Source organism: Sorangium sp. So ce834 (genome assembly GCF_051521425.1).
Classification (GTDB): domain Bacteria; phylum Myxococcota_A; class Polyangia; order Polyangiales; family Polyangiaceae; genus Sorangium; species Sorangium cellulosum_D.
This window is the reverse complement of sequence record NZ_CP150351.1, coordinates 9,209,394-9,324,736: the sequence shown is the minus strand read 5'-3', so window position 1 is coordinate 9,324,736 and position 115,343 is coordinate 9,209,394. Positions and strand designations below refer to the sequence as shown.

89 protein-coding genes (2 of these 89 cut by a window edge) are annotated in these 115,343 nt (G+C 73.0%); 50 read left to right on the top strand and 39 right to left on the bottom strand.

Annotation, left to right across the window (positions count from 1 at the left end):
* On the bottom strand, positions 1–293 hold the beginning of the coding sequence (locus WMF20_RS33995; RefSeq protein WP_437605999.1) for a hypothetical protein. It extends 397 nt beyond the left edge of the window; the window shows 293 of its 690 coding nt (coding positions 1–293); the start codon lies at positions 291–293; its stop codon lies beyond the left edge, outside the window.
* A gap of 257 nt (positions 294–550) precedes the next feature.
* The gene (locus WMF20_RS33990) at positions 551–1,243 is read right to left on the bottom strand and encodes a hypothetical protein (protein ID WP_437605998.1); all 693 of its coding nucleotides are present in this window, start codon (positions 1,241–1,243) and stop codon (positions 551–553) included.
* On the opposite strand from WMF20_RS33990, the gene WMF20_RS33985 reads away from it, so the two are divergent.
* A complete protein-coding gene (locus tag WMF20_RS33985) occupies positions 1,242–1,559 on the top strand; it encodes a hypothetical protein (protein ID WP_437605997.1) in 318 nt (105 codons plus the stop codon). The genes WMF20_RS33990 and WMF20_RS33985 overlap by 2 nt on opposite strands.
* A 524-nt stretch (positions 1,560–2,083) precedes the next feature.
* Here the strand turns inward: WMF20_RS33985 and WMF20_RS33980 are convergent.
* Positions 2,084–2,635, bottom strand: coding sequence for an erythromycin esterase family protein (locus tag WMF20_RS33980; protein WP_437605996.1), 552 nt, complete (start codon positions 2,633–2,635; stop codon positions 2,084–2,086).
* Between the two features lie 54 nt (positions 2,636–2,689).
* Here WMF20_RS33980 and WMF20_RS33975 point away from each other — a divergent pair, with 54 nt between their 5' ends.
* Positions 2,690–3,253, top strand: coding sequence for a hypothetical protein (locus WMF20_RS33975; RefSeq protein ID WP_437605995.1), 564 nt, complete (start codon positions 2,690–2,692; stop codon positions 3,251–3,253).
* Positions 3,254–3,753: 500 nt separating this feature from the next.
* Positions 3,754–4,869: a glucuronyl esterase domain-containing protein gene (locus WMF20_RS33970; RefSeq protein WP_437605994.1), complete on the top strand. Its 1,116-nt coding sequence runs from the start codon at positions 3,754–3,756 to the stop codon at positions 4,867–4,869.
* A 313-nt stretch (positions 4,870–5,182) separates the two neighbouring features.
* Here WMF20_RS33970 and WMF20_RS33965 read toward each other — a convergent pair whose 3' ends face one another.
* Positions 5,183–6,103, bottom strand: a complete 921-nt coding sequence (locus WMF20_RS33965; RefSeq protein WP_437605992.1) for a class I SAM-dependent methyltransferase — start codon at positions 6,101–6,103, stop codon at positions 5,183–5,185.
* 62 nt (positions 6,104–6,165) lie between these two features.
* Between WMF20_RS33965 and WMF20_RS33960 the strand changes: the two genes are divergently transcribed.
* Positions 6,166–6,399 (top strand): hypothetical protein, encoded by a 234-nt coding sequence (locus WMF20_RS33960; RefSeq protein ID WP_437605990.1) that lies wholly within the window; start codon positions 6,166–6,168, stop codon positions 6,397–6,399.
* Here the strand turns inward: WMF20_RS33960 and WMF20_RS33955 are convergent.
* Together WMF20_RS33955 and WMF20_RS33950 are read right to left on the bottom strand one after the other, a co-directional pair.
* Positions 6,330–7,979, bottom strand: coding sequence for a trypsin-like peptidase domain-containing protein (locus WMF20_RS33955; RefSeq protein WP_437605989.1), 1,650 nt, complete (start codon positions 7,977–7,979; stop codon positions 6,330–6,332). The two genes, WMF20_RS33960 and WMF20_RS33955, sit on opposite strands and share 70 nt — an antisense overlap.
* Before the next feature lie 283 nt (positions 7,980–8,262).
* Positions 8,263–9,975 carry a pectate lyase gene (locus WMF20_RS33950; RefSeq protein WP_437605988.1) on the bottom strand — a complete coding sequence of 571 codons (1,713 nt, stop codon included), beginning with the start codon at positions 9,973–9,975 and terminating at the stop codon, positions 8,263–8,265.
* A gap of 498 nt (positions 9,976–10,473) precedes the next feature.
* Between WMF20_RS33950 and WMF20_RS33945 the strand changes: the two genes are divergently transcribed.
* Entirely contained in the window at positions 10,474–12,885 is a 2,412-nt protein-coding gene (locus WMF20_RS33945; RefSeq protein WP_437605987.1) for a hypothetical protein, read from the top strand.
* 602 nt (positions 12,886–13,487) lie between these two features.
* Complete coding sequence (locus tag WMF20_RS33940; RefSeq protein WP_437605986.1) at positions 13,488–15,266, top strand: right-handed parallel beta-helix repeat-containing protein; 1,779 nt, start codon at positions 13,488–13,490, stop codon at positions 15,264–15,266.
* 96 nt (positions 15,267–15,362) lie between these two features.
* On the opposite strand, the gene WMF20_RS33935 is transcribed toward WMF20_RS33940, so the two are convergent.
* The 5 genes from WMF20_RS33935 to WMF20_RS33915 form a co-directional block, all read right to left on the bottom strand.
* On the bottom strand, positions 15,363–19,004 hold the full coding sequence (locus WMF20_RS33935; RefSeq protein ID WP_437605985.1) for an FG-GAP-like repeat-containing protein: 3,642 nt from the start codon (positions 19,002–19,004) through the stop codon (positions 15,363–15,365).
* 134 nt (positions 19,005–19,138) lie between these two features.
* On the bottom strand, positions 19,139–20,659 hold the full coding sequence (locus WMF20_RS33930) for a hypothetical protein (protein ID WP_437605984.1): 1,521 nt from the start codon (positions 20,657–20,659) through the stop codon (positions 19,139–19,141).
* An 8-nt stretch (positions 20,660–20,667) separates the two neighbouring features.
* Positions 20,668–23,316, bottom strand: coding sequence for a TonB-dependent receptor domain-containing protein (locus tag WMF20_RS33925; protein WP_437605982.1), 2,649 nt, complete (start codon positions 23,314–23,316; stop codon positions 20,668–20,670).
* A 333-nt stretch (positions 23,317–23,649) separates the two neighbouring features.
* Positions 23,650–25,536, bottom strand: coding sequence for a protein kinase domain-containing protein (locus WMF20_RS33920; RefSeq protein ID WP_437605981.1), 1,887 nt, complete (start codon positions 25,534–25,536; stop codon positions 23,650–23,652).
* 236 nt (positions 25,537–25,772) lie between these two features.
* Positions 25,773–26,960, bottom strand: coding sequence for a hypothetical protein (locus tag WMF20_RS33915; RefSeq protein WP_437605980.1), 1,188 nt, complete (start codon positions 26,958–26,960; stop codon positions 25,773–25,775).
* Between the two features lie 397 nt (positions 26,961–27,357).
* Between WMF20_RS33915 and WMF20_RS33910 the strand changes: the two genes are divergently transcribed.
* From WMF20_RS33910 to WMF20_RS33900, 3 genes are read left to right on the top strand one after another with little or no spacing between them, the layout of a single operon-like run.
* Positions 27,358–29,043, top strand: coding sequence for an FHA domain-containing serine/threonine-protein kinase (locus WMF20_RS33910; RefSeq protein ID WP_272826330.1), 1,686 nt, complete (start codon positions 27,358–27,360; stop codon positions 29,041–29,043).
* Between the two features lie 15 nt (positions 29,044–29,058).
* Positions 29,059–29,697, top strand: a complete 639-nt coding sequence (locus tag WMF20_RS33905) for a hypothetical protein (RefSeq protein ID WP_129578223.1) — start codon at positions 29,059–29,061, stop codon at positions 29,695–29,697.
* A gap of 12 nt (positions 29,698–29,709) precedes the next feature.
* A complete protein-coding gene (locus tag WMF20_RS33900; RefSeq protein WP_437605979.1) occupies positions 29,710–31,527 on the top strand; it encodes a hypothetical protein in 1,818 nt (605 codons plus the stop codon).
* A 27-nt stretch (positions 31,528–31,554) separates the two neighbouring features.
* Here the strand turns inward: WMF20_RS33900 and WMF20_RS33895 are convergent, their stop codons facing one another.
* Positions 31,555–32,436 carry an FG-GAP repeat domain-containing protein gene (locus WMF20_RS33895; RefSeq protein WP_437605978.1) on the bottom strand — a complete coding sequence of 294 codons (882 nt, stop codon included), beginning with the start codon at positions 32,434–32,436 and terminating at the stop codon, positions 31,555–31,557.
* Positions 32,437–32,548: 112 nt separating this feature from the next.
* Here WMF20_RS33895 and WMF20_RS33890 point away from each other — a divergent pair, with 112 nt between their 5' ends.
* The 7 genes from WMF20_RS33890 (at position 32,549) to rbfA (ending at position 41,440) form a co-directional block, all read left to right on the top strand.
* Positions 32,549–33,757 carry a phosphoglycerate dehydrogenase gene (locus WMF20_RS33890; protein WP_129578221.1) on the top strand — a complete coding sequence of 403 codons (1,209 nt, stop codon included), beginning with the start codon at positions 32,549–32,551 and terminating at the stop codon, positions 33,755–33,757.
* A gap of 296 nt (positions 33,758–34,053) precedes the next feature.
* A complete protein-coding gene (gene rimP, locus WMF20_RS33885; RefSeq protein ID WP_437605977.1) occupies positions 34,054–34,686 on the top strand; it encodes a ribosome maturation factor RimP in 633 nt (210 codons plus the stop codon).
* Between the two features lie 48 nt (positions 34,687–34,734).
* Positions 34,735–36,360, top strand: coding sequence for a transcription termination factor NusA (nusA, locus tag WMF20_RS33880; protein WP_275938176.1), 1,626 nt, complete (start codon positions 34,735–34,737; stop codon positions 36,358–36,360).
* A 39-nt stretch (positions 36,361–36,399) separates the two neighbouring features.
* Positions 36,400–37,551: a DUF448 domain-containing protein gene (locus WMF20_RS33875; protein ID WP_437605976.1), complete on the top strand. Its 1,152-nt coding sequence runs from the start codon at positions 36,400–36,402 to the stop codon at positions 37,549–37,551.
* A 15-nt stretch (positions 37,552–37,566) separates the two neighbouring features.
* A complete protein-coding gene (gene infB, locus WMF20_RS33870; protein WP_437605975.1) occupies positions 37,567–40,665 on the top strand; it encodes a translation initiation factor IF-2 in 3,099 nt (1,032 codons plus the stop codon).
* Positions 40,666–40,673: 8 nt separating this feature from the next.
* On the top strand, positions 40,674–41,069 hold the full coding sequence (locus tag WMF20_RS33865) for a DUF503 domain-containing protein (protein WP_437605974.1): 396 nt from the start codon (positions 40,674–40,676) through the stop codon (positions 41,067–41,069).
* Complete coding sequence (gene rbfA / locus WMF20_RS33860) at positions 41,066–41,440, top strand: 30S ribosome-binding factor RbfA (RefSeq protein ID WP_129578215.1); 375 nt, start codon at positions 41,066–41,068, stop codon at positions 41,438–41,440. The genes WMF20_RS33865 and rbfA overlap by 4 nt, the downstream gene beginning before the upstream one ends.
* Before the next feature lie 72 nt (positions 41,441–41,512).
* Here the strand turns inward: rbfA and aat are convergent, their stop codons facing one another.
* The 5 genes from aat to WMF20_RS33835 form a co-directional block, all read right to left on the bottom strand.
* Positions 41,513–42,235, bottom strand: a complete 723-nt coding sequence (aat, locus tag WMF20_RS33855; RefSeq protein ID WP_437605973.1) for a leucyl/phenylalanyl-tRNA--protein transferase — start codon at positions 42,233–42,235, stop codon at positions 41,513–41,515.
* Positions 42,236–42,307: 72 nt separating this feature from the next.
* The gene (locus WMF20_RS33850) at positions 42,308–43,309 is read right to left on the bottom strand and encodes a glycosyltransferase (RefSeq protein WP_437605972.1); all 1,002 of its coding nucleotides are present in this window, start codon (positions 43,307–43,309) and stop codon (positions 42,308–42,310) included.
* A gap of 100 nt (positions 43,310–43,409) precedes the next feature.
* Positions 43,410–44,732, bottom strand: a complete 1,323-nt coding sequence (gene egtB / locus WMF20_RS33845) for an ergothioneine biosynthesis protein EgtB (RefSeq protein ID WP_437605971.1) — start codon at positions 44,730–44,732, stop codon at positions 43,410–43,412.
* A gap of 61 nt (positions 44,733–44,793) precedes the next feature.
* Complete coding sequence (locus tag WMF20_RS33840) at positions 44,794–45,549, bottom strand: hypothetical protein (protein ID WP_437605970.1); 756 nt, start codon at positions 45,547–45,549, stop codon at positions 44,794–44,796.
* Between the two features lie 86 nt (positions 45,550–45,635).
* On the bottom strand, positions 45,636–48,470 hold the full coding sequence (locus tag WMF20_RS33835; protein ID WP_437605969.1) for a carboxypeptidase regulatory-like domain-containing protein: 2,835 nt from the start codon (positions 48,468–48,470) through the stop codon (positions 45,636–45,638).
* 353 nt (positions 48,471–48,823) lie between these two features.
* Here WMF20_RS33835 and WMF20_RS33830 point away from each other — a divergent pair, with 353 nt between their 5' ends.
* Both WMF20_RS33830 and WMF20_RS33825 read left to right on the top strand, forming a co-directional pair.
* Complete coding sequence (locus WMF20_RS33830) at positions 48,824–50,251, top strand: sigma-54-dependent transcriptional regulator (protein WP_129578209.1); 1,428 nt, start codon at positions 48,824–48,826, stop codon at positions 50,249–50,251.
* Complete coding sequence (locus WMF20_RS33825) at positions 50,248–51,252, top strand: ABC transporter ATP-binding protein (protein ID WP_437605967.1); 1,005 nt, start codon at positions 50,248–50,250, stop codon at positions 51,250–51,252. The genes WMF20_RS33830 and WMF20_RS33825 overlap by 4 nt, the downstream gene beginning before the upstream one ends.
* A gap of 226 nt (positions 51,253–51,478) precedes the next feature.
* On the opposite strand, the gene glmM is transcribed toward WMF20_RS33825, so the two are convergent.
* The 6 genes from glmM to WMF20_RS33795 all read right to left on the bottom strand — a co-directional run bounded on the left by glmM (position 51,479) and on the right by WMF20_RS33795 (position 57,887).
* Positions 51,479–52,921, bottom strand: a complete 1,443-nt coding sequence (glmM, locus tag WMF20_RS33820) for a phosphoglucosamine mutase (protein WP_129578207.1) — start codon at positions 52,919–52,921, stop codon at positions 51,479–51,481.
* A gap of 165 nt (positions 52,922–53,086) precedes the next feature.
* The gene (locus tag WMF20_RS33815; protein ID WP_437605966.1) at positions 53,087–54,112 is read right to left on the bottom strand and encodes an SDR family NAD(P)-dependent oxidoreductase; all 1,026 of its coding nucleotides are present in this window, start codon (positions 54,110–54,112) and stop codon (positions 53,087–53,089) included.
* Positions 54,113–54,223: 111 nt separating this feature from the next.
* Positions 54,224–55,573: a bifunctional folylpolyglutamate synthase/dihydrofolate synthase gene (locus WMF20_RS33810; RefSeq protein ID WP_437605965.1), complete on the bottom strand. Its 1,350-nt coding sequence runs from the start codon at positions 55,571–55,573 to the stop codon at positions 54,224–54,226.
* A complete protein-coding gene (gene accD / locus WMF20_RS33805) occupies positions 55,570–56,427 on the bottom strand; it encodes an acetyl-CoA carboxylase, carboxyltransferase subunit beta (protein ID WP_437605964.1) in 858 nt (285 codons plus the stop codon). Before accD ends, WMF20_RS33810 begins: the two co-directional genes overlap by 4 nt.
* A gap of 10 nt (positions 56,428–56,437) precedes the next feature.
* A complete protein-coding gene (locus WMF20_RS33800) occupies positions 56,438–57,103 on the bottom strand; it encodes a CoA transferase subunit B (protein WP_437605963.1) in 666 nt (221 codons plus the stop codon).
* A 25-nt stretch (positions 57,104–57,128) separates the two neighbouring features.
* Positions 57,129–57,887: a CoA transferase subunit A gene (locus WMF20_RS33795; protein ID WP_272826324.1), complete on the bottom strand. Its 759-nt coding sequence runs from the start codon at positions 57,885–57,887 to the stop codon at positions 57,129–57,131.
* 151 nt (positions 57,888–58,038) lie between these two features.
* On the opposite strand from WMF20_RS33795, the gene WMF20_RS33790 reads away from it, so the two are divergent.
* Entirely contained in the window at positions 58,039–59,460 is a 1,422-nt protein-coding gene (locus tag WMF20_RS33790; protein ID WP_437605962.1) for a penicillin-insensitive murein endopeptidase, read from the top strand.
* A gap of 147 nt (positions 59,461–59,607) precedes the next feature.
* Positions 59,608–60,234, top strand: coding sequence for a hypothetical protein (locus WMF20_RS33785; RefSeq protein WP_437605961.1), 627 nt, complete (start codon positions 59,608–59,610; stop codon positions 60,232–60,234).
* Positions 60,235–60,297: 63 nt separating this feature from the next.
* Here the strand turns inward: WMF20_RS33785 and WMF20_RS33780 are convergent, their stop codons facing one another.
* Entirely contained in the window at positions 60,298–61,476 is a 1,179-nt protein-coding gene (locus WMF20_RS33780) for a hypothetical protein (protein ID WP_437605960.1), read from the bottom strand.
* Positions 61,477–61,568: 92 nt separating this feature from the next.
* Here WMF20_RS33780 and WMF20_RS33775 point away from each other — a divergent pair, with 92 nt between their 5' ends.
* Together WMF20_RS33775 and WMF20_RS33770 are read left to right on the top strand one after the other, a co-directional pair.
* Positions 61,569–64,400: an ATP-binding protein gene (locus WMF20_RS33775; RefSeq protein WP_437605959.1), complete on the top strand. Its 2,832-nt coding sequence runs from the start codon at positions 61,569–61,571 to the stop codon at positions 64,398–64,400.
* Positions 64,401–64,532: 132 nt separating this feature from the next.
* On the top strand, positions 64,533–65,021 hold the full coding sequence (locus tag WMF20_RS33770; protein ID WP_437605957.1) for an acyl-CoA thioesterase: 489 nt from the start codon (positions 64,533–64,535) through the stop codon (positions 65,019–65,021).
* 36 nt (positions 65,022–65,057) lie between these two features.
* Here WMF20_RS33770 and WMF20_RS33765 read toward each other — a convergent pair whose 3' ends face one another.
* Both WMF20_RS33765 and WMF20_RS33760 read right to left on the bottom strand, forming a co-directional pair.
* Complete coding sequence (locus tag WMF20_RS33765) at positions 65,058–65,801, bottom strand: M15 family metallopeptidase (RefSeq protein WP_437605955.1); 744 nt, start codon at positions 65,799–65,801, stop codon at positions 65,058–65,060.
* Between the two features lie 192 nt (positions 65,802–65,993).
* A complete protein-coding gene (locus tag WMF20_RS33760) occupies positions 65,994–66,389 on the bottom strand; it encodes a VOC family protein (RefSeq protein WP_129578198.1) in 396 nt (131 codons plus the stop codon).
* Positions 66,390–67,076: 687 nt separating this feature from the next.
* Between WMF20_RS33760 and WMF20_RS33755 the strand changes: the two genes are divergently transcribed.
* Positions 67,077–67,748 carry a DUF2378 family protein gene (locus WMF20_RS33755; RefSeq protein ID WP_237244330.1) on the top strand — a complete coding sequence of 224 codons (672 nt, stop codon included), beginning with the start codon at positions 67,077–67,079 and terminating at the stop codon, positions 67,746–67,748.
* Between the two features lie 395 nt (positions 67,749–68,143).
* Here the strand turns inward: WMF20_RS33755 and WMF20_RS33750 are convergent, their stop codons facing one another.
* The 3 genes from WMF20_RS33750 to WMF20_RS33740 form a co-directional block, all read right to left on the bottom strand.
* Positions 68,144–69,484 (bottom strand): PAS domain-containing protein, encoded by a 1,341-nt coding sequence (locus WMF20_RS33750; protein ID WP_437605954.1) that lies wholly within the window; start codon positions 69,482–69,484, stop codon positions 68,144–68,146.
* A 201-nt stretch (positions 69,485–69,685) separates the two neighbouring features.
* On the bottom strand, positions 69,686–69,895 hold the full coding sequence (locus tag WMF20_RS33745) for a hypothetical protein (protein ID WP_237244329.1): 210 nt from the start codon (positions 69,893–69,895) through the stop codon (positions 69,686–69,688).
* A gap of 50 nt (positions 69,896–69,945) precedes the next feature.
* A complete protein-coding gene (locus WMF20_RS33740; protein ID WP_437605953.1) occupies positions 69,946–70,356 on the bottom strand; it encodes an energy transducer TonB in 411 nt (136 codons plus the stop codon).
* Between the two features lie 378 nt (positions 70,357–70,734).
* Here WMF20_RS33740 and WMF20_RS33735 point away from each other — a divergent pair, with 378 nt between their 5' ends.
* Both WMF20_RS33735 and WMF20_RS33730 read left to right on the top strand, forming a co-directional pair.
* On the top strand, positions 70,735–71,178 hold the full coding sequence (locus WMF20_RS33735; protein ID WP_020738752.1) for a gamma-glutamylcyclotransferase family protein: 444 nt from the start codon (positions 70,735–70,737) through the stop codon (positions 71,176–71,178).
* Positions 71,179–71,355: 177 nt separating this feature from the next.
* Positions 71,356–73,131 carry an ATP-binding protein gene (locus WMF20_RS33730; protein WP_437605952.1) on the top strand — a complete coding sequence of 592 codons (1,776 nt, stop codon included), beginning with the start codon at positions 71,356–71,358 and terminating at the stop codon, positions 73,129–73,131.
* 56 nt (positions 73,132–73,187) lie between these two features.
* Here WMF20_RS33730 and WMF20_RS33725 read toward each other — a convergent pair whose 3' ends face one another.
* Positions 73,188–74,219, bottom strand: a complete 1,032-nt coding sequence (locus WMF20_RS33725; protein ID WP_437605951.1) for an isocitrate/isopropylmalate dehydrogenase family protein — start codon at positions 74,217–74,219, stop codon at positions 73,188–73,190.
* A 317-nt stretch (positions 74,220–74,536) separates the two neighbouring features.
* Here WMF20_RS33725 and WMF20_RS33720 point away from each other — a divergent pair, with 317 nt between their 5' ends.
* Positions 74,537–75,592 carry a serine/threonine-protein kinase gene (locus WMF20_RS33720; protein WP_129578192.1) on the top strand — a complete coding sequence of 352 codons (1,056 nt, stop codon included), beginning with the start codon at positions 74,537–74,539 and terminating at the stop codon, positions 75,590–75,592.
* Between the two features lie 48 nt (positions 75,593–75,640).
* Here the strand turns inward: WMF20_RS33720 and WMF20_RS33715 are convergent, their stop codons facing one another.
* Entirely contained in the window at positions 75,641–76,507 is an 867-nt protein-coding gene (locus WMF20_RS33715; protein WP_207217577.1) for an oxygenase MpaB family protein, read from the bottom strand.
* Positions 76,508–76,846: 339 nt separating this feature from the next.
* Here WMF20_RS33715 and WMF20_RS33710 point away from each other — a divergent pair, with 339 nt between their 5' ends.
* The 10 genes from WMF20_RS33710 to WMF20_RS33665 all read left to right on the top strand — a co-directional run bounded on the left by WMF20_RS33710 (position 76,847) and on the right by WMF20_RS33665 (position 89,414).
* Entirely contained in the window at positions 76,847–77,191 is a 345-nt protein-coding gene (locus tag WMF20_RS33710; RefSeq protein WP_165374335.1) for a sigma-70 domain-containing protein, read from the top strand.
* 227 nt (positions 77,192–77,418) lie between these two features.
* Complete coding sequence (gene hpf / locus WMF20_RS33705; protein WP_129578190.1) at positions 77,419–77,787, top strand: ribosome hibernation-promoting factor, HPF/YfiA family; 369 nt, start codon at positions 77,419–77,421, stop codon at positions 77,785–77,787.
* Between the two features lie 572 nt (positions 77,788–78,359).
* Positions 78,360–78,839, top strand: a complete 480-nt coding sequence (locus tag WMF20_RS33700; protein ID WP_129578189.1) for a PTS sugar transporter subunit IIA — start codon at positions 78,360–78,362, stop codon at positions 78,837–78,839.
* Positions 78,836–80,128, top strand: a complete 1,293-nt coding sequence (hprK, locus tag WMF20_RS33695) for an HPr(Ser) kinase/phosphatase (protein ID WP_437605950.1) — start codon at positions 78,836–78,838, stop codon at positions 80,126–80,128. The genes WMF20_RS33700 and hprK overlap by 4 nt, the downstream gene beginning before the upstream one ends.
* Positions 80,125–81,186, top strand: a complete 1,062-nt coding sequence (rapZ, locus tag WMF20_RS33690) for an RNase adapter RapZ (protein ID WP_129578187.1) — start codon at positions 80,125–80,127, stop codon at positions 81,184–81,186. The genes hprK and rapZ overlap by 4 nt, the downstream gene beginning before the upstream one ends.
* Positions 81,183–81,467 carry an HPr family phosphocarrier protein gene (locus tag WMF20_RS33685; RefSeq protein WP_437605949.1) on the top strand — a complete coding sequence of 95 codons (285 nt, stop codon included), beginning with the start codon at positions 81,183–81,185 and terminating at the stop codon, positions 81,465–81,467. The genes rapZ and WMF20_RS33685 overlap by 4 nt, the downstream gene beginning before the upstream one ends.
* Positions 81,464–83,596, top strand: coding sequence for a phosphoenolpyruvate--protein phosphotransferase (ptsP, locus tag WMF20_RS33680; protein WP_437605948.1), 2,133 nt, complete (start codon positions 81,464–81,466; stop codon positions 83,594–83,596). The genes WMF20_RS33685 and ptsP overlap by 4 nt, the downstream gene beginning before the upstream one ends.
* A gap of 121 nt (positions 83,597–83,717) precedes the next feature.
* Positions 83,718–85,991, top strand: coding sequence for a bifunctional metallophosphatase/5'-nucleotidase (locus WMF20_RS33675; protein WP_437605946.1), 2,274 nt, complete (start codon positions 83,718–83,720; stop codon positions 85,989–85,991).
* A complete protein-coding gene (locus WMF20_RS33670; protein WP_437605945.1) occupies positions 85,988–87,433 on the top strand; it encodes a hypothetical protein in 1,446 nt (481 codons plus the stop codon). Before WMF20_RS33675 ends, WMF20_RS33670 begins: the two co-directional genes overlap by 4 nt.
* 70 nt (positions 87,434–87,503) lie before the next feature.
* Positions 87,504–89,414 (top strand): hypothetical protein, encoded by a 1,911-nt coding sequence (locus tag WMF20_RS33665; protein WP_437605944.1) that lies wholly within the window; start codon positions 87,504–87,506, stop codon positions 89,412–89,414.
* A gap of 38 nt (positions 89,415–89,452) precedes the next feature.
* Here the strand turns inward: WMF20_RS33665 and WMF20_RS33660 are convergent, their stop codons facing one another.
* Positions 89,453–90,259, bottom strand: a complete 807-nt coding sequence (locus tag WMF20_RS33660) for a helix-turn-helix domain-containing protein (protein WP_129578181.1) — start codon at positions 90,257–90,259, stop codon at positions 89,453–89,455.
* A 491-nt stretch (positions 90,260–90,750) separates the two neighbouring features.
* A complete protein-coding gene (locus WMF20_RS33655) occupies positions 90,751–92,442 on the bottom strand; it encodes an acyl-CoA dehydrogenase family protein (protein ID WP_437605943.1) in 1,692 nt (563 codons plus the stop codon).
* A gap of 311 nt (positions 92,443–92,753) precedes the next feature.
* Between WMF20_RS33655 and WMF20_RS33650 the strand changes: the two genes are divergently transcribed.
* The 9 genes from WMF20_RS33650 to WMF20_RS33610 all read left to right on the top strand — a co-directional run bounded on the left by WMF20_RS33650 (position 92,754) and on the right by WMF20_RS33610 (position 100,589).
* Positions 92,754–93,209, top strand: a complete 456-nt coding sequence (locus WMF20_RS33650) for an RrF2 family transcriptional regulator (protein ID WP_129578179.1) — start codon at positions 92,754–92,756, stop codon at positions 93,207–93,209.
* An 11-nt stretch (positions 93,210–93,220) separates the two neighbouring features.
* Positions 93,221–94,276, top strand: coding sequence for a cysteine synthase A (gene cysK, locus WMF20_RS33645; protein WP_129578178.1), 1,056 nt, complete (start codon positions 93,221–93,223; stop codon positions 94,274–94,276).
* Entirely contained in the window at positions 94,273–95,142 is an 870-nt protein-coding gene (locus tag WMF20_RS33640; protein ID WP_437605942.1) for a HesA/MoeB/ThiF family protein, read from the top strand. The genes cysK and WMF20_RS33640 overlap by 4 nt, the downstream gene beginning before the upstream one ends.
* Positions 95,135–95,413 (top strand): MoaD/ThiS family protein, encoded by a 279-nt coding sequence (locus tag WMF20_RS33635; RefSeq protein ID WP_012238383.1) that lies wholly within the window; start codon positions 95,135–95,137, stop codon positions 95,411–95,413. The genes WMF20_RS33640 and WMF20_RS33635 overlap by 8 nt, the downstream gene beginning before the upstream one ends.
* A gap of 1 nt (position 95,414) precedes the next feature.
* Entirely contained in the window at positions 95,415–95,762 is a 348-nt protein-coding gene (locus tag WMF20_RS33630) for a hypothetical protein (RefSeq protein WP_129578176.1), read from the top strand.
* Positions 95,759–96,709, top strand: a complete 951-nt coding sequence (locus tag WMF20_RS33625) for a PLP-dependent cysteine synthase family protein (RefSeq protein WP_129578175.1) — start codon at positions 95,759–95,761, stop codon at positions 96,707–96,709. The genes WMF20_RS33630 and WMF20_RS33625 overlap by 4 nt, the downstream gene beginning before the upstream one ends.
* A complete protein-coding gene (locus WMF20_RS33620; protein WP_437605941.1) occupies positions 96,703–97,263 on the top strand; it encodes a Mov34/MPN/PAD-1 family protein in 561 nt (186 codons plus the stop codon). The genes WMF20_RS33625 and WMF20_RS33620 overlap by 7 nt, the downstream gene beginning before the upstream one ends.
* Before the next feature lie 124 nt (positions 97,264–97,387).
* On the top strand, positions 97,388–99,133 hold the full coding sequence (gene sat / locus WMF20_RS33615) for a sulfate adenylyltransferase (RefSeq protein ID WP_129578173.1): 1,746 nt from the start codon (positions 97,388–97,390) through the stop codon (positions 99,131–99,133).
* Between the two features lie 13 nt (positions 99,134–99,146).
* A complete protein-coding gene (locus WMF20_RS33610) occupies positions 99,147–100,589 on the top strand; it encodes a hypothetical protein (protein WP_437605940.1) in 1,443 nt (480 codons plus the stop codon).
* Positions 100,590–100,597: 8 nt separating this feature from the next.
* Here WMF20_RS33610 and WMF20_RS33605 read toward each other — a convergent pair whose 3' ends face one another.
* From WMF20_RS33605 to WMF20_RS33585, 5 genes are all read right to left on the bottom strand, one after another.
* Entirely contained in the window at positions 100,598–102,568 is a 1,971-nt protein-coding gene (locus tag WMF20_RS33605) for a serine/threonine protein kinase (RefSeq protein ID WP_437605939.1), read from the bottom strand.
* Between the two features lie 394 nt (positions 102,569–102,962).
* Positions 102,963–103,286 (bottom strand): thioredoxin, encoded by a 324-nt coding sequence (gene trxA / locus WMF20_RS33600; protein WP_129578170.1) that lies wholly within the window; start codon positions 103,284–103,286, stop codon positions 102,963–102,965.
* A gap of 163 nt (positions 103,287–103,449) precedes the next feature.
* Complete coding sequence (locus tag WMF20_RS33595; RefSeq protein ID WP_437605938.1) at positions 103,450–103,896, bottom strand: Rrf2 family transcriptional regulator; 447 nt, start codon at positions 103,894–103,896, stop codon at positions 103,450–103,452.
* 124 nt (positions 103,897–104,020) lie between these two features.
* The gene (locus WMF20_RS33590; protein WP_437605937.1) at positions 104,021–105,835 is read right to left on the bottom strand and encodes a hypothetical protein; all 1,815 of its coding nucleotides are present in this window, start codon (positions 105,833–105,835) and stop codon (positions 104,021–104,023) included.
* A 145-nt stretch (positions 105,836–105,980) separates the two neighbouring features.
* Positions 105,981–107,435 carry a PLP-dependent aminotransferase family protein gene (locus WMF20_RS33585; RefSeq protein ID WP_129578167.1) on the bottom strand — a complete coding sequence of 485 codons (1,455 nt, stop codon included), beginning with the start codon at positions 107,433–107,435 and terminating at the stop codon, positions 105,981–105,983.
* A gap of 155 nt (positions 107,436–107,590) precedes the next feature.
* Here WMF20_RS33585 and yedA point away from each other — a divergent pair, with 155 nt between their 5' ends.
* Positions 107,591–108,799: a drug/metabolite exporter YedA gene (yedA, locus tag WMF20_RS33580; protein ID WP_437605936.1), complete on the top strand. Its 1,209-nt coding sequence runs from the start codon at positions 107,591–107,593 to the stop codon at positions 108,797–108,799.
* 295 nt (positions 108,800–109,094) lie between these two features.
* Entirely contained in the window at positions 109,095–110,168 is a 1,074-nt protein-coding gene (locus tag WMF20_RS33575; RefSeq protein ID WP_437605935.1) for an SMP-30/gluconolactonase/LRE family protein, read from the top strand.
* A 37-nt stretch (positions 110,169–110,205) separates the two neighbouring features.
* On the opposite strand, the gene WMF20_RS33570 is transcribed toward WMF20_RS33575, so the two are convergent.
* A complete protein-coding gene (locus WMF20_RS33570) occupies positions 110,206–110,493 on the bottom strand; it encodes a hypothetical protein (protein ID WP_437605934.1) in 288 nt (95 codons plus the stop codon).
* Positions 110,494–110,838: 345 nt separating this feature from the next.
* Here WMF20_RS33570 and WMF20_RS33565 point away from each other — a divergent pair, with 345 nt between their 5' ends.
* The 3 genes from WMF20_RS33565 to WMF20_RS33555 all read left to right on the top strand — a co-directional run.
* Positions 110,839–113,124 carry a hypothetical protein gene (locus WMF20_RS33565; RefSeq protein WP_437605933.1) on the top strand — a complete coding sequence of 762 codons (2,286 nt, stop codon included), beginning with the start codon at positions 110,839–110,841 and terminating at the stop codon, positions 113,122–113,124.
* A gap of 127 nt (positions 113,125–113,251) precedes the next feature.
* Positions 113,252–113,956 (top strand): helix-turn-helix transcriptional regulator, encoded by a 705-nt coding sequence (locus WMF20_RS33560; RefSeq protein WP_437605932.1) that lies wholly within the window; start codon positions 113,252–113,254, stop codon positions 113,954–113,956.
* Between the two features lie 83 nt (positions 113,957–114,039).
* Positions 114,040–115,343: the 5' portion of a M20/M25/M40 family metallo-hydrolase gene (locus tag WMF20_RS33555; RefSeq protein WP_437605931.1), read on the top strand. The gene runs 982 nt beyond the window's last position; only the first 1,304 of its 2,286 coding nucleotides appear in the window; it begins with the start codon at positions 114,040–114,042; its stop codon lies beyond the right edge, outside the window.

The window sequence follows — 115,343 nt, the reverse complement described above, 5'->3', positions numbered from 1 at the left end:
CGGAAGCGCTCGACGCACTCGTTGCCCGGGTGATAGATGGACGTCGCTCGGTGGTTGGTCACCCTGATCGTCACCGGCGTTCCCGGCTCGTCGTCCTCGAACGCCGAGCAATCGACCTCGCCGCCGCCGCTGCCACCGTTGCCGCCCGGCCCTCCGCCGGAGCCGCCGTCCCCGCCCTGGCCGCCGCCGCTGGCGGAGCTGCTCGAGGAGCCGGACGGGCTCCCCCCCGTCGTGTCGTCGCCGCATGCGGACGCAAGCAGACAAGCGCACACCATCGTCAAGAATCTCGACATCAGCGTTACCTCTCGAGCCCGCGGAGAGCAAACGGTAGGCCAGGCTGGGCGAGCCCGAAGAACGCGTGGTTTTGTAGCGTCGCAGGAGGGAGCGTGTGCCTCGGTGAGCCTTTCTGTGTCGGATAGGCGAGGACGTCGAATGTGCCTTCTACCGCCCAGTGGCCGGTTGTCGGGGCGCCTCGGGTCGGTCGGCGCTGCGCGACCGAGCGCGTTTGCCGCGAACCTGGGGCGCGGGCAGCGCCGCGGGCGCGCCGACGTCAGGGCGTCAGGGCAAAGCAGTAGATCCCGCCGTAACCGCCGCCGGCGCCGACGCTGGTCGAGCCCTGCTGCGGTCCCCCCGCGTCCACGAGGTTGACGCCCGGGGTGCACCCGGCCGCGTCGTGGGCCGACATCCAGTGGGCCATGTTGATGCCGCCCGGGCCGCCGGCCCCGCCGCCGCCGAAGCTCCTCGGCCACGAGTGCCCGAGACGCGGTTTCGAGCTCCTGTCCGCTGCGGCGCTCGTCCAATCGCTGCACGTGGCCGTCGCGCCATAGAGCCGCCCCTCCGCGTTGCTCCCGGTCAACGTGTCGTGGTTGTCCACCTCGGGCAGGCTCGGATCGGGCTGGTGGTTGGGGACGCCGTCCTCGTTCGGCAGATCGTCGGCGACCGCCTCGTCGGCCCCGGAGGGGCGCTCGTTCAAGAGCTCTCGTTTGTTGTTGGCGACCAGCCGGCCGATGCGGTCGTACCAGGGCCCCTCGCCGATCCGATCGATCGCGTCGACCCGCTTGCCGTCCTCGCCTGCCGCGGCGCTCAGGAACGCGCGCCACGTCTTGCTCCCAGCGCCCGGCAGGCTCTTCTCGGCGATCGTCGCGCAGATCTTGTCCGCTCCGCGGAGGCCGGCGCCCGGGCCGGTCTCCCCGAAGCGGAGATCGCCCCCGAAGCCGTCCTGGGAGCCCGACAGCTCCCGCATGGCGGCGAGGCTGGTTACGAAGAAGCTGAACTTCTCGGTCGTCCCCCCGCCGGTGGACGCGGTGGTGCTGCCGCCGCCGGTGGACGCGGTGGTGCTGCCGCCGCCGGTGGACGCGGTGGTGCTGCCGCCGCCGGTGGACGCGGTGGTGCTGCCGCCGCCGGTGGACGCGGTGGTGCTGCCCCCGCCAGCGGTCGCGGAGCCGCCGGAGCTCGACGACGCGCCGGTCGCTCCGTCGCTCGAGGATTCGGTGTCCGAGCCGGAGCAGCCGAGCGCGGGAGAGAGCAGCGCCAGGGTGAGGGGGAGCAAGGAGAGGTGATAAGCGCGTTTCATGGTCTCGTTTCCTTGTCTTGGTAAGCTGGACTGTCGGTCGCGCCGCGATCGGCGAAGCTCACTGGCCCCGCCCCCGCACGGCTGGTTCCAGAACGGCACACGCGGCGTGAGGAGCCGGCAGCCCCTTCCCCGGCCTCCAGCTCCCAGCAAGGCGCCGACGAGGCACGTGGGGGCGCCGGTCGCTCGCTCCGTCCGGCGCCCGGAGCCGTCGGGCCCCCGGCGTCCGGCGTGCCGCTCACGCCCTCCGTCGAGGTCGAGCAGCCGAGCGACACGGCGGAGAAGCCCGCCGAGGGCGCTGGCGCGGCCTCCGCACCGATGGGGGAATTTTACAATTCCAAGGAGTTCTTGCGACATCTCGATGACCAGGTTGAGGTGTCGCAGGAACGGGGGTCAATCATTATTTGCGGGCGCCGCGCCCGCGCGAACGCCGGCGCTCACCTGCCACTCCGGAGGCGTGTACAGTATAGCGGTAACCGCTGAGCCTAACGGGACACGCTTACCCGCTAAATACTAGGGTGTTCTGGATGGCACGAACACATCGTGGTTGTGCGATGATGTCAACCGAACGTTGGGGCGAGTGGGCGCTTGCCTTCGCAAAGGCGTTTGGACCCCCACACCCACGTCGGCGACCTCCTCGTTGGCCCACATCCAGGTCGGCCAGCGATCGAAGGCGCGCAGCACCGCGCGGGCGCTGCTCCCCGCGTCCGCGCAGCCCTTCACATCGCGGTTGACGCGGTAGCGATCGGGCCAGTCGCCCTCGACGGCGATGAAGGAGGCGCCGGCCTCGACGATCTGCCGCCTGGAGAGCGCTGCGCGCCACGTGTAGAGCTCGCGCGTCCCGTGCGTCGCCTCGCCCAGGAGCGCGCAGCGCGCGTCGCCGATGCGCTCGGTCAAGGGGTCGAGATCGGCCGTGGAGCGCAGCGGCCGAGCTAGCGCGCGGAGCCCGGACACGAGGTCGGGTAAAAGTGTCGCTTCCTCGGATGTCCCGCAGGCGCGAGCTTTCGCGAGGTGTTCCCGGAGACGATCCGGATCGATCCCATCGACTACAAACTGGTTGAACATTTGCACCCCAACCAAGCGCTGCCCGCTCCGGCCGTACGATTCCCAGCGATAAGCGTGATCGAACCGCCCTCCGCTGGGAATGGTCGTCTGATGGTGTCGTCTCGGCCAGCCTTCTCCAGACCTCTCCCCCCAACGGCCCTCCTCCCCCTGTTCGTCGCGTGCGGCCCCAGCGATGGCGGCATCACAGTTGATGAGGATGACACCACCAGCACCGGCAGCCCGACCAACGGCTCTTCGTCGGCTGGCACCACGTGGTCCGTGGCCGGCACCGGCGGCGGTAACATCCGTGGCGTGACCTCGGGAACGGGCGGTTCCTCGACGAGCGGTGCGGGCGTCCGCGGCTCGGACCCGACGGGCGCCGGCGGCTCGAACCGGACGGGCGGCGGGGACACGACGCTGGTCGGGGTCGAGACCCCCGGCGCGGACTGTCCCGTGCCCAACATGCCCGCCTTCAGCGAGCTGAAGGCGTATGACGAGCTGCACGATCCCTTCACCATGATGGATGGTACGAAGGTGACGACCCGGGCGCAGTGGGTGTGTCGGCAGCGGGTCCTCGGCTTGACGGCGAACGCATCGCACTGCGCCCTGAAACTTCTCGTTCACCTGTCATTGGCATAGTCACAGCGCAAATTCGCACACGTGACAAAACAGCGTTACCAACGCGAAAACACATAGACTTCTCTACCGTCTGCTATAAGTACGGCGATTGCGTGTCACGTACTACGTGCCATGCACGGCGTGTCGCATTCCGCCACTGCACTCGAAACATGGAGGCTTTCATGCCTGTCCGTTCTCGTGCCTCGCGCAAATCAATCGCTCTCGCGGTGCCCGTCCTCGCCCTCTTGAGCTTCCCTGGCTGCGCTTCAGATATAGGATCCGGCGGTACCGGGGGAGACGGCTCGGGCACAGGCGGCGGGACATCGGGCGGGAGCGGGGGAGTCACCACGAGTGGAGGCTCCGCGACCAGCGGTGCTTCCACGACCAGCGGAGTCGCCGGCACGGGCGGCGGTGCTCCGACGGGCGGAACCGGCACGGGCGGCTCCCCGACCGGCGGGACCGGCGGGAGCGGCGGGAGCGGCGGGACTGGCGGCGGCGAATTCACGTGTACCCTGCCCACTTTGCCTGAACCGAGTGGTCTGACCGAGGTAAACCCGAAGCTCCCGGATCCGTTCACCTTCTTCAACGGAACGAAGGTCACCACCAAAGAACAGTGGGAGTGCCGCCGCAAGGAAATCCTGGCGATGGCGGCAAAGTACCTTTACGGTCCAGTCCCCTCCGAGCCGGATGAAGTGACCGGAACCGTATCCGGGGGCAACGTTTCAATCACCGCCAAGGTAGGCGAAAAGACAGAGACCTTCTCGGCGAGCATCAGCGGGTCCGGCAGCGTCATCGCTCTCAAGCTGTCGGGCGGGATTTTCCCGTCAGGCAGCAAGACGCTGTCGTTCGGTAGCGGCTTCGAAGGCAAGATCAGAAACCTCTTCGGCCTGTCCGAGCTCAACACCAACATCGCCAACGGATGGATGATCGACCGGGTGATGGACGTGTTGGAACAGAACCCGGGCAGCGGACATGATCCCACCAAGGTGATGGTATCGGGGTGCTCCGGATGCGGAAAAGGCGCTTACCTGGCGGGCGTCTTCAGTCGCGCCCCGGTGGTCGTCATCGTGGAATCTGGCGGTGGTGGTGTAGCCAACCTGCGTCAGGCAGAGTGGTTCAGGCACGGTGAAGGTGGTTCTGTTTGGCAGTGCTCGGACGCCAAGCCTCAGAGCATCGACAACCTCGAAGACAGCGGCATCTGCGGACCCTGGGTGACCAGCGCGGCCCGTTGGCTCCGGAACGACCCCTCGAAGGTATACAACCTCCCCTTCGATACGCATATGATCCTGGCGACCATCGCTCCACGGCATCTGGTGCACTTCACGAATGCCAATGGCAGGAACTCATGGTGTCACCTGGGTGGGACCTGCGAAGCGCTCTCCGCATGGGCAGCAAAACCGGTGTGGAAAGCGCTCGGCGTTCCAGAGCGCATGGGCTTTCAGATGTACAGCGCGAACCACTGCGGCGCATCGGGCTCTCAAACCGCCCTTGCAGGCGAGATGTTCAAGCGAGCGTTCGAAGGGAATGCCAGCGCAAACACGGACGTGATGAGCATCCTGGACAATGGCGTTCAGCAGCCGGTCAGCGAATGGAAAGGCATGTGGGTTGACTGGGATATGGATACAGTGCTGAAGTAGTGATGCCCTCGGGGGCATGAAAGCCATTCTGGCCTTGCCCTCCATTCGGCGTAATCCCCGGGCGTCGGTCATTCGCCCCACGAGCCTCCGCCGCCCGCCACACGGGCAGGCCAACACGCCCTCGAGGTACACCCGACGGAGCAGGCCGACGCTCGGCGCGCGTGCTCGACGAGGCGAAGCCCTCGCGACGTGTACCGCGACGAACGGCGCAGCGCTCGGGGCGTGCTCGACGCGACCAGGTGCTAACGGCGATCACCAACCGTGAGCGCTCCACGGGCGCCCTGGCGGGCTCCACGGAGAAGGAGCCGTCCCACTAGCTCCGGTCCAACCGGACGTAGGTGTTCATCCAACGGGCCGCCTCGCGCTGGGCTTCCGGCAGGGGCGGCCCGATCGGCCGGTTCAGGCGCTCGCCTTCCTCCCGCGCGGAGAGCTGGTGGCGCAGGGCCCAGCCCATCGGCTCGAACCAGGCCGGCCCCCCTTCCGGTGCGAAGCGGGGTCGGCTCTCGGCGTCCGCCCCCAGCCCCTGCCAGCGCTGCAGCACGATCGGCAACAGGGCAGGGTGCAGCAAGTCCGTGAGCCAGGTGCGGATCGCCGGGACGGCGGCCAGGTCGCGGGCCAGCTCCGCGACGACGTCGGCCTCCAGGTACAGCAGCAGGGCCTCCGTCAGCACCAGGACGCCCTTCGAGGCCTCGCCGACGTGGGCCAGCAGGGCCCGGCGCGCGTCGGGCTGGGAGAGATCGACGGGGTGGCGCTCGACGTGGCACCTCGGCCGTTCGCTCGCGAGGACCTCCTCCTTGTAGGCGACCAGCCCCGGCAGGTCGGCCTCGATCCAGCGCAGGGCCGCGGGCAGGTCCAAGCGGTAGGGGCGGGTGTCGAGGCCCGCGGCGAGGTTCAGGACCGTGTCGATGCCGCCTTCCGCGAGGCGCTCGAGCAGCAGCCGGTCGAAGGAGACCGTGCGGGTCACCAGCGAGGCCACGGTGGAGCCGCCCATCGTGGCTTCGATGGCGGCGCCGCGCTCGCCGGCCAGGGCCCGCGCCAGGGGGTCGTGGAAGAGCGCGTCGGCGCGATCGCCCTCCGTGCCGCGGCACCAGGCGGCCCAGCGGGCGGTGTCGGAGACGTCGCGGATCAGGGGTTCTGACATGTGGACCTTCTCCGTCCTAGGGAAGCGGGCTGGCGCCGGCTCCGCCACGATGGTGACGTCGGTATTTTGGCCCGCCACGACCTTGAAATCCACCCGAGGATACGGCGGCAAGTCACCCAGGAATCCCACCTGGAGCGCAGCCCTCGTGAGCCAGCATGTTCCTCTGCGAGGCCTACGGCGACCTGCTTCTGTTCGGTTTCGGCTTCGTCGCGCCGCTCGAACAGGAGGAGTCCCTGCGGATGCTCTTCACGACGATGGTGAGCGGCGCCATCGTGGAGCGGGGCTATTCGCTCCACCGGGAGGCGCGCGTGCGTCGTGATCAGATCCCGGCCGGGCTCGAGGTCAGCGCGCCGCCGAGCGTGATCCAGCTCGACCAGCCGCCGTCGTAGTACTTGTGCCAGATGGCGTTGTCGGTGCCGCGCGCGAACACGACCAGGCGCCCTTCGGGCGTGACCGCGGACCCGGGCTGATCCACCATGGCGCCGCCGAGCGAGCTCCAGCCGGACCAGCCGCCGTCATAGTACTTGTGCCAGATGGCGTTGTCGGCGCCGCGCGCGAACACCGTCAGCCGCCCCTCGGCCGTGACGACCGCCGACGGGCCCGAGGCGATGGTGCCGCCGAGCGAGATCCAGCTGGACCAGCCGCCGTCGTAGTACCGGTGGACGAGCTCGCCGGTCGAGCTCCTCGCGAAGACGACCAGGCGCCCCTCGGCCGTGACGACCGCCGCCGGATCTTGCGTGGTCGCGCCGCCGAGCGAGATCCAGCTGGACCAGCCGCCGTCATAGTACTTGTGCCAGATGGCGTTGTCGGTGCCGCGCGCGAACACCGTCAGCCGCCCTTCGCGCGTCACGGTCGCGGCGGGGGCCGACGCGAGCGGGCCGCCGAGCGAGGTCCAGCCCGACCAGCCGCCCTCGTAGTACTTGTGCCAGATGGCGTTGTCCGAGCCCTTCGCGAACACCGTCAGGCGGCCCTCCCGCGTGAGCGTGGCGGAGGGCGCCGAGGTGAGGCTCCCGCCGAGCGAGGTCCAGCTGGACCAGCCGCCGTCGTAGAACTTGTGCCAGATGGCGTTGTCCGAGCCCTTCGCGAACACGACGAGCCGCTGCGTCACGTCGCGCAGGATCGGGGACTCCTCGAGGATCGACGTGATCCTGACGCCGGCGTTGGCGCCGCCGCTCGAGGTGCACCCGCCGTTCGTGTGGACGCCGACGATCTTGCCGGACGCGGCGTGCAGCACGCCTGAGCCGGAGTTGCCGCCGAGCGTGTCGAGAGAGTTATACTGGAGATAATCGCCGTTGAAGCTGCTGGCCGGGCCCGCGTCGACCTGCTTGGGCTCGCCGCTCGGGTGGCCGATGACGGCGAGCATGTCGTTGACGGCGGCGTCCGTCGTGGAGACGACCGTGAAGCCGTAGCTCGCCGCGGCGCTCCGCGCGAGCTGCACGACGGCGTAATCGAGGCCGCCTTGCCGGTACTCGCGCAAGGACACGATGTCGAACGACTCCGCCGTCCTGAGGTTGCCGCTCGGGTCCTCCTGGTAACCGAAGTTGACGCGCATCTCGGCGGCCCCCTGGCTCGCCGAGATCGGCGTCTTCGAGGCGGTCCGTGGCCAGGTCCAGCCGTTGCCGTCGGGGTCGAAGCAATGGCCGGCGGTCAAGAACAGGTTGTGCGCGATCAGCGTCCCGGAGCAGGTGCGGGTGCCGCTCACGTTGCCCGGGTTCGCGTAGCGGGACGCGAGATCGCTCTTCCACTGGATCTGCCCGACCGGGGCCTCGTGCGCTCCGACGAACCCCGCCGTCACGCCGAGGGTGCCGTCGTACTGCTCGACGTGCTGGAAGTCGACGGTGCTGCCGCAGATGGTGGGCTGTGAGACCTCACCCACGAGCTGCTCGTCGAGATCGGGCGCCGCCACGCAGCCCATCATCATCGCCGATGCCGCCGTCAACGCGCTCGAGACCACCGCGGAAATTCGCATGTCGATTCACCCTCGGTTCGTGTTCCGCAGGTCGACGGGGAGCCCTCCCGGCCATCGCCGGATCCGGCGGCGCCAGGGAGGCGTGCCTGCGTGTCCGGAGCAATGGCAACCTCGATGCCATCGGCGCGCGCGGCCGATCGAGGCGATTCGGGCGCGAAATCGACGGTCGCGCCGGCTCGAGGGCGCCCGGCTAGAGGCTGCAGCCTTCAGGGGTGGCGGCTCGCGCCATCACCCGGAGAGCGCCGCGCTCGCCGCGCAAGCGATGCTGAGAATACTGATGGCTCTAGCGAACGCAGGCTTCGTGGGGCAATGCGAGGATGGCGTCGCGCCCCTCGGAGAGAGGCGAGTTGAACGGCACGGCGCCGTCCTTGCCCGCTGTCGCATTGACGTAATCCACCAAGTCTTGGCCGGCGCGGAGCTCGTGCATGCCGATCAGCGCGCGCGACGCTTCCGAGTAATCCTGGGAGAGATCCCGCGCCGCGCCGCCGCCGCCCGAGACCGCGGCTTCGTAGGTCGGGTCGATGACGCACTCGTCATCGGAGAACCAGGCGAACGAGCCGGTGGCGGTGAAATTGCCGTCGTCCACGACGTTGCTCGAGAGCCGCTTCGTCGTCCATTCGTTGAAGGCGGCGCCCCGATCGCTCTTCTCGCGCTGGACGGGGGGTCCGCCCAGGAAGACGTTGTCTTCGAACAGCAGGGTGCCGCCGACCCGCACGCTGGCGAAGTCCTTGTAATAGTTCATGAACACGTTGTTGAACATGTGCGAGGAGCCGCGGCGCAACAAGGGCACCCTTCGGGCCGTGCCGCGGCCTTCGTCATAGAACGACTCGCTGGTGATGAACGCGTTGTGGTGCATGGTGGTGGTGATCTGAGCGTCTATGGTGTGGTCGTCGCTGGAGCCGTGCAGGGTGGCCCGCTTCACGTCGAGGACGCGGTTGAACGACATGGTGATGTCGTGCGCGCCGACCTTCACGTCGAAGGCGGAGTCCCCGGTGAAGCTGAAGCTGTTCTTGTGGATCCAGATGTCGTGGGACGCGCCGGTGGAGCGGATCATGTCCGGATCCAGGCCATGGTCTTCCACATGGCCGGCGCCCTTGAAGCTCAGGTGGGTGAGGATCACGCTCTCGGCGGTCTGGGTCGGCATGCCGGTGCTGTCGCGGCCTATGGCGAAGCCGCTGAAGCGAAAGACCGCGCGGCTCATGCGACCATCGATGGTGGTGTTGGAGCCGATCACGACGTTGCGAATGGGCAGGCTCGCGTCGTTCAGGGCGACGTTGAAGAACTGATGTTCGCAGTCCGCCGCCGGCACGCCTTTGACGCTGCACCACTCCTGGTAATCGATGCACTGCCGCTCGGTGGCGCCCAGCTTGGCCAGGACCGCGGGCTCGCCGCATTTCAGGCGGTACATGGCGATGTCGTAATCGCTCTTGAAATCGTCCTTGTCGAACACCACCCAGTTGTGCTCGTCGCCGGTGACGGCGTCGTAGATCTGCTGCTCCACCGAGACGTCGGAGCGGGTGGTGATCACCGTCAGGCGGCTGTTGCCGCCGGGGTCGAAGCCGCCCCGGGCTTTTTCCCCGTAGCCCACCGGCCGCCCCAGCGTCTCCGCCAGGCACCGGACGATCTCCTGATCGCTCTTCAAGGACGACTCGCGCCAGTTGATGGCCGGGTTGGTCACCAGGTCGATACAGGCCCCGGAAGCTCCGGGATCGCCGGGGCCGCCGGAGGATGAGCTCTCGCCGCCGGCCGACGCGCTGGAGCTGCTGGACGAGGGACCGGCGCCGCCGGCCGACGCGCTGGAGCTGCTGGACGAGGGACCGGCGCCGCCGGCCGACGCGCTGGAGCCGCCGGCCGACGCGCTGGAGCCGCTGGACGAGGAGCCACCGGAGCTGGCGCCGCTGACGCTATCGCCGCAGGCGGAGAGAGCGGCCATCAGGGCCACAAGAGAAAGCGCGCGCAGAGGTGTGGTGCGCGCGAACAGGACTTGGCGTTGCATGGGGCCTCGTATGGTAGCAACGATCGAGCCACGGAGCGCCGCCGACGCGAAGGTCCGAATAGCGCACCTCTATTGTATTGTTTCACCATGAGCCGCCTTTCGTCCTCTTCGCCGAAAGGCGTGAACGCCACGGTCAAATGGTGGTGTACACGGTGTCAACCAGAAGTTGACAGTCGGACCCGTTGGCTCCGGGCCATCCTCCAGCATCGGGTCGGTCCATCGCACGGAGCGATGGAAGCATTGCCGGCGTGAACATGACCGTTTCGAACGTGTAGGATTCCTGCCGACCTGGCTGCACACATTCGTCGCGGGCGACGCCGCGCGCGATGCGCACGATTGCGACGGTCGATGGGATTCCCTCCGTCGAGATCCTGTGATGTGCTCGCACGAATCGCGTCCTGCGCTCATCGTCGCATCGCGAGCGCAAGGAGCCCATGCGCCAGGTTCCTGCCCCGTGGGCTGGTGAAGCTCCGGGGCGTCCGCGTGGAAGGAGAGAGCATGAGAATCGAGGTTTGCGGCGGCGGGTGCCTGCGGAGGGTGGCGAGCTTGCTGGCCGTCGGCGCAGGGCTGCTCGCGGGAGGCTGCGCCGAGGAGGTGGCGACCGGCGAGCCGGCGGTCCTTGGGAGCGCGCGCCTCGCGTCGTCCGCGCTCGGCGTCGATCGGACGGAGGAGCGCCGCCATCACGGCGGCGGCGGCGCGCGCGGCAGGTGGCAATCGCGCGGCGTGGGCGGCGGAGGAGCCCTCTTCTCGCCGTCGATCAACCCCCACGACGGCCGCGAGATCTTCATGGCCAGCGACATGCGGGGCGTCTACCGCACGACGGATTTCGGCAGGCGATGGACGAACCTCGACTTCCGCAACATCCAGGGCGGCGTCCTCTCGCAATTCCGGTTCACCGCCGACCCGGACGTCCTCTACGCCGTGACCTATAAGGGCCCCGAGAACGTCATTTTTGACACGGCAACGCTGGCCAAGAGCACCGACGGGGGAGCAACGTGGGACGCGCCCGTCTCCACCCCGGGGGCCCCCGGAGACGCCCACTACCTGTTCGTGGACCCCTGCGACACCGAGCGGCTGCTCTTCTCGGACACGCGCCAGCTCTATGCTTCGCTCGACGGCGGCAGCAGCTTCCACCTGGTCCACGCGACGGACTGGCCGGGCGGCCTCCTGGTCGGCGGCGTGCACTGGGACGGCGACGACATCTACGCCGGCACGAGCGACGGGCTGCTCGTCTCGCACAACGGCGGCGGGAGCTTCGCGCTCGACACCTCGATCCGCGGCCTCCCGCAGGGCGAGAAGATCGTCTCGTTCGCGGGGGCCGGGCACGGCAGGCGGGCCCGCTTCTTCGCGGTCACCTTCTCCGCCGCCGACAGCGACGGCAACCCCCTCGTCACCGCGGACACGACCGGCGGGGAGCTCGACGCCTACGCCGGCCTCTACCGGCTAAAGGTCGGCGAGAGGCGATGGATCTCCGCGACGAACGGGCTCGGACCGAGCGACAAGCTCGCGTTCGTCGCCACGTCCGCGGACGACCCTGGCGTCGCGTACGTCGCCGGCGGCGATCGCGAGACGCTCGCGCCCATCGTCCTGAAGACGGTCGACGGCGGGGTCAGCTGGCGGCACGTGTTCAGGACCGATCACAACGCCAACATCGCCACCGGCTGGAGCGGGTCCGGAGGCGACATGGGCTGGGACTTCGGCGAGTACGCGCTCGGCCTCTCGGTGTCGCCCGAGGATCCCCGCCGGGTGGCGATCACCGATCTCGGGTTCGTCCACGTCAGCGACGACGGGGGGAGGAGCTTCGCGCAGGCGTACGTGAATCCGGCGGACGAGCACCGGAGGGGCGCGGATACCCCGAAGTCCCGCTTCTACCGCACGAGCGGCGTCGAGCAGACGTCGGGCTGGTGGCTGACCTTCCCCGACAAGCACACGATCTTCGCGTCGCTCACCGACATCCGGAGCGCCTACAGCGAGGATGGCGGCAGGTCCTGGGCTCGCGACGGCGCGAACGGCCTGACCCTGAACACCACCTACCACGCCGTCCAGCACCCGATCACCGGAGCGCTCTACGCGGCCACCGGCAGCGTCCACGATATCTACCAGAGCCCCTGGATGCGCGACGCCCGCATCGACGGCACGCCGAGCCGCCCGGCCAGAGGGGGAATCATGGTCTCCGAGGACAAGGGCGCCACGTGGTCGCTCGTCGCCGATCTGGGCCGCCCCGTCATCTGGCTGGCGCTCGATCCGAACGATCCGGACCAGCTCTATGCGAGCACGGTCAACAGCGTGTCGGGCGGCATCGTCCACCTCGATCTGAGCGCGCCCGGCGCGGCGCCCGAGCCGCTCCCCGCCCCGTCGCGGACGCAGGGGCACGCGTTCAACGTCCACGTGCTGAAGGACGGGAGCATCGTCGCGACCTACTCCGGCCATCAGCCCGGCAACACCCGGACGTTCACCGATCGATCGGGCGTGTTCCTCCTGCCGCCCGGCGCGTCGGCGTGGGAGGATCGCTCCTCGCCGGAGATGCACTACTGGACGAAGGACGTCGTCGTCGATCCGAACGACCGCACCGAGAGCACGTGGTACGTGACGGTGTTCAGCCATGATGACCGCTTCTTCGGCGGGCTGTACCGCACCCGGGATCGCGGCATGACGTGGCAGCGCATCAGCGACAAGGTCCGCGTCGAGTCGTGCGCGATCGACCCGCGCGACCCGGACCGCATGTACATGACGACCGAGCGGGACGGGCTCTGGATCACCGAGAACCTCAACGACGACGCGCCGACGTTCTTCCGCGACGGCGGGTACTCGTTCCAGCAGCCGGTGCGCGTGTTCTGGAACCCGCACGACCTCGACGAGGTGTGGACGGTCAGCTTCGGCGGCGGCATGCGCGCCAAGCGCGAGCGCTGACGGCGCCTCCGTCGCGCAGCGCCGGGCTCGGCGCGAGCCCGGCGCGCGCGGGGAGCTCGCGACCCACGCGGCGCACCGTCCTGTCGGGGGCCGCGCGCCCGTCCTTCACGAAATTCGCTCGGCCGTCGTGGGCTCGTCACCCGATCGCCCTCGGCGGGCCGCCGCGAGGCGCTCGGACGCGTCGCTTGCGCAGAGGCGTCGCGCGTGACAAGCCACGTGGCATTCGCGGGCGCGGGGCCGGCACGAGGGACGGAGCCTCCGGCGCGTTCGCCGCAACGGGCATATCGATCTCGAGAGCGACTGTCGCGGACAGCCTCGCGCCCCGCTGGCAGCGAGCCAGCGCGCCCCGGCTCGCAGCATCCCTGTCGTTGACGTGCCCTCTCCGCGCTCGCTGGGACGGGCCGCCGCGCCGCGCGCGGCGCGCCCGCTCAGGAGAATCGCTCATGCCATACGCGTGGAGCGGGACGGTCGTGCGATCGCGCCGCGGCGACCCCGGAGCGGGTGGCCCGCTCCTTCGCACAGCGATGCTCCGCTCGACGCCCCCGCTCGCTCCTTGCACCTGAAAGTCCCGGATCACCCCCTCGTCCGAGAAGGAGGTATGTGTGTCGTTGGACCAGCGGTTTGTGAAGATCTGGATCGGAGTCTTGCTCGCGCTCGTCTCCGCTCCAGCCGGAGCCACCCAGCCCCCGGACAGCGCCGGCCGTGACGAGGCTGGATGGGGGTATCGCCGTGCTGCGATGGAGAGCGCCGCGTCCCGGGACTTCTGCGGCCTCGACGCGCCCTACACCGAGCCGCCCTTCGTGGCAGACGAGACGACCGGCGTCGCCTGCCCTGACTCCGCCGCGCTGTCTCCGATCTGCACGGGGCCCTTCTGCCCCGCCAGCGGCGTTTGCCTCGGGACCAGGACGCTGCACGAGGACCTGAATGCTTGCCAGGGGTCGCGCTGCTGCCTGCCGGGCTCCGTCGACCCGGACGGCGTGGTCAACGTCCTTCCCTACCTGGCGAGGCCGGCGGAATGGCCGTTCTCCGCCGACGCGTCCGTCGACCACAGCACGAACGTCGACGACAGCCCGGGCATCGCGACGGCCATCGAGTGCGCAGCGTCGCTGCGCGCCCGCAGGCGCATCGTGGCCTTCCCTGCGGGGCGATACGTGCTGCGCAGCCCGCTGCGGCCTCACTACGACGCGCTGACCCTGGAGGGGCCGGAGCTGTCTCCCCGCGCCGGCCCGGGCGATCCCGGGACCGCGACCCTCGTGGCGATCCCCTGCAATCCGGAGCAGTACCCCGGGGCCATCCAGGTCACCGGGGTCGTCAAGCTGGACGGGACCGTCGTCAGCGCGGTCCGGGGCCTCTGGATCCGCAATCTGCAGATCGCGCTCACGGATGGGCCACGCAGGACGGCCAACAGCGGCATCCACCTGAACACGTGCGCCGACTGCAAGGTGGAGAACGTCATCGTGCGATACTCGCCCCTCGTGCCCCAGCCACCTTCCTGCAAGCCGGCCAATCTGGAGGGCATCGGCTTCTCCTGGGGCTCCGGGGGCGTCATCCGGAACGTGATCGTGGACGGCGTCTCGAAGGGCGGAATCTACCTGTCCTCCGTCGCCGGGTACCACGACACGCCGCCCATCCTCGTGGAGAACTGCGAGATCAAGAACATCAACGGCCCGGTCGGCGCCAGCGCGATCAAGATCGTCACCGCCAACGTGACCGTGCGAAACTGCGACGTTCACCACAACCTGATCCACCCCGGCAACGGCTCCACGACGGGCAGCGGCGGACATGGCCTGTGGATCTCCGCCCAGGTCCCCCCTGGGCCCGGGATCCCCAGCGCGGTGCCCGCGAACATCGTGGTCCAGGACAGCTACTTTCATCACAACGGCGGCGCCGGCGTCATGCTGGCGAGCGCCATCGAGGAGGACCGTCCGACGGGGATCCTGATCGAGAGGGTCTTATCCGCATACAACGCGAGCTATGGCGTGCACGTCCAGGCGGGCACCGGGGTGATGCTCCGGGACGTCGGGTCCTGGGGAAACGGGCTCTACGGCGTGCTCCTGAGCTCGCGAACGACGCTGCCCGCGACCTCGGTCCGGGTGGGAGACGTGACGCTGCAGCGTTTGCTCGTCTTCGACAATGCCCTGCGCTTCGCGTCGGGCTCCTATCCCGGCATCAGGATAGAGGCCAGCGACGTCACGGTCCTCGGCGGTACGGTGGGCCGCTGCGACCCCTCGCGCGGGAGGCAGTCGCGATCGATCCAGCAGCAATGCTGGCTGTCGGGGCCGGCTGGCGCCCAGGCGCTCTTTCATCCGGAGGAGAACGTCATCTCGGGCGTGCGCACCGACGGCGTGAGCGCGCCGGAAGTGCTGGCCTGCCCCTACTGAGGAGCGCCGGGAGCGGCGCAGGCAGGGGTCGGCTGGCGGCGGCAGCGGCGCGCCGCGCGACGGCTCGCTCGGCTGCCGCAGCGCCGCGCGCCCCGCCTATGCCCTCCGCCGCCGCCCCCAGAGCGCCATCGCCCCGAGCAGCGCCGCCCCGATCGCCGCGCGCTCGCCGCCAGCCCCGCCCTGCGGATCCCCCGCGGCCGCGCAGGCGCAGCCGCCGCCCAGCCGCAGGATGACCTGAGCCTGCTGCGCGCCCTCGCACAGATCCACGGTGAGCGGTCGCGCCGCGTTCCGCCCGCCCCCCTGAGCGAGCGGCGTCTCGAGGTTGCCCGTGTTCTGGTTGTCGTGGTGGAAGCTCTCCCACGCGACGAGCGCGCCCGTCGTCGCCTCGGTGTGCCACGCGAAGAGCCAGCCGTCGCGGGTGCCCACCACGACCTCGAGCGTCCCGTCGCCGTCGAGGTCGCCCACCGCCGGCGTCGTCGCGATCGATTGGCCGGTGAACTTCGGGAACCCGCGCGGCTCCCGGCCGCACCCGTCGAAGGCGTGCAGGAAATAGCCGCTCGAGCCCGTCAGCACCTCCGGGTAGCCGTCGCCGTTCAGATCGACCACCGCCTGGCTGCCCCCGACCGTGTGATCCTCGAGGACGAACGGCGCGCGCGGCAGCATCGCGCCCGACCGGCCGCTCCAGACCGCGAGCAGGTGAGGCCCCGGCCGCTCCGCGCCGCGCTCGCCCGCGAGCGCCAGCGCGGCCGCCTCCGAGGCGCCGGCGGCGATCACGTCGGGGGTGCCGTCCTGATCGACGTCGCCCAGCGCCGGATGCGAGAGCAGCGGGAGCATCGTCCGGGCGCCCGCAGCGGGCGAGAGCGGGCCGAACGTCGGATCGAGCCCGGCCGGCGAGCCGCCCCGCGAAGGCGGCAGCGCGCCCGCCGGGGTCGACAGGAGCCCGTCCTGCGCGCCCGGCGAGGCCGGGAGCACGAGCGGCGGCGCGCCGTTGCCCTGGACCACCCCCGCCAGCGTGCCGCCGAACCGGCCGACGACGCCCGAGGCCGCGATCCCCTCCGCGACGAGCGGCGCGAGCGAGAGCGACGGCATCGTGACCGGCCAGCCCGCGAGCACCGGCCCGGAGGGCGCGGCCGTGCCGCGCGCGTCGAGCACGTAGACCGCCCCGGCGTCGCCGTCGTCGCCGAGCCGCTCGCTTGACCCGACCAGCAGGTCCGGGAGCCCGTCGCCGTTGAAATCGGCGACGGCCGGCGTCGCGAGCAGGCGGCTCTGCGCCGGCTCCCGGGCCAGCGGTCCCTCGTAGTGCACCTCCACCGGCCAGCCGCGCAGCGCGCCGCCGTCCGCGTCGAAGGCGTAGACCTTGCCGTCGAACGCCGCCTGGATCACGTCGAGCCGGCCGTCGCCGTCGAGGTCGGCGAGCACCGGCGCGGCGAACGCCCCGCGCGCGAGCCGCGCGCCCGCGGACATGCACAGCGCGCTCGCCGGCGCCCCGGGATCGAGGGGGCAGGAGGGGATCTCGGGCAGGCGCACCGGCCACCCGTCGCGGAGCACGCCGGTGTCGCCGACGACGTAGACCGTGCCCGGCCAGGTCGAGACCGCGATCTCCAGCGAGCCGTCGCCGTCGAGATCCGCGATCGCGGGCGCGCCCAGGATCGGCTCGCGGCCGAGCTTCTCCCAGGCCACCTCGCCGTACGCGCGGGCGCCGGCATAAAAGGGCATGTCCTCCGACGTCTCGGGATCGAGCAGGCCGTCGGCGTGGCGCGTCCGGAACGGGAACCCCGGCAGCGGCTTGGGGCCCTTCGGCGTCATCTTCAGCACGTGCAGCTCGCCGCCGGCCGTGGGGTAGATGATCTCGCGCCCCCCGTCGCCGTCGAGGTCGGCGAGCTTCGGGCTGCCCTCGCCGCTGTCGCCGACGAGGACGGGAAAGCCGTCGACCAGCGTCGGATCGCTGGCGACGTAGTAGGTGCGCCGCGCCTCGCTGCGCACGTCGCCGGCGGCCCCGCCGTAGCGGGCGGTCGCCCAGGCGCGCACCGTGATCGCGCGGTCGTTCTCGCCGTGGGGGCTGTCGGCGTCGCGGGCGTGGGAGGGGTCGATGGTGCGCACGTCGAGCGAGGCGAGCGGGCCGCTGGCGCCGATGATGACCGTCGGCGCGACGTTCACCTCCCGCTGGAGCACCCTGAACTCCGACTCGAGCGGCTGCACGCCGGGCGCCCACTCGATCGCGTAGTCGTACGCCGTCGCCCGCTTCGCCGAGATGGTGCCCTCGATCGGCACGGGCACCTGCGCCTGATCCTTGTAGAGGACCTCGAACCACCGCGGCGACGTGAGGTCGATCGCGGGCGGCACGCGCCCGTCGCGCAGCGCCTCGACGGCGCGGTTCGCGTTGACGCGGCCGTGGCCGAATCGCTGATCGAACCCCGGCTGCGAGGAGAAGTACGGCGACCCGGGCTCGCGCGACTCGGGCACGTCGATGTCGTCGGCGCTCGCGATGAGCAGGCCCTGCATCTCCGCGGTCGACAGGGTGACGCCGCGCTCCAGGGCGGCGGAGTACAGGAGGCCCGCGACGCCGGCGAGCTCGGCGGTCGCGTCGCTGGCGCAGCCGGCGCTCGACACGGCGAGCAGGTTGTTGCCGCCGAAGCTCGAGCACGGGGAGACGTCGAGGAAGGTGGTCGACGTCCGGACGCTCTGGCCGTCGTAGCGGACGGCGCTCACGGGCAGCGCGTGGTTGCTCATCGCGGGCGCGCTGTGGTGGCGCGAGCCCTCGTCGCCCACCGGCGCGACGACGAGCGTCCCCTCGCCGTGGGCATAATCGAGCGCCGCCTGGAGGAAGGCGGTGCTGTCGACGGCGGTCACCGGGCACTGCACGACGTCGGCCCGGAGGTCGGCCGCGTAGAGGATCGCCTTCGCGAGGTCCTGCGCGTCGGCGACGCGGCTGTCGCCGACGCGCAGCGGGACGACCCTGCACAGCGGGCAGGCGCCCGCGCCGCCCAGCCGGTTGTTCGTCTGCGCCGCCGCGATCTTCGCGCCCTCGGTGCCCTGGCCGTTGTGGGTGTCGTCGAACGGATCGTTGTCGTTCTTGAAGAAGTCCCAGCCCGCGATGTCGTCGACGTAGCCGTTCTGATCGTCGTCGATGCCGTTCGAGAAGTGGAGGATGAGGTCGCCGGCGTCGAGCCGTCCGTTGCCGTTCCGGTCGCCCTGCGGCCGCCCCTCCGACGCCGCGGGCGTGAGCCCCGGCGTGTCCTTGTAGTCCGAGGCCGAGAGGACCCCGTCGCCGTTGCAGTCGAAGCCGGCGAGCTCGCCGTCGCCCGCGCACGGCGCGCCGTCCGCGTGCAGCGGCTTGAAGGGCGCGAGCTCGCCCCGGTTGAGCCACACCTTCTCGAGGAGATCGCCATCGTCCCAGAGGATCCCGGAGCCGGTGACGGCGATCCGGACGCGCGGGTCGCCCTGGGTGCGCCGCCAGGCGAGATCGATCGCCATGCCGGCGGCGGACTCCTCCGGGCGGGGGCGCACGCTCCCGCTCGGGGCCGGGAGGAAGGAGTAGAAGCTCCACTGCCCGCTCTGCGTGGCCGAGGGGCCGTAGTCGGGATCGCTGGGCCAGTTCTCGGGATCGGCCATGTCCGCTGCGCTGGCCGAGGCGTCCGGCGGCCAGCCGCCCGACGCGTCGGACGGGACGAGCGCGCCCGCCGCAGCGCCGCCGAGCGCCCCCAGACAAGCAAGCGAGGGAAAGCGAAACCAGCGCATGGGCCTGGACCCTACCATCGGTGAAGGCGCGCGAGGGAACCGGCGCGCGCGGCGCAACCGGCGCTCTCCGCAGGAAATCGGCGCTTCTTTCGGGGCGGGCGCGACGGCGCTCGGGGCAGGGAGGCGCGAGGCGCTCAGGGCAGGCAGAGCGCGGGGGTGGGGTGCTCGGCGCAGTACGCCGGGTCGTCCGGCGGACCGATGCGGAGCACCATGTCCTGCGACGCGAGGCGCGGCCGCGCGCCGCAGACGTCGGGGGACGGCGCGGCCTCCGACGGCGCGCACACGCCGGCCTCGTTCGGCACGGTCCAGGCCTGGCCGGTGCCGTAGATGAGGTTGATCGCGTAGCGCCCCTCGGGCAGGCAGCCGTAGACGATCTCGATCGGGCGCCCGAACTGCCGGGCGAGCGCCTCCTCGACCTCGGGCGCGTCCTGCTCGGCGATGATGTCGTTGCCTTCCTTGTCCTTCGCGTGGCTGATCACGAGGACGCCGCCTCGCTCCGGCTCGGTCGGGTGCATGCAGAGCGCGGCGGGCCGGACGCCGATGAGCGCGCTGCCCCGCGGCTCGTTCAGCGGCTCCGCGCCGAGCGTGGCCGTGGTCAGGAGGTCGTCGTAGATCGTGAGCCCCTGGAGGAGCACCGCGGGCGCGGCCTGGCTGACCAGCGGGTCGTCGCCGCCCTGCTTCGCGAACACCGCGATCGGGAAGAGCGCCGGGAGGAGGGCCGAGTCGGGCACGTGATCGTAGCCGTCGAGCGCTCCGTCGCCGTTCACGTCCTGGCGCGCGTACGTGAGGGTCGGCGCGGGCTCGCCGCCCACCGGCAGCGAGATCGGGGGCTTCGCCGCGCTGGCGATCTCCTCGTCGGGCACGCCCGCGGCGAGCCGCAGGCGCAGGAGCGACGCCTCGGTGCCGCCGGGATTGCCCAGGCTGAACGTCTCCAGCTGGAAGTCGGAGGCCATGACCACCTCGCCCGGGCCCTCCTGGACGCCGGTGGGCGGCGCGAGCACCTCGGCGACGTGGAAGATCGGCCGCTCCAGCGGGAGCGGGAGGCCGAGGGTGACCGCGATGCCGCTGACGCGCGCGCCGGTCGCGGGGATCGGGGCGGCGAGCGCGATCTCGCGGTACCGCGGGGCGGCGCCGCCGAGCACCTCGGTCGCGTTCTCGATCGCGCCGCCGGCCACGTCGCCCCGGGTCGGCAGGTCGGCGATGCTGAAGATCGGATCGAAGTCGCCGTCGTGGTCGTAGAAGCCGCGGACCTGGTAGGTGCCGGCGGGCAGCGGCGACAGCCGCCACGTGGCGCTCACGGTCACGGGCGGATCGTCCGGCGCGGGGCAGCGGAGCGCGCCGTCGTTCGTGAGATCGAGCGCGGCGCCCAGGCCGCCGAACAGCTCGTCGCCGGGGATCACGTCGAGGCTCGCGGCCGAGGTGCCGAGCCCCTCCGGCGGCGGCAGCAGGCGCGTGTCGAAGCCGAGCACGATCGCGGCGCCGACGACGCGGCCGTCCTTCGTGCAGGGACGGGGGCCGGTGTAGGTCACCGTGCCGTCGAGCACCCCGGCGGGGCCGCTCTGGTCCGGCAGCGGGATGAAGACGTCCGCCTCCTCGCATCCCGCGAGGAGCGCGCCGAGCAGGAGGAGACCGGTGCGGGGGCTGGATCCGAGCATGGAGGTGCCTAGAGCGAGTACCGGAAGAATCCCATGAAGCGCCGGCCGATGCGGTTGCCGAACGGGTGCATCTGCAGCGGCGCCTCGCCGAGGCCGTCGAGCGCGTTGAAGACGGTCGCGGAGATCTCGGCGCGGTTGTCGAGGAAGCGGTAGCCGAGGCGCGCGTTGAGCAGCGTGTACGCGGGCAGCGGGTAGACGGTGGTGGCGATGACCGTCCCCGCCGGGACCTGCTCGGCCCACGCCTGCGCGGACTGGTAGTGGAACGTGACCTCGCCGTCGACGCCGATCGGGGTGCGGACCTGGACGCCGGCGTTCACCTTGTGCTGGCTGGTGCGCTCGTCCTCGGGGGCGTTGCACCCGGCGGGGCGCTGCTGCTCCGACAGGTTGAGCGCGTAGTTGGCGAAGATGTCGAGCCCCTCGACGGGGTAGACGCGGCCGCCGAGCTCGCCGCCGACCACGTGGTAGACGTCGCACTGGTTCTCGAAGCCGCCGAAGCCGGACGTGTAGCGCCCCGTCTCCGGGTTCAGCCCCCCGACCCCCTGGGCGCGCTGCGAGAGCGTCATGCGCTGCGGCTCGGCGAGCACGATGAGATCGCTCACGCGGTTGTAGTACGCGGTGACCTCGAACTCGAAGTAATCGCTCTGCTGGTTCAGGTAGCTCGCCTCGGCGGTGATGATCTGCTCGGGGTCGATGATGAAATCGGACCGGACCGGCGGCCGCGTGGTCGAGAGGAGCTCGAGGCCGGGCAGCGCGAGCTGGATCGGCAGGTCGACGTAGGCCTCGAGCGACGTGGGCGAGCGGAACGCGGTCGAGCCGGAGAGGCGGATCGCCTGGCGGGCGGTCGGCTTGACGATGACGGAGCCGCGCGGCGACGGGATGAGCCGCTCCAGGTAAGGCACGTAGTCGAGCCTGCCGGAGGCGACCACCGTGACGCGCTCGCCGAGCTTCATCGAGTCCTGGAGGAACACCGAGCCGTGGTGCTCGATCGGCATGTCCCCGTCGAGGTAGCTCCAGTCGGTCGCCTTGAGCCGGTAGCCGAGGCCGATGTGGAAGTCGTGCACGACGGGCGCGGGCGCGCGGAGCGTCTTCGCGAACTCGAGCTCGGCGTTGACGATGTGCTGGCGCGGCCGCCCCGCGTACAGGGTGTGCCCGAGGTACGCGGCGTTGAGCAGCGAGTAGCCGTCGATGTACGAGTAGTACGTCCGCGCGTTGACGTTCTCGCCGCGGTACGCGACCGAGGCGTCGGTGTTGGCGGCCTCCAGGTTGTAGTCGTTGAACGGGCCGATGCCGTAGATGTCGAGCTCGCTCCGGGAGTAGCCGGCGCCCACCGCGAGCTCGCGGCGCGGCCCGAGCCGCTGCGAGGCCCGGAGATCGATGCGCACGTTCTGCGCGCCGAGATCCTGGCTCTGGCCGCTCGTCTCGAGGTCGATGCGGTCGCCCGAGACCTCGCGCGTCCACCGCGGATAGCGCGTGTAGCCCGCGGACAGGCGGTACGCGAAGTCGCCCTCGCGCGCCGAGGCCCACACCGAGCCGTAGCCCTGCTGGTGGTCGCCGTAGCCCGCGCGGAAGCCGCTCTTCCCGGCGCCGGGCTCGATCGTGATGATGTTGACGATGCCGGCGAACGCGTCGGCGCCGTAGAGCGCCGAGCCCGGGCCGCGCACCACCTCGATGCGCTCGATCTGATCCACGTCGATCGAGAGCGCCTCCCAGAAGGTCGAGCCGAGCACGTCGTTCTTGACCGTGCGCCCGTTCACGAGGACGAGGAGCTTGTTCGCGAGGCGGCTGTTGAAGCCGCGCATCGAGACGTTCTCGTCGCCGCCCGTGATCTGCATGACGTCCATGCCGGCGACGCGCCGGAGCAGCTCCGGGATGCGGGTCATGCCGGAGAGCCGGATGTCCTGGCGGGTGACGATGGTCGTCGAGTTCGGGGAGTCGAGCGGGCTCTGGGCGCCGCGCGACGCGGTGATCACGGTCTCCTGGTAGACGTCCTCGGTGCGGGCGGCGCCGACGATCCCCGCGGCGTCGACGTGCGCCGCCCTCGAGGCCGGCGCGGGCGTCGGCGCCGCGGCGGCGCCGGTCGGTGCCGCGGCTCCCGCGGGGGGCTGGGCGGTGGGGGGCTGGGCGGGCGCGTCGTCGGGGGCGGGCTGGGCGGGCGCCTGCGGCTCGGGCGCGGGCGCCCGCCTCGGCTCCGGGGCCGCCGCGGCGCGCTGCGCGGCGAGGCGCTGCTCCAGCTGCTCCACGATCCGCGTCACCTGGTCCCGGTCCGCGGGATCGCTCGCGAGGTACTCGCGGTACGCGGCGATCGCCTGCTCGATGTGGCCGGCCTCGGCGTGCGCGCGCGCGATGTTGAAGACGACGTTCGGGTGCGGGAGGATCTCGTTGGCCTTCTGGAGCTGCCGGATGCCCTCGTCGAACTGCTTCTGGGCGATGAGGTCCATGCCTGCCCGGAAGTGGAGGCGCGCCTCGGTGCGGGCGTCGGCGAGCGCGCCGCGCGCGGCGGTCGTCGCGCCGAGGGCGACGGCGCAGGCGAGGAGCCGCCGCGCGAGCGCCGCGCCGCTGCGCGGCCGCGCGGGGCGCGGCGGGCGGGCGTCGTGGGTCGGGGCGGGCGCCGGGGCGGCGCCGTTCCGGCCGTGCGAGCAGGAATCGGGAGACGACATGAGTTCGCCCTGTCCTCATCGGGGCCGGGGGCGCGACCGCGATCCTCCGGCGACAAAGGCCGGGCCGCGACGGCGATCCCGGCGAGAGCTCGGGAGCGCGGACGGCGCGGCTCCCCACATCACACCGAACACTTCATCGACGAGGGGAGCGCCCGGCGCGCCCCTCCCGCGAGCGCGAAGCCACTCTGGTCATGGCGAGCGGCTCTGGCCGCGAAGGCGCGGCGATTCTACCAGAGCGGCCGGCGCGCGTGCGCGCAGAGCGGCCGGCGCGCGTGCGCGCAGAGCGGCCGGCGCGCGTTCGCGCAGGGCGGCCGGCGCGCGTGCGCGCGCTCGTCAGTACGGGTTGCTCTTGTATGGATCCGCCTTCTGGACGTTCGCCCTGGGCTTGCTTGGGGCGCCCGGCGCCGCGATCGGGGCCGGATCGAGCCGCGCGCGCACCCTCTCCTCGGCGCCGGAGACGCGCACGAGCGCGGGGCGATAGCCCGTCTTCTCGAACACGAGCTCGTGCTCCGACGCGAGCGCGGCCGCCGTCCCGCGCCAGATGATCTCGCACGGCGTCTCGGCGCAGAGCTCCTTGTTGCCTTCCCGGACCGCCGCCCCGGGCGGCGTGCTCTCGACCTGCAGCGGGCGCGCCGCGGGCGCGGTCGCCGCCGGCGGCGCCTCGACCGGCGGCGTGCTCCCCGCGCCCTGCTCGCGCGCCGCGGCGCTCGTCTCTGCCGCCGGCGAGCGCGTCGTCATGACGGCGGCGACGCCGATCACGGCGGCGAGGGCCGCGGCGATCGCCCAGGGCACGAGCCGCCTGCCCGGGCTCGCGCCGGGCTGGGTCGACGAGAGCCCGTCGGGGTGCGGCGCCGGGCGCGCCCCCACCGGGTCGGCGCCCATCGAGTCGGTGCCCATCGAGTCGGTGCCCATCGAATCGGTGCCCATCGAATCGGTGCCCATCGAATCGGTGATCGACGGCGCGACGAACAGGGGCGCCGCCGGCGGCCGCAGCGCGCTGTCGGTGGCGACGGGGGCGGTCAAGGTGGCGGGCGAGCTCGTGGGAGGCGACGAGTTCGGCGTGGAGAGGCCGGAGATATCGCTCGTCGTCGAGTACGACGGCATCGGCGGATACGACGGCGCCGATGGGGACGACGGCGCCGATGGATACGACGGGGGCCGCGGATACGCCGGGAGCGACGGATACGACGGCGCCGACGGGCGGTGGCTCGCCGCGCCGGGCAGCATGGGCGCGGTCTCCCCGGTGTCCCGCGTGGAGATGCCCCCCGCGGCGAACTTGAGCGCGGCCAGGAGCTCGTTCATCGAGGAGAACCGCTGCGCCGGGTCCTTCTCCAGGCAGCGGTAGACGATCCCCTCCATCGTCTGAGAGATGGAAAGGCTCGGGTTGTGCGCCTGCATGGGCGGGACCGGGTCGTTGACGTGCGACATGAGCGTCCCGACGCTCGCGCCCTTGTCGAAGGGCACCTGGCCCGCCAGCATCTCGTACATCATCACGCCGAGCGCGTAGATATCGGTGCGCGCGGACACCCCGCTGCCGGCGATCTGCTCGGGCGCCATGTACTTGGGCGAGCCCATGAACAGGCCCTGTTGCGTCAGGTCCTCGCCGCTCTGGGTGTCCTTGACCAGCCCGAAATCGAGCACCTTCACGTGATCGTGCTCGTCCTCGTGGTCGACGAGCAGCACGTTGCCGGGCTTGAGATCGCGGTGCACGACGCCGAGCCCGTGCGCCTCGCGGAGCGACCGGCAGATCTGGCGGGCGATGTGCGCGGCGCGCGCCTCGGGGAACGGCCCTTCCTCGCGGAGCACGCGGTGGAGGGTCTTCCCCTCGATGTACTCCATCGCGATGTAGTAGATATCGTCGTCGCTCTGGCCGTAGTCGAACACGGTGACCGTGTTCGGGTGCGAGAGCTTCGCCGCGGTCGACGCCTCGAGGAAGAAGCGCCGGTGGAACTCGGGATCGTGATCGCCGTCGTACTTGGGGCTCAGCACCTTGAGGGCGCAGATGCGGCCGAGCGGCGCCTGCTCGGCCCTGTACACCTTGCCCATGCCGCCGCGCGCGATGACGCTGACGATCTTGAAGCGACCGTTGATGACACGCCCTAGCAGCGGGTCGGGCGCGGCAGACCTCGATCCCCTCGAGCTGCCGGTTACCTCTGGCTGTCGGCCATCAGGCATGTCGTGCCTCTCCTCGGGCAGCGTGAGGAGGTAAAGATTGGACACACAGCAGCCGCCTCGAAGTCAGTGTGACTGAGGCGACTCTGAGGTGTCAATCTGCAGTGTCACGATACGCGCAAGAAATGCGCGGAGATTGGTGCGCTGCCGTCCGGACGGCCGGTGAGCCGCGGCGCCGCGATGACGAGGCCGCGGCGCCGCGATGACGAGGCCGCGGCGCCGCGATGACGAGGCCGCGGCGCGGCGCGTGAGCGGCGCGGCGTGGCCCGCCCGAGGCGGGTGGCTCAGCGGCGGACGGCGACCGCGAACAGGAACCCGCCGTCCGGCAGGGGGCCGCCGATCCAGAGGCGGTTCGCGTCGTCGGTGAAGAGGGAGAGTTGCGTGCCCGCCGTGGCAAGCTCGACGAGCGGGGCCGGGGAGCCCTCGGCGCGCACGCGGCCGCCGTCGTCGCTGGTCGCGACGGCGACCGGCGCGAGCGCCTCGTAGGTCGCGGGGTCGCTCGGTTGAAAGACGACGACGCCCGGCGCGCCCTGCTCGGGCGCGAGGGCAGCGAGGCTCGTGCCGCTGCCCGGCAGCGAGAAGAGGACGTCGCCTTCCGTAGGCCCGGCGCCTCGCGCGATCGCCTCGGTCGCGAAGCCGCGCGCCTCTTGCGTTCCGTCTGCAGACGGGAGCACGGCGACCACGTTGCCGCGGAGGTCCGCGGCGACGGGGCCGGAGCTGTCGCCCCACGCCGCGACGGCGGCGGGCGCCGCGCAGCTCGCGTCGCCCTCGGGCACGAGCCGCGCGTCCTGCCCCGCCGCGCCGCAGCGGTCGGCCGCATAGAGGCCGTTCGCGCCCGCGGCGGGATCGCCGAGCGGCGACAGCCCGGTGTAGAGCAGGCGCCCCTCGACGGCGGCGGCCGCGAAGAAGCCGTTCACCTCGTAGCGCTCCGCCACCGCGCGCACCGCGCGATCCTCGATCAGGATCACCTCGCCGAGCGTGTCGGGGAACGCGCTGGTCCACGAGAGCGCCGTCCAGCCGAAGAAGGGCAGGTCCACGGCCTGTGCGCCGAGGAAGGCGCCGTCGGGGACGCCGGCGTCGATCGTCGTCGATGCCGCGGCGAGCTCCCCGTCCGCTCCCTCGGGCGGCGTGAGCCGCACGATCTCCGCCGCGCCGCCGGCGTCGCTCCGCGCGAACATCGGCCCGCCGTGCCGTCCCCACGTCACCGAGGCGAAGCCGATCTCCTCGTCGGTCGTGTAGACGGCGACGGCGCACCACGCGGGGTCGACCAGCGAGAAGGGCGCGCCGTGGGATCGCGCGTCCAGGCACCCGACGCTGTCCGCGCCGCCGCCCGACGCCGCGCCGGCGCTCCCGCCCGCGTCGTCGCCGCAGCCCACCGCGAACGCCGCCGCCGCCGCGCAGAGCGCCGCCGCGGCGAGGCGCGCTCTCCTCTGTTCCTGCTGCTCCTGCTCCATCCAGCCGTCCCAGCGCATCGGTCCTCCGAGGATCCGCGGCGCTGCGGTCCGGTGATCGCGTCCGTCCCGGGCTCCGGGCCGGCGGGGGCGCTGCGCCGGATCTCGGCTCCGCCGGCTCGCTGGCCCGGCGCGCCTCGCGGCGCCAGCGCCGGCGCGCGCGGCGGTCCCGCCGGGCTGGCCGAGCCGCGTAAACAAATCGGCGGCCATCGTCAAGAGATCCCGAAGAGATCCCGGCGCCCGGGGCGTCCGGAGGGGCGATCTCGGCACAAACCAGCGGGCTGGCGGCTGCCGCCGCGCTGCGTCCTGTCTGTTCCCTAGAACGACCGTTGCGCTCGACGTTCAGATGGACGACGCTGTGCGCCGCAGCCGGTGTCGGGCACGCTCCGGTTCGCGCTCCTTTCATCCACCGCGGGCCGTGACCAAGACACCCCCTCCTCCCATCACTGCCGGAACGGTCATCAACGATCGTTACGACATCCGTCAGAGCCTCGGTAAGGGCGGCATGGGCGAGGTCTTCCTAGCCTTCGATCGCTCGACGCAGCAGACCGTGGCGCTCAAGGTGGTCCGCGAAGAGTCGCGCATGCCGGGCGACGACGAGGCGCTCCGCCAGGAGCTGCTCCTCGCGCGCTCGGTCGGCCACCCGAACGTCTGCCGCGTGCACGACCTCGCGCCGAGCCCGTGGGGCCCCATCCTCGTGATGGAGCAGATCCCCGGGCAGACGCTCCACACGCACATCCGCAAGCGCAAGGCCCAGGGCGGCTACACGGCGGACGAGTTCCGCAAGATCGCGAGCGAGGTGTGCAACGGGCTCGCGGCCATCCACGCGCAGGGCCTCGTGCACGGCGACCTGAAGCCCGGCAACGTGATGGTCTCCGAGGGCCGCGCGGTGATCCTCGACTTCGGCTTCGCGCAGGAGCGCGCGCGCGCCTCGGCGCGCCGCCCCGGCGCGCCGCCCGACGGCGGCACGCCGAACTACATGTCTCCCGAGCGGCTGCGCAACGGCGGCGCGAGCCCCGAGGACGACGTGTACGCGATGGCCCTGACGCTCTGGGAGATGTGGACCTGCCGCGTCCCCGAGCCCGGCTACAAGCCGCGGCTCAAGACGATGAAGCAGCAGATCATGTTCGACGTCCCCGCGGGCCTGTCGATCGACGAGGTGCGGCAGATCTTCCGCGGCCTCAACGAGGACCCGTCGATGCGGCCGCAGGCGCGGCACATGCGCTTCTTCAACCCGTCGCAGCTCACGACGAGCCCGATCCAGCTGCCGCGCGAGCGCCTCGACCCGGGCCCGCCGCCGGGCGGCGCCTTGAAGCTGAACTTCACCCCCGGCGCGCAGTCGCTGCTCGTGACGTACGCGACGAACGCGCCGGAGATCGTCGGCACGCTGCTCCCGCTGCACGACACGAAGCTCGCGCTCGGCCGGCGCAGCGATCAGAGCCTGTGCGTGCCCGAGGCGACCGTCTCGGGGGCGCACGCGATCTTGAAGTGGCAGACGGGCTCGTGGCTCATCGAGGATCAGGGCAGCACGAACGGCACCTACGCGGACTTCAACTACGAGCGCAAGTCGCAGGTCTCGCTGCTGCACGGCGGCGAGGTGCAGGTCGGCGAGTGCCGGATGAAGCTCGTGACGTTCGGCCCGGACTCGCCGCAGCACCGGCGCGCCAAGCAGTACCTCGCGAAGCGCGACGGCCTCACCGGCCTGCTCGTGCGCGAGCACCTGATGAAGGCGATCGACGAGGATGGCCTGTTCGCCGACTGGGCCGAGGTGCCGATGCAGGTCGCGCGCTACGAGCTGCGCGGGCCGAACCGCCAGGTCAGCGAGCGCCCGACCATCCTGGAGATGCTCGCCCTCCGCAAGGCGGCGCAGCGGGTGATCGATCTGACCGAGATGCTCCTGCTCAGCCTCACGCCCGCCGTGGCGGGGCGGACGGGGCCGCTCAAGTTCGTGGTCTCGATCGTGGGTCCGAGCATCGACGAGGCGCGCCACGTGGTCGAGCAGGTGGTCGCGCAGGTTCAGGGGATGCTCCCCGAGACGCTCGAGCTCGGCGCGACGCTGGTGAAGGGCGAGCCCGGGCGCCCTGCGCGGACGCTCATCGATTGAACCTGAACGCGTCCGATGAACAGCCGGCCTCCGTTCCCGTCCAGCCCGCCGTCTCAGCCCTCGCCGTACCGATACCTCGGCCGCGGCGGCGGCGAGCGCCCCGTGCGGCTCCAGATCATCATCGCGCTCGTCGCGGGGCTCATCGTCGTCGCGGTGCCGCTCTACCTCTGGCGCCGCCCGAAGCCTGAGTCGATCCCGTCCGCGGACGCCGCGACGGCCGACGCCGGCGCTTACGCCTGGGACGCGGGCGCGCTCGCCGACGCCGGCGCCCACGTGGACGAAGGCGTCACGCTCTCGCCGTTCACCACGATCAAGTGCGAGAACCCCGGCCCGGGCACCACGCCGCCCGAGCGCTGCGATCACGTCACCTTCTTCGAGGATGCGCTCGCGCGCGCGATCCGCGACAACGTGCAGTGCGCCCCGTCCGGCAAGACGAGCATCACGGTGAGCTACGTCCTCGAGATGGACTTCCGCCGCAAGCGCACGAACCTCTACGCGGGCAAGTCGACGACGGTGAACCGCGCGAAGACGAAGGAGCTGCTCCGCTGCGTGAAGCGCGCGATGCCGACGCCCGACTGGGGGACGATCCCGCACCAGTACGTGAAGTACAAGATCAACGTCATGGCGACGTACCCTGCCAACGAGTCCTACTGAGGCGAGCGGCGCGTGCGGTGCGCATCGATCGTGCTGATGCGCTGCGCGCCTTCGCTCCTCGGCGCGCTCCTCGCGACCGCGGCGCACGCGCAGCAGAGCGCGCCGGCCGCTGACGCCGCGCCTCGGCAGATCGAGGGCTACTCGAGCTACGAGCGCGCCACGATCGAGCGCACCCTGGCGCGGCTCGGCGCGACGCTCGATCCCGCGCCCGATGGCAAGATCGTCGAGGGGATCGACGTGGTCCCGTTCGAGGTGATCGAGGACCGCGATCCCGCTCCGTCCTTCCTGAACTGGTTCCACGTGCTCTCGCGGCCGTACGTCATCCGGCGCGAGGTGCTGCTCGCGGTCGGGCGCCCCTACGAGCAGGCGCTCGCCGACGAGTCCGCGCGCAACCTGCGCGGCCTGAGCCAGGTGTCGCTCGTCCTCATCTTCGCCGTGCGGGGCAGCGCGCCGGGTCGGGTGCGGGTCGCGGTCGCCACCAAGGACGTCTGGAGCCTGCGCCTCAACTCGAACTACCGCTTCGCCGGGGGGAAGCTCGAGTACCTCTTCCTGCAGCCCGCCGAGACGAACCTGTTCGGCATCCACCACGCCGTCGCGGCGCAGCTCACGCTCGATCCCGGCGCGCTCTCGCTCGGCGTCGCCTACGCGATGCCGCGCATCGGGGGCAGCCACGTGCGGCTGCGGACCGAGCTGAACGCGATCGTCGCGCGGGAGACCGGCGCGCTCGAGGGCTCGAGCGGCACGTTCGTGTACGGGCAGCCGCTCTACGCGACCGAGGCCGAGTGGGCCTGGGACGCCGAGATCTCGTGGCGCGACGAGGTGACGCGCCGCTTCATCGGCACGAAGCTCGCCACCTTCGACGCGAAGGCCACGCCGGACGACGATGGCGTCCCGTACCGCTACCGCAGCGATATCCTGGTGGGCAGCTACGCCGTCACGCGCAGCTTCGGCAGCCGCGGCGGCGCCGGCTCCACCGTGAAGCACGACTTCTCGGTGGGCATCGAGGCGAGCCGCAGGGTCTACCGCCTCGACGCGCCCGCGGGCATCGCGCCGGCCGCGATCGCCGAGTTCGAGGCGAGCCAGATGCCGGTGAGCGACACCCGCGTCGCGCCCACGTTCAAGTACTCCACGTACTCGACCCGCTTCTCGCGCGTGCTCGACTTCAACACGCTCGCGCTGCAGGAGGATTACCGCCTCGGGCACGAGCTCTCGATCCTGATCTACCCGGTCACGACCGCGCTCAACTCCACCCGGAGCTTCCTCGGGGTCTCCGCCGCGGCGGCGTACACCGTCGCGCTCGGCGACGGCCTCGCGCGCGCGGTGGTCAAGACGATCACCGAGTTCGACCGCTCCCAGATCTTCGACGCCTCGATCGAGGCGCGCGCGCGCGTGCACACGCCGAGCTTCGGCCTCGGGCGGCTCGTGTTCGACGTGCGGCTGCTCGACCGCTACCGGAACTACCTCAACCGGAGGTCGCAGCTCGGCGGCGACACCCGCCTGCGCGGGTACCCGACGGCGGCGTTCATCGGCGAGGACGTGCTCTCCGCGAACCTGGAGCTCCGCTCGCGCCCGGTCGAGATCTGGTCGTGCCAGATCGCGGGCGCCGCCTTCTTCGACGCCGGCGACGCGTTCGACGGCTACGGCGAGCTGCGCCTCAAGCAGTCGGCGGGCTTCGGGCTCCGGGCCCTCTTCCCGCAGCTCAACCGCGTCGTCATGCGCGCCGACTGGGGCTTCCCGCTCACGCGCGGCTACCGGGAGCCCGATTCGCTCCCGGGCGACATCCTCGTCACCTTCGGTCAGGCGTTTCCGATGCTCCCTGCGGACGAGTAGGCGCGCCGCGGCCGCGCCGCCCGGCCCCTACCGCGCCGGCGCGCTCCCCGGGGCCGCCGGCGCCGCGCCCGTCACCCGCGCGCGGTGGGCCGCGAACGCCTCCCGGAGCGCGGGCGGCACCGGCTCCCGGTCGAGCGCCGCGAGCGCGTCGGCCGCCGGCCTGCCCGCGAGCAGCGCGTGCCAGGCCCGCTCGAGCGCGCCCCTGAGCCGCGCGGCGTCGTCCTTCTCCGGCTCCTTCGGCCTGCCCTGGCCGCCCGCGTCCGCGCCCGAGCCTCCCGCGCGCGCCGCGTGGAACGACCGCGCCGCGCCGCCGCGGTGCGTGTAGCGACCGCCCTCGAAGCCCGCGACGTCGAGGAGATCCGGCGCGATGGGATCCCCCTCGGTCACCGGGACCCTACCGGCGAGCTCCAGCGTGCCGTCGTGGTCGACGTCGAGCGCGAACCGCGGCGGCGCCGCGAGCTCGACGGCGTACCTGGCCGCGCCGAACGGCTGCACGGCCCAGATCTCCAGCGCGCCCGCCTCGTTCCTGAGCACCACGTCCGGCGCGCCGTCGCGGTTGAGATCGGTCCCGGAGCGGAACGCCCCGAGCTGCTCGGTCGCGTCCGGCTCCGAGCCCGGGGGGAGCGACGGTACCAGCTGGGTCGCCTGGCTGCGGTCCGCGCGCGCGCTGTCGAGGGGCCCTGCGGCCATGACCACGCCGCGCGGGGTCGCCACGCGGACCGCCGAGGTGCGGCGCCCGATCGCGTCGGTCCCGCCGTAGCCGCGCAGCACCACCTCGCCCCCCCGGCGCGGGAGCGCGCCGCGGAGCTCGACCTCGAGCGTCAGCCCGAGCTCGGCGGCCTCCGCGTCGATGGCGCGCAGGTGGGCGTCGAGGTCCGGGGGCGCGACGTACGCGGCGAGGGGCGGCATGCGCGCGGCGCCCCAGGGAGAAACCTGATGATCGCTCGCGCAGGCGGCAACGCAGGCGGCGATCAGAACGCACGCCGTCAGCGAGAGCTTTTCTGTTACCGTTCCCTTCCGCATGCGCCTGCTAGTCGCCGACAAGATGGACCTCTCGGCTCTGGAAGAGCTCAAGGTGCTCGGGATCCAGATCGAGTCCCGGCCGGAGCTCACCAGGGACACCCTGCCGGCGGCCCTGGACGGGGTCGGCATTCTGGTCGTTCGCTCGACGGAGGTCACGGCGAAGGCGATCGAGGCTGGACGGCAGCTCAACCTGATCGTGCGGGCCGGGGTCGGCGTGGGGACGATCGACGTGGCGGCGGCGAGCGCGCGCGGCATCTACGTGGCGAACTGTCCCGGCAAGAACGCGACCGCCGTCGCGGAGCTGACGATGGCGTTCATCCTCGCGCTCGATCGCCGCCTCGTCGACGCGACGTCCGAGCTCCGGGCCGGCCGCTGGGAGAAGACGAAGTACTCGGCGGCCCGCGGCCTGTTCGGCCGGCGGATCGGGATCGCGGGGCTCGGCGCGATCGGCCGCGAGGTGCTGCTGCGCGCCCGCGCCTTCGGCCTCGAGCCGCACGCCTGGTCGCGCTCGCTGACGCCGGGCCGCGCCGCCAAGCTCGACGTCAGCTACGCCCGGACCCTTGAGGAGCTGGCCGCCCGCTCGGACATCTTCACGATCCACCTGACGGCCACCCCGCAGACGCGCGGCATCGTCGGCCGGAGCGTGCTCGAGGCGCTCCCCGACGGCGCCATCGTCGTGAACGCCGCGCGCCCCGAGGTCCTCGACTACGCCGCGCTGGAGGAGCTCATCCCGCGCAAGGGGCTGCGGGTCGGCCTCGACGTCTTCGCCAGCGAGCCCGACAAGGGCTCGGCGCCGTTCGAGTCGCACCTCCTCGGGCGGGGGCTCGTCTACGCGACCCCGCACATCGGCGCGCAGACCGAGCAGGCCCAGCGCGCGGTCGCCCTCGAGACGGCCCGGATCATCCGCGCCTTCTTGACGGAGGCGGACCTGCCCAACGTGGTCAACATCTGCGCGACCTCGCCCGCTCGCTACGCGGTCGTCGTCCGGATGCTGGACAAGGTCGGCGTGCTCGCGAACACGCTCAGCGTCATGAAACGCCACGGGATCAACATCGAGGAGATCTCGAATACGGTCTTCGAGGGGGCCACTGCCACGTGCACGAAGATGCGGGTCACCGGCCGGCCGAGCGAAGCCTGCCTGAAGGAGATCGCGGCGTTCGAGGAGGTCCTGCACGTGGATATCGTCGCGCTGCCGAATCTGGCGTAAGGCGGCCCGCCTCCCGGCGGTGACGCGGCGCGGCCCGGACGCGGGCGACGCGGGGAAAAACCGGCGGGGAGATCCCCGGCCATGCAGGAGCGGTTTGCCCGTATCCCCCCTTGCATGAAGGCCCGCATTCGACTAGGTTGTCCGCCGACAACTAGGCGGATCCGCGAGCCGGATTCCCAGTTCGGGAATCGGCTCTTTTTTTTTGGCGCAGGGGCGCCGGGCACCGTCGCTCGGGGTTCATGGCGCCGGAAGGTCCCGGATCCGCCGAGGGTGACGTCTCTCACATGCCGCAACCGATGGAGCCTACGACCAGAGCCGCGTTCGATCTCGGCCGCGTTCGCGACGCGGTCGCGCCGGTGCTCGCCTCGCACGGGGTCACGCTCGTCGACCTGGAGTGGACGACCGAGCGGGCGGGCTGGACGCTGCGAGTCACGATCGAGCGCGAGGGGGCGGCCGACGTGGGCGGCGGCGTCACGCTGGACGACTGCGCGGACGTGTCGCGCGACGTCTCGTCGGTCCTCGACGTCGAGGATCTCATCCCCAACCATTACAACCTCGAGGTCAGCTCTCCTGGCCTCGACCGGCGGCTGCGGACCCCTGCCGAGTTCGCCCGTTTCCTCGGCAAGGCGGCCAAGGTGAAGCTGTCGCGGCCCGCGCCGGACGGCCAGCGGCTGCTCCGGGGCGAGCTCCTTCAGGCTCCTGAGGGGCAGGTCGCGGTCCTGGTCGACGGCAAGCGGATCGAGGTGCCGGTTTCGGATGTCGTGGAGGCGCGCCTCGTCTTCGAGCTCACGACGCAGCCCAAGCCCAAGAAGGGGCAGCGGCACGGCAAGGAGACCGCTAAGGAGTCGGGGCAGGCCAAGCGGTCCGCGGGGGCGGCTCCGGGACCGTCCTCCGGGCGGAGCGAGCGCGGCTCCGAGAAGCGCAAGTAGAGAGAAGAAAGATCAGGAGACAGGGACGTCATGGCAACGATGGCAGCGATGCCGACCTCGGAGACGAGCCTCGGCAGCATCCTCGATCAGGTCGCGAAGGAGAAGGGGATCGACAAGAAGATCCTTGTCGAGACGATCGAGGCCGCGATCTTGAAGGCCGCGCAGAGCGTCTTCGGCCCGACCCGCGAGCTCGAGGCGCGCTTCAACGAGGACACCGGGCAGATCGATCTCTTCCAGTACATGACCGTGGTCGAGGCCGTGACGGAGCCGGAGCGCGAGATCTCCATCACCGACGTGAACAAGCTCAAGCTGGACGCGACCCTGGGCGAGGAGCTCGGCTTCCAGGTCTTCTGGCGCCCTGAGGACGCGGAGAAGGCGCGCGATCAGGACAAGGAGTACGGCGACATCCTGAAGCTCAAGCACGGCCGCACGACCTTCGGGCGCATCGCCGCGCAGACGGCGAAGCAGGTCCTGCTCCAGCGCGTGCGCGACGCCGAGCGCGATCTCATCTTCAACGAGTACAAGGATCGCAAGGGAGAGCTCATCCGCGGCATCGTGCGGCGGTTCGAGAAGGGCAACAACATCATCGTCGACATCGGCCGCACCGAGGGGGTGCTCACGTTCCGCGAGCAGACGCCGCGCGAGACGTACCGGCCGGGGGACCGCATCGTCGCGTACGTGAAGGACATCGATCGCGAGGCGCGCGGGCCGCAGGTCATCCTCTCCCGCTCCGACCCCCGGCTCGTCGAGAAGCTCTTCGAGGCCGAGGTCCCCGAGATCTACGAGGGCATCGTGCGGATCGTGTCGGTCGCCCGCGAGCCGGGCGCCCGCTCCAAGATCGCGGTGACGAGCCGCGACGCGGACGTCGACCCGGTGGGCGCGTGCGTGGGCATGAAGGGCTCGCGCGTGCAGGCCGTGGTCCAGGAGCTCCGCGGCGAGAAGATCGACATCGTGCCGTTCGACCGGGATCCGGCGCGCTACGTCATCGCCGCGATCCAGCCGGCCGAGGTGCACAAGGTCATCGTCGACGAGGCCGACGGGCGCATGGAGCTCGTGGTCCCGGACGAGAAGCTGTCGCTCGCGATCGGGCGCAAGGGCCAGAACGTGCGGCTCGCCGCGCAGCTGACCAACTGGAAGCTCGACATCATCAGCGAGACGAAGTTCAAGCAGATGGAGGAGGAGGCGATCTCCGCCCTCCAGCAGATCGACGGCGTGACCGAGCAGATCGCCAAGTCCATGTACCGCCTCGGCTTCCGGGCGCTGGAGGAGGTGAGCGAGGCGTCGGTCGAGGAGCTCGCCGCGATCCCGGGCCTCGGCGGCGCCGAGGCCGCCGAGCGCATCAAGTCGCAGGCGGACACGACGATGGAGCGGCTGCGGCAGGAGCGCATCCGCTCCGCGAGCTCGCGCACCGAGCCGCTCACCGACCGCGAGCGGCTGATGTTCATCCGCGGCGTCGGCGAGCGGACGGTGGTGCTGCTGGAGGAGGCCGGGTACCGCAGCGTGGAGGACGTGCTGCGGGAGGACGAGGATCGGCTGGCGATCCGCACCGGCCTCGGCATCAAGAAGGCCCGCGCCATCAAGCAGGGCGCGCGGGACTTCGTCGAGAGCGAGCAGAAGGTGCTCGATGCAGCGCGGGCGGACATCCGTCGCGCGGCGGAGGCGAGGCACGCGTAAGGAGTGGGGCAGCGCAGAGGGCCAAGGATGGAATCGACGGTGAGCAGACAGAGCGACGCGGGTGAGCGCGAGCCCTTCGAGAAGGGGCGGGTGCGCACGTGCGTCGGCTGCGGGGAGCGCGTCGGCGTCGAGGACGCCCGTGGCGCCCGTCCGCTCGTCCGGCTCATCCTCGGCCCCGGCGGCGTGATCGCGGTCGATCCGGGCGACGGCGGGTTCGGGCGGGGCGCGCACGTGCATCCGCAGCGGGACTGCCTGGCGGCCGCGGTCGCCCGGGGCCTCGCCCGTGCGGCGAAGGGGCGGGTCCACGCGATCGTCGGGGCCGCCGGCCCGGGCGGCACGGGCGAGGAGCGCGCCGGCGAGCCGGCCGCCCCCGGGCCGGAGCCGCTCACGACCATCTCGCTGGCGCGGGCGATCCGGGAGGCGACGGAGCGACGGCTCCAGGGGCTCATCCGCGCGGCCGTCCGCTCCCAGGGCGTGGCGGTCGGCGCCGACGCGGTCGTCGGGTCGTGCCAGCGGGGCGAGGCCGCGCTCGTGCTGGTCGCGTGCGACGCGGCGGCGGGCGCGGATCTGCCGGAGGTGCGGCGGGCGATCGCCGAGGGGCGCGCCGTCGCATGGGGCAGCAAGCAGGTGCTCGGCTCCCTGGCGGGCGGCCCGCGCGAGCGCGGCGTGGCGGTGATGGCGATCTCCTCGCCCTCGATCGCCGCCGCCGTCGCGCACGCAGCGCACGTCGTGGACACCTGCGCCCGCATCGAGCGCGGCGAGGGGGCCGCGGAGGGCGGGCGCGGCGGCTCCGGTCGGAAGGGGCGGCCCTCGCGCAACGCGGCTGCCCGATCCGAGGAGGGCGGGAGCCCCGAGCCGCAGAAGGCTGCGCCCGGCCCTGCCGGCCCGCCGCCCCGCCGTGGGCCGGGGAGGGCGGGGGTGGACGTCGAGCACCCCAGGCCTTCCGCTCGGCCGGCGTCCGAGGGGGGCGGGGGACAACCTGGCAGCCCGACGGGCGAGCTTGCTGGCCGCGAGGCGCGGTTGGCGTCAGAGAGTGGGTCCGGTCGGCTTCTTGCTACTGCGCCGGGGACCGGGGAAGGCGGCGCGGTCGGGGGCAGGGCGGCGATGTCCGGTTCTACCGGACGCGCCTCGACGGTGGACAGAGTGGCCGCAAATCGTCGCCCGCGCGGATGGGTGAGGCGGATTGGTTAACGTGGAGCGAGGTGCATGAGCAAAGTCCGGGTCTACGAGGTCGCCAAGCAGTTGAACATGGACCAGAAGACGCTGGTCGCGCTCTTCCAGTCCATGGGTATAGGCGACGTGCGCAACCACATGAGCGCCGTCGAGTCCGACGTCGTCGAGCGGGTTAAGCGGCACCTCGAGCGGCAGAAGTCGCCTGAGGTGGTGGAGGAGCGGATCCGTCCGACCGTCGTGAAGCGCCGCGCCCGGCCCGGGGCTGAGCCCGAGCCGGCCGAGGCGCCCGTGCGCGCCGCTCCGGAGCCGGCGCCCTCTCGGCCTGTGGCGGCGTCCGCTCCGGCTTCGCCGCCGCCCGAGCGCGCTGCCCAGGAAGAAGCGCCGGTCCATCGCCCCGCTCCGCCGCCCGCCGCTCCCGTCGCAGCGCCCCCGGCGCCGGCTCCCGAGCCGGTGGTCGCCGCGGCCCCGCGCGAGCCTGCGCCCGCGCCCAGCGCGCCTGCTCCGGAAGCGCCGCCCGTTGCGGCTGCGCCCCCCGCGCCGGCAGCGCCGCCGCCCCCGGCGGCTCCCGCTCCCGCAGCACCCGCGCCTGCCGCGGCGTCCGCGCCCGCGCCCGCGGAGGAGACGAAGGTGACCTCGCCCGAGCCGAAGCCCGCTCCGCCCGCCGCCGCAGCGGCGCCCGCCGCAACGGCGCCCGCCGCCGCCCCGCCCGCGCCCACCGCGGCGCCCGCGCCCGCCGCGGCTGCTCCCGCGGCGCCTGCGCCGGCTCCGGCGCAAGCGGTCGCTCCCGCGGCGCCCGCCGCGCCGGCCCCGGCGCAGGCGGCTGCGCCCGCGCCGGCCCCGGCGAAGCCCGCGGCTGCCGCAGCGCCCGCTCCGGCCCGGCCGCAGGCTGCGCCCTCGACGCCGGCGCCCGCTCCGGCGCAGGGGGCCTCTCGGCCGACGCAGCCGCCCCCCGCGGGGCAGCGGCCGGGGGCTCCGGCGCAACCGGCGGCGTCCGCGGCCCGCCCCGGCGCGCGGCCGACGCAGCCGCCGGCGCCCGCGACCGCGGCCAAGCCGGAGGAGGCGGCGCCCGCGAACCAGGCGCCGCGCCGCCCGTCGTCGCCGCCGAAGACCGGCATCGAGGTGTGGCAGGGGCGCCCCGGCGTCACGATGCCCGCCGCCCGCACCGGCACGCCGCCGGCGCGGCGCACGACCTACGATCCGCGCGCCAACGCCCAGCAGGCGCGCCCCGGCGGCCCCAGCTTCGGTCCGGGCGGCCGGTCCATGCCCGGCGGCCGGAACGCTCGCCCGGGGACCTTCGGGCGGCAGCGCCCGGGCGGCGCCCTGCCGCGCAAGCCGGTCCAGGTCTCCACGCAGGAGATGGCCTCGCACAAGAAGGTCATCAAGATCGAGGAGCAGGTCACCCTCCAGCAGCTCGCCGCGAAGATGAGCCTGAAGGCCACCGACGTGCTCATGCGGCTCCTGTCGATGGGCATGACGGGCGTGAACATCAACAGCACGCTCGACGCCGACACGGCGAAGATCCTCGCGAGCGAGTTCGGCTGGAGCGTCGAGGACGTGGCCGTCAGCGAGCAGGACACGCTGACCGCGGCGATGCAGGCCGGGGTCGACGCCGACGAGGACGTCGAGATCCGTCCGCCCATCGTCACCGTCATGGGCCACGTCGACCACGGCAAGACGTCGCTGCTCGACCGGATCCGGAAGGCCACCGTCGCCGAGGGCGAGGCGGGCGGGATCACCCAGCACATCGGCGCTTACCGCGTCGAGACGCAGCGGGGCACGATCGCCTTCCTCGACACGCCGGGCCACGAGGCGTTCACGGCGATGCGCGCCCGCGGCGCGTCGCTGACCGACATCGTGATCCTGGTGGTCGCCGCCGACGACGGCGTGATGCCCCAGACCAAGGAGGCGATCTCGCACGCCCAGGCCGCGAAGGTGCCGATCATCGTCGCGGTCAACAAGATCGACAAGCCGGGCGCCGACGCGGACAAGATCAAGCGCGACCTCGCGGCGCTCGGGCTGCAGCCCGAGGAGTGGGGCGGCGAGACGATGTTCTGCAGCGTGTCGGCGAAGATGGGGCAGGGCATCGACCAGCTCCTCGAGTCGGTCCTGCTCCTCGCCGAGGTCCAGGACCTCCGCGCCAACCCGAAGAAGCGCGCCAGCGGCACCGTCATCGAGGCGCTGCTCGATCGCGGCCGCGGCCCGGTCGCGCGCGTCATGGTCCAGGACGGCACGCTCCGCACGGGCGACATCCTCCTGGCCGGCGCCGCGTGGGGCAAGGTCCGGGCGATGACCGACGAGCTCGGGCGCTCCGTCGCCGAGGCCGGCCCCGCGACGCCCGTCGAGGTCCTCGGCCTCAACGAGGTGCCGAGCGCGGGCGATCCCGTCCACGCCGTCAAGGACGGGAAGACCGCGGAGGAGATCGCCGAGACCCGCCGCAAGAAGGCGTCGAAGACGCTGATCCCGCAGGACTCGCGCGTCTCGCTCGAGTCGATCACGAAGAACCTGCAGGAGGCCGATCAGCTCGAGCTCAAGCTGATCATCAAGGGCGACGTGCAGGGCTCGGTCGAGGCGATCACCCACGCGCTGGCGAAGCTCTCGACCGAGAAGGTGAAGGTCACCATCGTGAACGGCGCCGTCGGCGGCATCACGGAGGGCGACGTCAACCTGGCGGTCGCGTCGAAGGCGATCATCGTCGGCTTCAACGTCCGGCCTGCCGGCAAGGCGGGCGCGCTGGCCGAGAACGAGGGCGTCGAGATCCGGCTCTACAACATCATCTACAACGCCGTCGACGACATCCGGAGCGCGATGGAGGGTCTCCTCCCCGCGACGAAGGTGGAGAAGGTCCTCGGCCGCGCCGAGGTCCGCCAGGTCTTCAAGATCACGAAGGCGGGCACGGTCGCCGGCTCGATGGTGATCAGCGGCTCGGTGAAGCGCAGCGGCGAGGCGCGCCTGATCCGGGACAACGTCGTCATCTGGACGGGGCGCCTCTCGGGGCTGCGCCGCTTCAAGGACGACGTGAAAGAGGTGGTCGAGGGGTTCGAGTGCGGTATCTCGCTCGACGGCTACTCGGACATCAAGGAGAAGGACATCGTCGAGAGCTTCGAGATCGAAGAGGTCAAGACGAAGCTCTGAGCCCGTAGATGTTCGTCGGCGTCCTCCGTCTCCGCCTCGATATCGTCGGGGCCCGCTCCCTCAAGGACAAGCGCAGCGTGGTGCGCTCCTTGAAGGAGCGGGCGCAGAGCCGGATGCGCGTGTCGATCGCGGAGGTCGGCGTGCTCGACGATCCGCGGCGGGCGACGCTCGGCGTCGCGGTCGTCTCGAACTCGGCGGCCATGTGCGACCGGGTCCTCGCGGACGTGGCCGCGATGGCCGGGTCGCTGCCCCACGCCGTCCTCACCGACCGGGCGACCGAGATCGTGCCGTTCGGCGAGGGGGGAGCGGGGGTGCAGGGCGGCATCGAGCAGGCGCTCGGCCGCGAGGATGAGGATCTGGGAGCGGCCTCGGACAGGTTCGAGGACGCAGAGGACGACGAATGAGCGGCACGGTGAAGCGGGCGACGCGGGTCGCCGAACGGCTCCGCGAGGACCTGTCCAACCTGCTCCGGGAGCTGCGCGATCCGCGGATCGTCGGGGTGCTCGTGTCGCGCGTGGAGATCACCGACGACCTGCAGAGCGCGAAGGTCCACGTGCGCCACGAGTTCGGGGCGGAGGACGCGGCGTCGCGCCGCGCCCTGCTCAAGGGGCTGGACGCGGCGTCCGGCCGGCTGCGCAGGGACGTCGCCCGCACCATGGGCCTGCGCGTGGTGCCGACGCTGCGGTTCTTCTACGACGAGGGCCCCGACGCCGAGCGGCGGATCGAGGAGCTGCTCCGGGAGATCAAGGACGACGCGGGCGACGGCCGCTCGTAGCGCCGGGGCGCGGCGCGCGCCCGGGCAGCGCTGCGCGCGGCTCGGACGGCCCTGCGCGCGGCTCGAGCGCGATCACCGCGAGATGAGCCGCTCGATCGCCTGCGCGGGCTCGAGGTCGAAGCGCCACGGCCCCATCTTCGTCGGGGCGTCGAGCGCCGTCTTCAGCGCGCGGAGGAACTCGCGCCGCGGCCACTCGACGGCGCCGAAGCGATCGAGGTGCTCCGTGTACACCTGGCAGTCCACCAGGGCGAAGTCCCAGGCGACGAGGTTCCCGAGCAGCGTGGCGAACGCGACCTTGGAGGCGTCGGGCGCGCGCGCGAACATCGACTCGCCGAAGAACATCCGCCCCAGCGACACGCCGTAGAGCCCGCCGACGAGCTCGCCGTTCGACCAGGCCTCGATGCTGTGCGCCACCCCGGCGGCGTGCAGCGCCGTGTAGCCGTCGACGAGCTCCTCGGTGATCCACGTGCCGCTCTGTCCTGGCCGCGGCGTCGCGCTGCAGGCCCGCATGACGTCCGCGAACGCGGTGTCGGTCCGCACCTCGATCCCGCCCCGGCGCACCCGCTTGCGCAGCGAGTGCGGGATGTGCGCCTCGCGCGGCGGCAGGACGAAGCGCGGATCCGGGGAGAACCAGAGCAGCGGCAGCCCGTCGTGGGGCCACGGGAAGATGCCCCGGCGATAGCCGGCCAGGAGCCGCTCCGGCGAGGCCTCGCCGCCCACGGCCACGATCCCCTCCGGGGTCGCGCGCTCGGGCGGAGGGAAGTCGAGCTTGCTCGTGAGCACCGGGACGCGCATCGCTGTCGGATCGAATCCTCCCACCGGAGCACGCGGTTGCAAAGAGGCGCCCTGCGTCCGCGCGCCGCGCGCTCAGGACGCGCACACATAGTCGGAGCCCTCGACGAAGCCGCGCGCGGCGAGGTGCTCGCGGATGAGCGCGCGCGCCCCCCGCGCCCCCACGGCGACGATGAGGGTCTGCGCGCCCCGCGAGAGCCCCGACGGATCGACGATCGGCGCCCCCTGCGCGATCCGGCCGATCTTGCGCGGATCGATGTCGACGAACCGCTCCGGCCTCACGCCGTTCCGGGCGAGCGCCCTCGCCAGCCGCCTGCCCGTCTTGCCCGCGCCCCACACCGCCACGGGGCGCGCCGAGCCCAGCTTCCTCGCGAGGTAGTGCGCCTTGGCCTCGAGGAACCGCGCGATCGCGTACCGCGGATCCGCGAACGTCGCGCGGCCCTCGCGGTGCCGCCAGCGCAGGCCGAGCTCCGGGAGCTTCGCCATCCGCGCGCCGGCGGCGTCGAGGCGCAGCCACAGGTCGTAGTCCTCCGCCCAGGGGGCCTCCCGGAACCCGCCGACCTGCTCCAGCGCGCTCCGCCGCAGCATCACCGACGGGTGGCACAGCGGGGACTCCACGAACATCTCCCGCGCGTGATCCTCGGGGGTGAGGATCGAGTTCAGCCAGTCGACGTAGCGGAGCATGCCCTCGCCGATCGGCCCGGCCGCGAACGCCTCCACGCGGGCCCCGACGACGGCGAGCCGCGGATCTCGCCGGAGCGCCTCGGCCTGGCGCGCGAGGCGCCCGCCGACCGAGATGTCGTCGCCGTCCATGCGCGCGAGCAGCTCGCCGCGCGCCGCCTCGGCCGCGTGCGCTAGCGCCCGCGCGATGCCCACGCCGCCGGTCGCGACCGGGACGACGCGGCGGTCGCGCCGCGCGATGCGCGCGACCGTGGCCGGGCCGGCGTCGGTCGAGCCGTCGTCCACGGCGATCACCTCGAGGTCGACCTCGCGCTCGGCGAGCACGCTCTCCAGCGCCTCCTCGATGGTCGCCTCCGCCTGCCGGTACGGGAGCAAGACGGAGACGAGCGGCGCCACGCCGAGACCATGGCGGCGCGCCGGCGCAGCGTCCACAGGAAGGGCGCGCCCCGCCGGCGCGACGTCCACAGGAAGGGCGCGCGCCGCCGGCGCGGCCCGGTCAGAGGTCGCGGGCCAGCCGGATGCCGCTCATCTGCCACCGCGCGTCCGGCGGGAAGAAGTTCCGGTACGTCGCGCGGAGGTGCGTCGCCGGGGTCGCGCACGAGCCGCCGCGGAGCACGAGCTGGCTGCTCATGAACTTGCCGTTGTACTCGCCGAGCGCCCCCGGCCACGGGCGAAACCCGGGGTAGGGCGCGTACGCGCTCGACGTCCATTCCCACACGTCGCCGAAGAGCTGCCGCGGGGCCCCCGGCCGCGCCGGCGCGCCCGCGGGCTCCGGGTGATAGCGCCCGCTCTCGGCGAAATTCCCCTGGAGCGCCGCCTCGCCCGGCGCGGCGCCGCCGGCGACCTCCCCCGCGGCGGCGAGCGCGCCCTGCGCGGCGGTCTCCCACTCAGCCTCGGTCGGGAGCCGCGCGCCGGCCCAGCGGGCGTAGGCGTCGGCCTCGTAGTGGCTCACGTGGCAGACGGGCTCGTCGGCGTCGATCTCGCGGAGCCCGTGCAGCGTGAACAGCTGGAGCCCCCCGTCGCGCTGCTCCCAGTAGAGCGGCGCCTCCCACCGGTTCGCCACGACCGCATCCCAGCCGCCCGACAGCCAGAGCTCCGGCCGCGCGTACCCGCCGTCCCGCATGAACTCGAGGTACTCGCCGCACGTCACCGGCCGGTCCGCGAGCGCGAACGCGCCGACGAACACGCGGTGCCGCGGCGCCTCGTTGTCGAACGCGAACCCGCCCTCGCCGTGGCCGATCCAGCGCACGCCCTCGGCGTGCTCGACGAAGCGGAGCTCCCCGGCGGCGCCGCCGCGCCGCCCCGGCGGCGCGCCGCCGAAGATCGCGGGGCGCAGCGGGTTCTGCGCCATCGCGTGCTTCAGATCGGTCAGGATGAGCTCCTGGTGCTGCTGCTCGTGGTGCAGCCCCACCTCGATCGTGAAGGCGAGATCGAGGTGCCGGCCCGCGGCGATCTCGTCGAGCAGCGCGCGCATGCGCTCGTCCACGTGGCGCCGGTAGCGGTAGGTCTCCTCGACGGTCGGGCGCGACAGGACCCCGCGCCGCGGCCGGCCGTGCCGCTCGCCCACGCTCACGTAGTACGAGTTGAAGAGGTACCCGAATTGCGGGTGGAAGGGCGCGTACCCGGCGCGCTGGCCGAGCACGAACGCCTCGAAGAACCACGCCGTGTGCGCGAGGTGCCACTTCACCGGGCTCGCGTCCGGCATCGACTGGACGACGTAGTCCTCGGCGCAGAGCGGCGCGCAGAGCGACTCCGTGAACGCCCGGACCGCGTCGTACCGCGCCCTCAGCCCGCCCGCGACGCGCTCTGCCTGTTCCATCGCGTTCACTTCGGATCCCTTCGTCATCGGCGAGCGATGTCGCTGCGGCGGGAGCGGGCGCCTAGCGCTTCTTGAAGTCGCCGAGGTGCGTGATGTACCAGCGGCCCTGCCACGAGATGATCGTGTGGACGTCGACGCTCGCCGGCTTGCCGTCGAGCTCGACCTTCAGCTTGCCGTGGAAGGAGCGGTAATACCCGATCTTGTTGACCTCGTCGCCGGGCGGCACCCACTTCGGCCTGGAGCCGACCTCGAAGCCGACGAACCGCGCGCCCTCCCAGCTCTTGCGCTTCCGGTGCATCGCCTTCACGTCGTTCGCGTAGGCGGCGTGCAGGTTGTCCCAGTACTTGCCGGGGTCCTTCACGTCCTTGAGCGGGATGAACGGCTCCTTGGGGAACCAGAACGGGTCGGCCAGCGCCGGCTCGTTCTTCACGATGGCGTCGAACAGCGCCCTGGCCCGCGCCGTGAGCTCCTCGCTCTCGAGCGGCGGCAGGATCTTGTTCGTCGCGATCGCGGTCGCATCGGCGCTGGCGGCCGGCGGCGCTCCCGGCGGGGGCGCCCCGTCCGTCGCCGCCGCCTCGTCGGCCGCGCGCGCGCCCCCGTCCAGCGGCGGCGCCGGCGCGCTCGCGTCCTCCGGCTGCGGCGCCGGCGCCGCGCCGGAGGACGCAAGCGCGCTGGCGGCCGCCGTCGCCGACGCCGGCGGGGCGGCGGCGGCCGACGAGGGCCGCGCGCTCTCGGCGGGCCGGGCGTCCGGCGCCGGGGTGGGCGCCGCGCACCCCGCGATCACGGCGAGCGCGCCCGCGATGACCTGCTTCATCATGCGCGTGCCCTATCGCAGCGCCCCGGCGCCGACAAGCGACGCCGAGGCGCGGCCGCGCGTCGGATCCGCCCGGCGGCGGGCCCGGCTCACTTCTCGACGATGATGAACTGCACGCGCCGGTTCTTCGCCTTGTTCGCGGGCGTGACGTTCGGCGCGACCGGGCGGTCCTGCCCGTAGCCCTTCGCGAGGAGGCGCGAGCCGTCCACGCCGGCCCGGATCAGCCAGGCGCGCACCGAGTTCGCGCGGGCCTCGCTGAGGGTCTGGTTGTGCTCGCGCCCGCCCGTGTTGTCGGTGTGCCCCTGGATCTCGACCTTGCGGATGTTCGGGTTCCGCTGGAGCACGTCCGCGATCTCCTCCATCAGCGCGTTCGAGTCGCCCAGGATCTTCGCCGAGTCGGTCTCGAAGTGGATCTGCCGCGAGATCTTGATCTCGTTGCCCTGCACCTTCACGAGCGAGACCTTCGGCCGCTTGTTCACCGTGAGCGCGGCGCGCGTGTCCTCGCTCGTGCGGACGTCGGCCTGGTTGACGTGGTTCATGTAGCCCTGCGCCTCGACCTTGAGCGTCACCGCGCCGGCCGGCAGATCCGGGAAGCGGAAGGCGCCGCTCGCGTCGCTCGTCGCCGTCTGCTCGCGGCCCGCCGCGTCGGTCAGCCGGATCGTCGCGCCGGCGACCGCGTCCCCGCTCTCCGCGTCCTTCACCGTCCCGACGATGTTGCCCGTCTTGGGCAGCGCCTCGAGCGAGCAGTCGACGTCCACGAACGTCGGCCCCTGCAGCGGCGCCGCGCCCGGTCCGGCGCCGGGCAACCCCGGCTGCGGACCGAAGGGATCGGGCTGCCCGGGCTGCGGGCCGAACGGCCCCGGCTGCGGGCCGAACGGCCCCGGCTGCGGGCCGAAGGCACCCGGCTGTCCGGGTTGCGGACCGAACGCGCCGGGCTGCCCGGGCTGCGGGCCGAAGGGCTGCCCGGGTTGCGGACCGAAGGCGCCCGGCTGCCCCGGCTGCGGGCCGAACGATCCGGGCTGCCCCGGCTGCGGGCCGAACGGCCCGGGCTGCGGACCGAAGGGCCCCGGCTGCGGGCCGAACGGCCCGGGCTGCCCAGGCGCCGCCCCGCCGGCGAGGATCGTCGCCTGGCACGTGCCCGGCTTGTAGCCGTTCGCCCGGACGTTGAACGTGTACGTCCCCGGCTCGAGGTGCCGCGTGAGGAAGCGGCCGTCCGGCCCGGTCGCGTACGGCGGCTGGGGCACGCCCTCGATCGTCACGATCGCGTCCGCCACCGCCGCGTCGGGCCTGTTCTGCTCGTGCACGAAGCCGCGCGCGAAGGTCTGCGGCGCGGGCACGAGCTGCGGCGGCTCCTTGACGATCTGCGGCGCAGGGGCCGGCGGCGGCTCCTTCTGCTTCGTGTCGTAGGCGTAGCCGATCCCGAGGTACAGCGTCCACGGCGCCTGCGGCGCGACCTCCTCGATGAACACGGAGGTCGCCGACAGGCCGAGGTCGAACGCCGCGTGCCCGGAGAGCCCGCGGAACGCCTTCTGGAACGGCGTCACCCGCACGCCGAGCGACAGCCGCGACGGCGCCGCGGCGTAGCCCGGTCCGCCCTGGCTCTGCGGGTCCGGGGACGCGAAATCGTCGAGCCCGAGGCAGACGTCGCCGCGCGACACGCGGCTCGTGTGGCACTCGTAGCCCTGTCGGTTCACCGGGATGTCGAGCGAGTACTCGAGGTACGGCTGCACCTTCGGCAGCGGCACCTCGACGCCGAGGTGGGTCTGGAAGAAGTCGACCCGGTTGATGCCGAGCCCGAACCGCTCGATGCGCGAGATCGGCTGCCGATCGCGCCCGTCGGTGAACGCCTTGGCCCGCTCCTTCTCGACCTCCTCCACGAGCTTGCCGGAGTTGTCGAGCTTGTAGCCGAGGTTCAGGTTGACCCGCAGCGGGAACCCCTTGCCCTGCGGCTTGCGCAGATCGAGCGTCGCGAGCCCGCGGAACACCGCGCTCGTGCCGCCGCCGGCGAGGCCCACGTCGCCCGTGCCGTTGAGCAGGAGCAGCTGCGCCTCGCCGCCGAAGGTGAGCGGCTTGCCGATCTTCGTGGGCGTGAACGCCTTCACGCCGAACGTCGTGTCGCCGAGCACCTGCAACAGCCGCGGGCGGCCCTGATCGTTCGCGTTCGCGAACGTGCGGATCGACGCGTAGCCCTCGAGGAAGGGCAGGGGGGTCGCGTTCAGCGCGAAGAACGCCCCCACGTGGCTCGCCGAGTCCTCCCGCGCGTCGGGGCCGCAGGTGATCGGGTGGCCGGCGAGCGTCGACTCGGCCGGATCGCAGAGGAAGCCGCTCGTCGAGAACCAGTCGAGCAGGAACGACACCCGGAAGGTGCCCGGCGCACCCGAGCCCGCGTACGACGTCCTGAGGAGGCCGGTCGACCCCCACAGGTTCGGCTGCGCGGTGAGCGAGAGCGCGCGCTCCTCCTCGTCCCACGCGGTGGAGCGCGGCGCCGTCGCGCTCGCCTGGGCGCCCTGCTCGCCGACGGACGCCTGCGCGCCGAAGGAGAAGCTCGCGTCCGGCGGCGGCTGCCCCGGCTGCCCGAACTGCGGCGGCGCGTCGCCCGGGAAGCCCGGCTGCGGGCCGAAGCCCGGCTGCGGCTGAGGGCCGAACTGGGTCGGCGGCGCGTCGCCCGGGAAGCCCGGCTGCGGGCCGAAGCCCGGCTGCGGCTGGGGGCCGAACTGGGTCGGCGGCGCGTCGCCCGGAAAGCCCGGCTGCGGGCCGAAGGGGCCGGGCTGCGCGGGAGGAGGCGGAAGCGGCTGCGGTCCGAAGGGCGGCTGCGGCTGCTGCGCCTCGGCAGCGCCCGCGAGCGTGAGCGAGCCGACGAGCGGCAGCGCCGTGAGCGCAGCGCGCCGGGGCCTATCGCCGAACACCTTCCGAAGCGTATGCATCGAGCCTCATCCGCGAGATCGAACAAGGAAACGCCCGCCAATCGGGACGGTGGGGACCTCGCGCGCGGCCCGTTGTACCATCCCGGGCGGCCCACGAAACAGCGGTTTTCGTCGATGGCAGATCCCCGACGAGCCGCGTCGCGCGGCTCGATAAGTGCGGCCTCACCGCGGCGAGGCGCGATCGTCGGGCCTCCGTCGCGCCTCGTCGCGCCTCGTCCTGATGGCGCGCGCCGGCGCCCGGCGACCCGGTCGCAAACGTGCTCGGCCGCGGCGCCCCGCGGCCCCGGCGCTGCTCGGTCGGGGCCGCGCAGCCGCCCAATCCCGCGGGCGCGCATGCTAGGAAAGCGATCAACATGGCATCCCGGGGGCGCATCCTGATCGTCGACGACGAGGCCAACGCGCGCGCGGCGCTCTCCGAAATCCTCCGCGAGGAGGGGTACACCACCGAGACCGCGGCCGACGGCTTCAAGGCGCTGGGCAAGCTCGAGGAGTTCGCGCCGGACGTGGTCCTGACCGACCTGAAGATGCCGGGGCTCGACGGCATCCGGATGATGGAGAAGGCGCAGCTCGCGCTGCCGGACGCGACGTTCGTCGTCATGACGGCGTTCGGCACCATCTCGAGCGCGGTCGAGGCGGTGAAGAAGGGCGCGTACAACTACCTGACGAAGCCGCTCGATTTCTCGGTGCTCGCGGTGGTGGTCGAGCGCGCGGTGGAGCGGGCGCGGCTGCTCCAGGAGAACTCGCGGCTGCGCGAGCGGCTGCGCGAGCGCAACGCGTTCGGCCACGTGATCGCGAGCCACCCGAGCATGGTGAAGCTCCTCCGGCTCGTCGAGCAGGTGGCGCCGAGCCGCGCGAGCGTGCTGATCGTGGGCGAGACGGGCACGGGCAAGGAGCTCATCGCCGAGATGATCCACCGCGCGAGCCCGCGGGCGAAGGCGCCGCTCGTCCGGCTGAACTGCGCCGCGCTGAGCGAGTCGCTCCTGGAGAGCGAGCTGTTCGGCCACGAGCGCGGCGCCTTCACCGGCGCCGTCGGCCGCCGCGAGGGCCGCTTCGAGCAGGCGAACGGCGGCACGCTGTTCCTCGACGAGGTGAGCGAGATCCCCCTCGCCACGCAGGTGAAGCTCCTGCGCTTCTTGCAGGAGCGCACGTTCGAGCGGGTGGGCGGCAACGAGACCCTGAAGGTGGACGTGCGGATCCTCGCCGCGTCGAACCGCGACCTGCGCCAGCGCATCGCGGAGGGGCTGTTCCGCGAGGATCTCTACTACCGGCTCAACGTCGTCACCCTCGAGATCCCGCCGCTCCGGGAGCGCCGGAGCGACATCCCCGAGCTCGCGACGTTCTTCCTGGGCCGCTACGCGCAGGAGAACGGCAAGCGGATCGAGGGCTTCACGGACGAGGCGCTGTCGGCGCTGACGAGCTACTCGTTCCCTGGCAACGTGCGCGAGCTGGAGAACGCGATCGAGCGGGCGGCGGTGCTCTGCGACGGCGCGCGCATCGAGCTCCGGCACTTGCCGGCGCAGATGTCGTCCGAGCCGGCCGAGGCGTCCGACGCGATGCCGCGCGTCCCGGGGAGCACGATCTACGATCTGGAGCGCTACGCGATCCTGCGCACGCTCGAGGCGTGCAAGGGCTCGACCTCGAAGGCGGCGACGATCCTCGGGATCAGCCCGCGCAAGATCCAGTACAAGCTGCACGAGTACAGCGCGGCGACGGCGCGCGGCCGCGCGCGGCCGGGGGACGGCGCGTCGGGCGAGGGCCCCGACGGCGAGGAGGGCGCGTGAGCGACGGTGTCGAGGCGATGGTCGAGGAGCGCGGCGAGCGCGCCGCGCCGTCCCGTTCCGGCGGGGAGGCGCCGGGCGGCGAGCTGCTGATCGACGTCCGCGGCCTGCTGAAGACGTTCCGGGTGGGCTTCTTGCGCCGGAGGGAGGTCCAGGCGGTCAAGGGGGTGAGCTTCGGCGTGCGCCGCGGCGAGATCTTCGGCTTCCTCGGGCCGAACGGGGCCGGCAAGACGACGACGATCAAGATGCTGACGGGCCTCATCGCCCCGACCGGCGGCGAGGCGTACCTGTTCGGCGCGCGCGTCCCGTCGCCCGAGGCGCGCCGGAAGATCGGTTTTTTGCCCGAGAACCCGTACGTCTACCCGTACCTCACCCCGCGCGAGTTCGTGGAGCTCTGCGGCCGCCTGTCCGGGATGCGCGGCGCCTCGCTGCGCCGGCGGGCGATGGAGGTGCTCGAACAGGTGAAGATCGCGTACGCCGCGGATCGGCAGGTGCGCCGGCTGTCGAAGGGGATGCTGCAGCGCACGGGGCTGGCCGCCGCGCTGGTCGCCGATCCCGAGATGCTGATCCTGGACGAGCCCATGAGCGGCCTCGATCCGGTGGGCCGCAAGGAGGTGCGCGATCTCATCTTTGCGGAGCGCGATCAGGGCCGGACGATCTTCTTCTCGACGCACATCCTGAGCGACGTCGAGGCGATGTGCGATCGCGTGGCGATCCTGCGCGAGGGCCAGGTGGTGGTGAGCGGCGCGATCCGCCAGCTCCTCCGGGGCGACGTGCTGCGCACCGAGGTCACGCTGGCGGGCGCGAGCGAAGACCTCCTGGGGGATCTCGCCCGGATGGGCTTCGCGACCACGGGCCGGGGCGACGTCGTGGTGGTCGACGTCGAGGGCGAGGCGCGCGTGCGCGACGTGCTTCAGGCGTCGCTCGCGGCGGGCGCGCAGGTCGTCGAGGTGGCGCCGCGCCGCGAGACGCTGGAGGACCTCTTCATGCGCCGCGCGCTGTAGCCAATGCCCGGCATCCCTCGGACAACCGCAGGCCCGAGGAAGCGCGTCCTTCGGACAACGGTAGGCCCCCGGAGAGGGTGTCCGCTGGGCGGGGTGGGGGATGGGCCGATGTTCGAGGCGGAGACATGGCTCATCCGGCTTGCCGGATGCTCCATGTCTCCGCCGAGTTCGGCGGGGCCCCCACCCCGCCCAGCGGACACCCTCTCCGGGGGCCGGGCAGGCCTGGCTACGCCGTGGCCCCCGCGACGTCCTGCTTGGCCGCCTCGATGATCTCGAGCGCGTACGCCCCGATGGTCGACGCGTCCTCGCCCTCGACCATGACGCGCAGCTTCGGCTCCGTCCCGCTCCACCGCACGAGGATGCGCCCCTTGTCCCCGAGCGTCTTCTCGATGCGATCCACCGCGACCCGCGTCCGCTGCATGCTGTCGAGCGGCAGCCGCGTCGAGAACGTCGCGTTCTCCAGCACCTGAGGCACCCGCTGCATCGCCTTCGACGCGAGCTCGCTCAGCGGCTTGTCCTCCTCCATCATGATCGCGAGCACCTGCAGCGCCGCCACGATCCCGTCGCCCGTCGTCGCGTGGTCCAGGAAGATGAGGTGCCCCGACTGCTCCCCGCCGAACGAGTAGCCGCCGTTCCGCATCGCCTCCACCACGTAGCGGTCCCCGACCGCCGTCCGCACCACGTGCCCGTTCTGCGCCTTGAGCGCGCGCTCGAGGCCGAGGTTCGACATCACCGTCGTCACGATCGTGTTCCGCGGCAGCTTCCCGGTGCGCAGCATCCTGAGCGCGCAGAGCGCCATGATCGCGTCGCCGTCCACGACCTCGCCGCGCTCGTCGACCATGATCACCCGGTCCGCGTCGCCGTCGAGCGCGATGCCGATCGCCGCACCCCGCTTGAGCACCTCGGCCTTCACGTGCTCCGGGTGCAGCGCGCCCGTCTCGCGGTTGATGTTGCGCCCGTTCGGCTTCACGCCGAGCGCGGTCACGTGCGCGCCGAGCTCGGTGAACACCGAGGGCGCCACGCGGTAGGCCGCCCCGTGCGCCGCGTCGACCACGATCTTCACGCCGTCGAGCGTCAGCGCCGTGGGGAACGTGCTCTTGCAGAACACGACGTACCGCCCCCGCGCGTCGTCGAGCTTCACCGCGCTGCCGATCGCCGAGCCCACCACCCGGGCCTCGTCGAGCTCGTGGCTCTCCATGAGCCGCTCGATCTCCTCCTCCGCGGCGTCGGGCAGCTTGTAGCCGTCGGGCCCGAAGATCTTGATGCCGTTGTCCTGGTACGGGTTATGGCTCGCGCTGATCACCACCCCGGCGTCGGCCCGCATGCTCTGCGTGAGCTGCGCGACCGCCGGCGTCGGGATCGGCCCGCTCAGCATCACGCGCCCGCCCATGGCGCACACGCCGGACGCGATCGCCGTCTCCAGCATGTAGCCGGACAGCCGCGTGTCCTTCCCGATCACCACCCGCACCTGCCGCGACTTCCCGTGGCTCGCGACGAAGGCGATCGCGCGCCCGAGCCGCAGCGCCATCTCCGGCGTCATCGGCGGCTGGTTCGCCACGCCGCGCACCCCGTCGGTGCCGAAGAGCTTGCGCCCAGCCGAGTCCTTCTGCGGTGCGCCCGTCGCCGACGGAGCGCCCTCCCTCTGATCCTTCTTGGTCTGCTTCGGCACGGTCCCTCTCTGTGGTTTGGGCTGAGGAGACCACCCTTAGCAACCTTTGCCAAGACAGCCTACGGCCAACTGCCGGCGCGGCGACCGCGGCGCGCGCTCACCGTCGCATCGATCGCTCCGGCCATCGCACCGCTTTTGTGATGCGGCCGATCCCCGCGTCGTGCGTCACCGCGCCGCCTCGGGCGGCGCTTCGTTGTTGCGCCGTGCCGCCTCGTTGCTCAGGCGCAGCAGGGCCGACCCCTGCGCCGGCGCGCGCAGGTCCCGCCCCCGCGTCGTCCCCGCGGCGCCGCGGGGCGCCGGCAGGAGCGCGTTGACCAGGCCCATCAGCCGCACCGTCATCTGCGGCGCGATCCCGTGCGCCCAGCTGAGCAGGTGCGAAGGCAGCCCGAGCTTCACCTCGGCGCGCCCCTCGCGCGCCGCCGCCACCACCCGCCGCGCCGCGCGCCGCGCGTCGATCGTCGCGAGCGGGATCGACGAGGCCAGGCCGAACCAGCCGAACTCGCGCCGCGGGTCGCCGCCGAACTCGGCGTTGTAGATCGACCCCGTGCGCATCGGCCCGGGGATCACCGTGGTGACCCGCGGGCCTCGCGCGCCGCCGTAGGAGAGCTCGGCCTGGAGGCTCTCCGAGAAGCCCACCATCGCGAACTTCGACGCGTTGTACCCGAGCAGGTGCGGCACCGCGACGCGCCCGCCGATCGACGCCACGTTCACGATCCGCGCCGCGCGCCCCTGCTTCTCCAGGTGCGGCAGCGCGCGCCGCGTCGTGTAGACCGCGCTCCAGTAGTTCGAGCGCATCGCCTCCTCGAGCTCCTCCACGCGGAGGTCCTGCATCGGCGCCACCTGGATCACGCCGGCGTTGTTGACGAGCACGTCGATCCGGCCGAACGCGCGCGCCACGCCGTCGATGAACGCCTCGGCCGAGGCGCGATCGCCGAGGTCGCACGCGACCGCGTGCACCTCGACGCCGAGCGCCCGCAGCCGCTGCTCGGCCCGGTCGAGCGCCCCCGGGTCGCGGCCGGCGATCGCCACCCGGGCGCCGTGCCGGCCGAACTCCTCGGCGAGGAGCAGCCCGAGGCCGCGAGAGCCGCCCGTGATGACCACGACCCGGCCGCGCAGATCGAGCCGCCGCAGGGCGCGGAACGCCGTCCGCGCGAGCGCGGCCGCCCCGAGGGCCGCCGCAGGGAAGAGCACCGGAGAACGCCGCTTCCTGAACGCCATGCCGGCGGACTGGCATCGCCCGTGCCAGACCGGCGCGCCGCCGCGCAGCGACGCGCCTGCACATCGCGCGGCGGCGCGCCCGCGTCAGAGCGTCACGACCGGGTCCGGCGCGATGCCGAGCAGCGCGGATCGCACCTCGCCGACCAGGTAGATCGAGCCCGTCAGGACGACGAGCCCGCCCGGCCCGGCGACCTCGATCGCCCGCGCCACCGCCGCGCACGGATCGCCGATCGGCTCGCCCGGCGCGATCGCCCGCAGCGCCTCGAGCGGCGCGGCCGCGCGGCCCTGCGGCGTCGCGTAGAGCCGCCGCTGCGCGCGCGGGGCGAGCGTCTGTAGCATTTCGCCCCACCCCTTGTCGGCCATCGCCCCGAACACGAGCGCGGTGCGCGCCGCGCCCGGACCCTCCTCGTCGAGCCACGCGGCGAGCGCCTGCGCGCCGTGCGGGTTGTGCGCACAGTCGAGCAGGACCTCGGCGGCGCCCGCGTCGATCCGCTCCAGCCGGCCGGGCCAGCGGGCCGCGGCGAGCCCCGCCGGGAGCGCCCGCTCGACCTCGGGCCACCGGCCCGCGAGCTGCCACGCGATCCCGCACGCGACGCCCGCGTTCTCCGCCTGGTGCGCCCCGCGGAGGCCGAGCTCCACCTCGAGCGCGGGGCGCCCCGGCCCGGCGACGCGGGTCGCGCGCGCGAGAGGCCCCGCGCGCCCCACCGCGATCTCGCCCGCGCGCCCCACCACCGCGATCTCGCCCGCGCTCCCGCCGCGCTCCGCCCGCGCGACGCGGAGGCGCGGCCCGGCGGAGATCGCCCGCGCGGCGGCCTCGATCGCGGCGTCGGCCTCGGGGTCGAGCGGGCCGAGGACCACGGGCGCGCCCGGCTTGAGGATGCCCGCCTTCTCCCGGGCGATGTCGGCCAGCGTCGGGCCGAGCAGCGCCACGTGATCGAACGCGATCGACGTGATCGCCGTGCAGAGCGGCGCGGCGAGCACGTTTGTCGCGTCGAGCCGCCCGCCGAGGCCGACCTCGAGGATCGCGAGGTCGACGCCCGCGTCGCGGAAGGCCACGAACGCGGCCACCGTCAGCGCCTCGAAGAACGTGAGCGGCGAGGGGACCCGCTCGAGCGCGGCCGACAGCGCGCGCTCGAGCGCCGCGTCGCCGATCGGCTCGCCGTCGATGCGGATGCGCTCGGCGAAGCGGGACAGGTGCGGCGACGTGTAGAGGCCGGTGCGGAGCCCGGCCGCGCGCGCGACCGACTCGACCATCGCGCACACGCTCCCCTTGCCGTTGGTGCCGGCGACGTGCACCGCGGCGACGTCGGCGTGGGGGTCGCCGAGCGCCGCGAGCGCCTCGCGCACCCGGCCGAGCCCGAGCACCATGCCCCGCGGCGCCCGCTGCCCCAGCGCCTCGAGCAGCGCCGGCAGCCGCGGCGCCGCCGAGCTCATCGCCGCGCCCGGCGATCGCCCGCGAGGTGCTGGAGCAGCGTGGCGAGGTACGCCTTCATCTCGGGGCGCGCCACGATCGCGTCGACCATCCCGTGATCGAGCAGGAACTCCGCCCGCTGGAAGCCCTCGGGCAAGGTCTGCCGGATCGTGTTCTCGATGACCCGGGGGCCGGCGAACCCGATGAGCGCCTTCGGCTCGGCGATGTTCACGTCGCCGAGGAAGGCGAAGCTCGCCGCGACGCCGCCCGTGGTCGGGTGGAGCAGCACCGAGATGAACGGGAGGCGCGTCTTGCGGTAGCGCTCGAGCGCGGCCACGCTCTTCGCCATCTGCATCAGCGAGAGGATGCCCTCCTGCATCCGCGCGCCGCCCGACGACTGGAGGAGCACCACCGGGAGCTCCTCGCGCGCCGCGCGCTCGAACAGCCGCGTGATCTTCTCGCCGACGACGGAGCCCATGCTCCCGCCCATGAAGGCGAACACGAACGCGCCGTACGCGATGTCGCGGCCGCTCAGCCGGGCGCGGCCGATCTCGATCGCCTCCTTGGCGCGGCCCTTCTTGTGGAGCGCCGCGACGCGGTCGCGGTAGCTCTTGCCGTCGCTGAACCCGAGCGGGTCGTTGGGGACGAGGTGATCGTCCCACTGGGCGAGCTCGCCGTCGTCGAGCAGGAGCCGACGCCACCCCTCGGCGTCGAGCTTGTGGTGGTGGCCGCACTGCGAGCACACCTCGAAGGCGCGGGCGAGCTCGGAGGCGTCGTGCGTGTGCGAGCAGCCGTCGCAGCGACGGAACACGCCCGCTCCCAGCGAGCGCTTCTCGCTCGCGTCGGTCGTCGGCAGGGTCTTTTCGGGCCAGGTCATCGGCGAACCCCTAGGCGCTCCGCTGCCCCATCTCCTTCACGTCGGAGGGGACCCGGAGCGTTGGTTGTGTCTTCTCCTGCACCTCTCGGGCGCTCACGTCGGGCGCGAGCTCGCGCAGCACGAGCCCCTCGGGCGTCACGTCGAGCACGGCGAGATCGGTGATGATCCGGTGGACCACGCCGCGCCCGGTGAGGGGCAGCGCGCACTCGGTCAGGATCTTGGGCGCGCCGTTCTTCGCCGCGTGATCCATGATCACGACGACGCGCTTCGCGCTCACCACGAGATCCATCGCCCCGCCCATCCCCTTCACCATCTTGCCGGGGATCATCCAGTTGGCAAGATCGCCCTTCTCGGAGACCTCCATGGCCCCGAGGATCGCGAGGTCGATGTGGCCGCCCCGGATCTGCGCGAACGACTCGGCGCTCGAGAAGATCGCCGAGCCGGGGAGCATGGTCACCGTCTCCTTGCCGGCGTTGATGAGGTCCGGATCCTCCGCGCCCTCGGCGGGGTACGGGCCGATGCCGAGCAGCCCGTTCTCGCTCTGGAGCACCACCTCGATCCCCGCGGGGATGTAGTTGGCGACGAGCGTCGGCATCCCGATGCCGAGGTTGACGTAGTAGCCGTCCTTGAGCTCCAGCGCGGCGCGCTGCGCGATCTGTTCCCGCGTGAGTCCCATCGTGTCCCCTGTCCCGGCCCCGCGCCTAGGCGGCCGGCGCCTTGCGCACCGTGCGCCGCTCGATCCGCTTCTCGAAGCGCTCGCCCTGGAAGATCCGGTGCACGAAGATCCCGGGCGTGTGGATGTGGTCCGGGTCGAGCGAGCCGACCTCGACGAGCTCCTCGACCTCGGCGATCGTCACCTTCGCGGCCATCGCCATCATGGGGTTGAAGTTCATGGCGGTGTGGCGGTAGACGAGGTTGCCGAACCGATCGCCCCTCCAGGCCTTCACGAGCGCGTAGTCGCCCCGGATGGCCGGCTCGAGCACGTAGTCGCGGCCGTCGAACTGCCGCACCTCCTTCTTCTCGGAGTACTTCTTCACCGTGCCGTCGGGGTTGTAGAGCACCGGCAGCCCGCCCTCGCTGATGGCCGTGCCCGCCCCGGTCGGGGTGTAGAACGCGGGGATCCCGGCGCCCCCGGCGCGGATGCGCTCGGCCAGCGTGCCCTGCGGCGTGAGCTCGACCTCGAGCTCGCCGCTCAGGTACTGCCGCTCGAACTCCTTGTTCTCGCCGACGTACGACGAGATCATCTTCCGGATCTGGCGGTTCTGCAGGAGGATCCCGAGGCCGAAGCTGTCGACCCCGCAGTTGTTGGACACGACCACGAGGTCCTTCGTGCCGAGCTCGCGGAGCGCGGCGATGCAGTGCTCCGGGATGCCGCAGAGCCCGAAGCCGCCCGAGAGGATCGTGGCGCCGCCGGGGATGTCCCGCACGGCGTCCAGCGCGCTCTTGTAGACCTTGTCCATGGCCGACCGAGAGGTACCCCAACTGGCCGCGAGGCAAAAGCCTCCGCTGCGGCCGCGGTACGCCGCGACGCCGGGACGCCGCAGCGCGGCACGGGGGCCGGGCGGCGCCGGCTTCTTGGCCCGGCCCGCCGAAACCCCGTAACGCACCGGTGTGCCTCGACCGATCTCCGTGCTGTTCACGATCCTGGCGCTCTCCTTGCCCGGCGCCCCGGCGGCCGCCGCGGCGCCGGACGCCCCGGCGCGCTCTGCCGCGGGGGCGCCGGCGGGCTCGAAGGCGCGCTCTGCCGCGGGGGCGCCGGCGGGCTCGAAGGCGCGCTCTGCCGTGGGGGCGCCGGCGGGCTCGAAGGCGCGCTCTGCCGCGGGGGCGCCGGCGGGCTCGAAGGCGCGCGGCGGCGCGGGCACGCGGCCCCGCGCGGCGGCCCCGCGCGCGCGGCTCACGACCGACATCGGCAAGGGCCACCGCCCCCGCGCCGGCGGCGCAGGGCCGAGATCGACCGAGCCGGCCAAGACGAAGGCCCCGCCCAAGCCGCCCGCCACGTCGGTCGGCCACCCGAACGAGGGGCACCTCGAGGGCGGCGTGCGGCTCGACACCTCGCGCAAGGACATCCGCGTCGTGCCCGCCTACGCCCACGCCGACGTGCGCTGGGGGCTGCCGGCGCTCGTCGGCATGATCGAGCGCGCGGCGCGCGGCGTGGCCAAGCGCTTCCCGGGCGCCGTGCTCGAGGTCGGCGACCTGTCGCGCCAGCACGGCGGCGACGTCCACCGCCACAACTCCCACGAGAGCGGCCGCGACGTCGACCTCGGCTTCTACGCGCTCGACGGCCGCGGCAAGCAGATCCACGCGCCGTACTTCCTGCGCTTCAACGCCCGGCTCGCCTCGACCAACCTGACCGGGGCGCGCTTCGACCTGCCGCGCAACTGGCTGCTCGTGCAGCACCTGCTCACCGATCCCCGCGCCCATGTGAGCCACATCTTCATCTCCGATCCTCTGCGGCACGCGCTGATCGCCCACGCCAAGCGCATCGGCGTCTCCCGCGAGCTGATCGTCCGCGCGCAGCTCGCCATGATGCAGCCGACGGGCTCCGAGCCGCACGACGACCACATGCACGTGCGCATCTCCTGCCCGAGCGCCATGCGCGGCAGCTGCATCGAGCTCGCGAAGAACGCCCCCTCGTTCCGCACGCGCGCGCGCATGGCGAAGGCGGCCAAGGGGCTCCGGACCCCGGCGTCCCCGCGCCCGCAGGCCGCGCGCCCGCAGGCCGCGCCCGCGCCGGAGCGGCCCCGCGAGGCCGGCGCGAGCGGGCGCGACGCCGCGAAAGGCGCGCGCCGCGCGGACCCGCGCCGTGAGGACCCGCGCCCCGAGAAGGCCGAGCGCCGCGCTCCGCCCCGCGCGGGCGAGGCCGACGCGATCCCCCTCGCCGCCGCGCGCGCGGCAGCGCAGCAGCCCATGGGCGGCCTCGACCTGTCCTTCCTGCGGCCCTCCACGTCCCAGGAGGACGTCGAGGCCGATTCGGACGGCGCCGACGCGAGCGGCGCGCTCGACGAGAGCGGCGCGCTCAAGATCACGGACTGAGCCCGCCTCCCCCCGCGCGACGCCGCGGCAACGTGCAGCTAACGCATTGCATTGCAGGTGGTTCCGCAATCTGGGATCGGGACGCCATCGCGTCTTTACCGCGACAGAAGACCTCGGGCAGACTGGGGCGAAATCATGGGGGTGCTCATGCGGCAAGCGGACTCCCACACCTCGATTCCCACGCTTCCATCCGCTCCGTCGCTCGTCGCGAAGGAGCATGATCGCCGGGCGCTGTTCGCGGCGCTCACCTTCGTCGACAAGCCTCCCCGGAGCGCGGCGGCGCTCTCGGGCTGGTTCGAGAAGCACCTCGTCGCGCCCGGGCGGATGCGGCGCCCAACCTATGTGATGGAGGGCTTCTCCATGCAGGTGGCGCTCGGCCCGGCCGCCCCGGAGGATCCGGACGAGCCCGAGCTCCAGGCGCTCGTCGAGGCGGCGCGGTTCCGGGTGCTCTCGTCGCTCCGCGCCCTCATGCCGCCCGCCGCGGACGATCGCTTCCTCGCCGCGGCGATCGACGACGGCCGCGTGCGCCGCGCCGGCGACGGCGCGCTCTGGGAGCCGTGCCCGCGCGAAGAGGACCTGCTCAGCGACATCGTCCTCAGCCTGTTCGCCGCGGATATCCTGAGCTACCGCGAGTTCCACGACGCCTATCTCTGCGTCTGCAAGACCTGCCTCCGCATCGACTTCGATCCGAGCCGCTCCGGCCGGACCGGCTGCCCCGAGCACCAGCCGACCGCCACGGTCAACGTGATGCGCCGCAGCCGCCCGCCGCTCTGACGCCCGGCCCGCGGTCGCACGGGACGATGCGCCGGCGCGGCGCGGGGGCTCGGCGGGCGCGGCTCAGAGGCAGCCGAGCCGGCACCGGGACGCCTGCTCCAGGCACGTCGACAGGCAATTCTGGTAGCGCTGGTACTGGCTGCCCTGCGTGGGCTCCTTGCCGCATTGCGTCGCCCTGCACGCCTGGTGGCGCCGCTCGCACGCCCCCACGCACCCGGAGTTGCCGCCGGCGGGCGCGTTGGCGGCCGCGGCGGCCGCGCGCGGCGCCGCCCCGGGGGCGTCCGGCCGGGCGGCCGGGACCTCCGCCGGCGCGTCGCTCCGCTGCGCCGGGGCCGCCCGCTGCGCCGCGTGGGTGGGCGCCGGCCCGCAGCGCTCGAAGGCGCGGCGCATCACGTCGTCCGCGGCGCCGGGCGGGATCTCGCACGCCCGCGCCACGCTCTCGATCCGGCGCTCGATCGCGGCGGCCGCGCGCGCCGCGACCCCGTCCGGCCGGGCGGTGGTCGGCGGCGCGGGCGCGGCGCTCGCGGCCGCGGCGCTCGCGGGCGCCGCCTCGCCGTCCGGCGCGCTCGACGCCCGGCCGATCAGGAAGGCGACGACCAGGCTGGCCACCACGAGCCCCAGCGCGGCGAGCAGGAGCCGCGAATCGACGCGGCGCGCGGCCCGCGCCGGCGCGGGCTCGGCGGCGCCCGGCGGGACGGCCGGGCGCGCCGGCCCGCCGGCGCCGCGCGGCCGCGCCGCCGCGGGCTCCGGCGTGGGGACGGTCGGCGTCCGTGTGGTCGGCGGGATCGGCGGCGGCGCCAGCGTCGGGACCTCGGTGGGGGGCGAGGGCACCGGCTGCGGCGCGAGGTTCGGCAGCGGCGCCGGCCGCGGGATGTCGGCGTGCGCCTGTGCGATCGACGAGGCGGGCGGCACCGTCGGCATGTCGGGCCACTCCACGAGCGGCCGCACCGCGCGGAGCTGCTCGACGAGCGACCAGAGCTCGCGCCGCTGCTCGAAGCGGCGGACGAGCTCGTGCGCCGCCCCCTGCATCCCCCGGTCCCAGGGGATGTCGGGCACGCCGAGCTCTTCTGCGAAGCGGCGCAGCTCGGCCAGGCTGAAGCAGGCCGCGATGCGCCCGCGGATCTCCGCGGCATTGCGCGCCGTGCTACCGGCGCGCGGCGGCGTCCCCGTGACCTCGTCGTCCACGCCCCGCAGCTTACCGCACGCGCCACCGAAGCCGAACCTGGTATAGGCTCGGGACATCGTGTCCCGCGCTGCGGCACCCGAGGACGCGGAGGCAGGGAGATGAGCCGAGGGGAGTGCCCCGCGCTGCGGCACCCGGGGACGTGGAGGCCATGGAGATGAGCCGAGAGGACAGTGCAACTGGCGCAGCGACGCCCGCCCGCGCACCGCTCGTCGGGCGCGAGGCCGAGCTGTCGGCGCTGGCCCGCGCCCTCGACGCGGTCGAGCGGGAGCGCTCGACGCGGACCGTGACGCTCGTCGGTCCGCCGGGCATCGGCAAGAGCCGGCTCGCGCGCGAGTTCCTCGAGGGGCGGCGCGAGGGCTCCGCCGCGCTGCGCGTCTACTCGGGCGCCGCCGGCGACGTGGCGTCCGCGTACGGCATCTTCGCGCGGCTCCTGCGCGCCCGCTTCGGCCTCTCGGACGCCATGGACAAGGACGCGGCCCGCGCCGAGGTCCGCGCGCAGGTCGCGCACGTGATGGGCGACCGCAAGGTCGGCGACGTCATCTACTTCCTCGGCCAGTTCATCGGGCTCGCGTTCGGCGACAGCCCCCTCACGCGCGCGGTGCAGGACGACCCGGCGCAGGGCGACCTCATCCGCCGCGCCGTGCTGAAGGCGTTCCTCGAGGCGGACGCCGCCCAGGGCCCCATGTGCCTCCTCTTCGAGGATCTCCACGCGGCCCACGACGACTCGCTCGCGCTCCTGCGCTACCTCATCGAGTACCTCGCGGGCCCGATCCTGATCGTCGGCGCGGCCCGCCCGGAGCTGCTCACCCGCCAGGACGACTGGGGCAAGGTCGGCGAGCGGCGCCACGCGCTGCTCGAGCTCACGCCGCTCGGCGAGGCCGAGGCGGCGGAGCTGGCGCGGGCGCTGCTCGCGCCCTGCACCCCGCGCGGCGGCGAGGACGTCGTCGTCGTCGACGCCGCGGGGGCGGAGTCGCAGGCCCGGCCGGGCGCGCCGCCCGAGCTCGTCGAGGCGGCCTGCGCCTTCGCGAACGGCAACCCGGCGCTCATCGAGCAGATGGTCCGCATCTGCCACGACCAGGGCGTGATCGAGGAGCTCGCGCCCGACTCGGGCGGGCCGCGCTGGCGCGTGCACCTCGGGAAGCTGTCGACGGCGCGCCTCCCGGCGACGGTCGAGGACGCCGTGAACGTCCGCCTCGCCGCGCTCGATCACGACTGCCGGCAGCTGCTCGAGCAGGCCGCGACCATCGGCCCGGTGTTCTGGAGCGGCGCGCTGTTCGTGCTCGGCCGGGCCGGCTGTCAGGCGCCCGAGCTGTGGGGCGAGGAGCAGAGCGACAAGGATCTCGACCGGATCAACGCCGCGCTCCGCGCGCTGTGCGACCGCGGCTACCTGCGCAAGCAGGGCGAGTCGAGCTTCGCGGGCTCGGACGAGTACGTGTTCGTGCACGACAAGGAGCGCGAGGCGCTCCAGAAGCGGATGAGCGCCGCGGCCCAGCGGCGGTACCACCACGCGATCGCCGAGTGGCTGGAGCAGCAGGTGGCGGTGCGCGCCAGCGAGGAGCTCCTCGCCGAGCTCGCGACGCACCGCGAGCGCATCGGCGACGCGGTGCGGGCGGGGCTGTCGCTGCTCGACGCCGGGGACGTGGCGCGCGGGCGCTACTCGAACGCGAAGGCCGCGGAGTACTACGCGCGCGGGCTGTCGCTGCTCGGCGACGCGCACGTCGCGCGGCGCATCGACGCGCTCCACGACTACGGCGACGTCCTGCAGCTCGCCGGGCGGATCGACGACGCGCTCGCCGCCTTCCGCGAGATGCTGACGCTCGCCTACCGGCTCGACAACCGGCGCAAGGGCGGCGCCGCGCACAACCGCATCGGGCGGCTCTACCGCGACAGCGGCTCGCTCGACGAGGCCGGCAAGCACCTCACCACCGCGCTCCGCCTGTTCGAGGGCGCGCGGGACGAGCGGGGGATCGCGTCGACCATCGACGACATCGGCAAGCTGCACTGGCTCCGGGGCGAGTACCAGGAGGCGCTCAAGTGGCTGCGCGACGCGCTCGCCCGCCGCGAGCGGATGGGCGACCGCCGCTCGATAGCGCTGTCGCTGAACAACCTCGGGCTCGCCCTGCAGGACTCGGGGGAGTTCAAGCAGGCGCTCAACACGTTCGAGCGGTCGCTCGCGATCCGGCGCGAGATCTCGGACCTGCTCGGGGTCGTGGTGAGCCTGAACAACCTCGGGATGATCGCCCAGGATCAGCGCGACCACCGCCGCGCCCTGAAGCTCTTCGAGGAGGCGCTGGAGGTGGCGCGGCAGGTCGGCGACCGCAACCGGACGGCGCTCATCCTGACGAACATCGGGGGGACGCTCTACCGGAGCGGCGATCCCGACGAGGCGGTGCGGGTGCTGCAGCAGGCCGAGGAGCTCTGCGACGAGCTGGGCGACCGGCTCGGCCTGGCGGAGGCGCGGCGCGCGCTCGGGAAGGCGTACATGCTCCGGGGCGACCTGGAGAAGGCGCGCGACTCGATCAGCCGGGCGGTGGACCTGTTCGCCTCGGTGCGGAGCAAGGTGCACCTCGGCATCGCGCTCCGGACGCTCGGCGAGATCACGGCGGCGGGCGGCTGGGGCAGCGCGAACACGAAGAGCGCGCGCGCGTATTTCGCGCGGTCGGTGAGCATCTTCGAGGAGACGGGGAACGAGCTGGAGCTCGCGCGCACGTTCCAGGCCTACGCGCGGTTCTTGACGACGGACCGGAGCTTCGTGGCGAACATGGCGGCGCGGCGCGAGGCGGTGACGATGAACGAGCGGGCGGAGGCGATCTTCGGGCGGCTGAAGATCACGTCGATGCGCTTCGAGGACGAGCCCACGCTGCCGACAGGGCCGCCGGGGCTCGCGAAGCAGCCGGTGTCCTCGCCGAGCCCGGGGCGGGCGGCGACGGCGGAGGAGACGTCGTTTCCGAGCCCGGGGCGGGCGTCCACGTCCAGCTAGCTGGGCGTCCCAGAGCTAGCCTCGGGCGCGGCATGGCAGCAGCGCGTGCCGCGCGAGGAATCAGCTTTACGGGGGTAGACCGTGGTCGCGGCGGTGAGGACGAGCTCGGGGGCACGGTGATACACCTGCCGGGTGAAGCCCCACCACGAGAAGCGCGCCTCCGATTCGGTCACGACCATGACCGAGTACGTCCTGCCGACGCACGCGAACGCGCTCGGAACGATCTTCGGCGGGCAGGTGCTCGCCTGGATCGACCTGTGCGCCGCCATCTGCGCGCAGAGGCACACCGGCAGCACCGTCATCACCGCCGGCATCGACGACCTCTCGTTCGACCGCGGGAGCAAGGTCGGTCAGGTCGTGCGGCTGTCCGCGCGGGTGACCGCGACCTTCCGCACGTCGCTCGAGATCCTGGTGTCCGTCGAGGGGGAGGACGCAGCCACGGGCGACGTCTGGCCCATGGTCACGGCCTTCGTGACGTTCGTGGCCGTCGACGCGTCGCTGCGGCCGACCGCCGTACCGCCGCTCCGGCTGGAGACGGACGAGGACCGCCGCCTCGCCGAGGCCGCGGCGGAGCGGCGCGCGCGGCGGCTCTCCCGGCGCGGAAGCGGCCGCAGCGCGTGAGCGCCGGCGCGCCGGCGCGGGGGGCGAGCGCCGGCGCTACTTCTTCTTGAACCGGTCGGGATTCCCGAGGAACTCGAAATGCATCGTGTCCTCGAGGTCGTCGTGGCCCAGCCAGTCGAAGCCGTAGCGCTCGAACGCCTTGATCCAGCAGCGGGAGAGGGACGTGCGCTCGTACGCGGTGCGCTTCTTCTCCTGGCACAGCGGGCTCGTGGGCCACGGATCGACGCAGCCGCAGCACGGGTTCCGGTCAGGATCGATGTCGATGGCGATGCCGAACAGGTGGTTCGAGATCTCCGCGCCCCGGTAGCTGTTCGCCGTGCGGAACCCGCCGACCGCGCGCGGCGTGTAGCGGCGGGACTTGCTGGAGCACGTCGCGCGGATCCGCTTCTCCACGCAGTGGAGCGCGGGCGCGATCTTCTCGTGGACGGAGACCGGCAGACCCATGAACTGCACGGTCTTCGCCTGGGAGTGGGCGCTCTCGGAGTTGTGACGCCGCGTCTCCTCGGTCTCGACGTGGCCGTAATGCTCGGCGAGGTAGCGGACCGCCTTCGCGTGCTTCTTCGGGTCGAGCATGCCCTTCTGGACGAAGGTGCGCCGCTTCAGGAACTTCTGCGGGCTCTGCACGCGGCACTCGTACTGCGTCGTCTTCTTGCTCTTGCCCCGCGCGGCCTCCTTCGCCTCGGCGACGGGCCCGCCGCCGAGCCCCGAGGGGCCGACCGCGAGCAGGGCGAGCGCTGCTGCCACGAGCACGTGCACCCGTGTCCGGCCGTTCGCGTTCACGCGCGGAGGTTAAGCAGGCCGGGTCAGGGGCGGCAAGGACTTGCCGCAGGTCCCCGTCAGGAGATCGCCGTCAGGTGACAGGGCGCACCCTTTCGGCCGGCTGCGCACTGCGTCGCGGCGGCCGTGCCGCCACGGTGGCGACCGCGCCGCGAGGGCGCTCGCGGCCGCGCCGCCGCGGCGCAGCGATCGAGCTCATGGGGTGGACCACGGCGAGCAGATCTCCACGAGCACGCCGTTCAGGTCGCGCACATAGGAGACGCGCTGGCCCCAGGGCATGTCGTGGGGCTCCGCGACGGGCGCGGCGCCGGCCTGGACCGCGCGCGCGAACGCCGCGTCGACGTCCTTGCTGGTCACGGCGATCTCGAACCCAGCGGGACGCGCGCCGGGCCGGTTCTTCACGAACTCGGGCAGGTGCTTCTGGACGAACTCCTCCCGCACGAACCCGAGCGGCACGTCGCCCTGCATCTCGCAGTAGTCGTTGCCGCCGGAGACGAACTTGCGCTCGAAGCCGAACGCGCGCTCGTAGAACGCCGCGGCTTCCACCGCGTCGGGCACATAGACGATCACGCCACCCAATCCTGTCTTCATCAGAGCCTCCTCGCGGGGCTTCCGCCCACGCGCTCCGGCAACCTACGGCGGCCCTCCTGACAGCGTGCTGTCAGGAGACGCGGCGCCCTCCCGACGGCGCGCATCGCCGTGCTGCACGAGGCGCAGCGGGAGGCCGAGCGCCGGCTCATCGCAACGCGCGAGCAGCGCTCCGATGACGCAGCGCCGGACGGGGAGGTGCAGATTCTGCGCAGCGATCACGTTCAGGTCGAGCGCACGCGGAGCCGCGGCTGCTCGACGAGCTCTTCGTGGCCGAGGAGCCCTCGCTGCGTGCGGCGGAGCGCCGCGATCTCGTCCTACCGGTGCGCGGATGGCGCGTTTGACGCGGTGTTCCTTCGGCCAGGGCGCTCGCGGATGTGTCTCCGCATACGCGCGCTCGCGGCGGGCGCGGAGGTCGGTGCCGTCCTGGCCATCGGCCCCGGTTGCACCGCTGAAGCGGCGTTTCATCCATGCAAGGGAAATCCGCCGTGAATCCCCTTGTTCGTGCGGTGACTCGTTCCGGGATCGAGCGGCATGGCCGTTGCACTATCGGGCGTGTTCCCTTCGCTGCGGTGGTTGCCGCAAGCGGCCCCGTGTTGAGATTTTTTTCGCCGCGAGCTCCATATGAAAGAGGTCCGCAGCGACCAGCGCCGGCAAGCCAACGAGACGCCGATTCCCAGGAGCGGTGTCATGCGCACCGTGCCTCGAAGCGTCATGCCGGCGAGCGCGCCGGCCGCCGAGGGGCCGCTCGTGGGGCCGAACGGTGCGTCCTTCGAGGTGCGTCCGTCCGATCCGCTCCTCGGCAACATCGACATCGACGCCGTGGTGGCGGCGGTCCCCGAGTTCTACGCGATGAAGGGGATGTTCTTCAACGCGCTGGCGGCGACGCTCGGGGAACGGTTCGCGCAGGTGGTGACGACGCTGTCGAGCCCGCCGCGGGGCGGGCTTTACCTGCCGTTCTCGGACTATCCGATGCGCGACTTCCTCCGCGTCTACGACGCCGCCGCCCGGCTCTCGCACCCGAACCGGAGCTCGCGCGAGGCCTACCGCCGCCTTGCGCGGCAGCAGGTCGCGGCGTTCCGGGAGAGCGCGCTCGGTCGGATCACGATGCACCTGGCGACCGACCCGGGCGCCGCGCTGATGCGCTACACGGGGAGCCTCGGCGCGCTCGTGAAGGGGCCGTCGGCCAGGGCGCGGCAGCTGGGGCCGTCGGAGGTGCAGGTCGACATCGGCAGCTTCCGCGGGATGCTGGAATACCCGCTCGGGAATTTCGAGGCGCTCGTCATGGGATACGGGGCCAAGCCGACCATCGCCGTCGAGGTGCGAGGGCCGGACGCGCTGCAGTTCGTGGTCAGCTGGTAGCCCGCGCCGGCGGGAGGGTCAGCGCGGCGGGGGCGGGTGGGCGCTCGGCCATCCGCCAAGACGGGCAGCGTGGGAGCTTGCGCTGAGAACACCACCCGGCATGTCTCCCTTCGGGCCACGCCACCTGGGACGTTGTGTTGCGCGCCACACAAGGCGCGCCTGGGACGCCGAGCCCTCTGGGAACTTATGGCACCTCGGTCGGTGCTCGCCGCGCCCACCCGCCCCCGCCGCGCTGACCCTCCCGCCGGCGCTACGGTGGTGTAAAGGGGGGGCAATCCGGTCGCGGAGCGAGCGGCGGGGAGCGGACACGGCGGCTCATACCGACGTCGCCGAAACCGCATGACAGGACGAGCGCCGGCACCGCCGGCGGTGCGAGATTCTGCTTTCGGACGGATTCAACCTGCTTGTCGCGAGCGCCCCGTGTGGCGGAGGGCGTACGCGATGCCGCTTTGCAAGGTGCCGAGCGTGGTGATACCGGACAGGTCCACGCCGAGCGTGACCAGCGTCTGCGCCACGTCAGGGCCGACGCCGGTGAGCACCACGCGGGTGCCGAGCAGCTGGGCGGCGCGCGCGGTCCGCGTCAGCGCGTCCGCAACGTGCGTGTCGACCGCGCGCACGCCCGTGACGTCCAGGATCGCGGTGTGGGCGCCGTGATTGCTGATGCCGGCGAGCAGCGTCTCCATGATCTGCGCTGCGCGCGCGGTGTCGATCGTCCCTACCAGCGTCATCGCCACCACCTGATCGGCGATCGGGATGAGCGGCGTGGACAGCTCCCGGAGGGCGGCCTGCTGGGCGACGATGATCTTCTCCTGCAGCGCGGCCCGTTCGGCCTCAGCGTGCCTCAGCGACGTGGTGTTGGTGACGACGCCGCCGAGGCCGATCGTCTCGCCACGCCCGTTGAGGATGGGGAATTTGACCGTGGAGAAATGAATGCTCGTATCGCCGAGCAGCAGGACCTCCTCGCACTGTATCGCCTTCCCCCCGGCAAGCACATCGCGCTCCCTCGCCACGACCTCGTCCGTGGCCTCGGGGGCCAGGGGGCTCAACTCATGTTCCTTCTTGCCGATGACGTCGACGACGTGCCTCCGATAGACCTCCGCGTGAGCGCGGTTGGTGAAGACATATCGCCCGTCGATGTCCTTGATGAAGATGGAGTCGCGCGAGTGGTCCACCAGCTGAAGCAGCAGCTGAAGCCGCCCGAGCAGCGCGTGCTCCCTCCACGACGGGTCGCCGGCGTCCTCCACGATCGCCGCGATCTCGCGCGCGGCGCCGCGGTCGTCGCGCAGCACCGCGTAGGTCCACCGGCAGAGGCGCGCCTGCCCGTCTTTCGTCCTGCCCTCGCTCGTGACCGAGGCAAACCGGTTCTCCGCCCAGTCGAGCATGTGCGCGCGCACCGCGTCCGGGGACACCGGATCTGCGGCCACGAGGTCGGAGAGCGCGCGACCGACGGCCTCGCCCCCGCTCCAGCCGAAGACGCGCTCGGCGCCATCGTTCCACCGCGTCACCGTGCCATCGGGGCGCCAGCGGATCTGCGCTCGCTCCGGCGTGAGCAGCCACGCGAGCGCGGCGAGCGCGGCGTGAGCGTCCTCGCTCGCCGCGCTGCGCGGCGCTACCTCCTCGCCCGCAGGGCCGTTGGATCGCTCCGCGAGCGCCCTCTCCAACTCCTGCACGCGCGCGCGCAGCGCCGTGATCTCTGCCGTGAGCCGCCCGGTTTCCCCCAGCCCGTCGTCCGCCATTGGTCAGTTGCTCGACTGTATGCGGAGCGTGCGCGCGTTTGCAAGGTTATCCCGGAGCGCACGCAGCTCGGGGCAAACCGAGCGTCGCCTGGCCCACAATGCCGACCGGCATCGACCCGAGCTTCTGGCACACGAGGTCGTGTCGCCACGCGCGCGAGGGCGACCCGCAGGACGGTGGATGTCAGCGGATCGAGAGGGCGCTCACATCGGCTCGGGCTCGTTGGGCTCGGCCTTCTTCCTCGCGCTGGCGGCACGGGACCGCTGCTCGGCGCGCCGCGCTTCTTCCGCCGCGTCCTCGTACGGCGAGAGCAGCCGTTCGCGGAGCAGCGCGTGCGTCTCGTCCCTGTCGTCGTCGTACTCGGCGTGGACTTGGACCATGAGCGTGCCGTAGGCCTCGTGCCACGCCTCCACCGCCCTGATCGCCGGATCGGCGCTCTTGGCCTCACGCTGCGGGCGGCGGATTATCGAGCGGTCGAGGGCTGCGGCTTCTTGAAGTAGCGGACGGTGATTGGCGGCGTCCAACCATGGATCGGCGATCCATACCGGTCTTTTGATGGCACGTAACGTTTCGTCATTGCGCACTCGGCTGCGGCCGATCCGAAGCCGTAGCCAGAGTCCTGCAGCACCATTGCCTGTCGGGGAAAGCCGTCGAGCTCGACGTAAACCCTCACGACAGCGGTGCCCTCGTCGATGCCGTTCTTTTCTGCCTCCTCGGGGAAAGCACAGGCCCACGTTCCACGGCGTGCCGGGAGCTTGCGCGCTTCGTCCTGCTGCGCGGCACCCGGCGTCGCGGCCGTCGTGGCCTCGCATGCGGTCGTGGCCCATAGGGGCAGGAGCAGAAGCGTCGCCATCACGCGGCTGGAGCGTTCCATCAGGAGACGATATCACCGAGCGACTGAGGTGGCGTCGCCGCGCTGCCTCGCGCGACGACGCATGGGCGCCTCGTCCCAGGGCGAGAGACCACGGCGAGATGGGTTGTGGCGGAGAACGACGCAAGCGAGGCGCGCTTTTGCCCACGCGCAGATGGGACAGCCAAAGGGCCGCCGATCCATCGCCCCTCATCTCGGCACCCACCCTCGTCCGAGCTCCACACCCGAGTCGCAGCTCCCCCGGAACACAGGTGCAACGTTCCCATGGCGCTGCAGCTCCCCCGCGCGCCGCCGGCATCCTCCCGGCCGACCTTGCGCCCGCTCCCTCCCTTTGCGAGGGTCTCTGCCGGGCCGCCGAGCCCGTCCCGAGGACCACGCCCGATGACCACCAGCGAGATCGCGCTCTTCGTCTACGACAACCTCATGAAGGGCGAGGACCAGCACGAGTGGCTCGCGGCGGCCCGGCCGCTCGGCGCGGCGACCACGACCCCCCAGTACGCGCTCGTCGACCTGGGCACGAGCGGCGCTCTCGTCGAGGGCGGGCTCGTCGCCGTGACCGGCGAGCTCTACGCCATCGCGCCCGCCGCGCTCGCCGCGCTCGACGTGCACCGGGGACACCCGATCCTGCACCGGCGAGCCGCCGTCCGCCTCGCCGACGGGCGGGAAGCCCAGGCCTACCTCCTCTCGATGGAGCAGGCGGCAGGGTGCCGCCGCGTCCGCGAGGGCGACTGGCGGAAACGCCGCGGCGCGCCCGGCGCCGCGCGAACCCGGGACAACAGCCCGCTCGTGAGCTGGGCAAAACGACGCTTCGATCCCTCCCGCTGACCGACCGCCGGCGGCACGCGCCGCACACCTCCGCCCGTTCGTTCGCGCGGCCTGCGCGTCCTCTCCGCCTGCTCGCTCGCGCCGGCCTCATCGCTCACGCCGCCCCATCGCTTCGACGTGCCATCCGCTCGAGCGGCACCGCCCTCCACAGGTGCTAAACCAAAGACGGAGGGACGCATGACGACGATCGCGGCGCATGACCGGCCCCCGGGCACCCACGGAGATCCTGCTGCTGCGGCCGCCGCCCAGCTCGCGGCGGCGATCGTCGCGGCGTCCGCCGCGCTCTCCGGGAAGCGCGATCCGCGCCAGATCCACGACGCCATCGTCGAGCAGGCCACCCGGCTGCTCGGCGCCGACCTCTCGCTCCTCCACGACGCGCCCACGCCGGCAAACGGCGTGCGCGCGATCCGCCTGCTCGCCGCCTCCGGCCCGCCGGGCGCGCTCGCCGGGGCGCTCGACGATCTCACGAGCACCCCATCCCTCGCCCTGCACGCCGCGGAGAGCCGCCGCATCGAGCTCGCCGCGGCGGACGAGGCTGCCCTCGAGCGCTTCGCCGACGTGCGCGCGATCGACGCCTGCCTGAAGGGCTGCTGGGTGCTGGCCGCCCCCCTGCTCGCCGCCGGGCGGCTGCTCGGCGTCCTCACCTGCGCGTTCGGCGGCCGCGGCGCGCCCTCGGCGGAGCTCCTCCCGCGCGTCCAGGCGCTCGGCGCGCTGTTCGTCCTCGCGCTCGCCTCCGCCGAGCGCGAGGGCGAGCCGCGCGACGAGCGCCAGCCCCACCGCGCGCCCGCCGACGCCGTCGGCAGCTCGGGGGCGCAGCCGCGCGCCGAGGCGCTCCTCCGCGACGCCCAGGCCGCGCTCCACGAGGCGAACGCCCGCGTCGCGGCGGAGCAGCAGTGGCTGCGCAGCATCATCGAGGACTTCCCCGTCGCGATCGCGGTCTTCGACGAGCGCGGCGGCCGCTCGCTCGTCGCGAGCCGCCGCTGCGAGCAGCTCTGCGACGGCGCGCACCCCCTCGCGACGCCCGCGCCCGCCCGCCGCGCGCTCCTCTGCGCGCCCGGCGGTCGGCCCCTCCAGCACCACGAGATGCCCCTCGTCCGCGCCGCGCGCGGCCAGGGGATGACCTGCACGGAGCTGTGGTTCCGGAGGAGCGACGGGAGCCATATCCCCGTCGTGGTGAGCGCCGGCCCCGTCCGCGACGACCAGGGCACCATCCTCGGCGCCATCGCCAGCTACGAGGACGTCACCCATTTCATCGAGCGCGAGCGGCTCCGCGAGGAGTGGCTCTCCATCGTGGCGCACGACCTCAAGCAGCCGCTCACCGCGATCTCCGCGTGCGCGGGCATGCTGTCGCGACGATCCGAGGCCGCCGACGTCCGGGGCTCTAGCCGGAAGATCCTGGCTAGCGTCCAGCGCATCGAGCGGATGGCCGAGGACCTGCTCGACGCCTCCAAGCTCGAGGCGCGCCGCTTCTCCCTCGAGCGGCGGCCGATGGACCTCTGCGCCCAGCTCCGCGCCGCCGTCGAGCTCGCCACCATGGAGCGGCCGGAGCGCGCCGTCGTGCTCGCCGCCGACGAGGACGTGCCGCCCGTCCACGCGGACGCGGCGCGCGTCGACCAGGTGGTCGGCAACCTCCTCCTCAACGCCGCCAAGTACGGCGACCCGAGCGCGCCGACCCGGGTGACGCTCTCGCGCCGCGACGCCGAGGTGGAGGTCGCGATCGAGAACCGCGGGCCGGGCATCCACCCGGACGAGCTGCCGAAGCTCTTCCAGCGCTTCCAGCGGCTCACGTCAGGCCCGTCAAGGAGGAACCTGCCCGGCACGGGCCTCGGGCTCTACATCTGCAAAGGCATCATCGAGGCGCACGGCGGCCGCATCTGGGCGCGGAGCGAGCCGGATGAGACCACGTCGTTCCACTTCACGCTCCCGCTCGCGGAGGCGCCCCCGGACGGCTGACCTCGCGCCCGCGGCGCGCCGGCGCCGCACCTGCGCCGCGAGGCCCCGAGCGCCGCTCAGCCGTTCTTGATGCGCGCCACGATGGCGTCGGTGAGCGCCTTTGTGTCCGCCTTGCCGCCGAGATCGCGGGTGCGCACCCCGTCGAGGTTCAGCGCGCCGTCGATCCCGGCGCGCAGGCGGCTGGCGAGATCCCGGCGGCCGACGTGGTCGAGCATCATCGCGGCGGCGAGCATGAGCGCGATCGGGTTCGCCACGCCCTTGCCGGCGATGTCCGGCGCCGAGCCGTGCACCGCCTCGAAGATGGCGGCGTTCTGGCCGATGTTGGCCCCGGGCGCCATGCCGAGGCCGCCGACCAGGCCCGCGATCTCGTCCGACAGGATGTCGCCGAAGAGGTTCGTCGTGACGATGACGTCGAACTGCCACGGGTTCAGGACGAGCTGCATCGCGCACGCGTCCACGATGCGCTCGTCGGTCGCCACGCGGCCCTCGTAGGCCTTGCTCACCTCGCGCGACGTCTCCAGGAAGATGCCGGTGAGCGCCTTCATGATGTTCGCCTTGTGGACGATCGTGACCTTCTTGCGGCCGTTCTTCTCGGCGTAGTCGTAGGCGAACTCGGCGATGCGCCGCGAGCCGACCCGCGTGTTCACGCCGGACCCGATCGCCACCGCGTGCTCGTCGCTGCCGATGGGGATGTAGTGCTCGAAGCCCACGTAGAGGCCCTCGAGGTTCTCCCGCACGAGCACGATGTCGATGTTCTCGTAACGGCCGCCCGGGATCAGCGTGCGCGCGGGCCGCACGTTCGCGAAGAGCTTGAACTCCTGCCGCAGGCGCACGTTCGAGGAGCGGTATCCGCCGCCGATAGGCGTCTCGAGCGGCCCCTTCAGCGCGAGCTGCGTGCGGTGGATGCTGTCGAGCGTGGCCCGGGGCAGGGGATCGCCGGACTCCTTGACGCCGGCCATGCCGGCCACGCACGTCTCCCATTCGAAAGGCGCGCCGAGCGCGTCGAGGGCGCGCAGCGTCGCCTCCACGATCTCGGGGCCGATACCATCGCCGGGGATGAGGGTCGCAGGATGCATCTGTGAGGTCACGGGCTCTGTCTCTCGGGCTCGGGGTGGGTCGCGTCGTCCAGGAAAGTTGCACGCATAGTCGAGGTCCGCGCCGCGATCTACCTCCCGGGACGGCAGATCGCGCCCTCGACGGAGCGCGCGCCGCGCGTCCCGTCGTCACCGCCGTCACCGTTATGCTCCACATGTTTCAATTGTTTCATGCGCTCCGCGCTGGCCTGCGCGGGTCCGTGTCGCTCCGCGTGGATCGGTTTTGTTTCATGTTGGTTTACGTACGATTGCTCGCCGGGACGCATGTCCCTTGAGGATCCCCGCCCGCGCCGCCATCATGTTGCGCGCCCATGATCTGCCCGCGCTGCCATCGCGGTTACGCCGACCGTTCGTACGCGTTCTGCCCTGACGACGGCGCCCGCCTGGTTCAGTCCCTGTCGGCCGCGCAGCCCGCGCAGCCGACGCGGCAGTTCGGCGCCGTCCTCGAGGACCGCTACGTGATCCAGGGCTTCATCGGCGCCGGCGGGATGTCGCGCGTGTACCTCGCCGTGGACAGCCACACGAAGGAGCAGGTCGCGGTCAAGATCCTGAACCGCACCTTCGCCGCGGACCGGACCCAGCGCGAGCGCTTCCTCCGCGAGCTCGAGGTGGCGGCCGAGCTCGGGCACCCCAACATCATCCGGGTCCTCGACGCGGGCGAGCGCAAGGACGGGTCTCCGTTCATCGTGCTCGAGCTCCTCACCGGCGAGTCGCTCGGCGCCCTGCTCCGCCGCGAGGTGGCCGTGAGCGAGGCCGTCGCGCTGCCGCTGATACGGCAGGCGGCGTCGGCGCTCGCCGCCGCGCACGCGGCCGGGATCGTCCACCGCGACGTGAAGCCGGACAACATGTTCCTCGTCCGCTCCTCGAGCGGCCCGCGCGTGCTCAAGATGATGGATTTCGGCTTCGCCAAGGTGAGATCGGGCCCGGTGACCGCGGCCGGCCTGGTGCTCGGCACCGTCCCCTACATGGCCCCGGAGCAGGCCCTCGCCGATCCGGTCGACGGCCGCACCGACGTCTACGCCCTCGGCGTCACGATGTTCCGCATGCTCGCCGGCCAGCTGCCCTTCTCCTCGCCGGACGACGTGGTGGTCGTCGCCCAGCACGCCTGCACCCCGGCGCCCCGGCTGAGCGCGATCCGCCCCGGCATCGACCGGCGCCTCGAGGCGCTGGTCGCCACCGCGCTCCGCAAGCTGCCCGGCAACCGCTTCGACTCGATGCAATCGCTCCTGGAGGACGTCGAGCGCATCCTCGGCGCCCGCCCCGGCGCTCCGATCGGCGCGCCGCTCCGGAAATCCCCCGACGTCTACGAGCCGGTGAACCCGGCGGCGCGCGAGGCGCTCAAGTTCCTGCGGCGCCAGCTGCCCTGAACGGGCATGCGTGTCCCCGCGGGCGCGCGCGGCGCAGCGGCGCGCGGGTCAGCGCGCGCCGAGGTCCTCGACGCGGTAGCCGTCCGGATACGTGCGGCTCTTCCTCTTGGTGAGCAGGCGCGGCGAGCGCCGGCGCGGCATGGCGCGCAGGAGCGGGCCGCGCGCGCGGAGCGCGGCCTCCACGACGCGGCGCAGCGCCGGCGGCGGCCGCTGCAGCCCGAGCGCGTCGAGCAGGGGATCGTCGACGATCGCGTGGATGACCTGCGCCCCGAGCGGCCACAGGGCCTTCGGCAGCACCCAGCCGAGCATGAGGTCGCGCGTCGCGACGGCGAGCCTGCGGTTGTTCTCCGAGAATCGCAGGTGCTCCGCCTCGTACTCGACGTTGAAGCGCTCGTACGCCTCGTAGCTCGGCGGGATGTCGCGGATGTTCATGAGCGTCCCGACCTGCTTCCAGTAGTGGTACGCCGCGAGCTTCTCTTTCTCGAGGAGCGGCCGCCAGGCGAAGCGCTCGTTCCAGCGGATGGGCTCGAAGATGAACGTCGACAGCGTGTACAGGTACTCGTCGTTCGGGATGGTGTAGCGCCTGTGCTGCTGGTTCATGCGCCGCAGCGCCGTCCGGCCGCGCTCGCTGTCGTATCCGTTCTCCAGCATCTCGGAGAGGATGAGGACCGTGTCGTCGTAGCGCTTCTGGGTCCGCTGCAGGAGCTCCCCTGTCTGCACCAGGAGCGGCGTGCCCTTCGCGATGCCGAAGACGCGGAGCAGCGCGAGCTCGAGGGCGCGGTGCGTGTCCCACGGAAAATCATAGCACGTCGAGAGAAACGCGATCTCCTGATGATCCTGGACCGGATCGAGGTTCGCCTCGATATGGTCGCGGATCGCATAACGCGATCGCGATTTGGGAGGAGCCCAGCGCATAGAGAGATCTCCTGAGTTGTATCCGATCGATGACGGCTCTGTGTCTATCATACCTCCGCGAATCCTGGCGGAAACGCCGTTGAGCCGGTGCGGACGCCAACGACGATGAGCCGACGCCGACGAGACGAGGTGAGGACGGACGCCGCGCGCGGCGTCCGTGACGTGGGGACGACGCGGCCCGCGCGCCGGAGAGCCGGTCGTTCAGGGCTCCCGCGCGACCAGGCCGCCGCGGCTGCGCGGGGGACGGGCTCGGGACGCCCGGGCGGCTCCGCGCCGATGGCGCCCGCGCCGGGGCGGGGCGCGCGTGCGCGGCCTGCGCGAAGGTGGCACCCTAGCCCCGTGCGGCCTGTCATTGACGACATGATCCAGGAGCTCCTTACTCGCCATCGGTCGACCGGCCGGGTGGACCTCAACGACATCGCCGACGTCATCGACCGCCGGCCGGTCTCGTACGAGGAGGTGGAGCACATCATCGACCGGCTCGAGTCCGAGGGCCTCCGGGTGGCCGAGCCGCTCGACGCGGGCGACGTCGAGGTGCTCCGGGCCGTCCTCGCGAGCGCGAGGCGGCTCGCGGCCGAGCTTGGGCGCAGACCCACGATCGGCGAGATCGCGCTGGCCTCTGGTCATGCCCCGCACACGGTGCGCCGGGCGCTGGAACAAGCGGGGCGCGCCAAGACTTGTTGAAGAGGACGCATGCAGGCCGCGCCGGACACAGCGCAGCGCGGCAAGACGCGGAAGAGGCGGCAAGACGCGGCACAGCGCCAGAGCGAGAGGAAGGCAAACAAAACGAAAGAGCCGCGCCGTTGAGGGCAGACCGGAGCTCTACGTCAGTGTTATTGTGGAGATGGAGGGGAGCTCTGTCGCCGTAGTCGATTGTTTCCTCTACGCATCAGGGAAGGAAGGCTGGCCCGATGAACATCACGATCACGTTCCGGCACATGGTGGGTACCGAGGCCGTCAAGAAGTACGCTCACGAGAAGGTCGCCAAGCTCCAGAAATTTCTTCGGCAGGCAATGACGGCGCAGGTGACCCTCTCGGTCGAGGGGTTGATGCACGTCGCCGACGTCCGCATCTCCTCCGGCAGCCTGGCCTTCCAGGCCACCGAGCGGGGTGAGGACATGTACGCGTCGATCGACACGGTCCACGACAAGCTCGAACGGCAGATCCGCGATGGAAAGGGGCACACGATCGCGCGGAAGCGCGGCGGGACGAGCGCCGGCGAGTACGCCGCCGAGGTGGAGCGGGAGGCGGTGGCAGCCGCGGGACGCGGTCGATCCTGAGCCGCGGCGCCCGCCGCCGGGGCGGCGGAGCGCGCGCGATCCGAGCTGCCGCGCTCGCCGCCGAGGCGGCGCGGCGGCGCGGCGTACCGGGGCCTGAGCCGCCGCGCTCGCCGTCGCGGCGGCGGCCTCTCCCGCGGGGGAGCTGCGCGCTCGCCGCCGCGGCGGCCGCCTGCCGCGGGTGAGCCTCCACGCTCGCCGCCGCGGGTGAGCCTCCACGCTCGCCATCGTGGCCGGCGGCCCTCGCAAGGTGAACTGCCGCGCTTGCCGTCGTGACGGCGGACGGCGCGCGCTGGCGACCGACCCGGCGCCGGCGCGCACGCGGTGACCCGCCCGGCGCCGGCGCGCTCGCGGGCGACCCGCCCGAGGCGCCTGCTGCCCGCGGCGCGGGCGATCGCGGCGCGAAGATCGCTCCCTCCAGGGCCGCCGGCCGCGATAGCGTCCTTGAGTCGCGTACCCGAGGTCCCCAGGGTACGATGGCACGTCGGCGCGCCTGGCCCTGGCCGAGCGCCGCGCCGCCCGTACCGCGTGCGCCACAAAAGAGCCCTCTCACCTCGCCGAGCGCCGAAATCAGCATGCAAGTCTGCGACATCTTGACCGCGCACCAGGTATCCGTCGCCAGCGAGCAGGAGGGGGTCGTCCGCTCCAAGGCGGACGCGCTCCGCCGGCTCGCCGCCCTGCTCGCGACAGGACAGCAGGGGGTCAAGAGCGAGGACATCGAGCGGGTGCTCGCCGAGCGCGAGCGCCTGCAGTCCACCGGCGTCGGCAGCGGCGTGGCCATCCCCCACGGCGCCATGGAGGGGATCGATCGGCTGATCGGCGCCGTCCTGCTCTGCCCGAAGCCGATCGACTTCGACGCGATCGACGGGGCGCCGGTGTCCATCCTCATCGCCGTCATCGGGCCGAAGCGGGCCACCGGGGAGCACCTGAAGACGCTGGCGCGCATCTCCCGCCTCCTGCGGGACGAGACGTTCAGAAGGCGGCTGCTCGGCGCCTCGACCGGGCGGGCGGCGTTCGAGCTCATCGCCGCCGAGGAAGGGAGGTCGGTGTCATGAGCAGCTCGCGCGGCAGCGCACAAGAAGGCGACGGGGGCGGCCGGGTGCCCCCCGCGACCGGCGCAGGGCGGCCCGATCGCCCCGCCCTCACGGTGCGGAGCCTGATGGCCGACGACGGGCTCGGCATCGAGCTCACGCTGATCGCCGGCGCCGCGGGCCTCGACCGGCCCATCATGAACACCCGCATCCAGAAGTCGGGGCTCGCGCTCGTCGGCCACTTTCACGGCATCGTCCCGACGCGGGTGCAGATCCTCGGGCAGACCGAGCTCTCGTTCCTCCACAAGCTCTCCCGCGAGGACCGGCTCCTGTCGCTGCGCGGCTTCTTCGAGCTCGGCCTGTGCTGCGTCATCCTCACGCAGGGCGACCAGCCGTTCGACTTGAACGGCTCCGGCGTCGGCTTCGTCCCCGTGCCGGAGCTCGCGCAGTGCGCCGAGGAGAGCGGGACGCCGCTCCTCGTCTCGGCGGTGCGGTCGAGCGTCACGATCACCGCCCTGCACGCGCTGCTCGACGACCGGCTGGCGCCGCGCATCCGCCTGCACGGCGTGCTCGTCGACGTCTTCGGCGTGGGCCTCCTGCTCGTGGGGTCGAGCGCGATCGGCAAGAGCGAGTGCGCGCTCGACCTCGTGATGCGCGGCCACCGGCTCGTGGCCGACGACGCCGTCGAGTGCGATTACCGCCCGCCCGGCATGGTGTTCGGCGCGCCGGCCGAGCTCCTCCGGTACCACCTCGAGGTGCGCGGCCTCGGCATCCTCAACGTGAAGGACCTCTTCGGCGTCACCTCGATCCGCGAGCGCAAGCGCATCGACGTCGTGGTGAAGCTGGTCGAGTGGTCGAGGGACACCGAGTACGACCGGCTCGGGCTCGACGAGCGGTACCACACCATCCTCGGCGTGAAGATCCGCGAGCTCGTCATCCCGGTGCGCCCCGGCCGCGACATGGCGTCGATCCTCGAGGTCGCCGCCCGCAACGAGCTCCTGAAGAACGCCGGGTTCCACGCGGCGCGCGAGTTCTTCGGCAACGTCGAGGGCGAGCTGCTCCGCGAGCGCTCGGCCGAGGAGTCGTCGGTCCCGCCGCCGGTGCGGCTCGCGGAGGAGGGCGCCCCGCGCGGCGCGGCGCCGCACGGCCCGCCCCGCCCGCCGCGGCCCGGCCACGGCGTGGAGGTGCAGAGCCCGCCGAGCAGCGCCTTCCGGCAGCCCGTGGAGCGGGGGAGGCCGCCGGAGCGGCCCGGCACCGGGTTCGTCGCCACGGAGTCGTCCGTGAGCCTGCCGCGGCCGAGGAGGCGAGGGTGAGCGGCGCGCCCGACCCGCTGCCGCCCGCCCAGCCGCCGTCCGACGGCGCGACGGCGCGCGTCGTCGTCGTCACGGGCCTGTCGGGCGCCGGCAAGTCGACGGCGCTCCACGCCCTGGAGGATCTCGGCTTCTTCTGCGTCGACAACCTGCCCACCTCGCTCGTCCGTTCCGCGGTCGAGGCGTGCGAGGCGGGCGGGATCAACCGGATCGGGCTCGGCATCGACGTCCGGGTGGGCTCGTTCCTCGCGGGCGCCACGGCGGCGCTCGACTCGATCCGGGTCGGCCGCGACGTGGTGATCCTCTTCCTCGACGCCTCGGACGAGACGCTGCTCCGGCGCTTCAGCGAGACCCGGCGGCCGCACCCGCTGACGACCGGCGGCAGCGGCGCCATCGCGATGCTCGACGGCGTGCTCCTCGAGCGCGAGCGGCTCGCGTCGCTGCGGGCCAGGGCGACCATCGAGCTCGACACGACGCGGCTGTCGACGCACGACCTGCGCCGCGTCGTCCTCGAGCGGCTGCGCCCGGCCAAGGTCGATCTGCCCCGGATGTCCACCCGGTTCATCTCGTTCGGCTACAAGTACGGCATTCCGCTCGACGCCGATCTGCTCTTCGACGTCCGCTTCCTCGACAACCCGTATTTCGTCCACGGCCTGCGCGAGCTGACGGGCAACGACGAGCCGGTGCGGGAGTACATCCTGAAGAACGCGGACGCCCTCGAGTTCATCAGCAAGACCGAGCAGCTGCTCGCGTTCTGCATGCCGCGCTACGCCGACGAGGGAAAGAGCTACCTCACGATCGGCATCGGGTGCACCGGGGGCCGGCACCGCTCCGTCGTGCTCACCAACGTGCTCAGCGACAGCCTGCGGCGGAAGACGGGCCTCCCGATCACGGTCGTCCACCGAGACGTCGCCCGGGCGAGCAGTAGTATAGTACCCTCCGGGGCGGGTGAGGGCATGGCGGGGACGCCCAGCGTGGATTTCCGGCGGCTGCAGCCTGGGACGGCCGCGGCGGAGTCGCGCCCGGCGTCGGACAAGAGCGTGACGGGGGGCGAGCGGTGACGATCGAGGGGGTGAGGAGGCGGTTCACCATCATCAACGTGCGCGGGCTGCACGCGCGCGCCGCGACGAAGCTGGTGCAGCTCGCGGGCCGCTACGACTGCGACATCTCGCTGACCGGGCCGGACGGGCAGTCGGCCAACGCGAAGAGCGTGATGGGGGTGCTCCTGCTCTGCGGCTCGATGGGCACCCAGATCGAGGTCCACGCGACCGGCGATCAGGCCGCCGAGGCGGTCTCCGCCATCGGCGAGCTGATCGCCTCACGCTTCGGAGAGAGCGAGTGACGTCCGGCCGGAGCGCGCTCTCCGCGGGGGCTCCGGGCGATCACGCCGTCCCGGCGGACGCCGCCCGCGGCGACCCGGGGGCGCCCGGCGCTCGCGGCGACCCGGGGGCGTCCGGCGCCCGCGGCGACCCGGGGGCGCCCGGCGCGCGGAGCGACTCGGGGGCGCCCGGCGCGCGGAGCGACTCGATGCCACCTGGCGCCCGCGGCGACTCGATGCCACCTGGCGCCCGCGGCGACTCGATGCCACCTGGCGCCCGCGGCGACTCGATGCCGCCTGGCGCCCGCACCGAGACGCTGCGGGGCATCTCCGGATCGCCCGGGGTCGCCATCGGCGCCGCCGTCGTGATCGGCGGGCACAGGACGGATCACCCGCGCCGCCGCGTCAGCTCCAGCGAGATCGGAGCAGAGCTCGAGCGCTTCGAGACCGCGGTCGAGCGCGCGCAGGACGAGCTCCGCGACATGGCGAAGCGCCTCGGCGACCACCGCGCCGAGGCGTCGATCCTCGAAGCGTACCTCCTGATGCTCGGCGACGAGGCGCTCGCCGACGCCGTGAGGCGCCAGGTCCTCGAGGAGCGGCGCTGCGCCGAGTGGGCGGTCGCGACCGCGTGCGAGGCGATCGCCGGCCGCTTCGCCGCCCTCGACGACCCGTACCTGCGCGAGCGCAGCCACGACGTCATGTTCGTCGGCGAGCGCCTGCTGCGCGCCTTCACCCTCCCGCCCCAGGAGCCGCCGTCCTCGCGCGACACCGGGCCGCTCTCCACCCGCAGCCTCATCGAGCTCCAGAACTCGATCGCCATGCCGGCGACGTTCGGCGCGGCGCTGCCGCGCTTCTCCGGGCCGACCATCCTCATCGCGCACGACCTCTCGCCGGCCGACACCGCGGCCATGGTCGACGAGCCGGTCGTCGGCTTCGTCACCGAGGTCGGCACCCGCACGAGCCACACCTCCATCATGGCCCGCGCGCTGGAGATCCCGGCCGTGGTCGGCGTCAGCGACGTGCTCCAGCGCGTGATCACGGGCGACGTCGTCGTGATCGACGGCCTGCGCGGCACGGTCATCGTCCGGCCCGGGCCCGTCGAGCTCGCGGAGGCGCGCGCCCGCGCCGAGCGCTACGGCGCGCTCGCCAAGGAGCTCTCGGAGTCCAGGCACCGCGCGGCCGAGTCGAAGGACGGGGTGAAGGTGTCGCTCCGGGCCAACGTCGAGCTCCCGGCCGAGGCGATCCTCGCGCGCGACCAGGGCGCCGACGGCATCGGCCTCTACCGGACCGAGTTCCTCTACATCGACCGCACGTCCCCGCCCTCGGAGGACCAGCAGTTCGAGATCTTCCGCGCCGTCGTCGAGGCGCTCCGCCCGAAGCCGGTCACCTTGCGCACGTTCGACATCGGCGGCGACAAGTTCGTCTCCACCTTCCAGGTGCCGCCGGAGATGAACCCGATGCTCGGCCTCCGCGCCGTCCGGCTCGCGCTCTCGCGCCCCGACGTCTTCCTCGAGCACCTCCGCGCCATGGTGCGCGCCTCCGCCTTCGGCGACGTGCGGATCATGATCCCCATGGTCGCCGGCCTCGGCGAGCTCCGGCAGGTGCGCGAGCTGCTCCGCCGCGCGCAGGAGCAGGTGCGCGCCCGCGGCCAGCCCTGCGCCGACGAGATCCCGCTCGGCGTGATGATCGAGGTGCCCGCGGCCGCGATCATGGTCGACCATTTCGCGCGCGAGGCCGCGTTCCTGAGCCTGGGGACGAACGACCTCATCCAGTACGCGCTCGCGGTGGACCGGACCAGCCGCTCGCTCGCTTACCTGGCCTCGCCCTTCGACCCGTCGATCCTCCGGCTGATCACGAAGGTGATCCGGGCGGGCCAGGAGTACGGCCGCCCGGTCTCGCTCTGCGGCGCCATGGCGAGCGACCCGCTCGCGGCGCTGCTGCTGCTCGGCCTCGGCCTCCGCGACTTCTCGATGGAGGCGGCGGCGATCCCGGAGATCAAGGAGACGCTCCGGCGCGTGACGGTCGCCGAGGCCGAGGCGGTCGCGGCGGAGGCGCTCGCCTGCACCACGGCCGAGGAGGTCGAGTGCTGCGTCGCCGCGGCGTTCGCGCCGGGCCTCTACGACCTGCTCACCGGAGAGCGCGACGCGCGGTGACCGGCCTGCGCACGGGAGAGCGCGGCGCGCGGTGACCCGCGTCGCAGGTCGACGGTCTCGCCGTCTTCACCTCCTTTTCGCTTGAGCTCGCGGGGAGGGCTTCCTAGCGTGATGCCGCTTCATGAAGTCCCGTAAAGCCATGGGCGCGGCGCCGGGGGCGACGACGCGGCCCTCCGAGGCTCCCCTCTCACCGGCGCGCGGGGCCGCGGCGCGCTCGCCGGCCGCGTCGCGCGTCGCGCGCGCGCTGGCCGCCGGCGCGGCGGCGCTCGGCCTGTGCGCGGCGGGCTGCGAGCAGGAGCAGCCGCCCACGCGGCTCGTGGGCCAGGTGCACCTGACCCTGCTCCACACGTCGGACATCCACTCGCGGCTCTTCCCGTACAACCTGCAGCTCGGCCAGGTCGACGCGGGGCTCGGCCTCGGCGAGGCGACCTCCATCGCCAACGTCGGCGGCGCCGCGCGCATGTCCCATATCATCGGCCGCGAGCGCGCGCGCTCGTCGCGCGTGCTGCACCTCGACGGCGGCGACTGCTTCCAGGGGGCGCCGATCTTCAACTTCTACTCGGGCGAGGCGGAGATCCGCACCCTCGGCGCGATGGGCGTCGACGCGATGATCGTCGCCAACCACGAGTTCGATCGCGGCGCGCTGAACCTCGGCGTGCAGCTCCAGCAGAACGCGAGCTTCCCCATCCTCGCGGCGAATTACCTCCTCGAGGACCCCGCCCAGCCCGGCGCCTCGCCGCTCGGCGCGATCCTGCAGCCGTTCACGGTCTTCGACCTCGAGGGCCTGCGCGTCGGCGTCATCGGGATGGGCAACCTCTCCAGCCTGACCTCGATCTTCGAGGCGCCGAACCGGCTCGGCGTCACCCCGCTGAACACCACCGAGGTCGCGCAGTTCTACGTCGATCTGCTCCGCCCCACCGTGGACGTCGTCGTCTTCGTCACCCACCTCGGGCTCGACGTCGACGAGCGGATGATCGAGACCACGACGGGCATCGACGTCGTGCTCGGCGGGCACAACCACATCGTGCTCCAGCCGCCGAAGCGCGTCCGCGACTGCTCGCGGTACTACGACGAGGAGGCGCAGCGCCACTACATCCTCCTGAACGACGAGCGCTCCCCGGAGGCGGGCGAGAAGCGGCGGCGCTACTGCACGCCGCGCGACGTGGTCCTCGCGCACTCCGGCGCGTTCGCGAAGTTCGTCGGCCGGCTCGACCTCGTGCTGTCCAAGGATCCCTCGGAGCTCGGCGCCGACTACGACCCGCTGAACGGCTACGAGGTGCTCTCGGACCGGTACGAGCTCTTCCCGGTGACCGAGGGCGTGCCGGCGGACCCGATCGTCGCCTCGGTGCTCGAGCCGTACGCGCAGGGGCTCGACGCGCTCGCGAACCTCGATCTGCTGGTCGGCTACGCGCTCGACGGCTCGCGCCGCGTCTCCACGAGCGGCGGCGACTCGCCGCTCGGCAACCTGATCGCCGCGGCGATGTGGCTGCGCCTCGGCATCCAGACCGACTTCGCCCTCACCAACACGACGGGCATCCGCGCCGACCTCGTGCCCGGCCCGGTGACGGTCGAGCAGATGTTCAACATCTTCCCCTTCGACAACTCGATCTCGAAGATGCAGCTCTCCGGCCTCGAGGTGCAGGACCTGTTCGACTTCGTGGCGCGCCGGTCGAGCGGCCGCGGGTGCGTGTCGCAGGCGCAGATCGCGGGCGCTCGGGTCGTCATCGACTGCGCCGCGCGCGCCTCCGAGGGCGCCGCGCCCGGCGTCGCGACCCACGTCTACATCGGCGCCCACGACCCGCCGATCGCGTGCCCGAACGGCGACGCCGACTGCCCGGGCGGCCTCACCGGCAGCTGCGACGTCGAGGCGAACCGGTGCTGGCAGCCGATCGACCCGATCGCCACCTACGAGCTCGCCACGTCGAACTACCTCGCCCAGGGCGGCAGCGGGTTCCGCGTGCTCCAGCGCAACACGACCCAGTTCGACACCCAGGTGCAGCAGCGCGACGCGCTCATCGATTACCTCCGCGCCGGCCGCCCGTGCGGCGCGGACGACCGCGGCGAGCTCGCGTCGTGCCAGCGGGACGCCGACTGCGCCGGCGTGGGCGAGGGTTACGTCTGCGCGTGCCCCGAGTCGGTCGTCGAGGGCCCCGTGTGCAAGACCGGCGGCGCGCCGTGCGCGCAGGGCGCGTGCGTGCTCGCGCGCTGCCGCGACGACGTCGCCGCCTACCAGCGCGACGTCTGCGCCAGGGCGCCGACCCCGGAGGTGCGACAGCAGTGCGAGGGCGCGCTCGCCCCGTGCAGCGCCGCCGGCGAGCAGTGCAAGTACCTCGCGTGCGTCGACCGGCGGCTCGGCAACTTCTCCGACGGCCGCCTGCGGATGGTGGGCCAGTGACGCCGCGGGCGCGGCTCCAGGCGGCCCTGCTCGCCGCGGCGCTCGCCGGGTGCGGCAGCGACGCCGGCCCGCCGCGGGGCGTCTCGAGCTTCTGGGTCCAGGTCGTGGAGGTGAACGGGGCGGCGCCGCCCTCCGCCGAGGCGCCCCTCCCGGCCAACCGCGGCGACACCGTGGACGCCTGGTCGTTCCGGATCGAGGCGCGCGACCCCGCCGGCCGCCGGGCGCCGTTCGACGGCATGGTCCGGCTCAGCGTCGAGCCCGGGGCCGTGGTCGACGTCGAGGCCGACGAGGCGGACCTCGCCGTCGGCCGCAACGTCCGCCTCCGCGGCGGGGTCGCGACCGGCGTGGCCCACGTGACGGCCGTCTACGGGCCTGCCCGGCTCTGGGCCGAGGACGTCGGCTACGAGCCCGCGCCCCGGGGCGGCCGGCCCGCGTGCGCCAACGGCGAGAACGACGACGCCCCGGGCGACGTGCTGATCGACTTCCCCGCCGACCCCGGGTGCGCGTTCGCCGACGACGACAGCGAGGAGGGCGGCACCTTCAGCGCCGGCGCCTCGAAGCCCGTCGCCTACGCCCTGCCGCGCATCGCCGACGTCCAGGGGGGCGGCTCGGCGACGCCCTACGCGTTCGAGGGGATCCAGATCAACACCGCCGCGCCCCAGGAGGTCGTCGTCACGCGCGTCGCGAGCGACGGCTTCTACGTCACCGATCTGGCCGGCCAGGACGGCGGGTACAACCACCTCTTCGCGTACAACTTCAACACCCCCGCCAACATGCGTGTCTGCGATCGGCTCCAGTACCTCGCCGGCACCGTGAACGAGTTCTTCGGCTTCACCGAGCTCTCGTTCCCGTCCTACGAGATCGCGCCCTTCCACGAGGGGGAGCCGTGCCCGGTCCCGGAGCCGACCGTGCTCGACGCGCGGACGATCGCCGACGCCTCGGCCATGGAGCGCCTCGAGAGCGGGCTCGTGCGCGTCGAGGGGGTCCACATCAGCAAGAATTTCGGCCCGAAGCCCGCGCGGAACAACGTCTTCGGCCCGGAGCAGTCGAGCTGCGATCTCAACGGCGACGGCCAGGTCGACTTCGAGAGCCGGGCCGAGGGGAGCTGCGCGAACGCGTGCTCGCGCGACCCCGAGTGCAGCGAGTGGACGAGCTTCTCCGCGCGCGGCAACTACAAGGTCACCGACGGGTCGAGCATGATCCAGATCCAGACGGGCACGGTGAGCGCCTTCGATCCGACGTCCCACCGGGGCCGCGCGCTCGAGGCCGTGACGGGCACGCTCCGGAACTTCTCGGGCGGCTCGCTGAACTGGACGATCGAGGCCCGCTGCCCGGACGATCTCGTCTGCGAGGCGCCCGGCTGCGCGCCGGCCGCGAAGCCCTCGACGGAGGCCTGCGTGCGGCTGCGCAGCCTCGACGACAACGACGCGGAGACCAACTAGCCGCCGCCTCCCCCCGCGGCCGCGCCGCGCCCTCGGATCCCCCAGGCCCCAAGGAAGCCCACCGCCCGCCATGCACCGAAGCGCGCTCCTCGCCCCCGCCGTTTCCGCGGCCCTGCTGCTCTCCCTCGCCCCGCCGGCGCTGGGCCAGCCTCAGCCCCTCCCCGGTCAGGCCCCGCCGGCGCCCGCCGCGCCGGCCCAGACCCCCGACGCGCCCGCGGCGGCGCCCGCGCCGCCGGCCGACATCCCCCCCGCGCCGACCCCCGGGCCCGCCGCGCCGGTCCAGACCCCCGCCGCGCTGGGCCCCGAGCCCGCCGCGCCGGCGCCGGCCGCCGCGGCGGCGGCTCCGGCGGCCGCGGCGTCGGCCCCCGCCCCTGGCGCGCTGCCGCCGGCGGCCGGCGCCGCGACCGCGCTGCCGCGGCTCGAGCCCCGCGGGACGCCCCCGGCCGAGGAGCCGCCGGTCCGGGTCGGCGACGCCATGGACACGCGCCTCACCTGGACGCTCGGCGACGACGACGTGCTCCACGACACGGGCCAGGCGCAGCCCATCTCGCCGAACGTGAGCATCGGCGATCGCAAGCAATACCGGCTCTTCTTCGACAACCTCAACTCCCGCTTCAGCGGGCGCGAGAACCTGACGCACCTCGCACTCTACAAGAAGATGCCGGGGTTCATCGAGGGGCTGGACACCGAGGCTTCGCTCGTCCTCCGCATCGACCTCGCCTCGCTGTCCAGGAACAGCAACAACGTCAATCAGGCGCTCTACGACGCAGGCTCGTTCATCCGCGCCTTCTATCACACCGACGGCAACGCCGACGGCAAGACCGGGCTCGGCATCACGCTCTGGCCCCTCGACACCGACAGGTTCCGCCTCGGCTACCTCTACGACATCTCGTGGGGCGGCACGAACGCGTCGATCAACCAATCGATCTTCCCGCGCATCATCGGCACCGCGCCCGGCGCGAAGGTGCAGTTCGACGCCGAGCGGTTCAGCGTCTTCGCCGGGTTCAAGGTCGCGAGCCTCACGCAGCTCCAGCGGGTGCTCACCCCCGGCACCAGCGAGGTCGAGGAGATCCGCGTCGCGCAGACGAACTACGGCTTTCTCCTCGGCGGCGGCGTCGATCTCCACCCCCACGTGCACGCCGACCTCGGCGCCGGCTACTTCCAGCAGGGCAGGTTCGACTGGCCCGACGTCGCGGGCGAGCCGGTCTACACGTACGGCGCCTCGGCCCGCGTCGTCGCGCACACGAAGGGCGAGCCGATCCCGCAGTCTGTCGACTTCCTGCTCTACCGCAACGATCCGGACCGCCCGCAGATCATCTTCAAGCCCGAGACCTACACGCCGGGCAAGACCACCTGGGCCGTGAGCCTCGAGGCGTCGAACCTCTACCAGAACCTCAAGGACTTCGAGTCCGCGGGCGTGACCACCCGCCAGGCGGCCCGCGCCGGCGCCCTCCAGGCGGTCCTCAAGTCGGGGTACGCGCGCGCGAGCGTCACCGGCATCTACCGCGATCTGCCGTTCGTGCTGCGCAACCAGCCGAGCTTCATCCCGTTCCAGAGCATCCCCGAGACGCGCGGCGCCTCGACGGGCGACGAGCTGTTCTTCGCCCTTTCGGCCGACTACTACGTCGCGCGGGCGCGGCTCACCCCCGGCATCGGCGCGGGCCTCCAGCTCCCCGCCACCTTCAAGACGACGTCGTTCGACCTCTACAGCGCGCCGATCGCGCGCACCGTGGTCGTGCGCGAGCAGGGCAACCTGTCCATCCTCCCCTACAACCGCTCCGCCGTGCCCATCTTCCAGGCCCGCGTCAGCCTCAAGTGGGATATCAGCCGGATCCTCTCCGCGGTCGCGTGGGTCCAGTACGTGCGCGACAACAACGGCACCTTCATGGAGCGCGACCCCTCCGAGGGCACGCTCGCGCTGCGCACCTTCGTGAACCCCGACTTCGTCGGCGGCGGCATCAGCGCCCAGGCCCGCTTCTGAGGATCGCGCGGGCGCCGCGCCCCCCCCGCGGCCCGCGCTCACCGCGGCTGGAACCCCTTGAACGCCGCCACGGCCCGCTGCGTGCTGCCCACGGTCTCGACGATGCGAAAGCCCCCGCGGAGGTAGAACCCCTCGAAGTGCAGCACGCTCTCGCCCTCGGCCGGCTCGATCTCCCAGTAGCGCGAGAGATCCCGCGACGTGCCGAGGACGGCGATCCGCCGCCACCCGCCCGGGATCATCCCCGTCCACTCCGGGCCGCGCTTCTCCGTCAGCTCGAAGTCGTCGCGGCTGTGCTTCACCCGGAAGCTCGCGTCCGGGCCCGACCCGATGCGCGCGTCGAGCGGGCCCCCGGGCGGCCCCTTCGCGTCCTGGTCCTGCCGCCGCGGCCCGCGCTTGCTCACCCGGTAGCTCGCCACCGAGTGCGGATCCAGGTAGTAGGTGCCGCCCTCCTTGTTCGCGCGCAGCCGCCCCGCGTAGATCGCCTGGCGCACCGCGCTCTCGGAGATGCCGAGCTGCTGCGCGGCCTCCGGCACCGTCATCGTGTAGCGCGTCCGCGGCGTGGCCACCGCCGACTCGGGCGGCAGCCGCTTGCGCGCCAGGCAGTCGAGCATCACGTGGAACGCCGGATCGCGGTACACGTCGGCCGTCGCGACGCTCCGCCCCGCGACGGCGGTCTTGTCGAGCAGCGGGTTCTCCGGCCCGAGGACGAGATCGGTCAGCTCGGCCTCGGACACCGCGGGATCCCGGGCCGCCGCCAGCACCCGGCACAGGAAGGTGCCGAGCTCGCCGGTCGGCGTCGCGAAATCGACCGTCTCGCCGGACAGCAGCGTGTATTGCGTCTTCATCTCGCCTCTTCGCAGCTCGTCGTGTGCGCGCTCCAGCACCGCGCGCCGCGCGCGTGCCCGGGGCTACGCGAGCCCGATCCGTCCGTGAGGCGGACGAAGTCCCTCGCGCGCGCCGGTGCCGGCGCGCGCAGGCGGATCTCACCCCACCGGGGACGCCGCGCGCGCGGCCCCCGCCCCGAGGGGCAGGACCGCCCGCACGCCGCCCCCGTCGGGCACGCGTTCAGCGCCGCAGCTACGGATTACTGTATGCCCGTTCAGGTAGTTCCGTCTAGTGCCTTTGCACGCCGGTAGGACAAAAGTCGTCCGCCTCCGGCGACGTCACGTCATCCGCAACTATCCGAAAATACACATTAATTCTGCGCGATCAGAACGCGTGGAACCGGCGGAAAAATCGTCGCAGGCTGCGAGGCGGGGCGGATCGGCGGCCGAGACCGGCGCCCGGCGCCCGGCGGCGGCGGGCGCTGTTCAGGTCCGTGTGGGGCGCCGTCTGTTCAGGTGGCGGGCTTCTGCCGCGTCGTCTCGGCGAGGGTCTCGACGGTGTCGGGGTCGTGGTCGCGGATGCAGTCGACCCCGTTGCGCTCGAACTGGATGGCGGCGGCCAGCGCGGCCCGGCTTCGCTCGCGGTCCATGGCCCACGCCGCGTGCCGCACGAGCAGCGCGAGCGACAGCGCCCGGCCGAGGGTGATCGCGACGCGGCGGGCGCCGGCCTCGAGGCCGGGGCGGTCGGTGGCGGCCATCTCCTTGATCCACGCGCGGGCGTGGGACACCGCGCGCGACGCCGCCGTCTCGGCCTCGGCGAGCTTCGGCTCGACCACGCCGGTGAGGAGGCGCGCCACCTCGGCCGCGAGGATGTCGAGCGAGCCGTCCTTCAGGATCACCCGCAGCGCGTCGAGGGCGAGCACGTTGGTCGTGCCCTCCCAGATCGGCAGGACCTGCGCGTCGCGCAGGAGGCGCGGCAGCCCCGTGTCCTCGATGTAGCCCGCCCCGCCGAACGCCTCGAGCACCTCGCTCAGCACCGACACCGCCTGCTTCGCGGTCGTGAGCTTCGCGATCGGGATCATCAGCCGGAGGAGCTTCGCCTCCGACTCGGTGAGCGACCCCGTCTCCTCGCGCCCGAGCAGCTCGATCGCGCGGAAGGTCAGGTGGAAGGCGCCCTCGAACTCGGCCTGGAGCTCGGCGAGCGTGTCCATGTGCAGCGGCTTCTCGGCCAGCGTCGCGCCGAACAGGGCGCGGCGCTGGGCGTAGGAGCGCGCCAGCGCGAGCCCCCGGCGCATCCCCGCGACGGCGGCGATCGCGTTCCAGGTCCGCGTCACGTTCAGCATCGGCGCGATCGCCCGGACGCCGTTCGTGAGGCCGGCGACCGGCGTGGCGAGGACGCCGTCGAGGGTGATCTCGGCGGTGGGGACCTTGCGGGTGCCGAGCTTGTCCTTCAGCCGGTTGAGCAGCACGCCCTCGCGGCGCCCCTCCTCGCCCGCGAGCTCGACGTAGAACAGCGCGAGCCCGCGGCTGCCCTCCGGGTTGCCCTCGGGGCGCGCGAGCGCGAGCGCCATCTCGGACGTGGCCGCCGAGGCGAACCACTTCGTCCCGTACAGCCGGTACGCCCCGTCCGGCCCGGGCCGCGCCACGGTCTCGCTCCGCCCCACGTCCGAGCCGCCGGTGCGCTCGGTCATCCACTGGCCCGACGTCCAGGCGCTCGCCGGGTCGCGGCTCGTCAGGCGGGGCACCGCGCGGTCGATGAGGGCGCGGTTGTCGCTCGCGAGCAGCGCCCGCGCGGCGCCGTCGGTCATCGCCAGGGGGCACGTGTAGACGTCGCTCGACGCGTCGAAGAGGTACGCGAGCGCGAACTGGTGGACGCGCGAGAACGCGCCGTGGGCCCGCTCGTACGCCGTCGCGACGACCCCGTGCTCGCAGGCGATGCGCGCGGCCTCCTTCCAGAGCTGCGTCACCTCGACCCGGTCGACGCGCTTGCCCCAGGCGTCCCACGACGTGAGCTCGGGCTCGTTCTCGCGATCGGCGAGCTGCAGGCGGTAGAGGCGGCCGCCCGAGAGCTCGCCCATCTCCCGCAGCGAGGGCGTGATCGACGCGGCCACCTCGCGCGGCAGCACCCGCGCGAGGTAGGACCGCAAGACGCGGTCGTCGTCGTACTGGTTCCCGAGTGATGGGGGGTCTTGATAGAAAGCCACCGGCCGACTCCTGGGTTGGTGCGCCGCAGCCCGAACCGTGCGACGCGGAAGCGTCGATCGGGTCCCGCGCGCCCTCCGGCACGCGCGGCGACTCGCAGCCTCGAACCACTCGAAGCTACTGAACCCGTCCCATCCGGTTCAACAGGAAGCCGAGAGCCCGCTCGCCGTGGCGCGGCGAACGGTGAACCTCGGCTGTCAATTTCGCCGAGCCAGCCGGTTTCTGTGCGCTGTTCGGGTGCCGTGTCGCACGGAAAGAAGCGCAGATTGTGCGGTTCTTGACTTCCCCGATGTACCAATGCATAGGACTGGCGGTGAAGCTCTCGAACAAGGGTCGCTACGGTGTGCGCGCATTGTTCGATATCGCGTTCCACAACGACGGGCGGCCGACGCAGATCCGCGAGATCTCGGAGCGAGAGCTCATCCCGGCCCGGTTCCTGGAGCAGATCTTCCAGGACCTGAAGAAGGCCGGGCTCATCAGCTCGAAGCGCGGCCCGCGCGGGGGCTACCACCTGGCGCGGCCCGCGAGCGAGATCAGCCTGGGCGACGTCGTCCGCGCCCTGGAGGGGCCGGTCGCGGTGATCGCGCCGGACGACGAGGGCAACCCGGAGAGCTCGACGCTCGACCCGCCCACGGCCGTGTTCCACGATCTGGCGCTCGCGATCGAGCGCTGCTTCGACGCGGTGTCGATCGCCGACGTCTGCGAGCGCGGGGTCGAGCTCGGCGTGCGCCGCAAGGGGCGGCCGGAGCGGTCGACCTACGTGATTTGAGCCGACCTCCCATGAGAAGCCCTGACCGAGCCGACCCGTCCTCCGGCGTCCCCCGCGCACCCGCGGGGGCGGCCGAGCTGCCCCCGCTGCCCTCGCACCCGCGCGTCGTCGACAGCGTGCTCGACCTCGTGGGCGACACGCCGCTCTTCGAGATCCGCCGCGTCGACGCGGCGACGCCCCGGGGGCGCGTCTTCGGGAAGGCCGAGCAGCAGAACCCGGGCGGCTCGCTGAAGGACCGGATCTGCCTCGCGATGATCGAGGGCGCCGAGGCGCGCGGGCTGCTCGGCCCGGGCGCGGGCGGCGTGGTCATCGAGCCGACGTCGGGGAACACCGGGATCGGGCTCGCGATCGTGTGCGCGGCCAAGGGGTACCGGTGCATCCTGACGATGCCGGCGAGCATGAGCCTCGAGCGCCGCCAGCTGCTCGAGGCCTACGGCGCGGAGGTCGTGCTGACCGAGCCCGAGCTGCAGATGGAGGGCGCCATCGACAAGGCGCAGCGGCTCGCGGCCGAGATCCCGGGCGCGGTCATCCTCGGCCAGTTCGACAACCCCGACAACCCGCGCGTCCACGCGGAGACCACCGCGCGGGAGATCCTGCACGCGATGGCGGGCCTCGACGGGCCCGAGCGGCCCGGCCCGCGGCAGTCGCTGACGATCGACGCGTTCGTGGCGGGCGTGGGGACGGGCGGGTCGGTGAGCGGCGTCGGGCGCGTGCTCAAGCGGCTGCGCCCCGGGACGCGCGTCATCGCGGTCGAGCCCGAGTCGTGCGCGACGATCTCGCGCGGCGAGCGCGGGCCCACGAAGATCCAGGGGCTCGCGGCGGGGTTCGTCCCGGCGAACTACGATCCGGGCGTGGTGGACGAGGTGCGCACGGTCGGCGATCGCGCCGCGTACGAGACGAAGGCGGCGCTCGCCCGGCAGGAGGGGCTGCTCGTCGGCATCAGCGCCGGCGCCGCGGTGCGGGTGGCGCTCGACGTCGCGCGCGAGCTCGGCCCCGACGCCAACGTCGTGACGGTCCTGTGCGACACCGGCGAGCGGTACTTCAGCCTGGACGAGTACTTCCGATGAGCGGCGGCGACGGCGCGGCGGTCCGCGGGTGCGTGCTCCTCGTCGGGGCGGGGGGCATCGCGGCGCCGGCCGCGCTGGCGCTCGCCGCGGGGGGCGTGCGGGAGATCCGGGTGGTCGACGACGACCAGGTCGAGGTCACGAACCTGCACCGGCAGATCCTGTTCGACGCCGACGACGTCGGCCGCCCGAAGCTCGACGCCTTCGCCGAGGCGCTGCGCCGCCGGCATCCGACGCTCCGGGTCGATCGGCGGTACGGCCGCTTCACGCCGAGCGCGGCGGCCGCCCTGATGCCGGGCGTCTCGGTCGTGGTCGACGCGACCGACAACTTCGCGACGCGGTTCCTGATCGCCGATGTGTGCCGCCTCACCAGGACGCCGGTGGTGCATGCGGCGGCGATCCGCTGGCGCACGACGGTGATGGCGGTCGCGGCGGAGGGGCGGCCTTGTTATCGCTGCCTGTTCGAGGACCTGCCGACGGGGAACGCGCCGGACTGCGCGACGGCCGGGGTGGCGGGCCCGGTGTGCGGCGTGGCCGGCGCGCTCGCGGCGGACCGGGCGCTCGCGATCTTGGCGGGCGACGCGTCGGTCTACGGCCGGATCGCGACGTACGACGGCCTCGCGGACACCTTGCGGAGCGTCCCCGTGGCCGCCCGCCCCGCCTGCGCCCTGTGCGGCGAGCGCGCCGACATCGCGACCATCGACGCGTCCCGTTACGTGATCTCGTGTGCTGCAGAAGGGGACCGCGAGAGCGGATCCCCGACCCACGTTGAAGGGGACCGTGAAAACGGATCCCCGACCGTCGTTGCAGGGGACCGCGAGAGCGGATCCCCGACCCACCTCAACACTGGAGAGCATGACCATGGCTGACACCGCGACCGTCCGCATCCCGACCCCCCTTCGCACCCTCACCGGCGGGCAGGACGAGGTCAAAGCCGCCGGCGGTACCGTCGGCGAGCTGATCGAGAACCTCGAGAAGAGCTACCCGGGCATCCGCGACCGGCTCCTCGACGAGAAGGGCGTGCGGCGCTTCGTGAACATCTTCGTGGGCGACGAGGACATCCGCTTCCTCGACGGGCTGAAGACCCCCGTGAAGGGCGGCGATCAGGTCGCCATCGTCCCCGCGATCGCCGGGGGCTGAGGTGGACGACCCGCGCTATCTCCGCCAGGTGCTGCTCGCGGAGATCGGTCCAGAGGGACAGGCGAGGCTCGGGGCGGCGACGGCGCGCGTGCTCGGCGGGCGCGGCGATGGCGCGCCGCCGCTCGCGCGCGAGGTGGCGGAGCGCTACGCGCGCGGGGCCGGCTTCGGCGCGCTCGCGGAGGGCGCGCTCGACGTCGACGCGCTCGCGCCCGCGGACCTCGTCGCGTCGCCCGCCGCGCGGGCGGTGCTCGCCGGGGCGCGGGCGGCCCTCGCCGAGATGCGGGCCGCGCTCGGCCGGGGCGGCGCCGGGGCGGGGCAGGGCGGCGCGGCGGAGGGCAAGCCGTCATGAGGCTCTCCCTCGCCCGCTCCCGCCGGATCGCGTCGGTCGTCGACGCCGTGGGCGACACGCCGCTCGTGCGCCTGTCGCGCATCGGCCGCGACGCGCCCTCGGTCGAGGTGTACGCGAAGCTCGAGTTCACGAACCCGGGCGGCTCGGTGAAGGACCGCGCCGCGCTGCGGATGATGAGCCGCGCCGCCGCCGACGGCCGCCTCACCAGCCAGAAGACGCTCATCGACTCGACCAGCGGCAACACCGGCGTCGCCTACTCGCTCTTCGGCGCGGCGATGGGCTTCAAGGTGGCGCTCGTCATGCCGTCGAACGTGTCCAAGGCGCGCAAGGACATCGCGCGCGCGTTCGGCACGGAGCTCATCTTCAGCGACCCGATGGAGGGCTCCGACGGCGCGATCCGCCACGTGCGCGCCCTGGTCGAGGCGGATCCGGAGAGGTACTTCTACCCGGACCAGTACTCGAACGAGGACAACCCGCTCGCCCACTACCACGGCACCGCGCGGGAGATCCTCGAGGCGGTCGGCGACCGGATCACGCACTTCGTGGCCGGGGTCGGCACGAGCGGCACCATCGTCGGGACGAGCCGGCGGCTCCGGGAGCACCACCGGCCGATCCGCTGCATCGCGGTGGAGCCCGCGGACGCGCTCCACGGGCTCGAGGGGCTCAAGCACCTCCCGAGCTCGCTCGTGCCCGCCATCCACGACGCGGGCGCGTACCACGAGACGATGCGGATCACGACGGAGGAGGGCTGGGACATGTCCGATCGCCTCGCGCGCGAGGAGGCGCTGCACGTCGGACACTCGGGCGGCGCGGCCGTCTTCGCGGCCTTCGAGGTGGCGAAGCGCCTGCACCGCGAACAGCAGGGAGGGTGCGTGGTGGCGATTGTCCCGGACCGGGGCGACCGCTACTTTGCGCCCATGAAATGGGAGAAGCGTTACGTATGGTGATGTCTCACCCGTGGACCGCCGGCGGGGTCGTCCTCAAGGCGGCCGTCCTCAAGGCGGTCGAGGCCGAAGCGCTCGCCGGGTACGCGCGCGACGAGGAGGCCTGTGGGTACCTGAAGGGGCCCGCGGGCGACGCGCTGCTCTGCGACGAGCACGTCCGGATGGAGAACATCGCGAACAAGCTCCACGCCGTCGATCCGGAGCGGTACTTCCGGACGGCGCGGACGTTCTTCGACTTCAACGGCAAGCGCTTCTCGGACGCCGTCGAGAGGGGGGCCGCGGAGGGTCGCCCCGTGAAGGTGCTCTATCACTCGCACCTCGACGCCGGCGCCTACTTCAGCCCGACCGACGCCGCCATGATGAGCGGCGGCGAGCCGCCGGCCGAGGAGGGCGGAGCGATCGTGATGGGGCCCGGGCCGGCGTTCCCGCTCGCGTTCCTCGTCACGAGCGTGCGCGGCGGCTCCGGCGACGGGGGCGAGCCCCGCATCGCCGAGCACCGCCTCTTCGTCTGGGACGGCGCCGCGTTCGTCGCGTCGACGTTCTCCGTCATCGATTGAGCTCATCGCGCCGGGGCGCGTCCGCCGTCCTCGCGCTGCCCGCACCCGCTTGCCGGGTTCCGCTCCCGAGGCCCAGAGAGGCCGATTCCGCAGTTGTCACTCGATCATCGAAGGAGTTGCCTAAATGTCAGGTTTTGTTGTCTGGTTCACCGGGTTGAGCGGCGCGGGCAAGAGCACGCTCGCGGCGATGCTTTCGGCCGAGCTCCGCGCCCGCTCCGTCCACGTCGAGGTGCTCGACGGCGACGAGGTGCGCACGAACCTCTCGAAGGGCCTCGGGTTCTCGAAGGAGGACCGCGATACGAACATCCGGCGGATCGGATACGTGGCGAAGCTCATCGCCCGGTCGGGCGCGTGCGCGATGACGGCGGCCATCAGCCCGTACAAGGCGATCCGTGACGAGCAGCGGGCGCAGAACCCGCGCTTCGTCGAGGTGTACTGCTCCTGTCCGATCCCGGTGCTGGCCGAGCGCGACGCGAAGGGGCTCTACAAGAAGGCGCTCGCGGGCGAGATCAAGAACTTCACGGGCATCGACGACCCGTACGAGGCGCCCGAGAACCCCGAGGTGGTCGTCTACACCGACAAGGAGACCAAGGAGGAGGGCCTCGCCAAGATCCTCGCCAAGCTCGAGGAGCTCGGGTACGTCCCGCGCCGCGGCGCCGCGGTCGCGGTGTCCGGCGCTGCCGCCGCGGGGGCGGCGGCGGCCGGCGCCCGCGGGCTCATCGCGCCGCACGGCGGCGAGCTCGTGAACCGGTGGGCCGAGGGCGCGGAGAAGGCGTCGCTCGCCGAGCGGGCGAAGGGGCTGCCGGTCATCGCGCTCGACGAGCGGACCGAGAGCGACGTCGAGATGATCGCGATCGGCGCGTTCTCGCCGCTCCGCGGCTTCATGAACTCGAAGGACTACCTGCGCGTGGTGCGCGAGATGCGCCTCGAGAACGGCCTGCCGTGGTCGATGCCGATCACGCTCGCCGTCTCGGAGCAGGCGGCGGAGGGGCTCCGCGTCGGGTCCGAGGCCGCGCTCCGCGCGCGCGACGGCCGCATCGTGGCGGTCATCGAGCTGAGCGACAAGTGGCGGCCGAACAAGGAGCTCGAGGCGCAGGAGGTGTTCCGGACGACCGAGACGAAGCACCCGGGCGTCGCCTACCTGATGGGCACGGGCCCCGTGTACGTCGGCGGCGAGATCCGCGTGCTGGAGCGGCCGGTCGAGTCGCCGTTCCCGGCGTACGACCGGGGCCCGGCGGTGACGCGGGCGTATTTCGCCGAGAAGGGGTGGCGCCGCATCGTCGGCTTCCAGACGCGCAACCCGATCCACCGGGCGCACGAGTTCATCACCAAGACGGCGCTGGAGATCTGCGACGGGCTGATGATCCACCCGCTCGTCGGCGCGACGAAGTCGGACGACATCCCGGCGGACGTGCGGATGCGCTGCTATGAGGAGCTCATCGCGAAGTACTATGTGAAGGATCGCGTGCTGCTCTCGATCTACCCGGCGGCGATGCGTTACGCGGGCCCGCGCGAGGCGATCTTCCACGCGCTCGCGCGCAAGAACTACGGCTGCTCGCACTTCATCGTGGGGCGCGACCACGCCGGCGTCGGAAGCTATTACGGCACGTACGACGCGCAGGAGATCTTCAATGCCTTCAGCCCCGGAGAGCTCGGCATCACGACGCTCAACTTCGAGAACGCGTTCTACTCGACGGTGGTCGGAGCGATGGCCACCGCGAAGACGGCGCCGGGCGACGCGTCGACGCAGGTCAACCTGTCGGGCACGAAGGTGCGCGAGCTGCTCCAGCGCGGCGAGCTGCCGCCGCCGGAGTTCTCCCGTCCGGAGGTCGCGCGCATCCTCATCGAGGCGATGCGCAAGTCGTCGTAGCCCTCCCGGCCTGATGGCGGCGGCGCGCGGCCTCGTCGAGCGGGGCCGCCGCGCTGCCGCCGGCGCCGCGCGCGGCGCGGCCCTCGCGGCCCTGACCGCGCTCGCCGGCCTCACCGCGGGGGCGCCGGCGCGCGCGGACCTCGGCGACGACGCCGCGCGCGTCGCGCGGATGTGGTCGCTCTCGGGCGCGCGCGTCGCGCGGCTCCCCCCCACCTTCGTCGAGCACGGCCGCCTGCGGGTGGTGGCGATCGACCCGCCGCCGGCCGGCGTGGCCGGCGCGCCTGGCGCGGTCAGCGCGAGCGGCGCGGCCAGCGCGGGCCGCGCGGCCGGCGCGAGCGGCGCGGTCGCGCCGAAGGCGGAGGAGTGCCTCGCCGTCGCGTTCCTCGCGCCGCGCATCGTGGACTTCACGCTCGAGCCGGAGTCGTCCTCGGGCGAGCTGTCGGCCCTCGAGGGCCTCGTGCACCGGCTGCGCGGCCAGGATCCCGAGGACGAGCGCCGCATCCACAGCGTCGCCGGGGCCGCGGCGATCGTCCGGTGCGGGGACGCGCGCGAGACGCTGCGCCGCGTGGCGCTCGAGGTGCTGTCGCCGCGGGGCGCCTTCGAGGTCGTGGTCGCGGCGTCGAGCGGGCCGCCGGAGCGGCTCGAGTCGATCCTGCCGGAGCGCGTGTCAGGGCCCGTCGCGCCGCGCGGCGACCCGGGGCGGCCGGCCGAGCCGGGGCCGCTCGACACCCGCGTCGCGCGCGCCGCGCGCCGGGCCCGCGCCGACGGGGCGCCGCGCGTCGCGCCGCTCGACATGCGCGCCTCGACGGTCGGGACGGGGCAGTTCTCGGTCAAGCTCGCCGAGGGCTGTCACCGGCTCGACCTGATGGCCGAGGTCCCGAGCGCCACCGTGCGCCGCGCGACCGATCTGGACGCCGAGGCGCGCGAGGCGGGCACGGGGCGGCTGCTCGATCGCGACCGGTCCGACGCGCCCGACGCGCGGCTCGACTTCTGCCTCGGGGGGTCCGGGGTCGTCGAGGTGCCGTTCCTCGGCGCCGCGGGCCCGGTCAAGGTCGTGCTGTCCGACGCGCAGTGGCCGATGCCCCCGCACGTGCCGGGGTACTTCGGCGCGCGCGCCCGGGGCAACCTGGCCGCCGTGCTGAAGCGCCGCCACGCGCCCGCGCCGCGCGCGCAGGCCATCGCCGAGGCCGTCGGCGCGCAGGGCGACACGCTCGTCCCCGTGGAGGTCGAGCCGGGCCGCTGCTACTTCGCGGCGGCGGCGCTGGCGCGGGGCGAGATGCGCGCGCTCCGGATCTCCGTCGAGCTGGGCGACCGCGCCGCGCGCGACGACGCCGGCGAGGGCGGCGAGGGCGCCGGCGTGGCCTTCTGCTCCGAGATCGAGGAGAGCGCCGCCCTGCGCGTGTCCGCGCGCGGCGGCTCGCCCGTCTGGGTCCTCGCGGTCTGGCCCATGGACTGACGCGGCGGTCACTCGGCCGGGCGCGGGCGCCTCCGGCGCTGCGTGGTGTGCGCCGATGCGGGGCTCGCCACGGCGCCCGGCTGGGCCCGCTCCGGCAGGAGCTGGCGGAGCTGCCACGCCTGCAGGAACGCGCGCCGCTCCGCGTCCCGGAGCGCGTGCTGGTGCTGCCCCATCATGAACGCCGGCACGACCAGCATGAACAGGGTGGTCAGCGTCAGCGCCGTGATCGTCGGGATCTTCGAGTGCTCGACGGCCTGGGGCAGGATGACCATCGCGCCGTCCGTGAACTCGTACGAGCGCGGCAGGATGCCCGAGTACTCGATCCACGCGGCGGCCAGCACCGCGACGCAGCCGGTCACGACGACCGCCACGCGGTAGGCCGTCCGGTACGTGAACGAGTTGCCGTACGTGAAGATCACGAGGAGCATCGGCATGAAGAGCAGCGGGCCGAAGCCGCGCCCGATGCACAGGAAGCTGAGCACGTTGAAGACGAACCCGGCGTAGGCGTACCACTCCGCGGACCGGCGGTGCACGAGGCGCGCCGCGATGAACTTCATCAGCGCCGCCAGCGCCGTGAAGCCCAGGATGAAGCCGAAGACCTGCCACTCGCGGATGCCCAGCCACACCGCGGCCACGAGCGTCGCGATCGCCGTCGCGAGCAGCTCGGCGCGGATGCCCGCGTGCAGCTGCAGCCGGTGCCGCGCCGCCGCGGCCGCGTCGAGCTCGGCGAGCACCTCCTGCGGCATCTCGCGCGGCGGCTCGGTCAGGATGCGCCGGAGCGTCTCCAGGGCGCGCTCGTTCGACGGATCGAGCGCGAGCGCCTGGCCGACCTCGCTGAGCAGCGTCTTGCGGGCGCTCTCGGCCTCCTTGCCGCCGGCGAGCGCCCTCTCCACCTTCTCCTCGGCCAGGCCCGCGTGCCGCGCCGCGAGGCCGCGGCGGAGCTCCACGTCCTTGTCGCCGTCGAGGAAGCGCTCGACCGCCTCGTAGAGCGCGCGCGCGGTCGGGTAGCGCTCGGACGGCTCGCGCCGGGTCGCCCGCACGCAGATGGCGTCGAGCTCCGGCGGCACCTCCCGCTCGGGCGCGCGCACCGACGCCCGCGCGTCCGCGCCGTGCAGGAGCGAGTCGAGCATCTCGTTGCGATCCTTCTTCGGGTGCAGCGGCTTGAGCGTGAGCAGCTCGAAGAGGATGGCCCCGAGCGAGTACACGTCGCTGCGCGCGTCGAGCGTGTCGACGCACCCCTGCGCCTGCTCCGGCGACATGTACCCGAGCGTCCCGAGCACGTCGCCCGGGATGGTCCTCGTGCTCATGGGGTCCTCCCCCATGTCGATGGTCTGGTACGGCGTGTCGATGAGCTTCGCGACGCCCCAGTCGAGCAGGTACACCTCGCCGAAGTCGCCGAGCATGATGTTGGCGGGCTTGAGGTCGCGGTGGAGCACGCCGCGCGAGTGCGCGAAGTCCACGGCGATGCAGATGGACGAGAACGCGGTCAGCAGCTTGCGGCGCGAGAAGCTCTGCAGCGCCGTCGCGTCGCCCTCGCGGAGCTCGTTCAGGATCCTCGCCAGCGTGAGGCCCCGGAGGCGCTTCATCGTGAAGTACGCCGAGCCCTTGGCGTCCACGCCGAGGTCGTAGACCGGCACGATCGACGGGTGCTCGAGCTGGCCCTGCACCCGGGCCTCGCGCAGGAACCGGTGGCGGAGCGTCGTGTCGCCCTGGTGCTCCGCGCGGATGACCTTCATGGCCACGTCGCGGCCGATGCGGCGGTCCCTGCAGAAGTGGACCTCCCCCATCCCGCCGACGCCGAGCAGCGAGCGCACCTCGTAGCGCGGGCCGTCGCTCGTGAGGTCCGCGAGCTCCGCCCGGGCGCGGCCGGGGTTCACCGGCGTCGGGGTCTGGCCGTGCGAATCCCCGCCCTTTCCACGAGATTTTCGCATCTCGGGGAGCTGCTCGAGCGTCTCGAAATCGTCGTCGAACAGAGCCATGGCCTTCGGGAAGCCAGGCCAGTCGCGCCGTGCCAGCAACACCCCACACCGGCAGGGCCCCGCGTGGTGACCCCCGGACGGCCTCGACGGACGGCCGCGAGCACCGCCGCGGAATGCTGGGCTTCCTTGGCGAAAGGATCTCGTATCGGGTGGTGATGTCAACGGGGTGCTGCGTCCGTGGAAGACAACGGACGAGCCGTGCTGCGCCGCGCACCACGCGCGCAGATCGGGTGAAAGCGCGCAGCCCGCGCGAAATGAAGGTCGATGTCGGGCGCCCGCGCACGGCGCGCGCGGCCTCCGCGCCGTGTGTGGGGAGCATCACGACGCGGACGATCCGCGGTGATCTGCGGTGCGGCGCTGGCGGAGGCGCGGCGCGCTCGGCCGGCGGATGGCCTCAGCGCCCGACGAGCGCGAGCAGCGTCTTCTTGTTCGCGAGGCCGACGTGCCGCCCCAGGGGCTCGCCGTTCTGGAAGGCGACCACGGTCGGGACGCCGCGGATCCCGAAGCGCTTCGTGGCCGCGGGCGACGCGTCGATGTCGAGCTTGACCACCTTCACCTGACCCGCCGTCTCCGCCGCGATCTCATCGACGATCGGCGCGAGCCGCTTGCAGGGGCCGCACCAGGACGCGGAGAAGTCCACGAGCACCGGTGTATCGGTCTCCAGGACCTCTTGAGCGAAATTCAGGTCGTTGACTTCGATGACGTTGCTGCTGCCCATGGCGCTGTCCTTTCAGCTCAACTCGGAGGCGAGCGGCCCTGGCCGCGATCGCCGGCTCGACGCCGGCCCGGTCTCGACGGCCACGCTCGCATGAACTGTTATAGACACGGTTTCAGTTTCCGCCAGGGGAGGGGAGGCGCCGCGCGGGGCGGGGGCCGGCGGCTCAGCCGGCCTTGATCGGCGCCGGCGCCGGGCGGCCGAGGTGCTGCGCCCGCAGCGCGATGTCGGCGACGGTCTTCTGCGAGAGGCCGCGCAGCAGCCCTTCGTTGGCCGCCTCGGCGACCTCGTCGAACGCGCGCTGGATGCCCGCGCCGATCGGGCACCTCGCGTTCGGCTCGCACGGGCTCGGCGCGATGGCGCCCTCCGGCTCCACGGCGGCGTACACCTCGCTGAGCCGGATCTTCTTCGCCGGCCGCGCCAGGCGGTAGCCGCCGGCGCGGCCTTCCCGCGCCTCGATGAGCCCGGCCTGCGACAGCCGCGCGAGGATGCGCCGCAGGAACGCCGGGTTCGTGTTGATGCTCGCGGAGAGCGCGTCGCTCGCGCAGCTCTCCTCGGTCTGCGCGAGCAGCGCGAGCGCGTGCGTGGCGATGGCGAAGCGACCCGAGGACATCGAAGGGCCTCTCGGAGGTATCTGAGGGTTCCGACGTCTCCGCTGTCAAGCCTCGGGGGAGCGACGCCCGCGACGCGGGGGAGCGGCGCCCCGCGACGCGGGGGAGCGGCGCCCCGCGACGCCGTCAGGGCGACGGCGATCGGGCCGAGGTGCGGGTCAGCACGAGCGCCTCCCCCTTGCCGTCGGCGAGCCTGAGCTCGATCGACGCGGGGACGGGCGACGCGCCGGCGCAGCGGCTGTCGGACACGACGTGGCGCGCGCGGGCGAGCGAGCTCTCCCCGGTCGAGGTGTCGACGAGGCGCAGATCCACGCCGGCGCCCCCGGCGTCGAGCGCCGCGATCACCTCGGCGCACGTGTTCGCCGGGATCTGGAGCGGGAGGATCTTGAGGCGCGAGGCGTCGAGCGCCACCGCCTGCGCCCCGGCGGCCGCCGCGGCGTCGGCGAGGCCGGCGGCGCTCATGCGCCCGAGCAGCCTCGCGGCGGCGAGCGGGTGCGCGACGAGCGCCGGCGGGGCCTTGGGCTCCTTGCGGACCTCCACGGCGAACGGGCCAGGCTGCGCCATCGACTCGACGTCGATCCGGGCGGGGCCGCCGCTCCCGCAGGCGAAGAGCGTCGCCCGCGCGCCGCCCCGGGCGCGGCCGAGCAGGGCGTGCGCGTCGCTCCACAGCTCGGCGAGCACGTCGGCGAGCGGCCTGCCGGCCAGCACGTCGATCCGGGCGCAGCCGGCCGGCAGCTCGATCGGGAGCGTCGTCCGGCTGCCGAGCCGCGCGGCCCCGGTCGACACGCGCGGCGCGCCGTAGCCCCGGCCGGCGAGCGCGCGGCCGTGGTCCGCCCGCACCTCGGCGAGATCGCGGCCCTCGGTCACCCGATCGATCGGCGTGGCCCCGGAGATCTCCGCCTCGGCGCCCGGCTGGGAGCGGCCGATGACCACGGCCACGAGGCCCTGGGTGCCGCGCGAGCGGACCGCGATCGAGAGCTCGATCGAGATCGTCGAGCAGAGGAGCAGCACGCGATCCTGGCCCCGCTCGCGGGCGCGCGCGACGATCCTGCCGGTCTCGTCCTCGGCGACGACCTCGAGCGAGGCGACCTCGTCGCTCGGCGAGACGAGCACGTCGACGCAGCGGCCGCCGTCGAGGGTGGCCCCGATGCGGCTCGCGGTCCTCGATCCGACGGGCAGCGCGACGCGCCGCACGTCCTCCCAGCGCGCGCCGACGGCGCCGCGGTGCGCGCGGACCTTCGCCTCGAGGCCGGGCCACGACTCGAGCCGCCCGCTCTCGTCGCCGGCCCGGCCGCGCGCGCCCACGGCGCGGGCGACCGCGTCCGCCGCCTGGACCGGCACGCCCTGCACGCCGACGCTGACCGCCCCGGCGCCCGACATGACGCGCGCCATGACGTAGAGCCGCCGCGGGTGCGGGGGGCAGACGAGGATGGAGGCGCGCGCGTCGGCCGCCTCGTCCGTGGAGAAGGCGCTGCCGTCGTCCTCGAAGGCGAACAGGTCGACGTCGCCGATCGTCGGCGAGACGCGCGCCATCGCGAGCATGCACTCGCCGGCGGGCACCTCGACGAAGGCGCCGAGCCGATCGCCGTCGGACACCATGTCCGCGCCGATCACCCGGAGCGGGCCCGCGCCGGCCTGCGCGGCGCGCTGCGCGTCCCTGCCGAGCAGGGTGCTGCCGTCGATGCGATCCGGGAGCGGGCGCAGCGTCTCGGGCGCCGGCGCGCCCGGCGAGGCGGCCGCGCCGGCGCGGCAGGCGGGCGCGGCCGAGAGCAGGGCGGCGAGCGTCCAGGCCGCACGGGCGCGCGCGGGGCGGGCCGCGCGCGGGGTCGAGGCGCGGGCCGCGTGCGCGGGCCCGGCCGCGCGCGCGGGCCCGGAGGCACGGAGCGCAGGCGGCGGCGGGGGCGCGGGCGAAGGACGGGGCGCGGGGTGTCTGGGACGCAAGGTCGTGGGCTCGTCGGGGCGCTCGTGGCGAGCGACGAGGTTCTACTTCAGGGCGGGTACGGCAGCCAGAGCGCGCCCGTCAACGCCGTCGGCCGCGCCGCCGCCGTCGCGGCGAGCGGGCCCGCGCCCCGGGCGCCGCCGCGGATCACCCCTCCGCCGCCTCCGCGCAGAGCCGCCCGAGCGTCCGGACCGCGTGCTCGATGAGGTCGGTGAACGGGTAGCCGCAGTTCACCCGGATGTAGTTCGAGAACCGGTGCTTGGCCGAGAAGATCGGCCCCGGCGCGACGCTGATGCCGTGCTCGAGCGCGCGCTCGTGCACGTCGAGCGCGCTCGCGCCGGGCGGCAGCTCGACCCAGAGCACGAAGCCGCCGGCGGGGCGCGAGACGCGGGTGCCGGGGGGGAAATGCTCGGCGATCGCCTCGCTCATGCGCGCGACCTGGGCGGCGAGCCGGCGCCGGAGCGTGCGCAGGTGGTGCTCGTACCCGCCGATCTCGAGGAACTCGGCGATCGCCATCTGCGGCAAGGTCGCGCACGCCACGCTCTGCCCGAACTTGAGCTGCTCGACCTCGTCGAGGAAGCGGCCGGGGGCCGTCCAGCCGACCCGGTAGCCCGGCGCCATCGTCTTCGAGAACGACGAGCAGAGCATCACGAGCCCCTTGCGATCGAACGCCTTGGCCGGGCGGGGGCGCACGTCGCCGAAATGCAGGTCGCCGTAGATGTCGTCCTCGATGAGCGGCACCTCGCGGCGCGCGAGCATCGCGACGAGCCGCTCCTTCGCCTCGTCGGGCATGGCGCTGCCGAGCGGGTTGTTGAAGTTCGGGATCGCGAGGCACGCCTTGATGCGGTGGCGTCCCAGCATCTCCTCGAGGACGTCGAGGTCCATGCCCGTGCGGGGGTGCGACGGGACCTCGAGCGCCTTGATGCCGAGGCTCTCGATGAGCTGGAGGAGCCCGTAGTACGCCGGCGACTCCAGCGCGACCGTGTCGCCGCGGCGGGCGACCGCGCGCAGGCAGAGGTGGAGCCCCTCCATGGCGCCGACCGTGGTCACGATGTCGTCGGCCGAGAGCGCGACGCCCCACTCGACCGAGCGCCGGGCGATCTGCCGCCGCAGCGCCGGCAGGCCGGGCGGCGGGTCGTACGAGACGCCGGCGCCGCCCGCGCTCCTCGCGATCGCGCCGAGGATCCGGTTCAGCTTGTCGGTCGGCAGGAGATCGGGGCTCGGGCACGCCGCGCCGAACGGGACGATGTGCGGGTCCCGGGATGCCCGGTAGACCTTGGAGACGAGGCTCTTCACGCTGACGCGCGTGGCGGTGGTGCAGGCGCGCGCGGCCCGCGGCTCGGGGAGCGCCGAGACCCGGCGGGCGCGGACGTAGTGCCCCGACTGCGGGCGCGCCTCGATGAGCCCGCGGTTCTCGAGCTGCAGGTACGCCTGCAGCACGGTCGCGACGCTGACCCCCTGCTGCCGGCTGAGCCGCCGCACCGACGGGATCCGGTCGCCGGGCCGCAGCGTGCCGCGCGCGATCAGATCGGCGATGTGGGCGGCGACGCGATCGTAGAGGTGGGCCTCGTCCTCGGCTTCGATGGGCGCCTGCGCCTGCACGACGGATGAGTGTACAACCGGGCGGGCGCTGCGGTACCGGTACAGCCGGCCGGCGTGAGGACCAGCACAGTTGCCCGTTCGGCGAACTGTACCGGCTTCAATGCCGGACGGACTGCCTCTGTGCCGGTCGCTCGCTCGAGCCCAAGCTCTGCGGCATGAAATTGACCTCACTTGTTCCGGAGGCGCGGTCGCGCCTCCGAGGGTCGTCGCGGATCGAGCTCGGGAAGGGGGGGTTGTGGACGCACCGCCTGCGGGGCGGTCCGCTGCTCCTGAGCTGCACCGCCGGCTCGGTCTGGGTCACCCGCGAGGGTGAGCCGGACGACGTGGTGCTGGAGGCGGGGGCCAGCTATGGCGGCGAGGGGCGCGGGCTCCTCGTGGTGGAGGCGCTCGAGCCGGCGCAGATCGCGGTGGCCGCGGGCGAGGCGAGGCGGACGGCGCGCGCGGCGCTCGAGCGCGCGCGCGCGGCGCTCGGGGCGGCGCGGGGGAGCTGGCTCGTGCTCCTCTCGCTCGCCGCGCTGTACCTGATCTGGGGCTCGACGTACCTGGCGGTCTCGATCGCGCTCGAGACGCTGCCGCCGTTCCTGCTGGCCGGGGTGCGCTTCGTGACGGCGGGCGCGCTGCTCTACGGCGTGCTCCGGCTGCGCGGGGTCCCGCGCCCGACCCTGCGGGAGTGGAGCGCGGCGGCGCGGGTCGGGGTGCTGCTGCTCGTCTTCGGCAACGGGCTGGTCGTCGTCTCGCAGCAGTGGGTGAGCTCCGGCGTCGCCGCGGTCGTGGTGTCCACGATGCCGCTCTGGCTGGCGCTGTTCACCACCGTGCGGATCGGGCGCGGCGAGGGCGCGTCCGCCGGGGCCCCGGAGGTCTCCCGGGGCGAGTGGCTCGGGCTCCTCGTCGGGTTCGCGGGCGCGGCGCTGCTCCACCTTGGCGGCGACCTCCACGCCGCGCACGCCGGGGCGCTGCTCATCGTGCTGGCCCCCGTGGCGTGGGCGCTCGGCTCGCTGTACAGCCGCACGCTGCCGCTGCCGGCCGGGCCCATGGCGGTCGCGGCGGAGATGCTGGCGGGCGGCGCGGTGATGCTCGGGATCAGCGCGCTCGCGGGCGAGCGCCTCGCGGCGCCGCCGTCGGCGCGGTCGCTCCTCGCCCTCGGCTACCTGGCGGTGTTCGGGTCGATCGTGGCCCTCAGCGCGTACGCGTTCCTGCTCCGGAGGACGCGCCCGGCGATCGCGACGAGCTACGCCTACGTGAACCCGATCGTCGCCATCGCGCTCGGCATCCTCCTCGGCGGCGAGCGCGCCTCCGCGACGACGTGGGCGGCGGCCGCCATCATCGGCGCGGGCGTCATCATCGTCACTCGCTTCCGTCACTAGAGCGGGGGGGCACCCGCTGCGGATACGGGCCCACCTCGACGTTTTCGGTGCTCGGCGTACGTGAGTACGCCTGCGCGCCGAAAACGCCGATCTGGGCCCGTCTCCTGTGCGGGTGCCCCCCCGCTCTGTCTTCCTTTGGGGCAGCGCGGGGGCGGAAGTGCCTCCTCGACCGGGCAGCGTGCCGTGAGCTGCGGCGATCGGGGGGCTGCTGGCGGGCGCCGCGCGGCGCGAGCGCCGTCGACCGTAGGCAATGCGGGAGGCGACGTGTAGTGTGCGGCGCGAGGAGGAGAGGTAGATGAAGCGAGGTTACCGGCTGCTCGGATGGGCCCTGCTCCTTTCCGGTGCGCCGCCGGCGTGCGGCGGCGACATCGGCGGGGCGGCCAGCGCGACGTCGGGCAGCGGGGCGGGCACGGCGTCGAGCAGCGCGAGCTCGGGCAGCGGGGGCGGCGGAGGCGGGGGCGGCGGGGGCGGCGGGGGCGGCGGCGAAGGCGCCGGCGATGGGGGCGCGGGCGTGGGCGCGGGGCCGACGGGGGAGTGCGCGGCGGTCGCGCCGGGGCCGTTCGAGCCGACGCTGGTCACGGACGTGTTCAGCGGCAGCGAGGACTTCGCGTTCGATGGCCAGGGCTACCTCGTCGCCAAGCAGGGGCCGAACCTCGTTCGCTACGAGGCCTCGGGCCATACCTCGAACTTCGCGTCCCTGCCGGGCAACGTGCTCGGGCTGCGCTACCGGCCCGACGGGACCCTCGTGGCCGCGCGGCCCGGCCAGGGCGACGTCGTCCAGATCTCGGCGGCCGGCATCGTCATCGACTACGTGGAGGGCCTCCAGGAGCCGAACGGCCTCGCTGCGGACGCCGACGGCAACGTCTGGGCGACCGACCATGCGGCCGGCCGCGTGCTCCGCCTCAACCCGGACGCCACGGTCGACGAGATCGCGAGCGGCGCCCCCGAGGTGAGCCAGCCGAACGGAATCGCCTTCGATCCGGCGCGAAAGGCCGTGTTCTACACCAACGCCGCCGCCGGCGAGATCCGCAGGATCGACCTCGCCGACCCCGGCGCGCGGCCCTCGCTCGTGGCCACGATCGCGTCGGCCACGCTCGACGGGCTCGCCCTCGACACGTGCGGTCACCTCTACACGATCGATAACAAGGACAGAGAGCTCTACCGCGTGCGGCTCGACGCGGGCGGGGCGGCCGTGGGAGAGCCGGAGCTCCTGGCGAGCTTTCCGACCGGGGTCGCCAATGCGCAGTTCGGATCGGGCCCCGGCTTCAACGCGAGGACCCTTTATGTCGGGGGCGCGGCCGGCTCGATCTACGCCGTCGCGGTCGGCATCGGCGGCGCGCCGGTCCCCGCGCCGCCGGAAGCGCCCTGATGAACGCTCCTCGGCGGCGCGCTGGCTCGGCGGCGGTTCAGCGGGCGCCCTCGGCCGCGGCCACGTCACCCTTCTTGAGCTTCTCTTGAAGCTCGCCGAGCTTCCCCGCCGTCCGGTCCAGGGCGCGCGCGGCGTGCTCGAGCGCGAGCCGCCCATACCCGATCGCCACCCCTGCCCAGCACGTGCCCCGCTCGCGCAGCGTCTCGATGAAAGGCGGCTTGGTCGCCGGCGCCGCGGCGCTCGCGTCGGCCTGATGCGCGGGCGCGGCGCTCCCGTTCACGCTGTTCTCGACCTTCGGCTCCGTGATGCTCTGCGTCTCACTCATGCTCTGCCTCCCACCTCGGTTGTTCCCCCCGCGACGGACGCGGGCGTACAGAAACGATCCATCGAGCACAGGCCGACCGTCCTCGCACATCGCCCGCTCTCGCGAGGACGCAAGATGCGATGTGCACTGGAACGAGGGGCCTCGCCGCGCGGCCATGCCAGCCGACAGACCCACGCTGTGGCCTCGTCGGAGGCACAAACGCGACGCAACGACACTGCGACGCGACGCGTTAACTGTCAAGCCCTCATGTCGATTTTGTTGCAGTCGTTTTTCGCTACGCTGTTTGATGAGGACGCTGCGGCGGCCATCGCGTTCGCTCGGCAGGTCAACGAAGGGAGTCTCCCTATGTCGCTAGCGCGCTGGAACAAGGCCGCGCCTCCAAGGCTCTTCTGGTTCCTCGTGGTGCTGTTGCTGCTCGCCGTCCCCTCGCTCTCGCTGGCGCAGGCGCCGGCCGAGGCGACGGCGGCGCCTGCTGCGGGCGCGGCGCCCGCGGCGCCCGCGGCGAAGGCCGCCGCGGCGCCGGCGCACGCGTCGTCGCCGCCGCCGGACTCATGGGCAGGTCAGCTGGAGATGCTCTCGCGCTGGGTCGATCAGCGCCGCGGCCCGGGGCAATGCGAGGAGCGCTGTTACGCGCTCGACCGGCTGCGCATCACCGGCGCGGTGGGCGAGGGGCCGCTCCAGTTCGAGCTCTCGGGCGGCGTGCTCGCGGACGGCCCGGTGGCGGTGCCGCTCTTCGGGCCGCCGGCGCACGTCCGCATCGAGGCCATCCTCGACGACGGACGGCCCGCGTCGCGCCGCGAGGCCGCGCCGATCAGCTTCGAGAACGACCATTACTACCTCTGGACCGCCGCGCGCCGCTTCGTGCTCCGGGGCACGCTGTCGCTCGACGGCGATCTCACGCTGCTCGTGGCCGGCCCGCTCAACTCGTTCGAGGCCGACGTCACCGGCGGCTCGGTCGCGGAGGGCGCGCAGCTCTCGGGCCTCTCGGGGGCGACGCTCCACTTCAGCCGCGACGGGGGCGCGGCGGCGCAGAGCGCGGGCCCCACGGTCTTCCAGCTCTCGCGCGCGGTGCGCGTCGGGCGGGAGATCGGCTTCGAGTACCGGCTCGTGCTGCGGTCGGGCACCGATCTCGGCGTGGTGCGCCTGCCGCTCGCGTTCGGGGAGAAGGTGCTCGACGTCTCCGGCGCGAGCGGCTTCCGGGTCGAGGGCGAGGAGCTCGTGCTGCCCACCTCGGGCCGCACCGCCGAGGTGGCGATCTCGGGCACGCTCCCGAAGGTCGGCGTCTTCTCGCCCGACCCGCGCTCGGCCTACGAGTGGTGGCTGTTCGAGTCGGACGCGGAGCATCGGCTCACCGTGAAGGGCGACGCTCGCCAGGTCGACGCCGCCGAGTCGCCGATCCCGCGGACCCAGGCGACGTCGCGCCTGCTGCTGGTCCAGCGCGGGCAGCGCGTCGAGGTCGCGGTCGAGCCGCTCGCGGGCGTCGAGGTGCTCGCCGCGGTGGTGCGCGAGCACCGCCGCACCCTGATCCTGACCGAGCGCGGCGACCTCGTGGCCGACGACGCGTTGACCTACGAGAACAACGGGATCGATTACCTGCCCTACGCGCCCGGCGGGCGGCCGATCTTCCTCGCCACCGACGGCAAGGCGCAGCGGATCATGCACCAGGGCGCCGCCGCGGAGGAGGTCCTCGTGCCCCTGCAGACGGGGAGCCACAGGATCCAGGTGCAGTCGCTGGGGCAGGCCGCGGTGCGCCCGCTCGGCGGATCGCTGGAGCTGCCGATGCCGCGCTACTCGCTCACCGCGAGCGAGGTGGCGCTCACGGTCGGGTTGCCCGAGCGCGTGGTGCCGCTCGCGCTGCTCGGCGGCGACCGGCCGGTGTGGTTCGCGGACGCGGGCGATGCCGTCGCCGTGGCGATCGGCTTCGTGGCCGCGTGGATCGCCGTCCGCCCCGGCGGGGCGCCGAGCCGCGCGCGCCTGCGCGCGCTGCGGGCGCTGGGCGGGCTGATCATGGCGGGCCTGTGGTTCGTGGCGCCCGCCACGTTCGTGGCGATCCTGGTCGGGATCGCGACGGCCGGGGCGGCGTGGCTCGTCGGGCGCCTCTTCCGGGGCACGAGCCGCGCGGTCGCGATGGTGGTGCTGCTCGGCGCGGGCGGCCTCGCGCTCCTGGTCGGGCTCTTCGCGGTCTCGGCGGGGCGCTACCGGTCGGAGCGGTGGAACTCGTACGAATCGGCCATGGCGCCGGCCGCGGCCCCGCGCGCCGTCAAGGGCGACGAACCGTCCAAGGGCGGCGGCTCGCTCGCGCCCGGCGGCGCCGTGTTGGAGGGGGTGACGCCGGTGGCGCTGTCGCTCCCGGACTACGAGCGGTCCGTGCAGGCGAGCCGCGAGCTCGTCACGCGCGAGCGCGCCTTCCGCCCCGTGCTCGTCTACACGACGTCCTCGGCGCTGGTGCCGCTCGCGCTGCTGTGGCTGGCCGGGGCGACGGTCCTCCTCGCCGCGCACCGCGCGCCGCTCACGGAGCTCTACCAGCGCGCGGCCGCGCGCCTGTCGCGCCGGCCCGAGGACGAGGACATCGACCGGCCCGGGGGCGGCAGGCCCCAGGGCGGCCCGAGGCCCGCGGCGCCGCTCGGCTGAGGCGGAGCCCGGGCGCCGGCGGGCCGGCGCGGATCGGATCGACGCTCCTGACAGATCGCTGTCAGGAGCCCCGGGCTAGGCTCCCTCCACGCGCCTCGCGTCCGCGCCGGCGAGGGGGCGCGCCACCATGCGGAGAGCCGACCGACTGTTCCAGATCGTCCAGCTGCTGCGCCGCCGCCGCATCACGACGGCCGCGCGCCTCTCCGAGGAGCTCGAGGTCTCGGAGCGGACCATCTACCGCGACGTCCGCGATCTCATCGCGTCGGGCGTGCCGATCGAGGGCGAGGCCGGCGTCGGGTACGCCCTGCCTCGCGGCTTCGATCTGCCGCCGCTCATGTTCCAGGACGACGAGATCGAGGCGCTCGTGCTCGGCGCGCGCATGGTGGAGAGCTGGTCCGATCCGGCGCTCGTGCGCGCCGCGAGGCGCGCCCTCGAGAAGATCGAGGCGGCGCTGCCCGAGCGCCTCCGGCCCAGGGTCGCGGCGAGCGCGCTGTTCGCGCCGAGCTTCCACATCCCCGAGGGCGCCACGGCGCACCTCGCCGAGCTGCGCGCCGCGGTCGGCGAGCGCCGCAAGGTCCGCTTCGGCTACGCGCGCGAAGACGGCGCCCGCTCGACGAGGACGGCGCTCCCGCTGGGGCTCTTCTTCATGGGCACCGGCTGGTCGCTCGCCGCCTGGTGCGAGCTGCGCGCCGAGTTTCGCAGCTTCCGCCTCGATCGCATCCACGGCCTCGAGGCGCTCGACGAGCGCTTCGAGGAGGTGGAGGGCCGGACGCTGGACGACTTCTTCCGGTTCCGGCGGGCCGAGGCGACGAACTATCGAAGCGGTCCGTGACCGGCGAGGCGCGCCCCCCTCGCGCCGTGGGAGCGGCCGGCCGCGCGCTCCGCGCCGCCGCGGATCGGTGATACGACCGCGGCATGGCGTGGTCGCCCCGTCTCGCCGTGGCCCTCGCGCTCCTCGCGCTGATCGCGCTCCGCATCGCGCAGCTGAGCCCTCCGAGCGTCGTCCCGCAGAGCGCCCCGCCCGACGTGTTCTCGGCCGAGCGGGCCAGGGCGCACCTCCTCGAGATCGCCGCTGAGCCGCGCCCCACGGGCTCGGCGGGGCACCGGCGGGCGCGCGACTACCTGCTCGCGCAGCTCGCGGCGCTCGGCGTGCAGGCGGAGGTCCAGCGCACCTCGGTGCTCAGCCGGCAGTGGGGCCTGCCGTACGACGCCGCGCGCGTCGAGAACGTCGTGGCGCGGCTGCCGGGCGCGGACAGCACCCGGGCGGTCGCGCTCGTCGCGCACTACGACTCGGTGCCCGGCAGCCCGGGGGCCGCCGACGACGGCAGCGGCGTGGCGGCGCTGCTGGAGACGCTGCGCGCGCTGAAGAGCGGCCCCCCGCTGCGCAACGACGTGCTGCTCCTGTTCACGGACGCGGAGGAGGGGGGCGTCCTCGGCGGCAAGGCGTTCATGGACGAGCACCCGCTGCGCGGCGAGATCGGGATCGCGCTCAACTTCGACGCCCGCGGGGCCGGCGGCGTGGTCGCGATGTTCGAGACCGGGCCCGGGGACGCGCTCCCCGTCCGCGAGCTCGCCCGCGCCGCGCCGCTGCCGATCGCGTCGTCGCTCTTCCCCGAGGTCGCGCGGCGCCTCGGCCACGGCACCGACTTCAGCGTCTTCAAGCGGGCCGGCATCCCCGGGCTGAACTTCGCCTTCAGCGACGACGCCGCGCACTACCACACGCCGTCCGATACCGTGGACAACCTCGACCTCCGGAGCGTGCAGCACGCCGGCGACTACGCGCTCTCGCTCGCGCGCCGCTTCGGCGGGCTCGACCTGCGGAGCCTCGATCGCGAGGACGCGGTGTACTTCAACACCTGGGGCGCCCACGTCGTCGCCCACCCGATCGGCTGGGCGATCCCGATCGCCGCGCTGGTCTTCGGCCTGTTCGCGGGCGCCGCGGCGCTCGCGCGGCGCCGGCGGCGCGCTTCGCTCGGCGGCCTGTTCGCGGGCTCGCTCGCCTTTCTGGCGCTGCTCCTCGGCGCTGCCGGGGCGGTGGGCGGGCTCGGCTGGCTCCTCCGGCGCGTCCACGCGGCGCTGCGGGCGATGCCGTTCGAGCCGTACAACGCGCCCGCGTTCCGGCTCGCGCTCGCCCTCGTCGCGCTCGCGGTCTCGGCGGCGGGCTACCGGCTCTTCCGGCGGCGGCTCGGGGCCTGCGCGCTCGCCCTCGGCGCGCTGCT

Bases quoted from the DNA above. Each gene is read 5' to 3' on its own strand.
- WMF20_RS33985 (WP_437605997.1), top strand. From the start codon at position 1,242: ATGGCGGCGAGGCTGGTTACGAAGAAGCTGAACTTCTCGGTCGTCCCC.
- WMF20_RS33990 (WP_437605998.1), bottom strand. From the start codon at position 1,243: ATGCGGGAGCTGTCGGGCTCCCAGGACGGCTTCGGGGGCGATCTCCGC.
- WMF20_RS33980 (WP_437605996.1), bottom strand. From the start codon at position 2,635: ATGTTCAACCAGTTTGTAGTCGATGGGATCGATCCGGATCGTCTCCGG.
- WMF20_RS33960 (WP_437605990.1), top strand. From the start codon at position 6,166: ATGTTCCTCTGCGAGGCCTACGGCGACCTGCTTCTGTTCGGTTTCGGC.
- WMF20_RS33955 (WP_437605989.1), bottom strand. From the start codon at position 7,979: ATGCGAATTTCCGCGGTGGTCTCGAGCGCGTTGACGGCGGCATCGGCG.
- WMF20_RS33950 (WP_437605988.1), bottom strand. From the start codon at position 9,975: ATGCAACGCCAAGTCCTGTTCGCGCGCACCACACCTCTGCGCGCGCTT.
- WMF20_RS33945 (WP_437605987.1), top strand. From the start codon at position 10,474: ATGAGAATCGAGGTTTGCGGCGGCGGGTGCCTGCGGAGGGTGGCGAGC.
- WMF20_RS33935 (WP_437605985.1), bottom strand. From the start codon at position 19,004: ATGCGCTGGTTTCGCTTTCCCTCGCTTGCTTGTCTGGGGGCGCTCGGC.
- WMF20_RS33930 (WP_437605984.1), bottom strand. From the start codon at position 20,659: ATGCTCGGATCCAGCCCCCGCACCGGTCTCCTCCTGCTCGGCGCGCTC.
- WMF20_RS33925 (WP_437605982.1), bottom strand. From the start codon at position 23,316: ATGTCGTCTCCCGATTCCTGCTCGCACGGCCGGAACGGCGCCGCCCCG.
- WMF20_RS33915 (WP_437605980.1), bottom strand. From the start codon at position 26,960: ATGCGCTGGGACGGCTGGATGGAGCAGGAGCAGCAGGAACAGAGGAGA.
- WMF20_RS33905 (WP_129578223.1), top strand. From the start codon at position 29,059: ATGAACAGCCGGCCTCCGTTCCCGTCCAGCCCGCCGTCTCAGCCCTCG.
- WMF20_RS33895 (WP_437605978.1), bottom strand. From the start codon at position 32,436: ATGCCGCCCCTCGCCGCGTACGTCGCGCCCCCGGACCTCGACGCCCAC.
- WMF20_RS33890 (WP_129578221.1), top strand. From the start codon at position 32,549: ATGCGCCTGCTAGTCGCCGACAAGATGGACCTCTCGGCTCTGGAAGAG.
- rimP (WP_437605977.1), top strand. From the start codon at position 34,054: ATGGAGCCTACGACCAGAGCCGCGTTCGATCTCGGCCGCGTTCGCGAC.
- nusA (WP_275938176.1), top strand. From the start codon at position 34,735: ATGCCGACCTCGGAGACGAGCCTCGGCAGCATCCTCGATCAGGTCGCG.
- infB (WP_437605975.1), top strand. From the start codon at position 37,567: ATGAGCAAAGTCCGGGTCTACGAGGTCGCCAAGCAGTTGAACATGGAC.
- WMF20_RS33865 (WP_437605974.1), top strand. From the start codon at position 40,674: ATGTTCGTCGGCGTCCTCCGTCTCCGCCTCGATATCGTCGGGGCCCGC.
- rbfA (WP_129578215.1), top strand. From the start codon at position 41,066: ATGAGCGGCACGGTGAAGCGGGCGACGCGGGTCGCCGAACGGCTCCGC.
- aat (WP_437605973.1), bottom strand. From the start codon at position 42,235: ATGCGCGTCCCGGTGCTCACGAGCAAGCTCGACTTCCCTCCGCCCGAG.
- egtB (WP_437605971.1), bottom strand. From the start codon at position 44,732: ATGGAACAGGCAGAGCGCGTCGCGGGCGGGCTGAGGGCGCGGTACGAC.
- WMF20_RS33840 (WP_437605970.1), bottom strand. From the start codon at position 45,549: ATGATGAAGCAGGTCATCGCGGGCGCGCTCGCCGTGATCGCGGGGTGC.
- WMF20_RS33835 (WP_437605969.1), bottom strand. From the start codon at position 48,470: ATGCATACGCTTCGGAAGGTGTTCGGCGATAGGCCCCGGCGCGCTGCG.
- WMF20_RS33830 (WP_129578209.1), top strand. From the start codon at position 48,824: ATGGCATCCCGGGGGCGCATCCTGATCGTCGACGACGAGGCCAACGCG.
- WMF20_RS33810 (WP_437605965.1), bottom strand. From the start codon at position 55,573: ATGAGCTCGGCGGCGCCGCGGCTGCCGGCGCTGCTCGAGGCGCTGGGG.
- accD (WP_437605964.1), bottom strand. From the start codon at position 56,427: ATGACCTGGCCCGAAAAGACCCTGCCGACGACCGACGCGAGCGAGAAG.
- WMF20_RS33800 (WP_437605963.1), bottom strand. From the start codon at position 57,103: ATGGGACTCACGCGGGAACAGATCGCGCAGCGCGCCGCGCTGGAGCTC.
- WMF20_RS33795 (WP_272826324.1), bottom strand. From the start codon at position 57,887: ATGGACAAGGTCTACAAGAGCGCGCTGGACGCCGTGCGGGACATCCCC.
- WMF20_RS33785 (WP_437605961.1), top strand. From the start codon at position 59,608: ATGCGGCAAGCGGACTCCCACACCTCGATTCCCACGCTTCCATCCGCT.
- WMF20_RS33780 (WP_437605960.1), bottom strand. From the start codon at position 61,476: ATGTCCCGAGCCTATACCAGGTTCGGCTTCGGTGGCGCGTGCGGTAAG.
- WMF20_RS33775 (WP_437605959.1), top strand. From the start codon at position 61,569: ATGGAGATGAGCCGAGAGGACAGTGCAACTGGCGCAGCGACGCCCGCC.
- WMF20_RS33760 (WP_129578198.1), bottom strand. From the start codon at position 66,389: ATGAAGACAGGATTGGGTGGCGTGATCGTCTATGTGCCCGACGCGGTG.
- WMF20_RS33755 (WP_237244330.1), top strand. From the start codon at position 67,077: ATGCGCACCGTGCCTCGAAGCGTCATGCCGGCGAGCGCGCCGGCCGCC.
- WMF20_RS33750 (WP_437605954.1), bottom strand. From the start codon at position 69,484: ATGGCGGACGACGGGCTGGGGGAAACCGGGCGGCTCACGGCAGAGATC.
- WMF20_RS33740 (WP_437605953.1), bottom strand. From the start codon at position 70,356: ATGGAACGCTCCAGCCGCGTGATGGCGACGCTTCTGCTCCTGCCCCTA.
- WMF20_RS33735 (WP_020738752.1), top strand. From the start codon at position 70,735: ATGACCACCAGCGAGATCGCGCTCTTCGTCTACGACAACCTCATGAAG.
- WMF20_RS33730 (WP_437605952.1), top strand. From the start codon at position 71,356: ATGACGACGATCGCGGCGCATGACCGGCCCCCGGGCACCCACGGAGAT.
- WMF20_RS33720 (WP_129578192.1), top strand. From the start codon at position 74,537: ATGATCTGCCCGCGCTGCCATCGCGGTTACGCCGACCGTTCGTACGCG.
- WMF20_RS33715 (WP_207217577.1), bottom strand. From the start codon at position 76,507: ATGCGCTGGGCTCCTCCCAAATCGCGATCGCGTTATGCGATCCGCGAC.
- hpf (WP_129578190.1), top strand. From the start codon at position 77,419: ATGAACATCACGATCACGTTCCGGCACATGGTGGGTACCGAGGCCGTC.
- WMF20_RS33700 (WP_129578189.1), top strand. From the start codon at position 78,360: ATGCAAGTCTGCGACATCTTGACCGCGCACCAGGTATCCGTCGCCAGC.
- hprK (WP_437605950.1), top strand. From the start codon at position 78,836: ATGAGCAGCTCGCGCGGCAGCGCACAAGAAGGCGACGGGGGCGGCCGG.
- WMF20_RS33675 (WP_437605946.1), top strand. From the start codon at position 83,718: ATGAAGTCCCGTAAAGCCATGGGCGCGGCGCCGGGGGCGACGACGCGG.
- WMF20_RS33665 (WP_437605944.1), top strand. From the start codon at position 87,504: ATGCACCGAAGCGCGCTCCTCGCCCCCGCCGTTTCCGCGGCCCTGCTG.
- WMF20_RS33660 (WP_129578181.1), bottom strand. From the start codon at position 90,259: ATGAAGACGCAATACACGCTGCTGTCCGGCGAGACGGTCGATTTCGCG.
- cysK (WP_129578178.1), top strand. From the start codon at position 93,221: ATGAGAAGCCCTGACCGAGCCGACCCGTCCTCCGGCGTCCCCCGCGCA.
- WMF20_RS33640 (WP_437605942.1), top strand. From the start codon at position 94,273: ATGAGCGGCGGCGACGGCGCGGCGGTCCGCGGGTGCGTGCTCCTCGTC.
- WMF20_RS33635 (WP_012238383.1), top strand. From the start codon at position 95,135: ATGGCTGACACCGCGACCGTCCGCATCCCGACCCCCCTTCGCACCCTC.
- WMF20_RS33625 (WP_129578175.1), top strand. From the start codon at position 95,759: ATGAGGCTCTCCCTCGCCCGCTCCCGCCGGATCGCGTCGGTCGTCGAC.
- WMF20_RS33620 (WP_437605941.1), top strand. From the start codon at position 96,703: ATGGTGATGTCTCACCCGTGGACCGCCGGCGGGGTCGTCCTCAAGGCG.
- sat (WP_129578173.1), top strand. From the start codon at position 97,388: ATGTCAGGTTTTGTTGTCTGGTTCACCGGGTTGAGCGGCGCGGGCAAG.
- WMF20_RS33610 (WP_437605940.1), top strand. From the start codon at position 99,147: ATGGCGGCGGCGCGCGGCCTCGTCGAGCGGGGCCGCCGCGCTGCCGCC.
- WMF20_RS33605 (WP_437605939.1), bottom strand. From the start codon at position 102,568: ATGGCTCTGTTCGACGACGATTTCGAGACGCTCGAGCAGCTCCCCGAG.
- trxA (WP_129578170.1), bottom strand. From the start codon at position 103,286: ATGGGCAGCAGCAACGTCATCGAAGTCAACGACCTGAATTTCGCTCAA.
- WMF20_RS33595 (WP_437605938.1), bottom strand. From the start codon at position 103,896: ATGTCCTCGGGTCGCTTCGCCATCGCCACGCACGCGCTCGCGCTGCTC.
- yedA (WP_437605936.1), top strand. From the start codon at position 107,591: ATGAAATTGACCTCACTTGTTCCGGAGGCGCGGTCGCGCCTCCGAGGG.
- WMF20_RS33575 (WP_437605935.1), top strand. From the start codon at position 109,095: ATGAAGCGAGGTTACCGGCTGCTCGGATGGGCCCTGCTCCTTTCCGGT.
- WMF20_RS33570 (WP_437605934.1), bottom strand. From the start codon at position 110,493: ATGAGTGAGACGCAGAGCATCACGGAGCCGAAGGTCGAGAACAGCGTG.
- WMF20_RS33565 (WP_437605933.1), top strand. From the start codon at position 110,839: ATGTCGCTAGCGCGCTGGAACAAGGCCGCGCCTCCAAGGCTCTTCTGG.
- WMF20_RS33560 (WP_437605932.1), top strand. From the start codon at position 113,252: ATGCGGAGAGCCGACCGACTGTTCCAGATCGTCCAGCTGCTGCGCCGC.